General features: G+C 69.9%; 84 protein-coding genes, 1 tRNA gene, 2 pseudogenes and 1 riboswitch (1 of these 88 cut by a window edge). Of the genes and pseudogenes, 37 read left to right on the top strand and 50 right to left on the bottom strand.

Translation table 11 applies throughout. The features are described from left to right. A protein-coding gene (locus ACH4S7_RS14620; protein ID WP_398521513.1) for a GAF domain-containing protein crosses the window boundary here: on the top strand, positions 1-80 show its final stretch. 502 nt of this gene lie to the left of the window's left edge; the window shows 80 of its 582 coding nt (coding positions 503-582); its start codon lies beyond the left edge, outside the window; it ends in the stop codon at positions 78-80. 148 nt (positions 81-228) lie between these two features. On the opposite strand, the gene ACH4S7_RS14615 is transcribed toward ACH4S7_RS14620, so the two are convergent. Then, complete coding sequence (locus tag ACH4S7_RS14615) at positions 229-1,425, bottom strand: acyl-CoA dehydrogenase family protein (protein WP_398521512.1); 1,197 nt, start codon at positions 1,423-1,425, stop codon at positions 229-231. A 1,442-nt stretch (positions 1,426-2,867) separates the two neighbouring features. On the opposite strand from ACH4S7_RS14615, the gene ACH4S7_RS14610 reads away from it, so the two are divergent. Next, positions 2,868-2,944 (top strand) — tRNA-Pro (locus ACH4S7_RS14610). 235 nt (positions 2,945-3,179) lie between these two features. Here ACH4S7_RS14610 and ACH4S7_RS14605 read toward each other — a convergent pair. The 12 genes from ACH4S7_RS14605 to ACH4S7_RS14550 all read right to left on the bottom strand — a co-directional run bounded on the left by ACH4S7_RS14605 (position 3,180) and on the right by ACH4S7_RS14550 (position 19,662). Further along, positions 3,180-3,761 carry a hypothetical protein gene (locus ACH4S7_RS14605; RefSeq protein ID WP_398521511.1) on the bottom strand — a complete coding sequence of 194 codons (582 nt, stop codon included), beginning with the start codon at positions 3,759-3,761 and terminating at the stop codon, positions 3,180-3,182. Next, positions 3,758-4,723, bottom strand: coding sequence for a hypothetical protein (locus ACH4S7_RS14600; protein ID WP_398521510.1), 966 nt, complete (start codon positions 4,721-4,723; stop codon positions 3,758-3,760). Before ACH4S7_RS14600 ends, ACH4S7_RS14605 begins: the two co-directional genes overlap by 4 nt. Further along, positions 4,657-6,189: a hypothetical protein gene (locus ACH4S7_RS14595; protein WP_398521509.1), complete on the bottom strand. Its 1,533-nt coding sequence runs from the start codon at positions 6,187-6,189 to the stop codon at positions 4,657-4,659. Before ACH4S7_RS14595 ends, ACH4S7_RS14600 begins: the two co-directional genes overlap by 67 nt. Then, the gene (locus ACH4S7_RS14590; RefSeq protein ID WP_398521508.1) at positions 6,186-6,536 is read right to left on the bottom strand and encodes a helix-turn-helix domain-containing protein; all 351 of its coding nucleotides are present in this window, start codon (positions 6,534-6,536) and stop codon (positions 6,186-6,188) included. Before ACH4S7_RS14590 ends, ACH4S7_RS14595 begins: the two co-directional genes overlap by 4 nt. 16 nt (positions 6,537-6,552) lie before the next feature. Further along, positions 6,553-7,314: a tyrosine-type recombinase/integrase gene (locus tag ACH4S7_RS14585; protein WP_398521507.1), complete on the bottom strand. Its 762-nt coding sequence runs from the start codon at positions 7,312-7,314 to the stop codon at positions 6,553-6,555. A 51-nt stretch (positions 7,315-7,365) separates the two neighbouring features. Beyond that, entirely contained in the window at positions 7,366-8,859 is a 1,494-nt protein-coding gene (ltrA, locus tag ACH4S7_RS14580; protein WP_398521506.1) for a group II intron reverse transcriptase/maturase, read from the bottom strand. A gap of 501 nt (positions 8,860-9,360) precedes the next feature. Further along, positions 9,361-9,858, bottom strand: a complete 498-nt coding sequence (locus tag ACH4S7_RS14575; protein ID WP_398521505.1) for a hypothetical protein — start codon at positions 9,856-9,858, stop codon at positions 9,361-9,363. Between the two features lie 68 nt (positions 9,859-9,926). Beyond that, positions 9,927-11,135: a tyrosine-type recombinase/integrase gene (locus ACH4S7_RS14570; RefSeq protein WP_398521504.1), complete on the bottom strand. Its 1,209-nt coding sequence runs from the start codon at positions 11,133-11,135 to the stop codon at positions 9,927-9,929. Beyond that, the gene (locus ACH4S7_RS14565) at positions 11,135-11,365 is read right to left on the bottom strand and encodes a hypothetical protein (RefSeq protein ID WP_398521503.1); all 231 of its coding nucleotides are present in this window, start codon (positions 11,363-11,365) and stop codon (positions 11,135-11,137) included. Before ACH4S7_RS14565 ends, ACH4S7_RS14570 begins: the two co-directional genes overlap by 1 nt. 1,408 nt (positions 11,366-12,773) lie before the next feature. Further along, entirely contained in the window at positions 12,774-16,910 is a 4,137-nt protein-coding gene (locus ACH4S7_RS14560) for a polymorphic toxin-type HINT domain-containing protein (RefSeq protein ID WP_398521502.1), read from the bottom strand. 53 nt (positions 16,911-16,963) lie between these two features. Beyond that, a complete protein-coding gene (locus ACH4S7_RS14555; RefSeq protein WP_398521501.1) occupies positions 16,964-19,081 on the bottom strand; it encodes an FG-GAP-like repeat-containing protein in 2,118 nt (705 codons plus the stop codon). 68 nt (positions 19,082-19,149) lie between these two features. Continuing rightward, on the bottom strand, positions 19,150-19,662 hold the full coding sequence (locus tag ACH4S7_RS14550) for a hypothetical protein (RefSeq protein ID WP_398521500.1): 513 nt from the start codon (positions 19,660-19,662) through the stop codon (positions 19,150-19,152). A gap of 1,151 nt (positions 19,663-20,813) precedes the next feature. On the opposite strand from ACH4S7_RS14550, the pseudogene ACH4S7_RS14545 reads away from it, so the two are divergent. Next, a pseudogene (locus ACH4S7_RS14545) lies at positions 20,814-21,905 on the top strand (IS630 family transposase). An 849-nt stretch (positions 21,906-22,754) separates the two neighbouring features. On the opposite strand, the gene ACH4S7_RS14540 reads toward ACH4S7_RS14545, so the two are convergent. Continuing rightward, positions 22,755-22,931 (bottom strand): tetratricopeptide repeat protein, encoded by a 177-nt coding sequence (locus ACH4S7_RS14540; protein WP_398521872.1) that lies wholly within the window; start codon positions 22,929-22,931, stop codon positions 22,755-22,757. 186 nt (positions 22,932-23,117) lie between these two features. Here ACH4S7_RS14540 and ACH4S7_RS14535 point away from each other — a divergent pair. Further along, positions 23,118-23,304, top strand: a pseudogene (locus ACH4S7_RS14535) (transposase); the annotation flags it as partial. 111 nt (positions 23,305-23,415) lie between these two features. Here ACH4S7_RS14535 and ACH4S7_RS14530 read toward each other — a convergent pair. The 5 genes from ACH4S7_RS14530 to ACH4S7_RS14510 all read right to left on the bottom strand — a co-directional run bounded on the left by ACH4S7_RS14530 (position 23,416) and on the right by ACH4S7_RS14510 (position 29,900). Further along, positions 23,416-26,670, bottom strand: a complete 3,255-nt coding sequence (locus tag ACH4S7_RS14530; protein ID WP_398521499.1) for an N-6 DNA methylase — start codon at positions 26,668-26,670, stop codon at positions 23,416-23,418. Between the two features lie 570 nt (positions 26,671-27,240). Then, positions 27,241-27,408 carry a hypothetical protein gene (locus ACH4S7_RS14525; protein ID WP_398521498.1) on the bottom strand — a complete coding sequence of 56 codons (168 nt, stop codon included), beginning with the start codon at positions 27,406-27,408 and terminating at the stop codon, positions 27,241-27,243. A gap of 1,160 nt (positions 27,409-28,568) precedes the next feature. Further along, complete coding sequence (locus ACH4S7_RS14520; protein ID WP_398521497.1) at positions 28,569-28,850, bottom strand: hypothetical protein; 282 nt, start codon at positions 28,848-28,850, stop codon at positions 28,569-28,571. Next, positions 28,843-29,196 (bottom strand): hypothetical protein, encoded by a 354-nt coding sequence (locus tag ACH4S7_RS14515; protein ID WP_398521496.1) that lies wholly within the window; start codon positions 29,194-29,196, stop codon positions 28,843-28,845. The genes ACH4S7_RS14520 and ACH4S7_RS14515 overlap by 8 nt, the downstream gene beginning before the upstream one ends. Positions 29,197-29,387: 191 nt before the next feature. Further along, the gene (locus ACH4S7_RS14510; protein WP_398521495.1) at positions 29,388-29,900 is read right to left on the bottom strand and encodes an SRPBCC family protein; all 513 of its coding nucleotides are present in this window, start codon (positions 29,898-29,900) and stop codon (positions 29,388-29,390) included. A gap of 679 nt (positions 29,901-30,579) precedes the next feature. Between ACH4S7_RS14510 and ACH4S7_RS14505 the strand changes: the two genes are divergently transcribed. Continuing rightward, the gene (locus ACH4S7_RS14505) at positions 30,580-33,030 is read left to right on the top strand and encodes a discoidin domain-containing protein (protein ID WP_398521494.1); all 2,451 of its coding nucleotides are present in this window, start codon (positions 30,580-30,582) and stop codon (positions 33,028-33,030) included. 479 nt (positions 33,031-33,509) lie between these two features. Here ACH4S7_RS14505 and ACH4S7_RS14500 read toward each other — a convergent pair whose 3' ends face one another. After that, positions 33,510-34,094: a TetR/AcrR family transcriptional regulator gene (locus ACH4S7_RS14500; RefSeq protein ID WP_398521493.1), complete on the bottom strand. Its 585-nt coding sequence runs from the start codon at positions 34,092-34,094 to the stop codon at positions 33,510-33,512. Between the two features lie 152 nt (positions 34,095-34,246). On the opposite strand from ACH4S7_RS14500, the gene ACH4S7_RS14495 reads away from it, so the two are divergent. The 3 genes from ACH4S7_RS14495 to ACH4S7_RS14485 all read left to right on the top strand — a co-directional run bounded on the left by ACH4S7_RS14495 (position 34,247) and on the right by ACH4S7_RS14485 (position 38,593). Further along, on the top strand, positions 34,247-35,245 hold the full coding sequence (locus tag ACH4S7_RS14495) for a saccharopine dehydrogenase (protein ID WP_398521492.1): 999 nt from the start codon (positions 34,247-34,249) through the stop codon (positions 35,243-35,245). Between the two features lie 1,467 nt (positions 35,246-36,712). Continuing rightward, complete coding sequence (locus ACH4S7_RS14490) at positions 36,713-37,762, top strand: hypothetical protein (RefSeq protein WP_398521491.1); 1,050 nt, start codon at positions 36,713-36,715, stop codon at positions 37,760-37,762. 156 nt (positions 37,763-37,918) lie between these two features. After that, positions 37,919-38,593, top strand: a complete 675-nt coding sequence (locus ACH4S7_RS14485) for a hypothetical protein (RefSeq protein ID WP_398521490.1) — start codon at positions 37,919-37,921, stop codon at positions 38,591-38,593. Here the strand turns inward: ACH4S7_RS14485 and ACH4S7_RS14480 are convergent. Next, on the bottom strand, positions 38,559-41,093 hold the full coding sequence (locus tag ACH4S7_RS14480; protein ID WP_398521489.1) for an SdrD B-like domain-containing protein: 2,535 nt from the start codon (positions 41,091-41,093) through the stop codon (positions 38,559-38,561). The two genes, ACH4S7_RS14485 and ACH4S7_RS14480, sit on opposite strands and share 35 nt — an antisense overlap. Positions 41,094-41,229: 136 nt before the next feature. Here ACH4S7_RS14480 and ACH4S7_RS14475 point away from each other — a divergent pair, with 136 nt between their 5' ends. Further along, positions 41,230-42,039 carry a hypothetical protein gene (locus ACH4S7_RS14475; RefSeq protein ID WP_398521488.1) on the top strand — a complete coding sequence of 270 codons (810 nt, stop codon included), beginning with the start codon at positions 41,230-41,232 and terminating at the stop codon, positions 42,037-42,039. 6 nt (positions 42,040-42,045) lie between these two features. Here the strand turns inward: ACH4S7_RS14475 and ACH4S7_RS14470 are convergent, their stop codons facing one another. Beyond that, positions 42,046-43,383 (bottom strand): nitrous oxide reductase family maturation protein NosD, encoded by a 1,338-nt coding sequence (locus ACH4S7_RS14470; RefSeq protein WP_398521487.1) that lies wholly within the window; start codon positions 43,381-43,383, stop codon positions 42,046-42,048. 87 nt (positions 43,384-43,470) lie between these two features. Between ACH4S7_RS14470 and ACH4S7_RS14465 the strand changes: the two genes are divergently transcribed. Together ACH4S7_RS14465 and ACH4S7_RS14460 are read left to right on the top strand one after the other, a co-directional pair. Beyond that, on the top strand, positions 43,471-44,628 hold the full coding sequence (locus ACH4S7_RS14465; RefSeq protein ID WP_398521486.1) for a Dyp-type peroxidase: 1,158 nt from the start codon (positions 43,471-43,473) through the stop codon (positions 44,626-44,628). 348 nt (positions 44,629-44,976) lie between these two features. Then, entirely contained in the window at positions 44,977-46,260 is a 1,284-nt protein-coding gene (locus ACH4S7_RS14460; protein ID WP_398521485.1) for a glutaminase, read from the top strand. A gap of 119 nt (positions 46,261-46,379) precedes the next feature. On the opposite strand, the gene ACH4S7_RS14455 is transcribed toward ACH4S7_RS14460, so the two are convergent. The 3 genes from ACH4S7_RS14455 to ACH4S7_RS14445 form a co-directional block, all read right to left on the bottom strand. After that, on the bottom strand, positions 46,380-47,129 hold the full coding sequence (locus ACH4S7_RS14455) for a class I SAM-dependent methyltransferase (RefSeq protein ID WP_398521484.1): 750 nt from the start codon (positions 47,127-47,129) through the stop codon (positions 46,380-46,382). A gap of 262 nt (positions 47,130-47,391) precedes the next feature. After that, positions 47,392-47,823, bottom strand: a complete 432-nt coding sequence (locus ACH4S7_RS14450) for a cupin domain-containing protein (RefSeq protein ID WP_398521483.1) — start codon at positions 47,821-47,823, stop codon at positions 47,392-47,394. Between the two features lie 69 nt (positions 47,824-47,892). After that, a complete protein-coding gene (locus ACH4S7_RS14445) occupies positions 47,893-50,733 on the bottom strand; it encodes a BTAD domain-containing putative transcriptional regulator (RefSeq protein WP_398521482.1) in 2,841 nt (946 codons plus the stop codon). Positions 50,734-50,829: 96 nt separating this feature from the next. On the opposite strand from ACH4S7_RS14445, the gene ACH4S7_RS14440 reads away from it, so the two are divergent. Then, a complete protein-coding gene (locus ACH4S7_RS14440) occupies positions 50,830-52,407 on the top strand; it encodes an MFS transporter (protein WP_398521481.1) in 1,578 nt (525 codons plus the stop codon). Between the two features lie 86 nt (positions 52,408-52,493). Here ACH4S7_RS14440 and ACH4S7_RS14435 read toward each other — a convergent pair whose 3' ends face one another. Beyond that, complete coding sequence (locus ACH4S7_RS14435; RefSeq protein WP_398521480.1) at positions 52,494-53,444, bottom strand: LysR substrate-binding domain-containing protein; 951 nt, start codon at positions 53,442-53,444, stop codon at positions 52,494-52,496. A 183-nt stretch (positions 53,445-53,627) separates the two neighbouring features. Between ACH4S7_RS14435 and ACH4S7_RS14430 the strand changes: the two genes are divergently transcribed. From ACH4S7_RS14430 to ACH4S7_RS14415, 4 genes are all read left to right on the top strand, one after another. Next, complete coding sequence (locus ACH4S7_RS14430) at positions 53,628-53,939, top strand: hypothetical protein (RefSeq protein ID WP_398521479.1); 312 nt, start codon at positions 53,628-53,630, stop codon at positions 53,937-53,939. Then, positions 53,933-55,168: a kynureninase gene (kynU, locus tag ACH4S7_RS14425; RefSeq protein WP_398521478.1), complete on the top strand. Its 1,236-nt coding sequence runs from the start codon at positions 53,933-53,935 to the stop codon at positions 55,166-55,168. The genes ACH4S7_RS14430 and kynU overlap by 7 nt, the downstream gene beginning before the upstream one ends. Positions 55,169-55,241: 73 nt before the next feature. Next, positions 55,242-57,026, top strand: coding sequence for a hypothetical protein (locus tag ACH4S7_RS14420; protein WP_398521477.1), 1,785 nt, complete (start codon positions 55,242-55,244; stop codon positions 57,024-57,026). 57 nt (positions 57,027-57,083) lie between these two features. Continuing rightward, the gene (locus ACH4S7_RS14415) at positions 57,084-58,535 is read left to right on the top strand and encodes an amino acid permease (RefSeq protein ID WP_398521476.1); all 1,452 of its coding nucleotides are present in this window, start codon (positions 57,084-57,086) and stop codon (positions 58,533-58,535) included. Between the two features lie 129 nt (positions 58,536-58,664). On the opposite strand, the gene ACH4S7_RS14410 is transcribed toward ACH4S7_RS14415, so the two are convergent. After that, positions 58,665-59,246 (bottom strand): TetR/AcrR family transcriptional regulator, encoded by a 582-nt coding sequence (locus ACH4S7_RS14410; protein ID WP_398521475.1) that lies wholly within the window; start codon positions 59,244-59,246, stop codon positions 58,665-58,667. 323 nt (positions 59,247-59,569) lie between these two features. Here ACH4S7_RS14410 and ACH4S7_RS14405 point away from each other — a divergent pair, with 323 nt between their 5' ends. Together ACH4S7_RS14405 and ACH4S7_RS14400 are read left to right on the top strand one after the other, a co-directional pair. Continuing rightward, a complete protein-coding gene (locus tag ACH4S7_RS14405) occupies positions 59,570-60,772 on the top strand; it encodes an agmatine deiminase family protein (protein ID WP_398521474.1) in 1,203 nt (400 codons plus the stop codon). Positions 60,773-61,060: 288 nt separating this feature from the next. After that, complete coding sequence (locus ACH4S7_RS14400) at positions 61,061-62,233, top strand: PucR family transcriptional regulator (protein WP_398521473.1); 1,173 nt, start codon at positions 61,061-61,063, stop codon at positions 62,231-62,233. Positions 62,234-62,310: 77 nt separating this feature from the next. On the opposite strand, the gene ACH4S7_RS14395 is transcribed toward ACH4S7_RS14400, so the two are convergent. The 11 genes from ACH4S7_RS14395 to ACH4S7_RS14345 all read right to left on the bottom strand — a co-directional run bounded on the left by ACH4S7_RS14395 (position 62,311) and on the right by ACH4S7_RS14345 (position 74,723). Then, positions 62,311-62,985, bottom strand: a complete 675-nt coding sequence (locus tag ACH4S7_RS14395; RefSeq protein ID WP_398521472.1) for an esterase/lipase family protein — start codon at positions 62,983-62,985, stop codon at positions 62,311-62,313. A 332-nt stretch (positions 62,986-63,317) separates the two neighbouring features. Then, complete coding sequence (locus ACH4S7_RS14390; RefSeq protein ID WP_398521471.1) at positions 63,318-64,478, bottom strand: TetR/AcrR family transcriptional regulator; 1,161 nt, start codon at positions 64,476-64,478, stop codon at positions 63,318-63,320. A gap of 120 nt (positions 64,479-64,598) precedes the next feature. Next, positions 64,599-65,756, bottom strand: coding sequence for an acyl-CoA dehydrogenase family protein (locus tag ACH4S7_RS14385; protein ID WP_398521470.1), 1,158 nt, complete (start codon positions 65,754-65,756; stop codon positions 64,599-64,601). A 37-nt stretch (positions 65,757-65,793) separates the two neighbouring features. Beyond that, on the bottom strand, positions 65,794-67,338 hold the full coding sequence (locus ACH4S7_RS14380; protein WP_398521469.1) for a long-chain fatty acid--CoA ligase: 1,545 nt from the start codon (positions 67,336-67,338) through the stop codon (positions 65,794-65,796). 134 nt (positions 67,339-67,472) lie between these two features. Next, positions 67,473-68,276 (bottom strand): SDR family NAD(P)-dependent oxidoreductase, encoded by an 804-nt coding sequence (locus tag ACH4S7_RS14375; protein ID WP_398521468.1) that lies wholly within the window; start codon positions 68,274-68,276, stop codon positions 67,473-67,475. 25 nt (positions 68,277-68,301) lie between these two features. Then, positions 68,302-68,697 carry a MaoC/PaaZ C-terminal domain-containing protein gene (locus ACH4S7_RS14370; protein WP_398521467.1) on the bottom strand — a complete coding sequence of 132 codons (396 nt, stop codon included), beginning with the start codon at positions 68,695-68,697 and terminating at the stop codon, positions 68,302-68,304. Continuing rightward, positions 68,694-69,158 carry a MaoC family dehydratase N-terminal domain-containing protein gene (locus ACH4S7_RS14365; protein WP_398521466.1) on the bottom strand — a complete coding sequence of 155 codons (465 nt, stop codon included), beginning with the start codon at positions 69,156-69,158 and terminating at the stop codon, positions 68,694-68,696. Before ACH4S7_RS14365 ends, ACH4S7_RS14370 begins: the two co-directional genes overlap by 4 nt. Before the next feature lie 2 nt (positions 69,159-69,160). Continuing rightward, on the bottom strand, positions 69,161-70,348 hold the full coding sequence (locus ACH4S7_RS14360) for a lipid-transfer protein (RefSeq protein ID WP_398521465.1): 1,188 nt from the start codon (positions 70,346-70,348) through the stop codon (positions 69,161-69,163). Positions 70,349-70,807: 459 nt separating this feature from the next. Continuing rightward, entirely contained in the window at positions 70,808-71,437 is a 630-nt protein-coding gene (locus ACH4S7_RS14355) for a TetR/AcrR family transcriptional regulator (protein ID WP_398521464.1), read from the bottom strand. Between the two features lie 78 nt (positions 71,438-71,515). Beyond that, entirely contained in the window at positions 71,516-72,661 is a 1,146-nt protein-coding gene (locus ACH4S7_RS14350) for an acyl-CoA dehydrogenase family protein (RefSeq protein ID WP_398521463.1), read from the bottom strand. Between the two features lie 148 nt (positions 72,662-72,809). Further along, positions 72,810-74,723: a hypothetical protein gene (locus tag ACH4S7_RS14345; RefSeq protein ID WP_398521462.1), complete on the bottom strand. Its 1,914-nt coding sequence runs from the start codon at positions 74,721-74,723 to the stop codon at positions 72,810-72,812. Positions 74,724-74,885: 162 nt separating this feature from the next. Between ACH4S7_RS14345 and ACH4S7_RS14340 the strand changes: the two genes are divergently transcribed. The 7 genes from ACH4S7_RS14340 to ACH4S7_RS14310 all read left to right on the top strand — a co-directional run bounded on the left by ACH4S7_RS14340 (position 74,886) and on the right by ACH4S7_RS14310 (position 83,050). Beyond that, positions 74,886-75,452, top strand: a complete 567-nt coding sequence (locus tag ACH4S7_RS14340) for a TetR/AcrR family transcriptional regulator (protein WP_398521461.1) — start codon at positions 74,886-74,888, stop codon at positions 75,450-75,452. 119 nt (positions 75,453-75,571) lie between these two features. After that, complete coding sequence (locus ACH4S7_RS14335) at positions 75,572-76,252, top strand: TetR/AcrR family transcriptional regulator (protein ID WP_398521460.1); 681 nt, start codon at positions 75,572-75,574, stop codon at positions 76,250-76,252. Between the two features lie 151 nt (positions 76,253-76,403). Next, positions 76,404-77,261 carry a lipase family alpha/beta hydrolase gene (locus tag ACH4S7_RS14330; protein WP_398521459.1) on the top strand — a complete coding sequence of 286 codons (858 nt, stop codon included), beginning with the start codon at positions 76,404-76,406 and terminating at the stop codon, positions 77,259-77,261. Between the two features lie 173 nt (positions 77,262-77,434). Further along, positions 77,435-78,376: an amidohydrolase family protein gene (locus tag ACH4S7_RS14325; protein WP_398521458.1), complete on the top strand. Its 942-nt coding sequence runs from the start codon at positions 77,435-77,437 to the stop codon at positions 78,374-78,376. Positions 78,377-78,476: 100 nt separating this feature from the next. Next, a complete protein-coding gene (locus ACH4S7_RS14320) occupies positions 78,477-79,022 on the top strand; it encodes a MarR family winged helix-turn-helix transcriptional regulator (RefSeq protein WP_398521457.1) in 546 nt (181 codons plus the stop codon). A gap of 251 nt (positions 79,023-79,273) precedes the next feature. Continuing rightward, positions 79,274-81,340, top strand: a complete 2,067-nt coding sequence (locus ACH4S7_RS14315; protein WP_398521456.1) for a transglycosylase domain-containing protein — start codon at positions 79,274-79,276, stop codon at positions 81,338-81,340. 258 nt (positions 81,341-81,598) lie between these two features. Next, complete coding sequence (locus ACH4S7_RS14310; protein ID WP_398521455.1) at positions 81,599-83,050, top strand: Dyp-type peroxidase; 1,452 nt, start codon at positions 81,599-81,601, stop codon at positions 83,048-83,050. A gap of 109 nt (positions 83,051-83,159) precedes the next feature. Here the strand turns inward: ACH4S7_RS14310 and ACH4S7_RS14305 are convergent, their stop codons facing one another. Next, the gene (locus ACH4S7_RS14305; RefSeq protein ID WP_398521454.1) at positions 83,160-84,107 is read right to left on the bottom strand and encodes a GlxA family transcriptional regulator; all 948 of its coding nucleotides are present in this window, start codon (positions 84,105-84,107) and stop codon (positions 83,160-83,162) included. A 70-nt stretch (positions 84,108-84,177) separates the two neighbouring features. Between ACH4S7_RS14305 and ACH4S7_RS14300 the strand changes: the two genes are divergently transcribed. The 3 genes from ACH4S7_RS14300 to ACH4S7_RS14290 all read left to right on the top strand — a co-directional run bounded on the left by ACH4S7_RS14300 (position 84,178) and on the right by ACH4S7_RS14290 (position 86,268). Further along, complete coding sequence (locus tag ACH4S7_RS14300) at positions 84,178-84,510, top strand: cupin domain-containing protein (RefSeq protein WP_398521453.1); 333 nt, start codon at positions 84,178-84,180, stop codon at positions 84,508-84,510. Between the two features lie 152 nt (positions 84,511-84,662). Further along, entirely contained in the window at positions 84,663-85,136 is a 474-nt protein-coding gene (locus tag ACH4S7_RS14295) for a carboxymuconolactone decarboxylase family protein (protein WP_398521452.1), read from the top strand. A gap of 259 nt (positions 85,137-85,395) precedes the next feature. Beyond that, positions 85,396-86,268: an alpha/beta fold hydrolase gene (locus ACH4S7_RS14290; protein WP_398521451.1), complete on the top strand. Its 873-nt coding sequence runs from the start codon at positions 85,396-85,398 to the stop codon at positions 86,266-86,268. Between the two features lie 87 nt (positions 86,269-86,355). On the opposite strand, the gene ACH4S7_RS14285 is transcribed toward ACH4S7_RS14290, so the two are convergent. After that, complete coding sequence (locus ACH4S7_RS14285) at positions 86,356-87,729, bottom strand: MFS transporter (RefSeq protein ID WP_398521450.1); 1,374 nt, start codon at positions 87,727-87,729, stop codon at positions 86,356-86,358. A 260-nt stretch (positions 87,730-87,989) separates the two neighbouring features. On the opposite strand from ACH4S7_RS14285, the gene ACH4S7_RS14280 reads away from it, so the two are divergent. Together ACH4S7_RS14280 and ACH4S7_RS14275 are read left to right on the top strand one after the other, a co-directional pair. After that, the gene (locus tag ACH4S7_RS14280) at positions 87,990-88,961 is read left to right on the top strand and encodes a sugar-binding transcriptional regulator (RefSeq protein ID WP_398521449.1); all 972 of its coding nucleotides are present in this window, start codon (positions 87,990-87,992) and stop codon (positions 88,959-88,961) included. A 55-nt stretch (positions 88,962-89,016) separates the two neighbouring features. Then, the gene (locus tag ACH4S7_RS14275; protein WP_398521448.1) at positions 89,017-89,655 is read left to right on the top strand and encodes a class II aldolase/adducin family protein; all 639 of its coding nucleotides are present in this window, start codon (positions 89,017-89,019) and stop codon (positions 89,653-89,655) included. 305 nt (positions 89,656-89,960) lie between these two features. Here the strand turns inward: ACH4S7_RS14275 and ACH4S7_RS14270 are convergent, their stop codons facing one another. Both ACH4S7_RS14270 and ACH4S7_RS14265 read right to left on the bottom strand, forming a co-directional pair. Next, the gene (locus ACH4S7_RS14270) at positions 89,961-90,968 is read right to left on the bottom strand and encodes an NAD(P)-dependent oxidoreductase (protein WP_398521447.1); all 1,008 of its coding nucleotides are present in this window, start codon (positions 90,966-90,968) and stop codon (positions 89,961-89,963) included. Further along, a complete protein-coding gene (locus ACH4S7_RS14265) occupies positions 90,965-92,560 on the bottom strand; it encodes an FGGY family carbohydrate kinase (protein ID WP_398521446.1) in 1,596 nt (531 codons plus the stop codon). The genes ACH4S7_RS14270 and ACH4S7_RS14265 overlap by 4 nt, the downstream gene beginning before the upstream one ends. 289 nt (positions 92,561-92,849) lie before the next feature. Further along, a riboswitch (cobalamin riboswitch) is annotated at positions 92,850-93,069 on the top strand. A gap of 186 nt (positions 93,070-93,255) precedes the next feature. On the opposite strand from ACH4S7_RS14265, the gene metE reads away from it, so the two are divergent. After that, positions 93,256-95,580 (top strand): 5-methyltetrahydropteroyltriglutamate--homocysteine S-methyltransferase, encoded by a 2,325-nt coding sequence (gene metE / locus ACH4S7_RS14260; protein ID WP_398521445.1) that lies wholly within the window; start codon positions 93,256-93,258, stop codon positions 95,578-95,580. An 85-nt stretch (positions 95,581-95,665) separates the two neighbouring features. On the opposite strand, the gene ACH4S7_RS14255 is transcribed toward metE, so the two are convergent. After that, entirely contained in the window at positions 95,666-95,989 is a 324-nt protein-coding gene (locus ACH4S7_RS14255) for a hypothetical protein (RefSeq protein ID WP_398521444.1), read from the bottom strand. 231 nt (positions 95,990-96,220) lie between these two features. Here ACH4S7_RS14255 and ACH4S7_RS14250 point away from each other — a divergent pair, with 231 nt between their 5' ends. Beyond that, complete coding sequence (locus tag ACH4S7_RS14250; RefSeq protein ID WP_398521443.1) at positions 96,221-96,490, top strand: hypothetical protein; 270 nt, start codon at positions 96,221-96,223, stop codon at positions 96,488-96,490. A gap of 116 nt (positions 96,491-96,606) precedes the next feature. Here the strand turns inward: ACH4S7_RS14250 and ACH4S7_RS14245 are convergent, their stop codons facing one another. From ACH4S7_RS14245 to ACH4S7_RS14235, 3 genes are read right to left on the bottom strand one after another with little or no spacing between them, the layout of a single operon-like run. Next, the gene (locus ACH4S7_RS14245) at positions 96,607-99,021 is read right to left on the bottom strand and encodes an FtsX-like permease family protein (RefSeq protein WP_398521442.1); all 2,415 of its coding nucleotides are present in this window, start codon (positions 99,019-99,021) and stop codon (positions 96,607-96,609) included. Beyond that, on the bottom strand, positions 99,018-99,698 hold the full coding sequence (locus ACH4S7_RS14240; protein ID WP_398521441.1) for an ABC transporter ATP-binding protein: 681 nt from the start codon (positions 99,696-99,698) through the stop codon (positions 99,018-99,020). The genes ACH4S7_RS14245 and ACH4S7_RS14240 overlap by 4 nt, the downstream gene beginning before the upstream one ends. Further along, entirely contained in the window at positions 99,695-99,940 is a 246-nt protein-coding gene (locus tag ACH4S7_RS14235; protein ID WP_398521440.1) for a hypothetical protein, read from the bottom strand. The genes ACH4S7_RS14240 and ACH4S7_RS14235 overlap by 4 nt, the downstream gene beginning before the upstream one ends. A gap of 152 nt (positions 99,941-100,092) precedes the next feature. On the opposite strand from ACH4S7_RS14235, the gene ACH4S7_RS14230 reads away from it, so the two are divergent. Then, positions 100,093-100,548 carry an SRPBCC family protein gene (locus ACH4S7_RS14230; protein WP_398521439.1) on the top strand — a complete coding sequence of 152 codons (456 nt, stop codon included), beginning with the start codon at positions 100,093-100,095 and terminating at the stop codon, positions 100,546-100,548. Positions 100,549-100,711: 163 nt separating this feature from the next. Here ACH4S7_RS14230 and ACH4S7_RS14225 read toward each other — a convergent pair whose 3' ends face one another. The 3 genes from ACH4S7_RS14225 to ACH4S7_RS14215 form a co-directional block, all read right to left on the bottom strand. Continuing rightward, a complete protein-coding gene (locus ACH4S7_RS14225) occupies positions 100,712-102,553 on the bottom strand; it encodes a trypsin-like serine protease (RefSeq protein ID WP_398521438.1) in 1,842 nt (613 codons plus the stop codon). 311 nt (positions 102,554-102,864) lie between these two features. Continuing rightward, the gene (locus ACH4S7_RS14220) at positions 102,865-105,060 is read right to left on the bottom strand and encodes a S1 family peptidase (protein ID WP_398521437.1); all 2,196 of its coding nucleotides are present in this window, start codon (positions 105,058-105,060) and stop codon (positions 102,865-102,867) included. Between the two features lie 58 nt (positions 105,061-105,118). Beyond that, positions 105,119-105,556, bottom strand: coding sequence for a hypothetical protein (locus ACH4S7_RS14215; RefSeq protein WP_398521436.1), 438 nt, complete (start codon positions 105,554-105,556; stop codon positions 105,119-105,121). Between the two features lie 418 nt (positions 105,557-105,974). Here ACH4S7_RS14215 and ACH4S7_RS14210 point away from each other — a divergent pair, with 418 nt between their 5' ends. The 3 genes from ACH4S7_RS14210 (at position 105,975) to ACH4S7_RS14200 (ending at position 111,931) form a co-directional block, all read left to right on the top strand. Next, positions 105,975-109,535 (top strand): hypothetical protein, encoded by a 3,561-nt coding sequence (locus ACH4S7_RS14210; RefSeq protein ID WP_398521435.1) that lies wholly within the window; start codon positions 105,975-105,977, stop codon positions 109,533-109,535. A gap of 28 nt (positions 109,536-109,563) precedes the next feature. Beyond that, positions 109,564-109,854, top strand: a complete 291-nt coding sequence (locus ACH4S7_RS14205) for a hypothetical protein (protein WP_398521434.1) — start codon at positions 109,564-109,566, stop codon at positions 109,852-109,854. A gap of 631 nt (positions 109,855-110,485) precedes the next feature. After that, positions 110,486-111,931, top strand: coding sequence for an aminotransferase class V-fold PLP-dependent enzyme (locus tag ACH4S7_RS14200; protein ID WP_398521433.1), 1,446 nt, complete (start codon positions 110,486-110,488; stop codon positions 111,929-111,931). Here ACH4S7_RS14200 and ACH4S7_RS14195 read toward each other — a convergent pair. Beyond that, positions 111,909-113,564: an ATP-binding cassette domain-containing protein gene (locus ACH4S7_RS14195; RefSeq protein ID WP_398521432.1), complete on the bottom strand. Its 1,656-nt coding sequence runs from the start codon at positions 113,562-113,564 to the stop codon at positions 111,909-111,911. The two genes, ACH4S7_RS14200 and ACH4S7_RS14195, sit on opposite strands and share 23 nt — an antisense overlap. Before the next feature lie 421 nt (positions 113,565-113,985). Here ACH4S7_RS14195 and ACH4S7_RS14190 point away from each other — a divergent pair, with 421 nt between their 5' ends. Continuing rightward, entirely contained in the window at positions 113,986-115,176 is a 1,191-nt protein-coding gene (locus ACH4S7_RS14190) for an alpha/beta hydrolase family protein (RefSeq protein WP_398521431.1), read from the top strand. The last annotated feature ends 167 nt before the right edge of the window (positions 115,177-115,343 follow it).

The following is a 115,343-nucleotide window of genomic DNA, read 5'->3' as shown; positions in this document are numbered from 1 at the left end:
GGGCGGGCCTGGAGACCATCAAATCGCTGGCCGCTGAGTTGATCGAACAGATCCACCGGCGCGAGGACGGCGGTATCTGACCTCCGTGTCCGACCCCCGGCCGACGGTCGGAGCCCCGTGTTCTCGGCCGGAAGCCGGGTCCCGACCGTCCATCGGCGACGCGGGCGGCGGGGGAGCGCGAAGGGTTCCCTCGCGCTCCCTCAATGAATCACCCGCTCCGCATGTCGGTCAGACCGCCGCGCGCAGCCTGACCGCTTCGGACAATCGCTGGGACCACTGCCCCTTCGCCGTGCCGAGCGCCACCTCGGCGAGACGCAGCAACTGGACGTCGGACGTCCCGGCGGGGGCGAACATATGGAGCGCGTCCCGCAGATAGCGCTCGATCGGACGGTCGGTGAAGAGCCCCGCGGCGGCGTGGATCTCCATGGCGCTGCGCGCGGAGTCGATCGCCGATTCCACATTGATCAACTTGGCATTCATCAACTCCGCGTCGCACGGCAGTCCCTGGTCGAGCAGGTGTACGGCGTGGTACGCGGCGAGCCGCGCGGTCATCAACCGGGACTGGAGCTTGCCCAGCTTCAGCTTGATGGTCGGCAGATCGTGGAGGGGTTTGCCGTACCGGTGTCGTTGTTCGCAGAAATGAGTGGTCTCATCGAGTATCGCCTGATGGATTCCGAGTGATACGGCGGTGAGGTTCGCCCGCCCGTACAGCACGCTCGACGAGTAGGCGACGGCCAGCCCGTCCCCCTCCGCACCGAGTCGGCTGGTCACCGGGACCCGGCAGTCCCGGAAGAACAACTCGCCGAAGCTGAAGCCGTGCAGTCCCATGGCCGGCTGCTGGGTCCCGGTGCTGAACCCGGGTCGGTCCGACTCGACCAGAAACGCGGTCAGGCCCTTGGAACCCGGTCCGGTCCTGACCACGACGCCGTGAAGATCCCCGACATGACTGTTGCCGACATACACTTTTCGGCCATTGAGGATGTACTCGTCACCGTCGCGTACGGCGGTGGCGCTCATCCCCAGCACATGGCCCCCGGAATCCGGCTCGGTCACCGCGATCGTCGGCAGGCACTCGCCGGCCGCGATGGCGGGCAGCCACTGTTTGCGCTGGTCCTCGTTGCCGAAGTGGACGATCTTGGCCGCACCGAGTTGGGACGCCTGAACCATCGCGCCCATCGCCCCGCTGACCCGGGAGAGCTCCTCGATGATGATGGTCTTGGCGAGATGGCCGGCTCCCATCCCGCCATGATCGCGGTCAATGGTGGCTCCGAGCCATCCCTGCCTGGCTATGAGCCGTGATAGCTCCCGGTGGGCCGATCGTGAGGCTTCCATGGCGGGGATACGTGGTCGTACCTCCGTCTCGGCGAAGTCCCTTACCTGGTTCCGTAGTTGGTGGTGAAGCCGACTGGCGAAGTACCCGTCCATCGCGAGCCTTCCTCTGCGAAGCGCCTGCCCGGGCGGTTGTTCGAGCAGGTCGTGCCTGGGCGGCGGGTCCCGTTTCCAGGTAATCCGACCGCTGCCGTTCTGCCGTACGGCATTCCCCCCGTGCCTCTCTCTGCCACATGCCCATGGCAAAGGTTTCTCGGGCAATAGACACAGAGGCTCGGCAGACGGTCCCGAGCTGTGCTCAGGGGCGATAATCGGCGCCGTTTGAAGAACCGATACGGCATAGACGTGGGCTGAAATGTGCACACCCGAACAGGGCGATTGAGCCCGACAGTCGGCCTTGACCGCGCACGGAAGTGCTCAGCAGCGTGCGACGAAGTCGCACGGCGTGAGCAGCGCGCGTAAGGGCGTACGTTCGACCGGGCGCCGGGGCCCCTCAACCGCCGGCCCCGGTTGATTTCCAGCTATATGGAGGAGAATGCCGGGGAGTGCCGGGGGTCCTCCCGGCATGTTCCGGGGCGTGCGGGGGTGCTGGCGCGAGCCGGTTTCACGCCTTCTGCTCCAGGGCGTCCCCCGTCAGCCCCCGTACCACCGCCGTGTCGACCTCGACACCCGGCCGCGGAACACGGTCGACTCGAGCCGGTCGACGGGTCGTCCGAGCTGTCCCGGTGCCGGATGCGGCGCTGCCGAGTCGACGGTCCTACGGGCCTCCCGGTCGGGGTGATCCGGTCCGCCGCGAAGGGCGCCGACGACCTGGCGGACCCTGGGTCGGGGCCGGTGGGCGCCGGTCCTGACGGCCGCGTTCCACGGTCATCGACGGGTCGCCGCGACGGTGTGCCCCGAGGGGTCGGCGATGTCTTGGTGATCACCGGATCCACCAGGTCGAGGCGGACAGCGACCGTGAGATCTCTCGGGCGGGGTGCACTCCCGCCGCCGCACGCGGCTCGGGGGGAGTGTTCGCGCGGTCCTCGCCGCTTCCTGTGCCCGTTGGCCGGAAGTGACTGCTCGGCCACAGTGACGCCGAACTCATTCAGCCGCCGCGCCGCCTCCCGCCGTGCCGCTTTCGGTGGCCGGTGAGCCGGCCCGGGGTCCGTGTGGTGGCGGGACTGGGCTCCGCCGCCGCGAGCGAGCGCGACCGCCACGGCGCGACCGCGGCGGATCAATGCACTGCGACGGCTGCCGACCATGGCGCTCCCCTTACTGGAGGGCGGAGCATGCAGCGGAAAGCGCTTTCTCTCCACCTCACCCAGCGTAGATACGAGAACTACAGGGGGTCAATGGGTCGGACGCGCCCTCTCCGGCCGCCCGGGCCCGCCGTCCCGGTCGGTGCCGGATGCCGGAGGTGGGTCGCCCGCGGCCCCGGACAGCTCCGGGCGGGATCTCCCGGCAGGAGGTCGTGAAAGCGGTTCGTGACCACCTGCCCGAGTGCGGTATTGTTCTCATGCGCGTTCGGCCAGGGGAAACCCCAGGTCAGCGGGTATCGGGACGTGGCGCAGCTTGGTAGCGCACTTGACTGGGGGTCAAGGGGTCGCAGGTTCAAATCCTGTCGTCCCGACCAGCGTTTTCGCAGGTCGTAGGCGGTATCGGAGAAATCCGGTACCGCCTTTCCGCATGTCTTGGGGACCATTTGGGGACCACACGGTCTAGCGACGCCTTCCGGGGACGGGCTGGAGGCGAGGCTGAGGGGTGCGCGGACGGGGTTGAGGTGGGCGGTGAGGGCGGCCCCGGCGCCCGTGATCTGGGACATGTCGGGGTGTAATGGTGGAGTCGGGTATTGGAACTGCCTGAATGCCTCAGCCGGTGCGGACCCACGCCGTGAAGTCATCGGCGAGTCCGGGCGGGTTGGCGGCCTCAGTCCGGCGAGCGATCCCCTCGTAGTACTCCAGCTCGTGGAGGACCACGGGCACCGGCTTGCCGATGGCGCTCTTGATGACGCCATCGTTGTGGAGGTCGCGAGCGAGCTGGACGCATGCCTGGTTGAAGTTGGCCTCGATCAACGAGGCGGTCGCCCCCACGGTCGTCATCCAGTCCTCAGGGTGCGTGGGCTCGTCGTCGTACCAAAGTCCGAGTTCAGTGATCCACTGACGGCGTGCTGTGGCTCCGCCGGGGTCTCGGGCGACGTCGCCAATGACCGTGAGCTCGTCCTGGAGCCAGAAGGCATAGTTCCAGCGGGCTTCCGCCTCGTCGGAGGCATCCGCGATGCTGCGTCGGAACTGGGCTTCGTTGTTGTATCCGATGGTCAAGGTGGGCTGTCGAGGGTCGTCCCTCTCATTGTCGATGAAGAACGAGATGACGTAGATGTCCTCTGCCTCGGCCGCTGAGATCGAGCTGATTGCTCGCTCGGCAAGGGTTCGGAGGTGGTCCTGGAAGGTCACGGGGCTGGAGCCTTTCGAATTCGGTTGCTGACGTCGGCGGCGTAAGCGGCCCAGTCACCGGCGGCGGCTCGCTGCCACTTGACGGCGACGGTGATGTCGATGCCGAGAGTGCGGGCAAGGACCGCGGCAGGCAGCTCCGTGGCGAGCTGGAACAGAGCGGTTGAGCGGGTCTCGGCGAGCCGGATGCCGAGCTTGCGGAGACGTTCGCCCATGGCCCAGACACTGATCGGGCGGCCGGGCTGACCGCCAGGGAAGAGCCAGGGTGAATCCGTCCGGGCGAGAACGGCATGACTGCGGCGAACCGCGACTTGTTGGAGGGCCAGTTCAGCGACGAGTGCGGGCAGCTCGACCGGGACGGCACCGAGGCGGAGGCGTACTGCTCCGTCGGTCTCCTCGATGTGGTCGACGGTGAGCCGGGAGATCGCCGCGGGCCACTGGGCATAGAGGAGCAACAGCAGGCCGGCGAGGCGGTCTTCGGACTTGAGAGTGTCGTCGTGCAGCAGACGCCGGGCGGTGGTGGCCCAGCGGGCCTCGTCGTCCATCGCCTGGGTGGGGCCGTTCCATCTGACGGCCGGGAAGCTGAGATCGCGTGCGATCTTCTGGGCGAGAGCCCAGCGCACGAAGTGGCCTGCCTCCCGGCGGTGACGGACGTCGTCGCTGGTCATCCAGTGTTCGAGGTCGGCCTGGCGGCAGGTCGTGAGTGTCAGACGCTGGTCGTTGAGCCAGTTGAGGAGATGGACGGCTGCCCGCAGATGCTGGCGGACGACGGTGAGCTGGGTGTGCGTGATGTCGTTTCCGCGGCTGCGTCGGCGCAGTCGTCGCAGGAGGTGCCAGGTCGCGTACCGGTGCAGGATTTTCCGTCCCTCAGCGATGGTGTGGGAGGTGACGAGATCGTTCACGTGCCGTTCCAGGTGGACCATCTGCTCGTCGCGCTGGGGCAGCGTGCCGGTAGCAACGAGCACGCTGCGGATGTGCTCGACGACCTTCCCGCCGGCAGTGCGTCCAGGGCCTCGTGCGTCAGGGGCCGACGACCGGATCCAAGATCGGACAGAACGGTGGAGACGATGCCGCCGGCCAGCCAGCGCATCGCCGCGCCGGCCCGTTCCGTCTCGGCCAGGGCATCGTTGAGGGCCTGCAGCCTCGGGGGTATGGAGCCCGAGCCGTCGGCGAGAAGCTCGTGGAGCCGTTGCCTGAGAGTGCAGCGAGGGCACGGGCCGGCGGCTCGCAATCGTTCCGCTTCCCCGCAGGTGGGACATGGGCGCCAGAGCTCGGCGTCCGGTGCGGTGCAGGGGCCGCAGACCGGTGCTTCGGCGGTCCCGGAGTGGATGCCTCGAAGCCGCCCGCATGTGGTGCAATGAGCCTGGCGTCGGTCGCAGCCGCCGCAGCGGGGCAGGCCGGTCAGCCGGGAGTGGGTGCCGGGTGCGGTGCGGCCGCAGATCGAGCAGACGAGGACGGGCAGGGGGCAACAGTTCGAGCAGAGAGGACCGCTGGAGGTGCGGTTCTGTACTCGCTTCCGCTTTCCGCAATTGATGCAGACCTCGACGTTCGCGGGGTCGCTGACCAAGCAGTTCGGACACAGCGGGCGCCCCTGGTCGTCACGAGTGGCCGGCTCGCGGCGGGCGCCGCAGCGTACGCATTCTTCGACGCGGGACTTGGCGATGCAGTTGCGGCAGACCCGCTGACCGTCGAGCGGCTTGTCGATGCGAACCACCCGGTGGCAGCGAGGGCAGGACGGTCGGACGATCCCGGCAACACCAGCCTCGTGCAGAAGGTCGATGAACCTCAAGATGGCGCGATGCGGGGCGAGATGGGCCTCGCCGGTCAGCAGGCGAGGGTTCTCCTCCAGGGCCCAGACCACGCGCTGGCGATAGTGGGGACGGTGGGGCGCCGACCGGCGCAGAGCCTCGGCGACCACGTCGCGGTCGGCGCCCGGAGCGATCGTGTTGATCACCGTGTGAACGACCGTGGCCGGGTCACGGTCATCGTGGTCGGGACACATCGAACAGCGGGGCAAGCCCTTACGGTCCCGGAACGTGACGCGCCGGGTGTTGCCGCAGGCGGCGCACTCGCTGGTCTCCTTGATGCAGACCGAGCAGTACCAGTCCTGGCCCTGCCGCTGGAGGCTTTGCAGCCCCTTCCCGCAGTCCGCGCAGACCGGCGGCGAGATCGCCGCGGCACCGGCCTTGCGAAGGGCGATGAGGAGATCACCGACGGCCCGTGGCGCCGGGGACCGGCCATCGGTCAGGGCGGCGGGACGCGTCGCCAGGAACTTGGCCAGGTTCCGTGACTTTGCGCGACCGCCCGCGACCGCGGTGACCACGGTCCGGATGGTCTCGGAGCCGAGCTCGCTCTCGGCATCCGCGACCAGGTCCGTGATCAGGCCGATCGGGTCCGCGACGGCGCGGTCGACCGAGTCGGTGGTGGTCACGACCGGTCAACACCCTTGATTCGGGCCCGCTTTGGCCGCAGTCCGCCGAGTCCTTCCGCGTCGGGTGCCGTGCCGCCGACTGCTGCCTTCGTCGGCTTCTTCACGGCCCCGACCACCGCAATAGGCTCGATGAGGTCGTCCATGGTGCAGTCCAGGATGTCGAGCAGAGCCATGAGGATCTTCAGGCTCAGTCGCTCAGGTCGCTCGACGACGAGCCGGTAGACCTGGCTGGAGGACAGCGCGATACCGCGCTCGGCGAGCGGGGGCAGAAGGTCGGTGGTGGAGAACATCCCGCGGTCGGCCATGACTTTGCGCAGGTGCCAGTGGTAGTCGAGCTTGGCGGCCATCGCCGGATCCCTCCTGTCAGGCTCCGGCGAACGCCGGGGCCAGTGCCTTGTGCAGGGAAGTGTTCATGAAGTCGTCGCTGACGTGCGTGTAGATGGCCAGGGAGCTGTCGCTCTCGTGGCCTACCTGCTGCTGGATGAAGCGGCGGTCCACCCCGTCCTCCGTCAGGTGCGTGACGTACGAATGCCTCAAGGAGTGAGGGACCAGCTCTTTCGGCAGGCCAAGGGCGTCGCGGTACGCCTCGAACCGGTCGTTGATCGAGCCGGGCCGCAGGCGTCCACCGCGTTCGGTGATCCACAGAGCGGGGTGGTCGGGGAACCCGAAGCGCGGACGGACATTCTCGACGTAGTCGGCGACTGCCTCGACGGCCCAGTCCATCACCGACAAGACGTTCCGGCGCCGCGGCGGCTGGCCCTTCTTGGCCTTGCCGTAGCGGACGTTGAGCGTGCCGTGCCGGCCGAACTGCCGGGCCTGCGGGTTGCGCCCGAAGTCGACCACATCGAGCTTGGAGGTCTCGGTCCGGCGAAGTCCCCACCCGTAGATCACCTTGAAGAGGGTGGCGTCGCGGTAAGCCGCCAGGGCGCCCTTGCGTTTCGCCCGTAGCGCTCGTTCGACCTGGTCGTCGGCATAGTCGAGGAAGAGCTGCAGCTGTTCCCGGGTGAATGGCTTCGCCTCCGGGTCACCCTCGTAATCGTTGAGGTGGGCGATGGTGGTGAGGTCGGCCCAGGGCGCGGTACCGGTGTTACCACCCGCCCGTCTCCCTGGGCCGCCTTCCCGCACCCGACGTGCATGTCTCCATGCATCGGGCGCTCCACATGCCTTGCCCACTGGTCAGCCCGCTGTGCCGAGGGCTGCCGGTCTCAGGGGCCACGGGGTGGGAATCGTGTTGCCGCGATAGCGGTAACGAACCACCGAAACGCTGGATGCGCCGGTGAACACCACCCCGTTGTGGGCGAACCGCCAGCCGCGATCGCAGAAGCGACGGCGCAGCTCGTTCATTCCCAGCCCATGGCGTCCTTGCCTGTGCTTATGACGGATCCATCTCATGATCCGTCCCCAGGCCAGGGAGTCGATCGCGTTGAACGCGCTCTTCGACGCCGCGTGCCGGAAATAGTTCGCCCACCCGCCCAGCTGCCGGTTGAGACTGACGAGCAGCTCATCCAGCTCCATATGGCGGGTCGACCTGAACGTCTTCGCCTTCACCTTGTCCTTGACCGATTGCACGGCCTTTCTGGACGGCATGGTGTAGACGAAGTGCTTCTGCGTTCCCCGCTTCCGCTTCCTGCGGATGTGGAAGCCGAGAAAATCGAAGCCCTCATCAATATGGACCACACGGGTCTTCTCCGGCGACAGCCGCAGCCCCATTGGGGACAGCACAGCCGCCACCTCTTCCCGCAGAGCCTCGGCATGATGGCGTTCACCAGCCACCATGAGCACGAAGTCGTCCGCGAAGCGGACGAGCTTCCACAGCCCCTGGCCGTTGCGTCTACGTTTGGTGCGCTGCCACTGGGTTCCCATCGCCTGCTGCCATTGCTGGTCGAAATGCTCGTCCAGCACCGAGAGGGCAATGTTCGCCAGCAACGGCGAGAGAATCCCGCCCTGAGGGGCGCCCGTCAGCGTCTCCTCCCGATCGCCCGAAGCCGTCATGACTCCAGACTTCAGGAACGCCTTGACCAGAGCGCACACCCGCTTGTCGTTGATCCTTACGCGGAGCCGGTCCATCAAACCCGTATGCGAAATTTGATCGAAACAGGCTTCAATGTCGGCCTCCAGCACCCATTGGTAATTCCTCGGTTTGGACGCCCAGTAATAGATCTCGGCAATAGCATCGTGCGCACGCCGGTTGGGGCGAAACCCATACGAGCACGGCTTGAAGTCCGCCTCGAAGATGGGTTCGAGCACCGCTTTCAGGGTCGCCTGAACCACGCGATCCGCGACGGTGGGGATACCCAACTTTCTGAGCTTCCCGCTGGTCCCCTTCGGGATCATCACCTGCCGCACCTCCACCGGCCGGAACTGGCCGGACTTCAGCGCATCGCGAATCTGGCCCAGGAACTCCTCCACCCCGACCCAGGTCTCAATCCGGGCCACGGTGGCCCGATCAATCCCCGGGGTCCGTGACCCGACGTTGGAGGCCACGCGCTCCCACGCGTGAACCAGAAACGCCGGATCGTAGACGAGGTTGTACAGGTCACTGAAACGGCGGGAGGCATCAGCCCCCGCCCAGTGATGCAGCTTGGTCTGCATCCTCCGTACCGCAAGTGCCGCCGAATCAGGATCCGGCCACACCACGGCGTCGGTATTCACCGACGCTTCTTCGGACATTGCTTTCCCTCCCTGCTTGACATGCTGCCGCCCTTCCCCATGTGGCCGGCCCTACCGGCCTCGGAGTACTACGACGGCTCCGCCCCGCCCGCGCCTTCGGTCGGCATCACACCTATCCCCTCGCCCGTCCCTCTGGCTGAGGAGAGGCCGGGGAACGTACGCGGCCGGTTCCCACGTTCACTGCTGTCCGGTCGACGAGTTAGGCACCCGGCTCTGCCCCTGCGGTATCGCCGCGACTACGCCGTAGTCCTTCACCGCGGCCTCCTGCCCCAGACTGAAAAGACCCAGGCAAAGAGTTCTCCACTCGCCACAGCGAGCGGATGCGCACCGCCACCCAGCCCATATCCGCCGGATTTGAGCTGGTTCCACGTCAAGAGGCTTAACAACACCGGTTCCTCGCGTATACCTTCTCGTCTCGCTCACCGCGCCCGGCCCATCCGGCAGTACCGGGCCGACGCGACTTTGTCGAGGCTGCTCCCACCCTTACCGGCGATCCCCGGCTCAGGCTGCCTCCAGCTTCAGCCCGCCGCTACGACGGCGAACCGATGGGGCCTTCCACCTCCATCCGGACAAACAGCGCCTCGTGGCGCACTTCCACTCGTGACAGACCGCCACCGGGAAGGTGCCGAAGGCTTCCTCGCAGGCAGGGCCCCATCCGTAGCGGCCGTCAATGAGGAACTCGCTGAACAGTCGCACGGTGCCCTGGTAGCTGTGGATTGTCGACGGTGCCAGATGCTTCTCGCTGGTCAATGAGACCGACCACTCGTCCATGTGGGCTGGCGTCCACTGCCACGGGTAGTCGTTCGCGAACTCCAGGAACCGGCGTATGAGTCGTTCCCGCGGATCGATCGTGTCGTCCTTCAACCCCCGCGACTTCTGCTGAGCACGCCAGCCCCGCAGCATCGCGTCGAACATCGCTTCCTCGGGACGCAGTTGGACCACCCCGGAGACGAGCTCCAGATGAGCCGACCCGGCCAGGGCCACCTTGCGCTGATGCACCACTCCAGACCATCCCTTCTGGAGGGCAGATCATGCATCAGAAGGGACCAGCTCGGCAACATGCCTGGTCAGACCGCTAGGTCGTAGTAGCCTCGGAGCCCTTCAAGCCCTCGCCATGACCTGGCGACCTGCGGTTTCTCGCCCGCCTGATGCAATTCCCGAGGGTCGAGGTAACGCTGGGTGGTGAGCAGGGATCCGTGTCCGGCGATCTTGCGGAGGACGTGGGCGGGGACTCCGGCGTCGGCGAACCAGGTGAGTCCGGTGTGCCGGAGGTCGTGGCGTCGTAGGTGTTCGAGGCCGAGTGAGAGGACGACTTCGTCCCAGTGGGTGGCGTCGCGCAGGACGGCGGTGGAGATCCGCCCGCCACGCGGCCCGGTGAAGAGGCGCGCTTCGGGGTTGGGGCCTGCGGCGAGGATGCGTTCGGCGATGAGTGGGCGGATCTCTTCCACGATGGGTACGTGGCGGGCGCGTTTGCCTTTGGTGTTCTTGTCGATGAGTCCGCCGGGTGCGGGGGTGGTCTGTCTGCGGACGGTCCAGATCCAGTTGGTGGTGTCGATGTCGGCGACGCGGACGCCGGACACTTCGCCGATGCGGGCGGCGGTCGTGGCGGCGAAGATTACGACCTCACCCCACCCCTGGTAGTTGCCGTGGGAACGTTCCACGAGCGCCTGGGCGAGGCGGAGCAGGGTGGGCCAGTCGCGCAGTGCGAGGGCACGGGGGTTGTCGAGTTCGTCCTCGGCCTGCTTGTACTCGCGCTGCCAGCCGGTGACCCGGGCCGGGTTGACGGTGATCAGCCCGTCGCGGACAGCTTGCTCCATCACACGCACGAGGACGGCGAGGCTGTTCTTGACGGTGGAGCGGCTCTGCTCGTCGGCGATCCAGCCGTGAACGGTGCGGTCGACAGCCCCGTTGCTGATCATGCGTACGGGGAAGTGCCCGAGCGCGGGGACCACCCGGCGGCGCCAGCCGGCGAGATACGGATCGAGCGTCTTCAACTCCAGACCGCGCAGAGCCAAGTCCATGGTGGCGGTGCCGTACTCGGCCAGCGACATGGTGGCCACATCCGGCGCGATCCCCGCCTCCGCGGCCTTCAGGATCCCGGAGATCCAATCCTCAGCCTCGTCGTGCGTGTCCTTGCCCTCGGAGAGGGACCTGCGGCGCTTGGAGGCGGGATCGAACCAGCGGACGCGGGCACGGTAGGGGGATGCCCGGCTGGGACGGTGCTCGATATCGCCGGCCACCCGCACCCAGAGCGGTACAGCCTCGGTGTAGGGCATCAGACCACCGGACCGGGCGTCAGCCCGTCGAGACCCTTGGCCGGGGGCAGGTCGCTGTCTTCCCGCTCGGACACGACGTGGCATCGATCAAGTTCGTCGCCGAGTAGCAGGTGGATCCCGTCCCCGAAGGTGTGCGTGGTCCGCTGCGGAGGACCACGCACCTCGGGCCGGACCACCCGCCTGGGCAGCTCGGCGATCTTGGGCCCGATCGCGGGCAGCAGCGCCAGCACGCCCTCGACGCCGTCACCCTCCTCCGGCGACCCCTGCGTGATCGCCGGAGGACAGGAAGGAGCAGCCCTCGCGGGAGGCGGGGCTGGCTCAGATAGAGGACCTCGTCACAGCCGGACTCCACCGTGAGCAAGGCCACGGAGACACCCTGCTCACCACAGGGCTCGCGTTGGCCGCCACTGCCGGGATCCCGCAGCTCTTCCTCATCGCGGACGCGCCTGACTGGCCGCGCGAGTGATACTCCCGCCGCGGCTTCACCGAGCTCGGCCGCAGCTATTCCTTCCTCAACCGCTGACGGCGGGGATGAATCGCGGGCCATTGCTGCCGAACAGCCTGAGCCCGAGTTCGTCCGCAAACCAGCAACAGTGCGCCAACGTCCCCAAGGTGTATACGGGTAGGCGATATCAGGACGGAAGCGGTTCGGCGTACCATGAAGCTCTCTCCGAATCCGAAACCCACCCCCCCCACGCGCAACTCCGACTTACCCGGCACCTGGAAGTGGGTCTGCATTTTCCATGCACCCATACCGCCGGGTCTGGCCCCGGACGGCCTTCCGGCTCGAAGAACTGGCGACGCGCACCACGCTACGACGTGGGGAAGACCGTCAAACTGCCCGACAGCGTCACCAAACGCGATCGCCTTACAACGTGCAGAACAAGCTGAAGGTCAGTGGTTCAGCAGCGGGGGTGTCTCCAGGGCGCGGCCCGGAGGTGTACTTCCGCCAGGGTCTGGCCATCCTGGGCAGCGCTGCCAGGTGCTCCGTTGTCCGCAGCATTCCACCGTTGCCTGCGGCTGCCCGCCTCTTGGCAGCCGTCGAACGCTGACGTTGCTGCCAAATGACCACTGGCCCCGCCGGAATAATTCCGGCGGGGCCGGTCTCTCTAGTTGCTGCCCCAAGGATTGAAGCCGCGAGGGTGTTAAGTAACTCGACATATAGCGCGTTGGATCATGCGCCCTTGCTTAGCCCTATGTGCGCGAAGAATCACTAATCGCTGGAGCCGGGTGCCCTACTTGGCGATTCTCACCTGCATGGCCGCTTTCCAAAGTAGGGACTTACCACCCTGGCCAACTTGCGCTGGATTGCGCGTAGTGTCCGAATGCTCGACTCGTCACTAAATCCTGTGGTTGTCGGCCATTCATATCCCGAACCCGCAAGATCGCTAACAAAGACAATCTCGGCGGCCAGCAATATGCGCGCCCAATCAACGGGCGCTATCGGAGTGTCGTCTCCCAGTGTTGCGCGCAACCTGCGGCATTGGTCTAGCAGGTCCTGCACACCTTCGAATCCTATGCCAATGGCGAGCTCATCGCTACACCGAGCCGGACCACCCCACTCCAAGAGTGCGCGTCGTAGCCAGGAGACCTCATCTGCGGTGAGCAGGTCACTCGCCACTGCAGAAGATTCAGGCATCAGTTCAACTCATTCCAGTAATCATCGATTGTTCCTGGATCTCGACGGAAGATAGTACCGCCATCTGGATTCATCGGGTCGTGAATCACGATCGTAGATCCATCCTTCCCTTGGTATGCTCTCCGCCCGCTACCCAGCGGCTTACTGCGTGCCGGATTTTGCATTACATCTCGGACGAGGTCTCCGATATCCTTGGGTGAATATCCCGGGAAGTCGCCAGCGTGCTTGCTTCCCGCGTGCCCATTTCCAATATCTGAAGCATCTTCGAGACGTTCCTCAGGAGTGCACCATTCGCCGCCTGAATTGTGTACGAGGACCGGCATCCGACCTGCCAGCACATAGTACGTGTGGATGTCGGCGACGCTGAGGTTGTAGGTTGTCTGCCTCTGAGTGAAGGAGCGGTTCTCCCGGATCCGGACGGCGGAGTTGTCGCTGCTCTGGAGTGTCATGCCGGGCTTGAGTGCGTGCGCCTCGACCCAGTCCTGCTGTGACGGGCTCCAGAACGGGTGCTCCTGGGTCGCTGTGAGCTTTGCAGGTCCCGAGGGGGTCTCGATTGTCAGCTTGTTGAACTGTTTGTCGTCTTCGGTGACGATCAGGCGGGTCACCTCGCGGACGCCTGTCAGCCTGGCGACCGGATCGGTGGCGAGTACCTTGTCACCGAGTCGGATGTCCTCGATGTTTTTCCTGGAGCCGTCGCCCATGAGGACCTTGGTCCCCGGCGGAAAGCACTTGTTGCAGTTGCGTTTCAGTACTTTCAGTGCGTTGTAGGACTTTTCCAGTGCCTTGAGTTTGGCGCCGATGAGGACGTCGGCGGCCAGACCTGAGCAGTTCTCCAGGTCTTTTTCTTCCATGCAGGCTTCGAGCTGGCCGAGGCCGGTGAGGTCCTTCGCGGCGCCCCATGCCCTGTCGATGGTGGAGTTGATCTCGTCCGCATGTTTGAGGACGTCGCTGAAGAGCTGGCACTCGATCTCGTTGTGCTGGCACCAGCGGGCGAAGGCCGGGGGATCACAGGGCATCGGAGCCATGGAGGAGCAGCGGTAGATGGCGCGGGCGCGGGCGCCGGCGATGTCCTTGATGTCCTTCTGCTTCTTCTCGACCGCCGCCTTGCGCCGGGCTTCTTCCTCCTGCCGGTATTTCTGGATAGAGATGGTCAGCGCCTCGGACGCTGCCGCGAGTGAGGCTGCGGCGTCCTTGCCCGCCGCGATGGCGGATTGCCTGGCCCGGTCCGCGGCGAACCAGGCGCTGGACGCGGATGTCTGGGCGATCTCGGAGGAGAGGGTGGCGTCGGCGGCCGAGCGGGCGGCGTCTTCCGCGGCAGTATTGGCCTGGTTCGCAGCGGTACGGGCGGTCGCGGCCGAGGCTGCGGCGCTGTTGGCCGATGCCTCGGCGTCCAGGGCGTGCTGGGCCGCCCTGGACGCGTGGCCCTGCGCCTCGGTCGCGGAGGCGCCGGCCTTCCGGGCCCACTCGGCGGCTTCCGCCGCTGCGTTGCGCGCGGTGGCCGCGACTTTTTGGGCGGTGGCGGCGTTCTGCTGAGCGATCGCGGCGATCTTCGCCGCCTCCGCGATCAGCTTCTGGACCCTGGCCACATGGGCGCCGGTCAGGTGGTCCTTGCGCTGGGCGATGTGCTGGCCCGAGGCGATAAAGGTGTGGAGCGTCTGAGGAGCCCCCTCCAGCGCGATCCGGGCTGCGGACTTCAGCTCGGGGGTGCCGGAATCGACCAGATGGGCCGCTCTGACCCGCTCGTCCTGAGTCCGGGCGATGTTCTGGGACCTGACGAAAAAGTCGCTGTACTTCTTGGGGTCCCCGCTGTCGAGGGCTCTTCTGCCCTCCTCGGCAAGCACGGGCCCGGCGCCGTCGATGATTCGAGCGATCTCCACCCGCATGGGCTGGGAGGCGACCTGGTGCCGGCCCGTGGTGATGAAGGCAGTGACGGCGGCCGCGTCTCCGAGCAGTGCGGCTTCGGCCGCGTCCCGCATCTCCTTGCTCTCGTCCTCCTCGGCGATGCGTTCGACGTGGGAGCGTTCGTCCTGTTCCTTGGCCGTCCGCCATCCGCTGCGCAGGTAATCGATGACGACGACATCGGGTCCGGCGAGGGCGGCCTCTGCGGTGGCGCGTCCCCATGCGGTGCCGTTCTTCATGACCTTCACGGCCAGTGCGCGCCCCTGGACGGCGAGTGCCGTGAGGTCGGCTCCGGGCTGGGCGGCCTCCGTGACGAGCCGGTTTCGCTCCGCTTCCCGGTCCTGGGCCGCCTGTTCGGCGGCGGTCCGTCTGGCTGTCCGGGCTTCGGTCGCTTCCTTCTGGTCTTTGGCTCGTTCGATGCCGGCGTTGGTGCGGCCCTCCAGTTCCAGCGTTTCCACCCGGCGGGCGAGTGTGTAGATCTTCTGGGCCCGGAGCACGGCACTGGTCGCGGCGTTCGCCGCGTGGGTGGCCGCGTTGGCGTGTTCGGTGGATTTGGCAGCGGCGGTCGCCGCGTCGCCCGCGTGCTGGGCGGCGTCATCGGCGGCCGTGGCGGCGTTTCTCGCGTGGGTCGCGGCTTCCCGGGCCGCGTCCCGTGACTCGGCTGCCGCGGTGGCGGCTTCGCGGGACAGGTTCTCGGCGGCTGCGGCGGCCCGGTTGGCCTCGTTGGCATGCCTCTTGGTGGCTGCCGCGGCGGCCCGTGCCTCCGCGGCGGCGGCGCTGGACTGCCCTGCCCACGTGCTGGCCTCACTGGCGGCGTTGGCCGCGAGATTCGCGTTGACACCGGCGCTGGCGGCCGAGCGGGCCGCGTCCCCGGCCGAGCTCGCGGCCTTGGACGCCTCGTCGGCGGCGTCGGCGGCGAGATCGGCGCCCTTGGCCGCGTCGCGGGCGTTCTCCGCGGCCTCCCGGGCGGCGGCGGCGTTCTGCGCGTCTACTGCCGCGTTCGCCGCCGCGTGCCTGGCCCGGGACGCCGCCTGGGCGGCACCGGAGGCCGCTGCGGCTGCCTGGGCCGCTGCGTTGGCGGCGACCCGGGCTGAGTTGTTCGCGGCTCGCGATGCTTCGATCGCCTCCTGCGCCGCCGCGGCGGCCTGGGAGGCGGCCTTGGCGGCGCGTCCGGCGGCGCGTCCGGCCTTATCGGTGTCGTTCTTGGCCGCCTCCGCTTCGGCCGCGGCCCGTAGCGCGGCCTCCTTGGCGAGTTGGGCGCTTTCGACCGCCTTCACCGAGGTGGCCTTCGCCGCGTCGGTCTCCTTCGCGGCCTGCCGGCCCGCTTCCTTCGCCTGTGCGGCGAGTTGGGCGACGGTGGTGTGTTCCTGGTCCTTGTCCCGGGCGACGAACTGGCCGACCTCGAGGAACGTCCGGACCTCCTGGGCCCCGCCCCTGAGTGCGAGCCGCCCGGCGGCACGCACATTGGTGCCGCCGACACTGATCAGCTGAACCAGCCGGACACGCTCGTCCTGCTCCTGCTGGGTGTGCTGCCCCGTGGTGAGGAACTTGCTGACGTCGGCCGCCGTGCCGTTCAGCGCGGCACGTCCGGCGTCCTGCACGGCGGGCCCGGCGGTGCTGATGATCTGTGCAGCCCTGACCCGGTTGTCCTGCTTTATCGGACCCTTCCAGCCCCAGCCGACGAAGGACCAGAGCTCTCCCGGGGTCCCCGAGAGCGCCGCACGCGCAGCAGCCAGGAGTTCCGTGCCGCCGAGCCCCGAGAGCTGGACGGCACCCACCCGCACGTCCTGGAAGGACAGGTCTTCGACGGCCGCGAGGAACGCCTGCACCTCGGTGTCGCTACCGGTCAGGGCCGCCTCGGCGGCCGCTTTGACCCCGGGGCCCCCGGCTTTCCAGTGTTCGACGACCCGGCTGCGGTCGGTCGGGGCAATGGCCACACTGCCGGCAGCCGGATTCGGCGGAGCTTGGCCAGTCCCGGCGGCAGGCGATCCCAGGAGGCTCACGACCAGTGTCAAGGACAGAAGTCCCAGGGATGGTACTTGAATCGCGCGTATGGCTTTTGCTGCGATTCCCGGCTCATGGACTCTTCGTTTCATACGACGCTCATCTCTTCCCGCCGAAAGCCGTGCTCCCGGGAGGCATCTTGAAAGACTGATTGGGAGGGAACGCATCATCAGAGGCATGTCCGGGCCGGCTGTTCTGCCCACGACAGAGCCGGTGGCGCGCCCGCCGACCACGAGACGAGCAGTCGGCGGGCGCGCGCTGCCCTTCGCCCCCTCCGGGGGCGGGGTCAGGAGGTGCTGTAGCGCTCGATGGTGGTGACGTTGTCGAAGTTCCAGCTGCCGGGTGCGGACTCCCAGCCATGGACGGGCCCGTTGAGAGCGCCATCGGCCTTGGCGGTCCAGGTGATGCCCTTGACGATGCCGGTGCTGTAGCCGTAGAGGGCGCCGATGTCGTCGCGGCCGTCCCCGTTGTAGTCACCGGTCACGATTTTCATGCCGGGCCGGTTGTAGTTCCCGGCGGGCGTGGACCAGATCTCCCTGCGGTTCCCGAAGAGACCATTGCTGCCGCTCGCACTGAAGCTGACGACGGCGTCGGACCCGTCGGCGTAGTCGTACCAGGTTGCGATGTCGTCCCGCCCGTCGCCGTCGAAGTCCCCCGAGTGCACACTGGTGCGGTCGAAGCTTCCCCAGTCCGCGCTCTCCCAGCCATTGTGGGAGGGGTCGTTGAACCCGCCGTCCGGCTTCGCGGTGAAGGTGAACAGCTTCGCGCGGCCGTCGGCGTAGCCGTAGAACGCACCGATGTCGTCGTGTCCATCCGCGTTGTAGTCACCGGTCGCGAACTTCATGCTGGACGCGGACCAGCCGGTGTCGCGGGTGAAGGAGGAGAAGGGGGCGTTGAACCCGCCGTCCGCCTGGGCGGTGAAGGTGAACAGCTTGTCGGAACCGTCGGCGTAGTCGTACCAGGCGGCCAGGTCGTCGCGGCCGTCGCCGTTGAAGTCACCGGCCTGGACGGAGACGCGGGAGAACGTCCAGTTACCGGCAGGTGTCTCCCAGGACGCGGAGGCTCCGCCGAAGGTGCCGTCGTGGCGGCCGAGCCAGGTGTATGCCTTGACCCTGCCATCGGAGTAGCCGTATAGGGCCGCGATATCGCCTCGCCCGTCGCCATTGAAGTCACCGGTAGTGCGCTTCATCTGGGCGGCGTTCCAGTCGCCGGCAGCTCCTTCGTAGGAGACGGCGGGTGTGTCGAAACGGGCATCGGCGGCGCCCTGGAAGGTGCGTACGGCGTCGTTGCCCGCGTCGTAGTCGTACCAGGCGGCCAGGTCGCTGAAGCCGTCGCCGTTGTAGTCGTGGCGCATGACCGTGCCGCTGGACCACTGGGTCACGTGCTGGGCGTTGTGGACGACGAGGTTCCCGCGGTTATGGAGCCGCGCATAGCCGCCAGCAGCGGTGGTGTTCGACTCCCACAGGATCCGTGTGCCGTCCGCGCTGGTGACGGTCAGATTGCCGTCCGTGCCGAACGCGGCGAACGCTCCGGGGTTGCCGACGGTGCCGGTGGACCACAGGGTCTTCCCAGCGTTGGAGGTGATGACGAGATTGCCGTCGGCCTTCATTCCGAGCTTGGCCGAGTTCGAGATCAGAGTCTCGCCGGGCAACAGTCGGGTTCCGGGGGTGAGCCGGTTTCCGATAGTGGTGTTGTCGGTGCGAGCCGCGATCGCACTGTTGCGGGTCTCGGTCTCGTTGAGGCAGCCGCCCTGCCAGGAGCGACTACTCAAGCCCACCAGCTCGTACCGGCCACTGACTGTGCGGAGGATCGGGGCCCCGGCGTCCCCGGTGCAGATGGCGTCATTCGCCGTCACCCCGGATATCCTCGCGGTTGTCGCGTCGAGGGAGCCGACGGTGAAGTCGGCGGTGTGAAGCCGGTTAGAGATCCATTCGGTCTTGGTGCGCCCGTATCCGGCCACCTTGAGCTGCTCCCCCGCAGCCAGATCCGTGCCCGCCACGGCGACGGGAGTGATCCCGTGAGCGGGTTCGGCGAGCCTCGCCAGCACCAGGTCCCGATCACCGCGCGGGAGAACTTCCAGGATCTCGGTCACCACGCCGCCGGTACCGGTGAGGCTGGTGCGCCCCACTGTCACGGTCGTCTTGAGGGTGGGCTTGCCGGCAGTGACGGCGCCGGGCTGCTTGGGGTTGGCTGCGAAGCAGCTGGCCGCGGTGGCCACCCAGTGGGGGTCGATCAGCGCGCCCGAGCAGATACGGGCCTGAGCCCCGCTGCCGATGTCGAGCTTGGCGGCGAAGGCGAACGAGCCTGCGGCGGCCGGGGTGCCGACGGCGGCCTGCGCGTTCGGCCCGCTGAGCACCGCCGCCGAGGTGAGCACGGCCAGTACGGCGGCGGCTGGTCTGATCATGAAGCGAGGTCTGGACAACCCGGTCCCTTTCGTGGTGCGTGACGGAGTCTCCTGGCGGGCTTCGGCGCTCATCCGGTCACCCGGATTTCCACGAGCACGGAGCGGGCTCCGCCAACCGCTCCCTCCCCGACCGGCTCGAATCCGTCCTTCGGTACGTTCACGGTGGTTTCCCTGCCATTCGCGGTCAGGTCCGCGCTGAAGGGATGGGTCCCCGATTCCAGGGCGAAGACGCGGGGAAGCTCCAGGCTCAGATAGCCGGACTTCGCGGTGGCCCGGAAGCAGTAGGTCTCCTCCCGGCCAACAGTGCTATCCGCGACTGTCAGAATCCGGATCTGATCCAGACTTTGGTCACACTCGGCCATCACCACTCGCCCGTCACCCTTCTTCAGGGTGATTCCTCTGGTCGCCTTGAACCGCTCGGCCCCAGGGTGGGCGTATTCCTCAACTATGAAGGGAGGAGGCTCCGCCGCAGCCGCCTGCACAGGAGTATCCGAGGCAAAGGCAAATTGCATGCCAAGTAGCGCGACCAATACGCCAACGATTCCTGATGCGAGCAATTTTAGACCTCTGAAAGAAAGCATCAAGATAGTCCTCTTTCGTGAACCCAGGAGAGAGTTATTGTCTAATTTCAGGGGGAAAGTAAATCCGAAGAAATCTTGATGTACGGCTGACTGTGTGTCAAGAGTGAGAGACGCGGACGACCGGGAAGTCCAGGCCCAACGACCGAGCAGTTGCGAACACCCTGGCCAGAAGGCAGTTGCCCGGTTTGGGAGCCGACGCCTGGTGTTGGCGGTCGATGTGTCGCCGTGCTCGTGCTCGGACGCGGCGTCCTCGACGGGCCGGATGTTCTGCCACGACTAAGGGCGGGTGACGCCATGCGTCACAGTTCATCTCGGAGGTTGGTAGTCATTCGTCACTGTTTCGGAGCCCGGCATCACGCGTGGATCGGGATCCCGGACAGGGTCCGGCTCGGTCCCGAGAACGACGCGTTCTCGGGACCGCCGCCCGACTGAAGATGCGATCGAGCGGATCACCACCGCCGACCAGTGAACGCCCGGAAACCGGGCCATTACAGTCGTCATGGCCGCCGACTACGACGTCACCCGTCCGGCCTGAGTAGTACGGATCTCCCCATCGAACTGGTCGGGCGCACCGCAGCGATCGCGTGATAGATCTGCCGAACCGCCGAGGATGCACAGAGTCAACGGTCGGCCGCCCGAGCACCAGCCGAAGTTCCGCTTCGCCAAGCGTCGTCTGGGCCCCCATTGCTGAGGGGGCCAGGACACAGGACGGATGCTCGTCTGTGTCCGAGGCCGGGAAGACGGACGTACGGAAGCCGCGGACGACCCCGTCTCCGGGACACCGATGGTGATCAGACCAAGGCTCAGTGCCATGGAATTCCTCCTTCACCTGGTCCGGCGCGATCGAATCGAATGACAAGACCCAGCCGATCGCGAGACACACCGGCACGGGTCAAGGGACGCCCCGCACCTTCCCGCGACCCGGCGACTCCGACGCGCCGACCGGACAGCTCCGGTCGGTGGAACGCTCAACGGAGACGCCGCGCCCGACGACGGCCATCACGCTATGCGGATCCACCCGGCATTCGCTTCTCCGATCCTGACCGGTATCTCCAACCAGCCCCATCCGGCAACTGCGCAACCAGCCCAGCATCGTGACTACCACCCACGCACAGTAGTGACCTGGGCCGGAGGTTTGGGGCTAATTCGGTATGAGTCCTCCGGGACCGAGGATTCCGCCGTTGTCACTGACTGATGACCGGCGTGCTGTGCTGGAGGGTTGGATACGTTGACGCACGACCGCGCAGGAAATGGCTCAACGGTCGCGGATCGTGTTGGGGTGCGCGGAGGCCACTCGACCATGAAAGTGTCCCTCGCTGGCTGCGGATCGCTCCGGGCACGGTCACACCTGGCGGCGGCGCTTTCTGAACAATGGCCTGGACGGCCTGTGCGACGAGCCCAGGCCGGGTGTCCCCAGGAAGATCACGGACGCCGATGTCGTGCGGGTGATCGTCAAGACCCTGAGGGAGACACTGCACATCGCGATCCACTGGTCAACACGGTCGATGGCCGCGGCGACCGGGATGTCGCAGTCGGCGGTCTCACGGATCTGGCGGGCGTTCGCCGTCGCCCTGCACCGGGCCCAGACCTTCACGCTCGCCACGGACCCGTTGTTCATCGACAACGGCCGCGAGGCCGTCGGCCTGTATCTCGACCAGCCGGAGAAGGCACTCGTGCTCTGTGGATGAGAAGTCCTCCATCCAGGCCCTGGACCGATCCGATCCGAGCCGGTCCTGTCGATGATGCCCGGCGTCCTTGAACGTTGCAGCCACGACCACATCCGCGCTGGCACCGCCACCCTGTTCGCCGCCCTGGAGGTCGTCACGGGAAAGGCGATCGGATCCCTGCACCGCCGCCACCGGGCCGTGGAGTTGGCGAAGTTCCTCGACAAGCTCGACAGAGAAGTCCCGCTGGATCTGGACGGGCACGTGATCCTCGACAACTAGGCGACCCACAAGACGCCCGATATCAAGCAGTGGCTGCCAGCCACTCCCGGTTCCACCTCCACTTCATTCCCACCAGCGCGTCGTGGCCCAACCTGGTCGAGCGGTTGTTCACCGAGCACGCAGAAGAAACTCAAGCGCGGCGTCCACCCCTCCGTCCAGGCTCTCGAACGCGACATCCGCGCCTGGCTCACCGACGGGAACGAATAGCCAAGACCGTTCGCTTGGACGAAGACCGCCGACGACATCCTCGACAAAGTCGCCCACTACCGTCACCGAATCTCCGACTCAGGCCACTAGAGATCTTTAAGGGTGTGGGTTACGTGGGGCCGTGACAGCTGTCGTGGGCTGCGCTATGCCGGAGGGATGAGGTATTCCGACCTCGCCACCTTCAATACTCGGTGGGCCGGAAAGGCGTCATAAAGGTAGCGGGCCATTAGGTTGTCGGGCGCGACACCCATGAGGGCCGCGAAGCCGATGTTCCAGTCGGTCTGACTGATACGCCAGTTCGAGCTGCCGGAACAGTCTCTGCCCTCGGGTCAGCCCAAGCCTGAAGGAAGCTGCCCTGGGCAAGTCCCTCCCGCTCCTCGAATTATGTGATCACTTCGACCATGTTGAAGTCAATACCCCGAAGAAGTCAAAGATCAGGCCGTTGTACTTTGGTTCTGAGGAGGTCGACATCCCCAAAGGCTACGACGTCGCGTTCAGTTGAAGTAGAGCCCATCGTGCAGCCCTCATCCTGGTCCCGTGGTGTGGTGGGTGCGTTCAAGAACTGCAGGAGATGGCGGCCCGCCTAGAGTGCACCGTCTACTCGCCTTGGCCACACCGGTTTGGGCCATCGTGGCGCTGCGGAGGCGGCGGTAGTTGCTTTTTTCCTCCGGTCGTTCGGGCGCAGCCCGGCCCAGGCGGTCAATAGAGCTATCCCCAATCGATCAGGACGGCAATTGTCGATGCAGCGCCTTGCGCCGGGGTATCCGTAGCAGGGTTCAGCGGCCCTCCGGTCTCAGGCTCTTGAGAATCCGCTTCATCTCATGGAAAAGGCCGCTCGGCACCGCCCAGCAAGTACCTGGCACCAACAGTCCCCTTGCTACACGGAGCGCGCACGTTTCAAGTTGGAACGCACCTGCTCAATGAATGGGTGTCCCTGGCTCAGTACCCGCTCGGAGTCGGCAAGGTCGCTTTGTGCAGGGGGATGGCCCGGTCCAGATCACCCGCTGCCTGATACGCCCCGGCGAGGTTGTTACGCGAGATGAGCGTGTTGGGGTGATCCTGGCCCAGCACCCGCTCCCGCACGGCAAGTACGCGTTGGAAGGCTGTTAGGGCCAGGGTTCGCGCGGCCTTGGCCCCGCCTGTAGGCGGGCCACGGCTGGGCGAAGGAATTGACCTTCGTCAGCTCACGCAATACCTGTCGGCGGGTCCGGCAGAGTGCATACGGGCCTTGGAGAGCGCCGAGTTGTTCCACGTGCGCTTCGCGGAGCGTTGGCGAAGTTCGTGGCCGATGCGTTCGCTTCCATGCCGCGCAGGGATCAGCGTGGCTGGGGAGAGTACTATCTGCGGGGATTGACGCTGGACGGGTGGCGCAACTCCATCCAGCCGATGGCACGGCGGCTGCCGGACGGGAACATGTAAGCCCTGCAGCAGGTCGTGAACCAGTCGCCGTGGGATTGGCTGACCGTGCGACGCTGGATCGCCGAGTTGCTGTGCGAGGCGATCTGGCCCGAGGTGTATTCAGCGGCTCCGCGTATGGCCGGTCGATCCGGTCCCGCACCCGGCGCAGCCGCGCCAGGTCGCTCGGCCTCGCCCCTCGCCGCTACTCGGGCGGGCCGTACGTCATCGCCAGCGAATGCTCCTCCAGGCTGCGGAGCATCAGTTGATCGCCCCGGGCCTCATTGAGCAGGAAGAGCTCCCGGGTCCGGCACTCCTCGCACATGCTGACGACAGCGAACGGCCAGAGATCGACCGGAGCCCCGTACGGGGCACTGTCCACGTAGATGCGATCGGGCTTCAGTGGCCGTGTACTCGACCGCTCGAACGGCTCCCAACTCGGATGGCTGCCCCTCAGCCGGAGCCCGACTATTCGGTACGAGCCTTCGTCGAGGAACTCGCACCGCTCCACCCAGTCCCAGTGTGTCCCAGAGAGCCAACTGACCGCACTGATCGCCCGCACGATGTGCGGTTCCAGCCGCTCGACGTCTTCCGCCAGTTGGTGGCTCGCGCGGACGCCGTGCGCGTGGTGCGAGGTGTTCCTGAAGTCCTTGATGTGGCCCAGTAGGGCGCGTGCGCTTCCCCGGTCGCGCACGGTGGCGAGCTGTTGGATGCGGGGCTCGATTCCCTCGGCCTCCAGCCGATCGAGGATCCAGAGCCAGGTGCCGAAGGTGGCGCCGGTCCGGAACTGCTTGCGCAGGTTTCGGGAGAAACCGTTCGACGCGGCTAGCTCGGTGAGCGCCAGCACGCCCAGCACCCGGGCCAGGCCCTCGCCCAGCTTGAGCAGTCCGTCCTTCCGCTCCGCCGGGTGTGTGCTGACCCGGTACCGACGGGACAGCGCGGCGGCGTGGTGCGGAAAGCTCCACTCGGCGCGTGAGATCGGGTCGTCCAGCGGGCGCACGAGTTCGCCGATCAGGCCGGCCTCGTGGGCGGCGAACCTGATCTCGTTCCGAACCCCCTGGACGTCCCGTTCGCCGCTGCCAAAGACGTTGGGCAGGATTCCCGACATCGTGGTCCGCAGTGCGCGCCGTCCCTCCTGCACGGTCTCCAGGAGGCTCTCCACCTCGCTGTCGGTCACCAGGTCGACCGGGACGTGCGTGTCCAACAGATCGCGAGCGCTGGGGTACTGAGCGTTGTCCTTGCGGGAGTTCAACCACTCGCAGAGCGCCAGGCCGCTGCCGCGGAGCGGCTGCAGCACGAAGAGTGAGGTCGCCGCCTCGCCGAAGCCCTGCGGCAGCAGGCGCCAGTTCCCCGGCCGTCCGACGAGCATGCCGCCCGAGCACAGGGTCAGTGCCATCCCATCCTCCGGCGCGTCGGGGAGCTCAACGGTCGAGTCCGCCTCGTGAAGGTCCTGGGCACGCAGGTGCTTGGGCCGGTCGACGCCGTCCTCCTGCTCCTCGCCGCGCTGCGGCGGGTGAACCCGGGTGGTCTCCAACCGAGCAAGGCCGCGCAGCAGTTCGAATTCGCCGTCGAGTTCTGGCCGGTAGAAGAGCGTGGATGGGATCTCGCAACCCACCCGCGTCCTGCTGTCGTCGATCCAGGCGTCCGGGGCGGTCGGGTGCACTTCGCGTCGGAGGTGGTCGCTCGGATCCACCTGCAGCGGCAGGTGGACGAACGCGCGCAGCTCGGGATCCGGCTCGTACGCCTCGCCGATCCGCTGCGGCTCTCCGTCGCCATCGCGCACGCCGACGGCCTTGCGGACTGCAGCCTCGAAGACCTTCCCGCGCGGCCAGCTCACGCTGGCCGAGGCGACCGCCCGGCGCAGCGCTGTGACGGCCTCCTGGCCCCTCGTCCATGTCGAGCCGACCAGCGGACGTAGGGCGGCCACCAGGGCAGCGGGATCACGGGTTTTCTGGATCACGCGCGATTCGGCGAGCCGAGTCAGGACCTCCTCGGACAGCTCGTACCGGAGCCGTAGCGGTTGATCGATCGTGACGCGCTGGTACATCAGTTCGTGGGTGGAGACCACGCGGACCCGGTCGTCCGGCTGCTGGGCGGGGTCGGCGGACAAGGTGTCCAGGTAGAGCCCCGTGATCTCGGCGATCTGGTCCGACGTGATGTACTTGCGTTTCGAGCCGATGGAGCGACGCATCCGCTGCCACTGGTCCTGAGCGTTCAGCAGCAGCACCTGGCCCCTGCGCTGTGCCGGCTTGCGGTTGCTGAGGATCCACAGGTACGTGCTGATGCCGGTATTGGGGAAGAGGCGGTCGGGCAGCGCGACCACGGCCTCGAGCCAGTCGTTCTCCACGATCCACCGCCGGATGTCCGATTCGCCGGACCCCGCACCCCCGACGTGCATCGGGGAGCCGTTGAAGATGACCGCGATTCGGCTGCCGCCCTCGCCCGAGGCGCTCACCGACTTCATCTTCGCCAGCATGTGCTGCAGGAAGAGCAGTGAGCCGTCATTAATCCGGGGGAGACCGGCTCCGAAGCGGCCCGCGAAACCGAGCTGCTCGTGCTCCGACCGGACCGCGTACTCGGTCTTCTTCCAGTCGACGCCGAACGGCGGATTGGCGAGAAGGTAGTCGAAGACGGTTTCCTGGTGTCCGTCCTCGACGAAGACGTTCCCGAAGGCGATTGTCGAGGCCCGGCGGCCGCTGGTCATCATGGTGGCACGGGAGAGCGCCCATGACTCCCGGTTGATCTCCTGGCCGTATAGCGTTACGTCCGCCTGGGGATTCAGCGACGCGATGTATGAGGCCGCCTCGGTGAGCAGGCCAGCTGTCCCGCAGGCCGGATCCAGGATGGCGCGGACGGCATGTGGCGACGTCAGGAGGTCCGAGTCGGCTGAGACGAGGAAGCCAGCCATCAGGTGCGCGACGTCCCGGGGGGTGTAGTGCTCCCCGCTCGTCTCGTTGCTGCTCTCCGCGAACCGCCGGACGAGCTCCTCGAAGAGGCTCTCCATGTCGTCGTCGGTGATCATCTGCCCTAGGTCGATCGAGACGAACTGCGCGACGACGCGGTAGAGGAGTCCGGCCTGGTGCAGGCGGGTGACGGTCCGCTCGAACTCGAAGCCGTCCAGCAGTTCCCTGACGTTCCGGGAGTACCCGTCGACATGGGCCATGAGCAACCGGTTGGCGTTCTCCGGATCGCTGAGCACGCTCTCCATGGAGAACCGGCTGGAGTTGTAGAAGGGCCAACCCGAGGCGCCCGTCAGGCGCTGCTCCCGCTCCTGCTCGCCGTCGGTGCGCTCGGCCTCGTCGAGCACCGCCTGCCGGCTCGGGGCCAGCAGGCAGTCCAGCCGGCGCAGCACCGTGAACGGCAGGATCACCCGCCCATACTCGGAAGACTTGAAGTCGCCACGCAGCAGGTCGGCCACCGACCAGACGAGCTTGGACAGATGCCCGGTGCCGTCACTCACGCTGTCCTCCGCAGGCTGGTCCCCTCCATGGACTGAATCATCCCATGGCGGTGGCCGGGCCAGCCCACGAGGAACACAGGACGCCGACAATACCGGTGACGGTACCTGGGGACCTGGGCGTCACCACCGTCGTCGGTCGTCCCTCGTCAACCGCCGATCAGCCGACCGGACGTGAGCCGTCGTTCTCTTTCAGAGAAGCCGCTCCATCTGCCCAGACTTCATATCTGCAATGTGCCCCGCACCAGACATGAACGCCAGACTTGACGAAGCACTGCCCGGTTCGCTGCAGCCAGCCCCTCTCGTTGTTTTCCGACGAGCGCGTGAGTCCTACTTGGGCCACGGCTTCATCCCCTCGGGCGCATGAACGCACATCAACGGGCGATCCGCGCTCACCATGAGGTCCAAGCCCTCGTGGGGTGTGCTGCCGATGCTCCAGATCAGGCCGTTGGCGTACGCTGCCAGAGCCCCGTCCTGTCGCATGAAGACATGCGAATAGCTGAGCCACCAACCGATGGGAAACCACGAACCGCCGATGGATGAGCCGATCGCCAAGGATTCGTCCCGATGCCTTCAGCCGGCTCCCACGGCGTCGACGAAGAACGGTTCACCATTGATGAAGTTAGGGCCGTCCATACGGGCTGGCCCGATCTTCAGGCCCCGGAACGATTCGAGGAAGTCGGTTGCCAATGGACCCGGGATGTACCCCTGTTCCTCCAGAGACTGGATGTCGGAAGACACATACTCGGAGGGGCGCCCTGGGCGCCAGGAGTGGAGGCCGTCTCACGGCACCGCCATCTTGATCAAACAGGGCGGCAAAGCGCATGTTCCCGGCGCTTGTGGCCACATGTGGGAAGACGACGTCCGAGCCCCGGCCTGGGGCTGGATCCTCGACCCGCAACCAGGGCTGTGGGACCGCATCAACGAGAGTGCCCCGGCCATCCCGGCCGGGGGTAACACCAGTTTGAAGGCCACGAGCCGCTGCGAATCATGTCTTGGAACTCTCGGCTGATGGCCTGCGGAACACGCTGCCTCGCAGGCCAGGGATGTGATCAGCTGCTCCGGTGCCGCCTCCCGGTGTTCTTCATCTCGTCGACGTACTTCGATATGACGTCGCCCAGCGGCGCCGATGCGGTCCGTGGCCCACTCGTAGGAGCCCCTCGGTCAGGGTGAGCGTGGAGTCACTGGAGGAATGGCATCGCGGCCTTCCTACTCACCCCGACGTCCTCGATACGTGGCACGCTGGCCTTTTCCACGGCCGCGCGGCGCTCCTCGTCGGTCATTTATGAGGGGAGACTTTCGCCCTGGTTGGTCGTTGCTCTCTGTTGCCGTGCAGGACGACGCGGCGCATCTTCGAATCTCGGGGACGGGGATGCGTCTGCGGTCTGTTTCGCAGGCTCGCATTGCTCGGTAACGGCGTGTGACGTGGCAGCCGCTGCGGCTACCGGTGCAGCTGCGGTGGGGCTCGGCGCTTCACGTTTGGGGACCAGTTGGGGACCACACGGTGTGCGCGGTAGTGCACAGCAGGATCTTCGGTGCACGCTCTGCGCCCTAGTAAATTCCCTTATGTCTATATAATCGAGTCGACTCACACTCCTGGGGGTCAAGGGGTCGCAGGTTCAAATCCTGTCGTCCCGACTGTGCGGAAACGCAGGTCGGAGGCCGTTCTCTCATCCATGAGAGGGCGGCCTTTCGTGCGTCTGAGGGCGTGGTGGTCGCGGTGTGGTCGCACGCCCGTCCGGGGCTGGTTTGCCGTGGTGCTGGTGGCGGGTGGTTCGGGGGAGCGGAGCCGGTGGAGGGCTTCGCGGAGGCGGAGGCGGTGGAGGTGGTCGCGCGGTGGTCGCAACCATGCGGGCCGGTCCGTACGGCTGGCCGTCACCTCGGCGCCGCTGATTACGTGGTCAATGGTGTCGACGGCCTGGTGCGCTGCCTTTTGGGTGAGGTGGCTGTAGAGGTTCGCGGTCGTCGACAGGGTGGAGTGCCGCAGCGTCTTGGAGACCAACGGTGAGCGGGACGCCGGCGGTGATGGTGATCGTGGCGGCGAGGTGGCGCAGGTCATGGACCGTGACCCGGGGGACGCTGGCTTCCTCGGACAGCCGGTGGAGCCGGTCGAGCGCGATGTGCTGGTGGGCGGGCTGGTCGAGCTTGAGGGTGCCGAACGCGGGGACCAGGTCGTTACGCACGTAGTCGCGGTACCGGGCCCGTCGTCGGCTTCAGCACCAGCGCCTTCGCCGCCAGCCAAGCGTCCAGGTAGGCGGCGACGGTCTGGTTCGGGTCCGCATTGAACCCGCCGGCCTCACCCTCGAGGAACCGGCGCAAAGCCTCCTCGGCCGAGTCCTGGCTGGTGAAGCCGCCCCGGCGCACCGTCGTTCGACGGTGCGCCGGGGCGGGGACGTCGACGGCGAACCCCCAGGTCCCGTGGGTGCTGTCGGCGAGTAGATGAGGGCAGCGGGCACCTACTTGGTGACGCTGGGTGTCCCGGCAGCCACAGCGACGGTAGATGCGGCCGCGGCCGTTGCTGGTACGCATGGCGATCGCCTCCACGAAGCGGAGAAGGGCCTGACATTCTCAGCGTGCGACCACACGCGACCACCACGCCTGCTGGAGGCGCTCTGATCCAGGACCCGGACGTGGAACCGGTTGGCCTGCCGGCGGTGTGACGGTTCGTTCGCTGCGCTCCGAGCCGGGCCCGCCCGCCACGGGGGTGCGGGCGGCCCGGGTCAGCGGGTTCGGGCTGGGCGACGTCGGGCGGCCCTGGCCGCGGAGCGCAGCAGCCTGGTGTACGGGCTCCATCGGGCGGGCCGCGCGACCGTCCCCGTCCCCGTTTGCTCGGCGCGGTCGAAAGCGTCCTCGATCAGGGCGTCGTGGAGCGGGCGGAAGAACAGTGGCCAGGTGAGCCGGGCCGGTCCGTGCGGGACGAGGAGCAGGGTGTGCCGGAGCAGCGTCGTGCCATCGTCCGCCGGGCGGACGGTCAGTTCGTGATGGCCGTCGAAGCCGGCCGGACCGGTGAAGCGGAAGCGCACCTGCCGGCCCGGCTCATGGGCGACGACCGTGTAGCGGACCGGTCCGTGCCCGCCCGCGGCGCCGACCGCGAGCCTCGGCTCCAGCCGCATCCTCGGCCAGTGCGCGACGGGCCACAGCGGGTCGTCCGGTGAAGCGAGCCTGTCGAGCAGTGCGCCGATCCGCTCCGGCGGTGCCGCGATCCGGCGTTCGTGGACATTCCGTACGGCCATCCGCTCGCCCTCCCCGGGGCCCGGACGGACCGGGCCCGCTCCCGACACAGGCTACTGAAGAGGCTGTTGAGGTGATGGCGCTGGCCCGCGCGGGGGAGCGGAATCCGGGGGTTCCGGTTGTGTGCCCGAAGAACGGGATACGGCGGTCTTCTCATCGTCGGGAACGACCCTCCGATGGAGAGGGACGGGTGTGCATACTGCCCGGATGTCGTTCTCGGTCGTGACCGTATCCATCTGTTGGTGACGTTCGTGCTGGTGATGTGCGGGGCGGTCGGCGGATCCGTGTGCGAGATGTGCGCCCGCTCCCCCGCGGGCTGCCGGGGCGTGCTCGCGCTGGTGAACGAGGCGAGCAGAGGGCGTTCGCCGTCCGGGCGGCATAGGTGGTGTGGGCTTCATCCGGCGGAGGGGTCGGCGTCGCGTACAAGGGCGGAAGTTTTTCGTCAACTCGCTTGTTCTATATCCGAGTTAAGGTGCGACGATCTTATTTTCAAGGGGTTCACAGCGGGCCCACAGCCGATGTCGGCGCTTCACCGTTCCCTTTCCGCTTCCGCGGTCTGCCCAGGAGGTCCGATTGCAGTCCAGACGTATCCCCGCTCTCCCTCGAGCGTTACGCCGTTCCCCTCTGCTCATCGCTTTTGCCCTCGGCTCGTTGCTCGTCGGGGCCACGCCATGGCTCGGCGTGGCGAGTACCGGGCCGGGCAGCGGCCCCGACGGGGCAGCGCTCCGGCCGGCGTCCGCACCAGTCGGCCAGCAGGCGGCGAACGCGTCGCCGCACCACGCCGTGGCCCCGGCGAACGCCATGGAGCCCGCGGCTCCGCTACTCGACCGGACCGGATGGACCGTCACGGCGAGCGATGAGGAGACCGCCGCCGAGAACGGCCGCGCGGCCAACGTCCTCGACGGCAACGCGGCCACCATCTGGCACAGCAGGTATGCCGGCACCTCGGCCCCGCTGCCGCACAGCATCACCATCGACATGAACCGCACGGCGGTCGTCTCCGGCCTCGTCTACCTGCCCCGCAACGATGGCCCCAACGGGCGCGTCGGCGAGTACAGCATCAGCATGAGCGCGGACGGGCAGAACTGGGGCAGTCCCGTCGCCACCGGCACCCTCGCGGACGACGCCGCCGCCAAGACCCTCGGATTCGCCCCGACGGGCGCCCGGTTCGTCCGCCTCACCGCCGTCACCGAGGCCGGCAACCGCGGCCCGTGGACCACTGCCTCCGAGCTCAACCTGCTCGGCGACCCGGGAACCCCGGCCGCCACCGTCGACCTGCCCCGCACCGGATGGACGGCCACGGCGAGCGATGAGGAGACCGCCGCCGAGAACGGCCGCGCGGCCAACGTCCTCGACGGCAACGCGGCCACCATCTGGCACAGCAGGTATGCCGGCACCTCGGCCCCGCTGCCGCACAGCATCACCATCGACATGAACCGCACGACGGCCGTCTCCGCCCTCGTCTACCAGCCCCGCAACGACGGCCCCAACGGGCGCGCGGGCGCGTACACCGTTACCACCAGCACCGACGGGACCACCTTCGGCACCCCGGTCGCGGCGGGCACCTGGCGCGACGACGACACTGTCAAGACCGCCACCTTCACCCGCACCGCGACCGCCCGCTACGTACGCCTGACCGCGACCGGCGAGGCCGGCAACCGCGGGCCCTGGACCACGGCCGCCGAGATACGCCTGAGCGGACCGGCCAACCCGGCCACCCACGGCGCCTGGGACCGGATCACCGGATTCCCCCTCGTACCGGTGGCCACCGCCGTCCTGCCCGGCGACAAGCTCCTGGCCTGGTCGGCGTACTCGGTCGACCGCTTCGGCGGCAGCAACGGCTACACCCAGACCGCGATCCTCGACCTGAAGACGGGCAAGGTCACCCAGCGCCGCGTCGACAACACCGGCCACGACATGTTCTGCCCGGGCATCGCGATGCTCGCCGACGGCCGGGTCCTGGTCACCGGCGGCAGCAACGCGGAGAAGGCCAGCATCTACAACCCGGCCACCGACACCTGGTCCGCGACCAGCAACATGAACATCGCCCGCGGCTACCAGTCGATGACCCTGCTCTCCACCGGCGATGCCTTCGTCCTCGGCGGGTCCTGGAGCGGAGTCGCGGGTGACAAGGCCGGCGAGGTCTGGTCCCCGAACACCTCCACCTGGCGCAAGCTCACCGGCGTCCCGGCCACTTCGACCATGACCGCCGACCCGGCCGGCCCCTACCGCGCCGACAACCATGCGTGGCTGTACGCCACTTCGGGCGGCAAGGTGCTCCAACTCGGCCCGAGCAAGCAGATGAACTGGATCACGACCGCCGGGAACGGCAGCATCACCCCGGCCGGCACCCGCGCCGACAGCCAGGACGCCATGACCGGCAACGCCGTCGCGTACGACATCGGCAAACTGCTCACCCTGGGCGGCTCGCCCGCGTACGAAAACGTGCCGGCCACCCGGCGCGCGTACACCGTGAGCATCAACGGCGGCCAGGTCCAGGCCGCGCGTACGGGCGACATGGACCAGGCCCGCGCCTTCGGCAACAGCGTCGTCATGCCCGACGGCAAGGTCGCCGTCTTCGGCGGCCAGTCGTACCCCGTGCCGTTCAGCGACGCCACCTCCGTGCTGACCCCCGAACTGTGGGACCCGGCGACCGGCAGCTTCACCCCGCTCGCCACCATGGCCATCCCGCGGAACTACCACAGCGTGGCGAACCTGCTGCCCGACGGCCGGATCTTCTCCGGCGGCGGCGGCCTCTGCGGCGACTGCGCCACCAACCACGCCGACGGAGCCGTGTTCACCCCGCCGTACCTGCTCAACGCGGACGGCTCACCCAAACCGCGTCCCGCCATCACCGGCGGCGTACCGCCCCAGGCCCCCGCGGGCACCTCGCTCACGGTCACCACCGGCGGGCCGGTGGCCTCCTTCGTGCTGATGCGGGCGGCGGCCGCGACCCACTCCACCGACAACGACCAGCGGCGCGTCCCCCTGACCTCCACCCCCGCGGGCGCCAACACCCATACGGTCTCCATCCCTGCCGACAGGGGCGTCGTCCTCCCCGGCACCTACATGCTCTTCGCCCTCAACGCCCAAGGAGTCCCCAGCACCGCCCGCTTCATCACCATCCCCTGACCCCCACCACTCCCGACCACCACCTGAAACCCCCTCGCCCCCGCCCCGTCACCGGGGTGGGGGCGAGCCCACCCCCGCGTGCGCGGGGACCATGATCCGGGTCGTGACCACGCCGAGGTGATCAGGGGGACCATCCCCGCCGGCGCGCGGGGTGCGTGCCGTGCAGAGAATCCCGTCGCGCCCGTCGCGCCCATTCCCCCCGTTCGACGCGCCGGAGGCGGATTCGGTGGAGGCGCCGGCATCGCGCTGGGCGGGCAGGCTGTCGGCGAATGCCGAGGCTGGACCAGATAGGCGGCCATGAAGTCTCCGGTGGCGGCGGTCTCGCCCATCAGCTCCGGGAAGCTGCCTGCGCCCGCTGCGCGACAAGAGCGCCCCCGACGACGAGTGACCGGCCGGGGACCGGTGGAACAGCCAGTAACGCTGAGCGCGTGATCTTGGGCTTCTGGCAGGCCAGGGCGAGGGTCTCCGGGCTGCGGAGGTCAGGGTGTGGTGTGGAGTCCGTCGAGGAGGAGGCCGACCAGGCGGGCGGCTTGCTGTCGCGCGGCGGGGGTGTCGGGGAGTTCCCAGGTGCCGCAGACGGCCGGGAGTAGGTCGTCCGCTCCGATGTCGGTCCGTGTGGACCCGGTGTCCGCCGCGGCGTGCAGGAGGTGGGTGAGGGCGGTGGTGATGTGGGTGTAGGTGTGGTGGACGACCTCGTCGTGCGAGAGGGCTGCGGCGCGGAAGGCGTCCGAGACGCCGGGTCGGGTCATCCCGTACTGGCTCAGCTCGCCCAGCCACCGGGCCAGTGCCTCGTCCGGGCCGTGGGACGTGAGGAGTTCGCCGGCTCTGCGTCCCAGCTGTTCCATTTCGTGGTTGTACACGGCCAGTACCAGGGCTTCGCGGGTGGGGAAGTGGCGGTAGAGGGTGGCGATGCCCACGTCGGCCGTGCGGGCGACGGCCTCCAGGGATAGCTGCCCGTGCGAGTCCGCCAGCAGTTCGGTGGCGACGGTCAGCAGTCGGTCGCGGTTGCGGCGGGCGTCAGCGCGCAGGGGCCGGGCGGGCGTGGTCTCGTCGGTGTTGGCCATCTCGTTCCCCAGGCTGTGAGCGCTGTGCGGGTCCCGGCGCCCCACGCAAACGGAGGCTCCTTCGGTTAGTGTACCGTCGAACGTACCGGAGGGCCCTCCGTTTATCTGGGTTGCCTTTCGTACGTCATCTCACCTGCACAAAGGAATCCCTCATGACTCTCCCTGTCCTGCTGATCGGCGGCTCCGGCTGCGTCGGCTCCCGGGCGGCGGCCTTCCTCCGCCGCTTCCACCCGGACCTGCCCCTCGTCATCGGCGGTCGCGACCTGGAGCGGGCGCAGGCCACCGCCGACGAGCTCGGCACGGCCACCGCCGCACGCGTCGATCTGGACCGTGCGGACCTGGGGCTGGACCCGGAGCAGCGGTTCGGGGCCGTGGTGGTGTTCCCCCGCGATGCGGGATTCAACGCTCAGCGGTTCGCGCAGGACCGCCGTATCCCCTTCCACGCGATCACCGGCAGCCTGGTGGAGACGGCCCAGGACCTCACGGCTTACGTACATGGCCCTCAGGCGTCCCCGGTGGTGCTGGCCAGCCACTGGATGGCGGGTGTCCCGGTGATACTCGCCGCCCACCACGCCGGGGAGTTCGCGGCGGTGGAGGAGGTTTCCCTCGCGTTCGTGTTCGATCCGGAGGAGGAGATGGGGCCGGCCGCGGGGTTCGAGTCGCTGGAGGCCGTTCAGGCGGCCAACCCGCTGCCCCTGATCCGCAAGAACGGCTCCTGGGTCTGGGCGCGGACGGAATCCGACCGCGTGCGCACCATCACCACGGCCGACGCGGCCCGGCACCAGGCCGACGGCTACGGGAGCCTGGATGTCCTCAGCCTCGCCGAGGCGACCGGTGCGGTGTCCGCCCGGGTCGATCTGCTGGTCGCCGCGTCTGCGGGGAGCCGTGCGGGCCGGGGCCCCAGTCACGAGATCGTCATCGAGATCACCGGCACCCTTCATGACGGTGTTACCGTCACCCGCCGCTTCGACCTCTCCCATCCGGACGGGCAGTCATCGCTGACCGCGCTCGGTACCGCCGTCGCCATCGAGCACCTCCTGGGCCTCACCGGCACCCCGGCCCCGACAGCCGGACTCCACTTCCCCGAAACCGTCATCGACCCCGCCCACCTCCAGAAGCGACTGGGCGAATCCGGCACACACCTCACCTGACACCAGCGCCGCACAGCGGGATCGACCGTGAACGGCGGAGGGCCCCGGCGATCACCTTCCGTTCCGGGCGAGGGCGCCGGGGCCCTTCACGCGGTGCAGCATCGGGATCACTCGGGGGACCCGTCCCGGGCCCGGCGGGCGAGGTCGCCCGGGACGGGGTCGCCGGCGAGGACCTGCCGGGTGAGGCGTTCCATCAGTTCGGGATCGGTGGCGCTGCCTGGGCCGGCGATGCGGGCGGGGGGCGATGATCGTCGCGTCGCCTGGCGCGTCGTTCGCCTCGGCTTCGGCGAGTGCCCGGTACAGGGAGACGACTGAGGGAGTGTTGCCCGCGTTCTCGGGGACGGGGGCGCCGCGCTCTTTCAGGGCGCGGGCGAAGAGGAGGGATTCGTCGTCGATGACCTTGGGGCGTCCGCCGTGGTTGCCCTTGGCGGCGGCACTCTGCCGGCCCTCCAGGGTCTTCTCCCGGATGCAGTCGCGGTCGAGCTGTGCGGAGCGGGTGCCGGGAGCGGTTGCGGCACCAGTGCGGGCCGTGGCGCCGAGGCACAACAGGGATGCGCAGAGCGTTCAGCCCGAACCGCGCCACGCCCCTCAGGCTCGGCGCCTGGAGAACCTGTCGGCTCTCCAGGCGCCTCTGCGCTGGCCGCACCGGCGGCCCCACGGCCACCGGTAAACCACTCTCACCCAGGCACGACGAGCCGAAACACTGCTCCGCCTGGGCCACTTCGACGCCCCCTGCAACGCCTGGACCTATGCCTCCAGCACCACTCTCTGCTGCGTTCCACCCGCGCCGATTCCGCACTGGCATGCCTCCAGGCCGGCATGCGCCCTTACCTGCGCCACCCCCACGGCGCCCACGTACTCGACACCGCCCAGGCCCTCAGTAACGAAGGCGGACCACGCGTCCCGGAACAGAGACCCCACTTGACGCCTCCCAGAAACGCCGCGACCTGCCGCTCCATGGCACTGACGGGCACCGCCGCGCCGCCGGGGGGCACTTCTCGGCGGTGCACCGGCGTTCAGCGACCGGTCAGGGCGGGTGTCTCCGATCCCGACACCTGTCAACGACCAGTCCTGAGCCGAGGCGCCGGTGCGTAGATGCGTGCCGCCCGTGCCGCACGCGCTGCGCCCGTGCGCCCTTGTGAAGGCGCGGCATCCGGGGCACCTTGGCGGGGGGCTGAGAACGGGCAGGGCATCGTCTCAGCGACCACACGCACGACTTGCGCCTTGGAGGAGGCGGTGTGCAATGCGACCCCTCGCCCGTGCCGTTTCCCCCATGGCGTCCGAACGTGGTCACGACCGGCCCCGTGAACCGCTCGCCAATGACGCGTCAGCGCGCGAGGGCACCTTCTCCTCCGCCCGCCTACATCCTGGCGCGCTTTCAGCGCCTGGCAGACCCTGGCCGCAGAAGCCGATCTGACCCGGGCTCCCGCCCCGCCATACCGCACTGGTCCTGGAAGGTAGATCCCCGTGCAGCATCTGGCCAAACTCGTCAGCAGCCAACTGGACCCCAGCCTAGGCAAACCGGCGAAAGACGCCGTCTACAGCCTCTCCGCGCTGACCGTCCCCGACTGGGAGGACCTCTTCTCGCGGGCCACGGCCCGCCGTGTCGGCGTCACGGCCGGAAGGCGCGTAGGCCACGCGGAAGTGCGGGCACTCAAGAGCGTGACCGCGTTCTTCGCCGCCGTGACCGGCACCTTCGGCGGCGGTCACGCCCGCACCGCCCTCACCGCCTACCTCGCCGACGACGTCACCCCCTGGCTCCTCGCCGGCGCCAGCGACGACGTACACCGCCAACTGCTCAGCCACACGGCCCAGCTCACCATCCTCCTGGGCAACATGTGCGCCGACGACGACCACAACGCCCTGGCCCAGCACTACCACTGCACAGCCGCCCACCTGGCCGCTGAGGCCGAGGACCCGCACACCTACACCATCGCCATCCGAACCCTCGCCTCCCACGCACTGGACCTCGGACACCAGCAGGCCGCCCTCACCCTCACCGAACAGGCCGCCGCCACCGCGACCCGCCACTCCTCACCCCTCACCCAAGCCTTCACTCAGTCCCAACTGGCACTGGCACAGGCACGGGCCAAGGACCGACGGCGCGCCCTCCTCGCCCTGCACCACGCGGAAGCCCTTCACAGCCGTGCGGACCAGGACCCCGCCGACCCCTTCGACAGCTACCCGACCGCAGCCCTCCACTACCAGCGGGCCCGGACACTGACCGCACTCAGAGACCACCAGCCCGCCGAACTGGCCTTCCACGCATCCCTCCACGCCCGCGCCCCCCAGGCACGACGAGCCCGCGCACTGACCACCGCGCTCCTGGCCGAATCACAACTCCGCCAGGGCAACCTCGAAGAATCCCTCATCACCTGGAAACGCTTCCTCACCGACTACCCGGGACTGCGCTCGGCCCGCGCCACCGCCTCCCTCACCACCATGCGCCGGGTACTACACCCCTACAGCGCGCATCCCGAGGTGGCTCTCCTGGAGGAGGAAGCCGCGTCCCTGTGAGGCCAGCCCAGTTCGCGGCGGGACCTGACCGGCATGCACCGCCACACCGAGATCCGCTGGGTCGCCTACGCCCGGCGCAACTGGGTCGAGTGCATCGCGTCAAGCGCCGAGGACCAGAAGAAGGGCAGACGATGACCGACCCGACCGGCCGCAACGATGAGCGCAACAGCCCAAGAGGTGCTCGATTGCCTGGTCACGCGCTTGAGCGGCGCCCTGCGTCGTCCGGGACGATATGGCGGTGAGATGGCGATCAGGCCCTACTTCGACGCGGTGGCGTTCGCGGACGCCACCGAGCAGGCATGGCAGCAGGACCTGAAGGGACCTGTAACCCGCCGAGGATTCTCCTCCATCGGCGTGCGCGGAGCCTTCCAAGATCTCTGGAGTGACGCACACGAGGGCGTCGTGGCCTCGGAACCCGTCTTCAATCCTCAGGTGATCTTCTTCAGATGTCGCGAGATCGAATACGCGGGCCCGCCAGGTGTCGTCCCGCGCACCGTCGCGGGTCAGGAAGATCGATTCGAAGTGGCGGAGCTCCTGGGTGATCCGTTCCATCTGGCCGCTGCCGAGCCCGACGGTGTCGGGAATCACCACGAGGCTGTTGCCGCTGTACGGAACGCCGCTGAAGACATCGACATGGAAGTAGCGCATGCGCCGACGCTACTGGTCGGGTCCGGCGATCCTGCGGAGGACGTGGGCGTCGGCGAATCAGGTGCGTCCGGTGTGGCGCATGCTGTCGCCGTTGCCGGTTATGCCGACGGGCCGGTGTGCCGCACCGGCCCGTCGTGGGTTTCGCCTGTCAATGGTGACCGGCGCGCCGCTTCTTACGGCTGACGAGGACGACCACCGTACCCGCGCCGAGTAGCAGGGCGACGAGGGCGAGCACATCTCCCAGGCCGGCCATACCGGTTTTCGGGAGCGAGCCCGACGGTCGGCTGCCGTCCGGTGCCGGGGTGTTGGAGGGCGGGCTCGGCGGCGGCGTCGATGGCGGTGTCGGAGAGGGCGTCGGAGATGCGGTCGGCGTAGGTGTCGGAGATGCGGTTGGCGTGGGTGTCGGTGATGGTGCCTGTGGGATGTACACGCCGGCGTCGATCGTGTGATCAACTCCTCCTGGCTTGGCCGGTGCGGTGACCGGGGCGAGCCCATCGCACAGCCGTCCGGTGGTCGGCGGAGTCACATTGGAGTCATGTACCCGGTCGTCACCGGTCCGTGGCAGAGTGAACCGCAGATCGGTCGCGGCCGGCCGGCCCGGCACCTCGCTGGTGTCCGCTGTGCACACATCGAACTGCACGGTGTACTTGGCGCCGGGCGTCAGCTCGTACTCCGCGCCGACACCGCCGAAGTAGTACTCGCCGGCGGCATCGGTCGTGGTCGTGGCGACCTGCTCGCCGTCGGCGTCCAACAGGTTGATCGTGGCACCCGGCAGCAGTACCTGCCCGGGATCCTGGATGCCGTTGTGGTCGCCGTCGTACCAGACCACGTTGCCGATCTGGATCGGTGCGTTCGCCGCGGCGTACGCGATGTCGCCGAGGCCGCCGGCCTTGCCGAACCCGTTCTGGTTCGGACCGATGAACTGGTAGGCGTTGGCGGCCGGGTCGTTGCCGGGGCCGAGGCCGGTGGCAACGTCGTAGTAGCCGGTTCCGTTGGTGATGACATTGCCGGTCGGGTCCATCTGCGTGCTGACGACCCACTGCTGCTGCGGGATGTAGGCGACCGATCCCAGTGCGGACTCCTGGTGCGGCCCGGGCCGGGTGGCGGAGCCGCCGTTCGGGAAGAAGTCACCCGGGAAGTACTCGACGACGCCGCTGGGCTGGGCACCGTCAAGGGTCGGGTCCGTGGCGTGGTCGAGGCAGTTTCCGGTGCCTTCCCAGGCGTACTCGCCGGTGGGTGTGGCGCAGGCCATGGAGATGTCGCCGCCGGACATTCCGTTCTGCGGGGTGTTGTTGCCCGGCCGTGGGTCCAGCCCGCCCCAGCTCACGACGTCCATGAACCTGTCGCGGAAGCCGAGGATCAACGAGCCGTCGCGAGCGAAGGCCATACTGGCCAGCGCCGGCTGCGGATTGATCATCGCGCCGGTCACCGTGAAGGTGTCCCAGTCCGCCAGGTCGGTGTTCCAGGGGTTCCAGTGGTTGACCTGGTCGCGGCCGGAGTTGCTGGTGAACACGCTGCCGCGCTCGGCGGTCAGCGGCTGGGAGAGCACGGTGGTGAACCGCTCGCCGTCATAGGTGGCGACGACGGCCTTGAGGTCCGTGCGTTTCTGTGTGCTCTCCGCGCTGCACACGCCCCCGACGTACAGGGTGTTGTCGTGGGTGGCGAGGCCGAACGGACGCCAGTCCCCGTCCGACGCGCAGCCCGGGTCGGGGATCGGCACGGTCGCCTTGGGCGCCGGGGCCGTGGGCCCGGTCGCGTCGAAGCTGACCAGGCTGCGGGTGAGTAGATTCACCGCGTACAGGGTCGAGCCGTCCTCCGACAAGGCCAGACCGCCGACGCTCTCCTTGCCCGGGGCGTCGGTGAACCCGGCGTCCTTGATCAGATTGTCGGTGTCGTGCGGCGTCTTGGTGGCGCCCGGCACCTTGGCGAAGAGCTCAGTGGCGCCCCCGCCGTCGGCCGGCACGGTGTAGATCGCGTCACCGCCGCCAGGCCCGTACTCGGTGTACCGCCGGGCGAACGCCGACTGGAACAGTTGGCCGCGGTACTTGTCATAGGCCAGCCCGTAGGTCGTGCCCACCTGTTCCTGAGTGTTGAGCACCTCCGGGCATGCCTGCTGGGCGGGACAGTCACCTCGGGCGTTCGTCCCGAACGCCACCAGTGCCCGGGTGTCCGTCCCTCCGGCGCCGCTCTGGATCGGCACGAAGTAGCGGGAATCTGGCAGTGCGTAGTCGGCCGGGTTCCAGACCCCGGTGGTCACCGAGGCATCCTTCCCATCCGAGATATCGACGAATGTGGTAAAGCTGTCGAAGTGGTTCGGCGCGGTCGAGGCGGGCGCCGCCCGTAGATAGTCGCTATAGGGTGCCGGGACGGTGACATCGACCCGGTACCGGCCGCCGGTCAGTTCGTCCGACGGTGACACGATGACCCTTCCGGTGGCATCCGTGACACCGGTGATGCGATGGCCGTCGGGATCGGCGACTTCGACCTTCATCCCCCGCTGCGGCACGTCCATCGTTGAGTTGATCACTCCGGTGCCGAAGAAGTCCCGCAGTACCTCGACGGTCAGGGTGCCGTCCGAGGTCGAAGCGCCGGCCTGCTCGGCGCCGGTCAAGATCGCGCCTGTGCCGGCTCCCACCAGCAACAGGCCGGACAGCCCCATCCGCACCAGTCCACGTAATGGCATGGCACTCCTTTACTTCATCCCGCGCCGAAGCTAACGCGGCAAATTCCAGCGAGAGGCTACTAGTTGACGGAGTGTCATGTCGGGAATATGCGAAGGTTGGGGGTGCCTCCACGGAGAGCTGTTACAATCGCGCCGCGTGCGGAGCATCAGAAGGCAGAGCGTCGACATCAGGCAGGGCCTCCCGGGGCGCGGGGCGGGCCGGCGGCGCCGGTGGCCGTGGGTGCGCTGGGCGGCAGTCGCCGCCGTCGGCATCACCGCTGCGGTGACCACCACCTTCGTCCTCATCGGCGACGGCGAAGGCCCCGCCGCTCCAAGGGCGTTGACCTCGGACGAAGTGAACCGGCTGGCGATCACACGGTTCCTCAACTACCAGGCGGGAGGCCGGGCGGTGACGATCACCGTGCCGAACGCCACCGGCGAGCTGGTCATCACCGGATCCATCGACTACCGCACCCACACCGGCTATGGGGTGGTGCGCGGGACCGGGCGCAATGCGTCCAGCGACGGGCTGATCCAGTGGACGGCCACCACTGTTTTCGTCCATCCCATGACGGACCCCCCGACAGCCGCACCGGCGTCGCCGCCCGCGTCCGGGTGGCACCGCCGTCCGCTGCGGAGATCCGGTATGTCCCTGGACAGCTCGTTGATCATCGCGCTCGGCCTCGGCAGCGATCGGCCGGACAACGCCGCACTGCTCCCGCAGAACGGCGCCGCATGGGTCGGCCGGGACCAGGTGCACGGCCATCAGACGGACATCGTCAACGGGCCGGACGCCGGTCCAGAAGCCAGTACGTCACCGACCGTGCGCTACTGGATCGGCCCAGATGGCACCATGTACCGGGTGCAGGCCGGTATCGCCTCCGCGCCGCAGCCGGTGGTCTTCGATTTTGATAACCGGAGGTACGTCCCCGTCCAGCGGGTACCCGGAGCCGCACCGGCACCGTAGCCACGCTCACGGGGTCCGCACCCGCGCACCGGTGGCGAGCAGCGACGGCGGCGGCAGCGTGACGTCCGCGATGTTCGGGAACGCCGGAACGTCCGGCACGTCGGTGGCGCCGGTGGTGGCACGCGGGAACTCCGGCTGGGGACCGGGCGCGGCCACATCGGTGAAGGGGATGCCCGCAGGCGCAGTCGGAGTCGTCCAACTGCCGGAGGGCGTGCCCGACGTGGCGGGAACCGGACAGGATGCGGTGTCCGCGAGCCCTGCGGGCACGGTCGTCCGCAGGGCGTTCCCGCGCAGACAGTTGCCCTGTCCACGGGTGGCGGTGGGGAACGTCCAGCCGATGTCGACGCCGTTGGCGGCGAAGCTGTTGTCCGTGATCCGGTTGCGGTCAGCTGTGAGGTCGGCAGTCGCGGTGATCATGAGTCCGGCGTTGCTGTTGCCGGTGATCCGGTTGCGGATGAACCGGTTGTCGCTGCCGCCGTCGACGCCGATACCGATGCCCCAGCCGCCGTCGGCCTGTTCGGGGGTCTGCCTCTGCTGGTTGTCCGCGATCAGATTGCCGGCGACGATGGAGTCGCGCTGCGGGAGTAGCTTCTCCTGGTGGTCGGAGTTGATGGTCAGGCCGACACGGTTGCCGACCAGACGGTTGCCGACCACGTACAGGTCGCCGCCGGCGTTGGTGTTCTCGTAACCGACCGCGTTGAGTTCGGAGACGTTGTCACGGACCACGATCCGACACGGTTTGCACTGGCCGATGTAGATCCCCGAGTCGGCCCCGCCCGAGGTGTAGGAGTGCTCGATGACACCGTTCTGTGCGGAGAAGGCGTAGATGCCGTACAGGCCGTTACGGGTCGCGGTCACATGGGAGACCAGGAACGACTCCAGGAAGCTGACGGGTTCGTCGCCGGTGTCGTAGCCGCCGCTCCCCGGCAGCCCGGCGACCGCCGCCGCCGAACCGGTGACCAGTACCCCGTTCTGCGTGTTCCGCTGTACGGTCAGGTTCTCCACGGCCACCCCGGGCGCCGCGACGACAACGCCGTTCGGCCGCCGTAACTGCCCGTCGACGACCACCTTGTCCCGGGACTCGCCCCGCAGCGTGATGCGAGCCGTGTCGATCCTCACCGACTCGTGGTACACGCCCGGAGCCACCAGCACCAGGTCACCGGGGCGGGCCAGGGACACCGCCGTCGAGATCGTCGAGGCGTCGGCGGGCACCCGGATCGTCACCCGCGCGCCCTCTGGACGCCGGTCCTTGCCCGATCCGTCGTCACCGCCACCGCCGCAGCCGCTCACCAGTGTCAGTGCGCCCAGTGCCGCCGCCATCACGCGAAGAGCCGATCGAGACATGATTCCAGTCTGGCACGACGGCGAACCTCGCGCTGGAAAAGGGTAGTTGAGCATCGAGTACGAGGATGGTGTGGCACTCTGCACACCATGCACCGCGCCGATCGCCAGCCGTCACGCCGCGCGTTCCTCGATGCCACCGGCGCCACGGTGGCCGCAGGTCTCCTCGGCGGGTGCTCATCGGGTTCCTCTCAGCCGGACCGGTCCGACCCCACCACGGCGGCCGCGTCCACACCGGTTCCGGCGACGGGCCGACATCAGGCGGGCGTCACACTTCCCCACTCGGCCCAACGCAACCTGCTGGCCGTGGTGGTCGACCTCGACACCGCGGTGGCACCCGGTCCCCTGCTGGCCGAGCTCGGCGAGGCCATCCACGCTCTCACCGCCGGGTCCGACCCGCGGTTGCTGGGCCTGTCCCCGGGCGACCTGACCGTGACCGTCGGCGTGGGTCCGCGGCTGGTGCGGACCGTCGGTGCCGCACTGCCCGGCGCGGCCGACCTCCCGCGATTCTCCCGCGAGCGGATCGCCCCGCAGGATCGCGGCGGTGATCTGCTGATACAGATCTGCGCCGACGACGCGCTGCTCGTACCGGTCGCCGCCGCCGCGCTCCTGGACCGGGCCGGCGACCGCGTTCGCGAACGCTGGCGGCAGTACGGACGCCGCGGTACGGAGGTGTCCATCGCCAAGGGTGTCACCGCACCGCGCAACCTGCTCGGTTTCATCGACGGCATCGTGGGCCCGCACACGACCGCCGAGCAGGAGCGTGACCTGTGGCTGGCCGGGCCGGCCGCGGTCGCCGGCGGCACCCTGGCCGTACTGCGGCGCATGGAACTCGACCTGACACGGTTCGCCGCCCTGTCCGTGGCCGAGCAGGAGGCGGTCTTCGGGCGGCACCGGGCCAGCGGCGTCCCCCTCTCCGGCGGCACCGTCGCCTCGGGCCCCCGACTCGGAGCCAAGACGCCCGACGGGCGCTATCTCGTCCCCGCGGACGCCCACGTGCGCCGGGCCAACCCCACCATGGTCGGCGTCGGCCTCATGCTTCGCCGTTCCTACAGCATCGACGAGCCCGTCCCCGGCGTGCTCTTCATCAGCTTCCAGAACGACCTGCGGACCTTCACGGCCACGCTCACCCGTATGGACACCTCCGACGCGCTGCTGCCCTTCACCACCACGACCGCCAGTGCGACCTTCCTGATCCTCCCCGGCTTCGGCCAACAGCACCCGCTCGGTTCCGCTCTGTTCGGCTGATCCCGCCGTGCCGGGCCGGGCTGCCTACCCGTGGTCCCTGGTCCGCCGACAGACAGGTCCGGGGAGACGGCAATGATGGTGAAGTCGGCCGTCAGTTCGATCTGCTTCGGCTGGTGGTGGAGAGCGGTGCCTTGCTTACCGGCTCGGCGGGGGTCGTCTTACCCCAGAGCAGCTACGCCGCGTGGCTGAGCAGCAGAGGGCTGAGTGGGCGGGCTGCGGCTACGGTTCACGTATCGGTGTGGTGATTCGGTGAGGCGCCGACGAGTGTCAGGAAGGCACACGCACCACGGTGACCTCAGCGCTGACGCCCGAGCGCATTCATCGCCTGAACGGTATGGAGGAGGACGCATGCGGTCGGTCATTCCCGACTATCTGGCCGAGGCCCTCGGAGATGTCGAGTCGGACACTTCTGGACGGCTGGCGGACTACATCCCTGAGCTGGCGGCAGCGGACCCTGAGCTCCTGGGCGCGGTCTTTGCCACCGTTGACGGCGAGATCTACGGTGCCGGTGACATCGATACCGAGTTCACGATCCAATCGATCTCCAAGCCGTTCGCGTACGCGCTGGCACTGGCTGATCGCGGCTTCGACCCCGTGCTCGCCAAAGTCGGTGTCGAGCCATCGGGAGAGGCGTTCAACCAGATCTCCCTCGAAACTGATACGGGGCGCCCTTTCAACCCCATGATCAACGCCGGTGCGATCACCGCCCACTCGCTGGCCGGTTCCGAGGGCATGAATCCGACGGAGCGCGTGGAGCGCGTGGTCCGCGGCCTTTCGGCGTTTGCCGGTCGTAGGCTGAGGCTCGATGAGGCGGTGTGCGTGTCGGAGATGGAGCATGCGCACCGCAACCTCGCCATCGCGTACATGCTCCGCGGCTACGGCATCCTCACCGAGGATCCCAGGGCCGTCGTCGAGGGCTACACCCGCCAGTGCTCCGTGCTCGTCACCGCGCGAGATCTGGCCATGATGGCGGCGACGTTGGCCAATCGGGGCGTAAATCCGCTCTCGGGTGAGCGAGTGATACACGAACCGGTGGTGCGTCAGGTGCTGAGCGTCATGTCCACCTGTGGAATGTATGACGCGGCCGGTGACTGGGCGACCCAGGTCGGCATTCCAGCGAAGAGTGGCGTGGCCGGGGGCCTGATCGGAGCACTTCCCGGCCAGATCGGCATCGCCACATTCTCACCACGGCTAGACGCCCACGGGAATAGCGTTCGCGGAGTTTCGCTGTTCGGGCGGTTCTCCTCCGATATGGGTCTCCATGTGATGGAGGTCCCGGCCGCTGCGCGTTCCGTCGTGCGGTCCAACCACGTCGTCGGCAGCGGAGCGAATGCGGTTCGGGTCCTCCAACTGCAAGGCGGGATCGGATTTGCCGGAGCCGAGAGAGTTGTCCGGGAAGCTGTGAACACTGCCCCGGCAGAAGTCAGGGTGGTTCTGGACCTCACCATGGTCTATTCGATCGATGACGTGGCACGGCGCATGTTGCTGGAGGTCGTGCGTCGACTCACGCTGGATGGTCATGAGACTTACCTCGTCGACCCGGAATCAGTCATGCCCGATCCCGATCCCGGCGATGGTGGCCGAGTCACCGTCGTCAGAGATACGGAACAAGCCGTGATCCGCGCGCGTTGATCAGCCGCTCGGTGATGAAGAGGGTCGACAGGCCGCAGTGGGGCTCGGCGCTTCAGGTGGGGGACCACGGGACCACACGGTGTACGCGGCAGCGGGCCACTGGCTGGTGAGCGGATGGCTCAGCCGTGCTCCAGGTCGGCTACGACAAGTCGATAGCCGGCATCGAGTTCTTCGCGGTCGAGCAGGTCGGCATGGCGTTGGTGCCACCGGCCGGAGGACAGGTCGGCCTCCAGCCGGGCCAGACCCGGCTGGAGGATTGCGTCGCCGCTCTGGGCGAGCATCGAGATACCGGCCCGGACCTGCGGGTCGAGGTATGCCTCGGGTCGGCGCCAGAAGGCGGCGAGGAAACCGTCGGTGCAGTCGTGCGGGATGGGGACGGTCTCGACGCGCGCGCCTCCCAGCAGTGTGGCCAGCCGGTCGATCGCGACCGCTCGTGCGTCATCGATCGCGGCTGCCTCGGGCAGGTACTCGTCCAGGAGCCAGAACCTGCGGTTGATGTCGGGGTCGAAGGTGAAGACAACGATCCGTCGCCGGGCGATGCGGATGAGTTCCCTGATGCCGGCTTCCAGGTCGCTCCAGTGGTGCACGGTCAGGAGGGCCATCGCCGCATCGGCCGAGTCGTCAGCGAGGGGGATGGCCTCCGCGGATGCTTCCAGCGCCCGCGCGGATCCGACCGGGCGTTGGGCAATCATCACCGGGCTGGGTTCAACAGCCAGCACCGTATGTGACGGCTCGTAGGAGGCGGCCCCGGCTCCCACGTTGATCACGGTGGCGGCAGCACCGAGGGACTGATGGATCCTGGCGGCGATCCGGGGATCGGGCCGCCGGGTGGACGTATAGGTCTCGCCGATGCTGTTGTAAGTCGCCACACCGGTCAGTATGCGCTTCCTGCCGGTGCCCGCGCGTCCTGTTGTGACGGTTCCGGCCTTGACCGGCGCACCTGCCAGCACCCGAAAGGGAGTTCCCCAGCACCAGGTAACCGGCCGCCATGCTGCCCTCGTTACGGGCCCGGGAGATCCACCTCTCCGTGACCAGGGCCGTCCCGTAATCCGTGGTGGATCAGATGCCCCTCGCACGACTCACACCACGAACGGGCATCCGGTCGGATCACTGCTGCTGTTCCGACGGGCCTCAGGCCAGTTTGAAGTCCTCGAAGTCGAACCCCGGGGCCACCACGCATGTCACCAGAACGGGTTCGTCGCCTGCGGGCGCGGCACGCTGCCAGACCCCGCCGGGAACCAGGAACTGCGGGTGTTCTCCCTTCTCCACCTGGTTTCCGAGGACTGCCTCGATCCCGTCGGCCGGGGCCGCGCCGTTTCCGCCGAGCCGCAGGTGCAGTGGTCCTCCCCGGTGCCACAGCCAGAGCTCGTCCGAGCGGACCCGGTGCCAGCGTGACTCCTCCCCGGGGTGTAACAGGAAGTAGATCCCGGTCCCGAACGCCCTTTTACCGCCGTAACCTTCGGGATCCGTTTCGGCTGTGGTCTTCCAGGTCTGTCGGAACCACCCGCCCTCGACATGCGGTTGGAGGTCGAGCAGCGTCACCAGATCAGAGAGTTCTGCCATAGACACATTCTGCGCTCCGAACCTCCCGGCCCGGAACCGTCGGGCCGAGGGCCGATCGGGTCGCGCGATCTAGGAGCGGTCATCGCTTCCCTGTAGTTCCGCCAGGGCGTCCGCGGTACCGGGGGCGGGGCCCGACGCACGGCTCTTGGCCAGTGCGCGGTTCAGATGGTGCCGGGCGGCTGCCCGGTCGTTCCGGAGGCGTGCGGCGAGCCCCAGACCGATCTCGGCGTGGATCTCGCCTCGACCGTAAGCCCGTTCGGCCGATACGGAGCGCGCGCGTTCGTACAGTTCCGTCGCCCGCCGGTCGTGGCCGGCGGCCAGGGCGGTCCGGCCGAGCCGGATCAGAGCCTCGACGGCCTCGGTCCACAGGCCGAGTTCCTCGGCCATCAGGAGACCTTCTCGGTGCAGCCGTTCCGTCCGCGTACGGTCGCCGTACCGTTCGGCCACGAGCGCCAGGGACCGGGTGGCCCGGAGCTGTCCCCAGCCGTCTCCGACCTCGTGGAACAGCGCGGCACCCAGTTCCGCGTCGGATTCCCCCCGGGCCGGGTCCTGGCCGGCCAGCTCGACCAGGGCCGCCGCCTCGCCCCACTGGTCTCCGGCGGTGCGCGCACCGGCCAGGCTCGCCGCCACCAACCGCCACCCCTCGCGGTGCCGGTCCTGACCGGTCAACCCGGTGCCGACGAACCACTGCAACCGGGCCCGCAGTACGGGATCGTCGAGGCCGGTCGTCGGGTCGTCACCGGCCGGGATCGCTGTCGCGCCGGTCGGTGCGGTGCGCAGTTCCATTCCGACCAGCCAGGCCCGCGCCGTCAGGCGGGCGGCCCGGGCGGTCCCGCCCTGGATGGCCAGCGCCGTACGGAGCGACCTGCGGGCCTCGGTGAGCCGCCCGCGCAGGAACCAGTACCACGCCAGCGCGTTCACCAGCCGTAGCGCGTGTCCGGCGTCGTTCGCGGCGACCGCGAGGTCGAGGGCGCGGCGCAGGTTGACCGTCTCCGCGTCCAGGAGCTCCAGACAGCTCCGCTGGGCCGGACCGCGCAACCGCTCGGTCTGCCGTTCGGCCAGCTCGGTGTGGCAGCGTACGAACCGGGCACGGACGGCGGCCGTCTCACCCGCCTCCGTGAGTCGTTCGGCGCAGTAGGCGGCGACGGATTCGAGCAGTCGGAACCTGCCCGCCGCACGGACCACCAGCGAACGGTCGACCAGCCGGGACAGCAGATCGGCCACCCGCTCGGCGGGCAGGTCCCGGTCGGCGCACACGGCCTCGGCGGCCGGCAGGGTGCAGCCGTCGGCGTGCACGGCCAACCGTCGCAGCACGGTCTGCTCGTCCGCTGTCAGCAGGTGCCAGCTCCAGTCGAGCATCCCCCGTAGCGTCCGCTGTCGGGCGGGCAGCCCGCGCGCATGGACCGCGGGTGGGGTGAATCGACCGTCCAGGCAGGTGGCGAGCTCGTCGGGGCTCAGTGTCCGCAGCCGGGGGGCGACGAGCTCCAGCGCGAGCGGAATGCCGTCCAGCCTGTGACAGATGGCGGAGACGGCCGGAGCGTTCGCCGCGTCGAGGACGAAGCCGGGGACCGCTGCCGCCGCCCGCTCCACGAACAGTTCGACGGCACTGGACCGGGCGACCGCGCTCGGGTCGGTGTGCTCCGGCAGTGCCAGCGGAGGCACCGGCTGCACCACCTCGCCGGGGATACCGAGGGCTTCCTGGCTGGTGACCAGCAGATGCCCTCCGGGCACCGTCGACAGCACGGCTCCCGCGAGCGCGGCGACCGGCTCGATCAGGTGCTCGCAGTTGTCCAGCAGGATCAGCAGACGCTTCTCGGCCACTGCCTGACACAGCCAGCCCACCAGATCGTCCAGGTCCGGCTCCGACGCCGCGGTGTCGCACAGGCCCAGGGCCGTGATGATCCGTTCGGCGATATCGTCCGGGGTCGACGTGTCACCCAGGCCGGCCAGTTCGACCAACCACACTCCGTCGGGGAACCGTTCGGCCGCGGCCCGCGCCGCGGCCATCGCCAGTCGTGTCTTCCCGACTCCACCGAGACCGGTGAGTGTGATCAGCCGGGAGTTCGCGTCCGTGCTCAGCCGTGCTCGCACCTGGCCGACCGCCTTCCGTCGCCCGATCAACGAGGTCAGCGGTGCGGGCAGATTGGTACGGCACGACAGTGACTCGACGTTCGGTGCCGCCAGATGAGACTCCTGTCGCAGGATCGCCTCGTGCAGCGCGGTGACCCCCGGCCCGGGCGACACCCCCAATTCCTCGACGAGCTGACGTCGCAGCTCCCGGAAGCTCTGCAAGGCGTCGCCCTGCCGACCGGCCCGGTACAGCGCACGCATATGGGCCATGCGCAGTCGTTCGCGCAGCGGATACCGTGCCACCAGTTCGCCCAGCTCCGCCGCGAGCGTCAGGTGTTCGCCCAGGGTCAGCCGGACTTCGGCCTGGTCCTCCAGGACGGTCAGGCGCAGTGCCTCCAGCCGGTCGATCTCGCCGCGCGTGAACAGGGGCTCGGTGACATCCGCGTAGGCCGGGCCCCGCCACAGCGCGAGCGCGTCGGCGAACAGCTCTCCCTGCACGGCCGGTTCTTGGTGGGCGCGGGCGCGTCCGGCCAGTTCCTGGAACCGCAGCGCGTCGACCATGTCGTCCGCCAGCAGCAGTCGATAGCCCGCGGGCTCGCGGACCACCTGTTCTCGACCCAGCACACGGCGCAGTTGGGAGACCTTGGTCTGGAGCGTGTTGGCCGACCCGCCCGGCGGGTTGCCCGCCCACAGGTCCTCGATGAGCCGGTCCGCCGGTACCGGCCCGCCCCCGTGGACCAGCAGATTCGCCAGCAGGGCACGCACTTTGGCCTCGGGGACTCTGATCGGCAGCCCCTCGGCGTCCCAGACGGCCAGCGGGCCGAGCACCCCATAGCGCATGGCCGCAGTCTATCGGCGGCGGACCATCAGGAAATCGTGCGCGCGGATCGGCAGAGTGACGACGCCCGTTCCGGAACCCGACCCGCAGGGAGCGCGATGAGTACATCGACCGTACGGAGAGCCGGCCCCCGGGAGTGGGGAGGGCTGGCCGTCCTCTCGCTGCCCACCATCCTGCTCGGCCTGGACGTGACCGTGCTGTACGTCGCCCTTCCCTCGCTGGCGGAAGACCTGCGGCCGAGCAGCACCGAAGCGCTGTGGATCATGGATGCCTACGGCTTCCTGATCGCCGGCTTCCTGATCACCATGGGCACGCTGGGCGACCGGATCGGCCGCCGGAAGCTGCTGATGATCGGGGCCGCCGCCTTCGGGGCCGTCTCGGTGGTGGCCGCCTACTCCGACAGCACCGAACTCCTCATCGCCGCGCGCGCGGCGCTGGGGATCGCCGGTGCCACGCTGATGCCGTCGACGTTGGCGCTGATCAGCAACATGTTCGCCGACCAGCGCCAGCGCTCACTGGCGATCGGTGTCTGGGCGACGAGCTTCGCGCTCGGCATGGCTCTCGGGCCGGTGGTCGGTGGCGCGATGCTGGACCGGTTCTGGTGGGGTTCGGCATTCCTCCTCGCGGTCCCGGTCGCGATCGTTCTGCTGGTGGCCGCACCCGTGATGATCCCCGAGTACCGCGCACCGCGGAACGGTCGGTTCGACCTGCTCAGCGTCGCGCTGTCACTGATCGCGATCCTGCCGGTGGTCTACGCGGTGAAGCGGTTCGCCAAGGACGGCCTCGACGCCCCCACGATCGTCGCCGCGGTGATCGGCGTGGTGTTCACCGTCCTGTTCGTCCGGCGGCAGGGCGATCTGGCGAGCCCCCTGCTCGACGTGCGGCTGTTCACCGACCGCACGTTCAGCGCCGCGCTGAGCGTGCTGCTCATCGGGTTGGTCGGCGTCGGTGGCTCGATGCTGCTGATCACTCAGCAGCTCCAGCTCGTGGAGGACCTGTCTCCCGTCGAAGCGGGCCTGTGGATGGGACCGCCGGCGCTGATGATGTTCGTGGCCGCGATCGGGGCGCCGCTGGTGGCGCGGCGGGTGCCACCGGGGATCGTGGTGGCCGTCACCCTGGCGCTGTCCACCCTCGGGTATGTGCTGCTCACCCAGGTCAGCGCCACCGGCGGTATCCCGCTGATCGTGATCGGTTTCGGGTTGGTCTACCTCGGGCTCGGGGCGATCGCGGCGCTGGGCACGGACCTGGTGGTCGGAGCCGCACCGCCGGAGAAGGCGGGTTCGGCCTCGGCGATGTCGGAGACCGTGCAGGAACTGGGCCTCGCCCTGGGCGTGGCGATCCTCGGCAGCCTGGCCACCGCCGTCTACCGCGGACGCATCGGCGACGAGATCCCTGCCGATACGGCGACCGGGGCGGCCGCAGCGGTGGGCGACAGCCTCGCCGACGCGTCCTCACTGGGGCACCGGCTCCCCGACGGCCTGCTCGACCAGGCCAAGGAGGCGGCCACCTCCGGGCTGAACGTCGCGATGCTGGTCGCCGCGGTCGGCACCCTGGTGCTCTCCGTCCTGTCCGCCGTGGCGCTGCGGCACATCGGCACCCTCGGTGCCGAGCCGGAGGCCGACGAAGCGGTCCCCGGGGGAGCCGTTCCCGGGGGAGCTGTCAGGTCGGAGCGCTGAACGCGGCGGAATCCTCCCGGCCGGCCGGCGACATCCCCCGGCCGGCTGCCGACATCTCCCGGCCGGCCGGCGACGGGTCGGCAGCCTCAGGAAAGGGCCGTGGGCGTCCCGCCGAGCGTCTCGCGCAGCAGGACCGCCTCCAGGTCGAGGTGGTGGAGGAGTGCCTGTAGGGCGGGGGTACGCGTGCGGTGGGCCGCTTCGGTGGTGCCCACCGTGCGTCCCACCGAGGGAAGTTCGACCGGCAGCGCGGTGAGGTGCTCGTCGTCGCGCAGGATCAGTTCGGGCAGGAGCGCCACCATGTCCGTCTGTAGGAGTAGCGCCCGCATGGTGAGGATGGACGTGCATTCGACGCGGTCCGTGGGCAGTGCGAGGCCCCGGTCCACGAAGAGGGCACCGAGTTCCTGACGCAGGGCGGTCTTTTCGACCGGCAGGATCCAGGGGAACCCGAGGGTGTCCGTCAGCGTGACACCCGCGGCGGCGAGGAGCGGGTGGCCGGAGCGGACCGCGAGCCGGATCGGCTCCCGGTACAGCATCCGCTGGCGCAGCCCGTCGCCTTCCGCGAGGGCCGACCCCACCCGGCCGACGATGACGTCCAGCTCGCCCGAGAGCAACGCCGGGTGGAGGACGTCCGGGGTCCCCTCCCGTACGACCACCGTGAGCCGGGGCCGTTCCCGTTTGAGCCCGGCGACCGCGCGGGGCAGGAGCACATTGGCCCCGGCCAGCAGCGTGCCCACGGTCACCGTGCCGTCCTGGCCCTGCCGCAGTCCGGTGAGGTGGTCCCCGGCCCGTCGCACCTCGGCGACCACCGCGCGCGCGTGCTCCGCCAGCGCCTCGCCGTAGACGGTGGGGCGCATTCCGCGCGGTACCCGGACGAAGAGCGGTAGATCGGCGATGGCCTCCAGCTCCTGGAGGGTCCGGGTCGCGGCGGGCTGGGTGAGGTGCAGCGATTCGGCCGCCCGTACGACGCTCCCGTGCTCGTACACCGCGATGAGCAGGGTCAGGTGCCGGAACTTCAGCCGGCCGTCCAGGAGGTCCATCGCAGCGGGCTCCTTCCGGGGACGCGGGCGGCCGGCTGGGCAGCGCGGCACCGCGTCATACCAGGATCGTTATATCGCGTGCGCCGATCGGCATTGGATCGGCATAGCTGGGTGGCGCACTATACCGGCACACCTAGGGGCGAGTTTCGGACATCCCCCGGCCCAGCAACGGAGGTCTGCCAGGTGAGTTCACCCGTGCGCCACGACGGACGAGGCAGCTCCGTCGCGTCCTGCCCGCTCGGCGACCCGGTCACCGGGCGCGCCGTCGGCGGGGCACCGGAAGCGTCCCGGGAGAGGGTCGACCGGGCGGTGCGCGCGTCCCGGTCGGCGCCGCGCCGCGACCTCGGCACCCGCGACCTGCCGGCCGGCTGGCAGCGGGACCTCCGCACGGACAGCGCGCCCGGACCCGCCCCGGACCGCGACGCCGTACCCCTGCCGGGACCGCGCCACCGGGGGACCCGCCCCGCACACGACGACGGAGACACCTCATGCTGACCGAACGCGCCGCCTCGTTGGACGCCGCCGACCCCCTCGCCCACGTCCGGGCCCGTTTCCTCCTCCCCGAGGGAGTCGTGTACCTCGACGGCAACTCCCTGGGCGCCCTTCCCGCGGCCGTCCCGGCGGCCGTCGAGGACGCCGTACACCGCCAGTGGGGCACCGACCTGATCCGGTCGTGGAACGGCAACGGCTGGTGGGAGGCGCCGCTCCGGACCGGCGACGCCGTCGGCCGGCTGATCGGCGCGGCCCCCGGTCAGGTGGTGGTGGGGGACTCGACCAGCGTCCAACTGTTCAACACCCTGCTCGCCGCCGCCCGGATGCGCCCCGGGCGCCGGCTGCTGCTGACCGATCCCGACCACTTCCCCACCGACCAGTACATCGCCGACTCGGTGGGCCGGCTCCTCGGGCTCGACGTCCGCCGGGTGCCGGCGCGGGAGGCCGCCGCGGTGCTGGCCGCCGAGGCCGGGAACGTCGCCGTCGCCGCCTACGCCCCGGTGGACTACCGCACCGGTGAGCTGTACGACATGGCCGAGCTCACCGCCGCCGCACACGCCGCCGGGGGGCTGATGCACTGGGACCTCTGCCACGCGGCGGGCGCCCTCCCCGTCGAGCTGGACGCCGTGGCGGCGGACTTCGCGGTCGGCTGTGGCTACAAGTACCTCTCCGGCGGCCCGGGGGCACCGGCGTTCGCCTATGTCGCCAGGCGGCACCAGGAGGACTTCGACCACCCCCTCACCGGCTGGCACGGACACGCGGAGCCGTTCGCCATGTCCGGCACGTACGCCCCCGGGGCGGACATCAGCCGGGCCCGGATCAGCACCCCGCCGCTGCTGTCGCTGCTCGCCCTGGAGGCCGCGCTGACGGCGTTCGACGGAGTGGAGATGACGGCCGTACGGGAGAAGAGCCTGTCCCTGACCGGGTTCTTCCAGGAGTGTGTCGACACCGTCCTCGACGGCCTCGGCTTCACCATGGCCACCCCGCGCGACCCGGCGCGCCGCGGCAGCCAGGTCGCCCTGCGCCACGCGGAGGCGTACCCGCTGGTGGCCGCGCTCACCGCCCGCGGTGTGATCGGCGATATGCGCGCCCCCGACCTGCTGCGCTTCGGATTCAACGCCCTGTACGTCACGCACGCCGACGTCCTGCACGCCGTGCGCGAGCTGCACGCGGTCGTGACCGCCGGCGAGCACCGCGACCCCGAGTTCCGGGAGCGCCCCACCGTCACCTGATCCGGTCCCGCCCCCCGCCCCGGGGGCACACCGCGCACGTCCCGCTCCCTGCCTTTTCCGAAAGGACCGTCAGATGCGTACCCTCAGCAGAAACGCCGCCCTGGCCGCGGTGGTCGCCGCCACCACGGCCACCCTCCTCGCTCCCGGGGTCTCCGGCGCTGACACCGCCACGGCCACCGCCACGGCCGCCACCACCACCGCTGACCCGAACATCCTCGACGTGTGCGCCGACCGCCGCCCCGCACCGGCCGACCCCGGCTCGTACGGGATGCAGTTGGACGGCAGCTTCCGGCACCCCGCCCTCACCCCGGTCGACGAGGACTCCGACCACCCCTTCCCGGGCCGCAACAAGAAGTACGACACCCGCTCGTACATCAAGAACATGAAGGTCGAGGCCGCCTACGAAGGCGCCGGCTTCACCCCCGACTACTTCCACAGCTGGCAGAACATCGTCGACTTCGACGGCCGCCGCTACCTCTTCCAGTACGGCCGCTCCGAGGGTCGCGTCTACGACATCACGGACGTCAAGAAGGTCAGGGTGGTCGAGCGGTTGAGCCGCGGGGACGTGGGTGGCGACGAGACCCGGGCGAACGGCGACTGGGCGGCGCACGATTACTGGGGCGCCTCCACCATCCAGTGGAACAAGAAGCTGAACGCGTACGTCATGGTCCAGAGCTTCGAGAGCAAGCGCCAGATCTCGGAACTCTCCGACCGCCCGCCCCTGGACAAGTACAACAACCCGGAGGGCGTGCGGAAGCTGCGGGCCAAGCCGGGGCTCAAGGGCTTCAAGGTGTACCGCCTGGACGGCCCGCGCAAGAAGGACTGGAAGCTGCTGACGACGGTCTCCACCGACGCCACCCGGGCCAACCCCCTGAACAGCGATCCGGCCAAGGCGCAGCAGGGCTCCGGCTCGATCGACGTGCCGTACTGGACCGGCGAGAAGTACATGTTCATCGCCACGGCGCCGGACGACACCTACTCGGGCACCGAGTATCCGACCAATCTGCACTCGGCCGGCTACCAGTCCTGGGACATGTCCGATCCGGCCCGCCCCAAGCTCCTCGACACCTGGCACCTGCCGGGCCAGCGGACCGGCGAGGACGCCGCGTACCGGACCAACCCGCGCTGTGGGAACCGGACCAGTTGGATGGGTGCGCGGATGCCGCTCTTCCTCCCGAAGCCGGTCGAGAAGGGCGGGCGGTACGCCTTCGCCGCCATGGGCGGTTACGGCCTGACGGTGCTGGACGTCTCCAACCCGTCGAACATGAGGACCGTGAGCCATCTGGACCTGCCGGCCTCGGTCGCGGGCACCGAGGGCGACAACATCGACGTCTCCCAGTACGAGAAGACCGGAATGATCTACTACTCCGGTTATCCGCTCACCGAGGACTGCTACGAGCCGTACAAGGACGTCTACCAGATCGACGCCCGGGATCCGAAGCGTCCCCGCGTCGTCGGTGTCCTGCCCCGCCCGACCCCGCCGAAGGCGGCCGGCATCACCGACTACTGCCAGCGCCGCGGCAGTTTCGGCCCCAAGCGCACCGGCTACTACACCAACCCGGGCCGGCACAGCCCCGGTGTGCTGAGCTACGGCTTCTACAACGCGGGCGTGCAGTTCTTCGACGTCTCCAAGCCCGCCAAGCCGGAGATCTCCGCCTACTTCGTCCCGAAGGCGTACGGCGCCGGGACCGCCGAGTACGCGTACGGCAACCAGACCCACGGCGTCTACGTGGAGTGGGACCGCAACATCGCCTGGACGTTGACCAACCACGGCATCTACGCACTGTCCTCGCCGAAGGTCCTGGGCAGGCCGGACCTGAACGCGCCGGCGAAGCCGTTCCGCAACAGCGAGTTCTGAGTCACCGCCCCCGCTCCCACTCGCACCCCCGCAACCTTCCAGAAGGGCACCACCGCCATGGCCGCACCCAGCGACTCCGCACCGCCCGCGCCGCCCGCCCCGGCCTCGTCCGGCACCGACGGCGCCAGACCGGCACCCGCCGGTGAAGGTCTGGTCCGCTCGCTCACCCACCGGCAGACCACCATGATCGGGCTGGGCTCCGCGCTCGGCACCGGCCTCTTCCTCGGCTCCGGCTCCGCGATATCCGTCGCCGGTCCCGCCGTGATCGTCTCGTACGCGATCGGAGCGGTGCTGGTCGCCATCATCGCCGTCCTGCTCGGTGAGATGTCCGCCGCGCACCCGGTCCAGGGCTCGTTCGGCACCGTCGCCCACCGCTATCTCGGCCCGTTGGCCGGATTCCTCAGCCGGTACCTGTACTGGTTCAGCGCGGTCGTCGTCATCGGGACGGAGGTCGTCGCCTCCGCGCTCTACGTCCGCTGGTGGTGGCCCGAGGTGCCGATGTCGGTGGCGATCCTGGTGATCGCCGCGGTGGTCCTCGCGATCAACATCATCAGCGTGAAGTCCTTCGGCACCACCGAGTTCTGGCTCTCCACCATCAAGGTGGTGGCGCTGTGCGCGTTCATCCTCTGTGCCGCACTGCTGGTCTTCTACGGGCTGCCGGACACCAAGGCCGCCGGCTTCGCCAACCTCACCGACGACGGTGGATTCCTCCCGCACGGAGCCAGTTCGATCTGGGTGGCCATGTCCGTGGTGATGTTCGCGTACGCCGGATTCGAGGTCGTCGCCATCGCCTCAGCGGAGGCGATCGACCCGCAGCGCACCATCCGCACCGCGATGCGCCAGCTCGCCTGGCGGCTGAGCTTCTTCTACCTCCTCGCCATCACCCTGGTCCTCGCGCTGATCCCGTGGCGCCGGATGGCGGACAGCGACGGGAGCGTCGAGACCAGCCCCTTCGTGCGGGTCTTCTCGGAGATCGGCGTGCCCGCAGCGGCGACCATCACCAACGCGGTCGTGCTCATCGCGGCCATGTCCGCCGCCAACGCCCATCTGTACGGAGCCTCCCGGCTGCTGCACTCGCTCGGCGGTGACGGCCTGGCCCCGGCACCGATGGCCAGGCTCAGTCGGCGCGGCGTCCCGGCCGTCGCCCTCGCCGCGTCGTCCCTGGGCATCGCGGCCGCGGCGCTGCTCGCCTTCTACGACGTCAGTGGCCTCTTCAGCATCCTGATGTCGATCGCCCTCTTCGCGGTCCTGCTGGTGTGGCTGCTGATCCTCGCCTCGTACATCGCCTTCCGGCGCCACCGGATGGCGAACCCCGAGGAGTTCACCGGGTTCAGCGTTCCCGCCGGTGGGAAGCTGGCGGTCGTGGCGGTGCTCGGGGTGCTCGCCGTCGCCGCCACCGCCGTGGAGGTCCCCGATATGCGCCAGGCGGCGGGGATCGGCCTCACCTTCACCGCCGTCCTCGTCGTCTGCTACGGCCTGACCACCCTGCGCCGGGCCCGGCGGGAATGACGGCCGCCCCCTGGGTGTCTCCGGGGGGTTCCCCACCTGACACCTGACACCTGACACCTGACACCTGACGTCGTAGGGCGCCGCTGAACAGCGGCGCCCTACGACGTCAGGTGTCAGGCATGGGCGCTGTCAGCGCTGCTGGAGTCCGGCGAGTTCGGCGTCGATGGCGCCGCGCATCAGGTCCCGGGCGTGGGGGATCTCGATGCCGCCGCTGAGCCAGCGCATACTGAGCCCCTCCAGCAGGGCGGTGAGCCGTTCGGCGGCGTCGGCGAGTGACGCGGCGGGCGCCGTCGGCCGGACCTGGCCGAGCAGTGCGGCGACCTCCTGGACCCAGACCAGGGTGGCCCTGGCGAGATCCTCCCGCAGCACCTCGTCGAAGACGGCGCTCGCCCGCAGTTCGCCCCAGGCCGAGCTGTTCTCCCGGACCTCCACGGTGTCCTGGAGCTCCAGCAGAAGAGACTCCGCCAGCTCTTCCCGGGGGGTGGGTGGCGGATCGTCCGGGTCGCGGTCGGTGGTGTAGCGCTCGGCACGGTCACTGATGAATTCGAGGGTCTGGCGCAGAACGCCCGTACGGTCCTTGAAGTGGTAGTAGATCAGCGCGGTGGAGACGCCGGCCTCGGCCGCGAGTTCCTCCACGCGCAGCCCTCGGACCCCGCGCCGGGCGATCACCCGGGCGGCCGCTTCCAGGATCTGAGTGCTGCGAGACGCCATGACCGGCACTTTACCCGGGCGTCCGGAGCGGGCGTGTGCGGCCTGTCACCCGGCGTACGGGTCGGTGACCTGCGGCTGACCTGCGACTGGCCGGACTACTGGAGTGGGCGGGTCCCCCGGTAGCGGAGCGCCGAGCGGGCGGGGCCGACAAGGCGGAACGGCCCGCTCGTGCCACCCCTGGCCATTTGACTGAAATTTCAGTCAGTGTCAGAGTGGCGACATGGCCAGGCGGGTCCTTTCCCGCATATCGGTCATTTCCTCGGTCGAGCGCGCACCCTTGTCCCAGGGCCGTCCGCCCGTGCCGTCGCGCCTGCCCTGGCCGGATGAACCCGTCCCGCCAGTCCACGATCGGAGTCTCCGTGTCGAACCGTCCCTCCACCCGTCGGACCGTCCTCCGTTCCCTCGCCGGGTTCGGTGCCGTCGTCCTCGGTGCCACGGCCTGCGGCCGTTCCGACGACACCATGCGGTCCACCGCGACGACCGGTTCCCCCCGGCCGTCGGCCTCGGCCGGCGGGGAGCGGCGCCTCGGTGCCGAGTGGGAGAGCCACACCCGTACGTTCATGTCGTGGCCGGCCCTGTCCTCGGTCTGGGCGGAGGACCTGCCGTATGTGCGCGAGGACATCGCGCGGATCGCCCGGGCCGTCGGCGAGTACGAGGCGGTGGTCATGATGGCCCGGCCCGCCCAGGTGAAGGCCGCCCAGCGGGCGTGCGGCTCCCAGGTCGAGGTGATCCCGCTGGCCGTCGACGACCTCTGGGCCCGGGACACCGTCCCCGTGTTCGTCGAGGAGGGCGGCGACGTGATCGGCGTCGACTTCAACTTCAACGGCTGGGGCGACAAGCAGGAACACACCAACGACGCCCTGGTCGGCCGCAAGGTGCTGGCGGAGTACCGGATCCCCCGGGACCGGGCCCCGCTGGTCTCCGAGGGCGGCTCCTTCGAACCCGACGGCGAGGGCACCCTGCTGATCACCGAGAGCTCGATCGTCAACGCCAACCGCAACCCCGGGAAGAGCCGGGACACCATCGAGGCCGAGCTGAAGCGGATCCTCGGTGTCGAGAAGGTGATCTGGCTGGCGGGCGTACGCGGGGAGGACATCACCGACGCCCATGTGGACAGCTTGGTGCGGTTCACCGAGCCCGGTGTGGTCCTGCTGGACCGCGCGTACCCCGGCACCCCGCCGGACTCCTGGTCGCGCTCCGCGGACCAGGCGAAGTCCGTCCTGTCGAAGGCGACGGACGCCCGCGGCCGGCGCTTCGAGGTGATCGACCTCCCGCAGCCCGACCTGAACAGGATCACCGGCGAGGGAGACGACTTCCTGGCCACCTACGCCAACTTCTACATCGCCAACGACGCCGTCTTCATGCCCCGGTTCGGCGACCGCAAGGCCGACAACCGCGCCCGCTCCATCCTGCGGGAGCACTTCCCCACCCGGGACGTGGTGCCGATCGGAATCGACACGATCGCGTCGGGCGGCGGCGGCATCCACTGCGCCACCCACGACCAGCCGGGCAAGCCCGCCGCGTAACACCCTCGCCGGGGGGAGACCCGGTCCGCGCCGGACCATCGCACGGGTTGGCGTGGACCCGGTGAACCGGCCACGGTGCGAGCCTGGTGTGACGCGCCCGGCCGGGGAAGAATGCGCGCGGGAGGTTCGATGACCGCAGCCCCTCACCAACCGCCACGGCCGAGCCGACCGCCATCGCCGAACCATCCGCAACCGTCGACCGGACGGACCCGGAGCGACCTGCCGTCGCCCGGCCCCGCCGATGTGCGGGACGCGGTTATCTCCGCCCCGGCGCCTTCCGACGTGCTCGTGCACGCCGCTGGCCTGGTGCGGGGCCGGCTGGCGCCGACGGTGGACCGTGCGCTGACGCGCGTACGGGCGGAAGTGGGCCACTACGGCGATCCGTTGCTCGCGCCGACGGACCTCTGGGAATCCGCCTACCTCTCGCTGGAGACGGCGGTCAGGTCACTCGCCTGCCCCGACCGCTTCGCCGAATCGGGTGCGCACGCATGGTCCCTGGCGGCGAGGAGAGCCCGGCAGGGGATGCCGCTCCTCGCTCTGCTGCAGGGGTACCGCATCGGGTCGACCGTACTGTGGGAGCGCCTCGTGGAGGCGGTGGTGGACGAGGCGCCCGAGCGGTCCGGAGCCATGGCGCACGCCGCCAGCGACTACTGGCGCTACGTCGGCCGGGACACGGCGCTGCTCACCGAGTCGCACCGGCGGACCATCGCGGAGCGGCCGCCCGGCGGTGAACGGGCCATGCTGCCGGTGCTGAGGACGCTGCTGCGCGGCCACTCGGACCCCATGGACGTGTCGGCGGCGGCCATCGTCCTCGACCTGCCGCTCGTCGGCCGGTACGCGGTCGTGCGTTCGCAGGGGCCGGGCAGGGATCCCGCCGCCATGGAGCCGGTCCGCCATGACGTGGACGGTTTCCGGCTGTACCGGTGCCCCTACCGGGACGGGCACGCGGTGGTCGTTCCGCTGGCGGAGCGACCGGTCGCCGACCTGGCGCGGGCGCTGACCCTCCCCCCGGGGACGCGGGCGGGCATCGGCCCCGCTGTCGGGGGACTCGCGCAGCTCGGCCGGGCACGGGAGCTGGCCGAGCTGGCGCTCGGTATGTGCGGCGTGGACGAGGGGCCCGCTCTGCTGGACGACCATCTGTCGGCGGGGCTGCTGCTGGCCCGCCCCGATCTGGCGGCACGGTATGCGGACACCGTACTGGGCCCGGTGCTGGACCTCCCGCCGCACGACAGCGGGTCCCTCCTGGAAACGCTGGAGACGTGGCTGAGCTGCCATGGTTCCACCGACCGTGCGAGCGAGCGGCTCTTCTGCCACCGGAACACGGTGCTGAACAGGTTGCACCGGCTGGAGAGGCTCACGGGGAAGCGCCTGGACCGGCCACGGGACCTGGTCGACCTGACCCTCGCCGTTGACGCACACCGCCTGACGGGTTCCGGGGAGGGCGCCGGGATCCGGCCATGAGGTCCGGCGGCCCACCCGCGTGAATCGGAGCGGGCGGGCCGCCGGACAGGGCCTCGCGGTGCCGGATCCGCGTCGGATCAGGTGACGGCGCGGATGGTGCGGTCGATCACATGCGGGGCGAAGATGAGGGTGATGTGGCCGACACAGCCCGCGTACCAGTTGGTGGCGCCCTCCAGGGTCGCGAAGGAGTCGGGATTCACCGCTTCGTCGCACGAGGACCAGACGGTGGTGTAGTCGACGGCACCGGGCGTGGGGTCACCGCCGTTGAGCGCGTCGAGGAAGTCGCTGCCCGGCCACGCCTCGCGGCAGGAGGCCAGGAGGCAGGTCAGCGCGCCGTAGGTGCCCTGGTTGACACCGCCGATCGACACCCAGTCGTCCACCTGGGCTGCGCCGCCGAGGAATTTGAGGTACCAGCGCGAGTTGAGCGCGCCCAGGGAGTGGCCGACGATGTCCACCTTGGCGGCCCCCGTCCGGGCCCTGAGGGCGGCCACCTCGTCCCTGATCTCGGCCGCGATGGACGTGCTGGATTTCGCGGAGGCGTACGACATGGCGTGGAGCTGGTCGCGGGACCAGCCGGCGGCCATGAAGTCGGCGATCATGGTGTCCCAGTTGCGGCCGGCGCCGCCGAGGCCGTGGACGAACAGCACCGGATCACGGGTGTCGGCCCGCGCCGTCGGCGCGGTCGGCAGTACGAGGGCCGCGGCGACGGCGAGTGCCGCGCCTGACCGGATCAAGAGGTGTACGAGTCGCAAGGCTGCTCCTCAGTCGGTCGAGGCCGGAGCCGCGGGGATATGCCGCTGTGGCGGGTCCGTGTTCCAGGAGTGTGCGGGGGCGCTTCGGAGCGGTCGAGGCTTCCGGCCGCCCGGCGTGGTCCGTGCGCCGCATCGTGGAGCCGGGCACAACACGTACCCGGTGAGGACTGGCGGCCCGCACAGTGCGGCGGCGGGGGCCCCGCCACGCGTTGTCGGACGGGCCGGGGCGCGGGTGTGGTGCGGTCGTGCGGGGGAGCGCCGGCCCGCGGCTCACCTCGGGCGCGCGGAGAGCGGGGCCCGGCGGTCCGTCGGACGGGTCGCCCGGTGGTGCGCTACTCCGCGAGCAGCAGGGCCGTGCCGAGGGCGGCCAGCCGCTCCGGGAGGGCGGGCCACCGCGAGGTCGGACCGGAGCGCACCACGAAGTGGATCATCGAGTGTGTCGCGTGGACCGTGGTCCGCAGATCCGCCGCGTCCCGGCCGGTCCGGACCGCACCGAGGGCCTGCACCCAGACGTCCAGGTAGTCCGCCTGATAGCGGCGCAGGGCGATGCGTTCCTTGTCGGGCAGTTGGTCGCTCTCGTGCGTGAGGATCCCCACGAGGTGCCGGTGTTTGACGGTCACGTCGATATGGGCCCGCAGCAGGAGTTCGAGTGCCTCGCGCGGATCGCGCGCGTGGCCCAGGGCCTGGTCGGCACCGGTACGCAGATGTTCGCCGCCGCGGTTCATCGCGGCGACCAGCATGTCGGTCTTGCCGGCGAAGTGCCGGTAGACGCCGGATGCCACGATCCCGGCCGCCTCACCGATGTCCGCGACGGTGACGGACTGGTAACCCCGCTCGTCGAAGAGCCGGATCGCCTCGGTGAGGAGCTGGTCCCGGCGGGGCCTGCGCACTCCGGAGGACGTGCCGCCGGAGTCGGGCCGGTGTGGTTCCGCGGTCGGATCCGGCGCGGGCAGTCGGCAGTGGGCCACGGCCGAGGCGAGGCGGACCATCAGCCGCTCGTCCTTGCGGCGGGAGACACTGCGACGGCTGGACTGTCCGCCGAGCGTTCCGAGTACGGCCCTGGCGACGAGCTCCGATTCGGGGGCGTCGAGTTCGGTCCGCGCCGCCCGCAGGAGTGGCTGGAAGTCCGTCACGATGCGGGTCTGGAGCTCCAGGACGGTCAGCCGCTGGGACCCCTCCAGATTGCGCGCCTCCCGCTCCCACACTCCGAGGAGACTCTTCGGGCCGGCCACGAGGGTCGCGAGGGAACCGATGGCCGTGTCGAGGGTCTTGGCCTCGCGGATGACGGCGTCGACGGATTCGAAGCCGTCCAGGATCACCTGGAGGAGGAGGTCCTGCTTGTTGCGGTAGTGGTGGTAGAGCGCCGCCGCGGTGATGTCCAGGGCTTCCGCGACCTCGGCGACGGAGACGTTGTGGTAGCCGTGCCGGACGAAGAGTTCGGAGGCGGCCGAGCGGATGAGCGCCTTGCGGTTGGGTGGTCGGCGTGACGCCACGTCCTCGCCCTTCCGCTGCGTGGTGACCGGGGGGAGCCGGCTCTGGATGGTGCGGGGACGAGCCGTCCCCGTCAGCCGCCCAGGCTATCGGACCGGCTGCCCGTGGTCCTCGGCGCTCGCTCACAGCCCCATGTCCTTGGCGATGATCGTCTTCATCACCTCACTGGTGCCGCCGTAGATGCGGTTGACCCGGATATCGGCGTACATGCGTGCGATCGGGTATTCGAGCATGTAGCCGTAACCACCGTACAACTGGAGGCATTTGTCGATGACCCGGCCGGCGGTCTCGGTGCCGTGGAGCTTGACGCGGGCCGCGTCGGCGGGGGTGAGCTCGCCGGATTCCTCCAGTTCCAGGGCCTGGTCGCAGAGTGCCTGTGCCGCGGTCACATCGGTCTCGCACTCGGCGAGCACGAACTTGGTGTTCTGGAAGTCGGCGACGCGTTTGCCGAAGACGGTGCGCTGGAGGACGTACTCCTGGGTGAAGCCGACGGCGGCCTGGGCGCGGGCGACGGCCTCGACGCCGATGGCGAGGCGTTCGCGGGTCAGGTTCTGTCCCAGATAGGTGAAGCCCTTGCCCTCCTCGCCGAGCAGGTTCCCGGCGGGCACCTTGACGTCGGTGAAGGAGATCTCGCTGGTGTCGGAGGACCGCAGACCGATCTTCTCCAGCTTGCGGCCGAAGGTGAAGCCCTCGCTGTCGGTGGGGACGACCAGCAGGCTCAGGCCGTGGCGGCGGTCCTCGGCGGTGGCGGGCGCGGTGCGGGCGGCGACCACGCACAGCTCGGAGTTGCGGGCGCCGGTGATGAAGGTCTTGGCGCCGTTGAGGAGGTAGTGGGTGCCGTCGTCGGAGAGCGTGGCGGTGGTGCGGATGCCGGCCAGGTCGGAGCCGGTGCCGGGCTCGGTCATCGCCACGCACAGCATGATGTCGCCGGTGGCGACCCCGGGCAGCCAGCGCTTCTTCTGCTCGCCGTCGGCGAGGTTGAGCAGATAGGGCAGCACGATGCTGGTGCTCACGCCGTAGTGGCCGAGCATGACTCCCGCGTGGGCGCACTCCTCGTTGAGTACCGCCTGGTACTTGTAGCTGGTCTCGCCCGGGCCGCCGTACTCGGTGGGGATGCCGAAGCCCATGACGCCGAGGGCGCCGAGCTGGCGGAACAGGTCACGAGGGGGCAGACCCGCCTCCTCCCACGCATCGAAGTGGGGGGTCACCTCATTGCCGATGAAGTCCCGGATCATCGTCCGGAAGGCTTCGTGGTCCTCGTTGAAGACGGTGCGCTTCATGGGTGTCGTCTCGTTCCTGTGCGGGGCTTGGCAGGGGTCAGGGCGCGTCGGGCGTGTCGGGGCGGGCGGTGTCGCGCAGGACGCGTTTGAGGATCTTTCCGGCGGCTGACACGGGCAGGGTCTCGACGAACTCGACCGAGCGGGGCGTCTTGTAGCCGGCGATGAGGGATCTGGTGTGGGCCTGGATCTCCGCGAGGGTGGCGGTACGGCCGGGCTTGAGGACGATCACGGCATGCACGCGTTCGCTCCAGCGGTCGTCGGGGAGGCCGACGACCGCGCACGAGGCGACGGCGGGGTGGGAGGCGAGCGCGTTCTCGACCTCGGCGGAGTAGACGTTCTCCCCACCAGTGATGATCATGTCCTTCATCCGGTCGACCACGTACAGGTAGCCGTTCTCGTCGAAACGGCCGGCGTCGCCGGTGTGCATCCAGCCGTCCCGCAGTGCCCGCGCGGTCTCCTCCGGCTTCCCCCAGTAGCCGAGCATCACATGGTCGCCACAGGTGGCGATCTCGCCGACCTCACCGGGCGGGAGCCTGGACCCGTCCGGACCGAGTACGGCGATCTCGACCGTGGGTGTGGCCCGTCCGGTGGAGCGCAGCCGGGGGCCGCCCCGTACGTGTTCCTCCTGGCCGAGGGTGCTGAGCACGCCCGTCTCGGTCATCCCGTACCCCTGCGAGAAGCCGGCCCGGGGGAAGGTCTCCATCGCCTGGCGCAGCACCGTGTCGGAGCTCGCCGTGCCGCCGTAGGTGATGCTGCGCAGGCTGGAGACGTCGTGGTCGGCGAGGGTGGGGTGGTTGCAGACCAACTGCACCATCAGGGGCACCAGGATGCAGGTGGTGACCCGGTGTCGCTGGACCGCGTCGAGGAAGCCGGCCGGTGTGAAGGCGGGCAGGAACACCAGCGTCCCGCCCATGAGCAGTTGGGCGTACCAGCTACAGATGGCGGCGATATGGAACAGCGGGGTGGTCACCAGGGTGGTCCCGCCGTGGTCGACGTTGCGCATGGCCAGCAGGGAGCCGTGGAGCGAGGCGGACAGTCCGCGGTGGCTGACCATCACGCCCTTGGGCAGCCCGGTGGTGCCGCCGGTGTAGAGGAGCAGGGCGAGCGCGTCACCGCCGTGCCGCCCGTCGGGCACGGGTGCGAAGGAGCGGACGAGTCCGTCGTAGGACACCATGTCCGCGGGGGCGGGACCGTCGCCGCAGTGAATGACGGTGCGGAGGCCGGGACATCGCTCGCGCAGCTCGGGGACGACGGCGGTGAAGGCGTCGTCGACCAGGAGCACTTCGGTTCCCGAGTCGTTCAGGGCGTAGGCGATCTCGGTGGGGGACCAGCGGACGTTGATCGGGTGGGCCGCGGCGCCGATCCACCAGGTCGCCAGGAAGTACTCGTGGAGCCGGTCGGAGTTGAGCGCGAGCATCCCCACGCGGTCTCCCGCGACGACGCCGAGGCTCCGGAAGGCGGCGGCCAGTCGCGCGACCCGGTCCGCGACCTCCCTGGTGGTCCTGACGCGCTCGCCGCACACGGTCATCGGCGCGTCGGGGAGTTGCTGAAGTGCTCGGTGCAGGGGTTGGGTGAGGTACACGTCATCCTCCAGTGACGACCCGGCGGCGTCGGCGGGTCATGGGTGCGGAGCACGGGGATGTGGGGGAGGGAACCGTCCGGCCGCCAGGGGGAAAGGGACGGCCGGACGGGTGGGGGCGGCGTGCTGCGTGGAGCTCAGCGCTGGCCGGCATCGACAGTCAGGCACTGGCCGGAGACGTAGTTCGCGTCCTGTGTGCAGAGCAGGTAGACGGCGCCCGCGGCCTCGTCCGGGGTGCCGGGACGACCGAGCGGAATGGTGCGGGCGAGGGTCTCGGCGACCTGCGGGTTGATGCCGACCTGGAGCTTGCGGCCCTCGATCTCCACGAAGGTCTTGTCGGCGGCGGTGGCCTCCGTCATGCGGGTGAGGATCCACCCGTAGGCGACGGCGTTGACGTTGACCTTGTAGCGACCCCACTCCTTGGCCATGGTCTTGGTGAGGCCGATGACGCCCGCCTTGGCGGAGGAGTAGTTCGCCTGGCCGGGGTTGCCGGCGAGGCCGGAGGTGGAGGAGACGTTGACGACCTTGCGGTGGTGGTCGACGGGGTTGTTCCGGAAGTACGGCTGGGCCGCGCGCAGAATGCGGAAGGGGGCCTTGAGGTGGACGTCGAGGATCGCGTTCCACTGCTCGTCGGTCATCTTCTGGATGACGGTGTCCCAGGTGTAGCCCGCGTTGTTGACGATGATGTCCAGGCCGCCGAACGATTCGACGGCCGTGGCGACGAACCGTTCGGCGAAGTCGTCCTCGGTGACGGAGCCGGGGCAGACGACGGCCTGTCCGCCCGCCGCCCTGATCTCGGCGGCCGTCTCGTCGGCCGGCGCGGGGTCGAGGTCGTTGACCACGACCGAGGCGCCTTCGGACGCGAGCTTGAGTGCGATGGCGCGGCCGATGCCGCGGCCGGAGCCGGAGACGAGGGCGACTTTGCCGTCCAGGGTTCCCATGATGCGAGTCCTTTGCGCGTGGTGGTCAGTCGGTGGAGACGACGGCGGAGCCCCGCAGGGTCACCGTGCCGTCGGGCAGGCTCATGGTGAGGTCGAGATGGGCGAGGCCGCCCTCGACCTTGGTGACGGTGCCGCGGCAGACCGGTGTCGAGTTCACCGGTGTGATCGCGGCGAAGCGGACGCGGTAGCCGCGGATGCGGTCCTGCGGCACCCAGCCGGTCAGCAGCCGGCCGAGGTAGGCCATGGAGAGCATCCCGTGCGTGAAGACATCGGGGATGCCGACGGCGTCACAGGCGTCGATGTCGATATGCGCGGGGTTGTGGTCGCCGGAGGCGCCGGCGTAGAGGGCGAGCGTCGTCCGGGTGATCTTCGGGATGGCCAGGTCGTGGGTGTCCCCGGGGGAGAGCTGGAGGGTGCTCATGCGGCGGTCTCCTTACCGGTCGTCTCGCGGATGACGGCCGACGCGGTCAGCCGCGCGACGAGCTCGCCGTCGCGGGTCACGTCCGTGCTGCGCACCAGGAACTGGAGCGCGCCGCCTTTCTTCTCGTAGATGTCGGAGATACGGGTCGTGTACGTCAGCGTGTCGCCGGCGTACACCTGCGCGAAGTACTCGAATCCCTGCTCGCCGTGGAGGACGGTGACGGGGTCGATGCCCAGTGCCTCCAGATAGTCGAAGGGGTTCGGCACCTCCATGCTCAGGCAGAACAGGAACGTCGGCGGTACGAGGAGGTCGCGGTGGCCGGCCGCCCTGGCCGCCGCCAGGTCGGAGTGGACGGGGTCGGTCTGGCCGGTGGCCTTGGCGAAGAAGCGCAGCCGGCCGCGTTCGACGTCGACGATGAGCTCGGGGGAGCCGGTGCCGATGAGGGATCGGTCCAGGGGCATGGTCAGGAGACCTTCTCGTAGAGGGTGACGACGCCGACGCCGCCGAGTCCGAGGTTGTGCTGGAGGGCGAGCGTCACTTCGTCGACCTGTCGTGCTCCGGCCTCGCCGCGCAGTTGCCACACCAGCTCGGTGCACTGGGCGAGACCGGTGGCCCCGAGCGGGTGCCCCTTGGACATCAGGCCGCCCGATGTGCCGACGACGACCCGGCCGCCGTAGGTGTTGTCGCCGTCGGCGACGAACTTCTCCGAGCCGCCGTCCTCGCACAGCCCCAGCGCTTCGTAGGTGAGGACCTCGTTGACGGTGAAGCAGTCATGGAGCTCGACGACCCTGATGTCGCGCGGGTCCACGCCGGCGGTCTCGTAGACCTGCCGCGCGGCCGAGCGGGTCAGGCCCGCGCCCACCAGTTCGATCATGCTCTTCTCGTCGAAGGTGCCGGGCAGGTCGGAGCTCATCGCCTGCGCCTTGATCGCCACATCGGCGCGCAGCCCGTGGCGCCGCGCGAACTCCTCGCTGCACACGATCGCAGCCGCAGCTCCGCAGGTGGGCGGGCATGCCTGCAGGCGGGTGACGGGCCCGAAGATATGCGGCGAGTCCATGACCTCGTCCTCCGTGACCGGGTCACGGAAGACCGAGTAGGGGTTGTTGGCCGCGTGGGTACGGGACTTGACGGCGACCTTGGCGAACAGCCGGGGGTCCACGCCGTACTTCTCGACGTACTCCGCGCCCGCGCCCCCGAACAACTGGGCCGCCCGGGGCAGCTTCTCGTCGATCCCGTGCAGTTCGTCCAGCAGGCCGTCGAAGCGGGCGGTGGGGCTCGGACGGTCGTTCCAGTGGGTGGTGAGCGCTCCGCGCTGCATCTGCTCGAAGCCGACCGCGAGGGCGCACTCCACCGCTCCGGACTCCACGGCCTGACGGGCCAGCCACAGGGCGGAGGAGCCCGTCGCGCAGTTGTTGTTCACGTTGACCACGGGGATTCCGGTCATCCCGACGCGGTAGAGCGCGGCCTGGCCGCTGGTGGAGTCGCCGTACACATAGCCGGCGTACGCCTGCCGCACCTGGTCGTAGGGGATCCCGGCGTCCTCCAGCGCCGCGCGGATCGCGCGGGCGCCCATCACGTCGTAGGGGTCACTGTGACCCGGCTTGGTGAACGGGATCATCCCGACACCGGCCACGAGGACTCGACGACTCATCGCACCTCCAAGGTGGTTGCGTGATGTGAATGTGTATTTAGTTTTTTGCCAGATGGTGTTGTTGTCAAGGGATTCTTGTATCTGATGTCAGGCGACAGAAAATTTGGAACCGAGCCCGGTGTCCAGGTCGGCGGCGACCATGGCGCCCCCGGGACTCCCGGTCCGGCGGTGGGGTGCCACAGCCGCGCGCCCCGTGGTGCGGGGCCGTCACGGGGGGCCTTGCGGGGGGTGCGCGAAAGGCCGGGCGCGCGGTGGCTCCCCCGGCGCGGGGCCGACAGGGAGCCCCCCCCCGCGGCGGACCGCCTCGGGCGCTCAGGCTCCGCGCGTTGTCAGTGGCGGGCGCGCCTCAAGGAGCGGGCGCGCGGGAGGTGCCGTTCGGCGCGGGCGACGGTTTCGCCCGGCGCCGTGTTCCCCTCGGCGGCAGGGCGTCCCCGGCGCGCGGGCGCGACCGCCCACGGCTCAGGAAGGGGGCGAGGCCGGGTGGTCGGTGCCGAGCAGGGTGAGGGCCAGCTCCGCGTGCGTACGGCCGATCCCGACGGGCGTGCGCGTACCGCCGGGGGTGTACCAGCGGCTCACATCGATGCCGAGGGACAGGATCGCCAGGGTCGTCTCATCCGCGTCCGTGGTGTGGAAGACCCCCGCGTCCACCCCTGCGCGTACCTCCTCCCGGAACAGTTCCTCCGTCCGGGACCGCAGTTCGACGACCACCGCCCGGTGTTCGGGCAGCAGGGACCTCAGCTCGTACTGCACCACGCGGGCGAGCAGATGGTGCCGGGCGTGCCAGGCGGCGTAGTCGTGCACCAGGGAGCGCACGCGGGCGATGGGGGTGGTCTCGGCCGCCGGCGCCCGCTCGCACACGGCCAGGACATGGCGGTGGCCGGCCGCGCTGATGGCGAAGAGCAGATCGGCCTTGGTGCGGTGGTGTGCGTACACGGCGGCGGGACTCATGCCGGCCGCCGCCGCGATATCGCGGGTCGAGGCTCCGTGGTAGCCGCGGTCGGCGAACGCGGCGAGTGCCGCCACCAGAATCCTGCGGGGGCCCGCGGCGGTGCCGGACCACGGGTCGTCCGGGTCGATGATCGCTGTCACCCCTCCATTGTCCCGGTGGCGACCGGTCGGGTGCCCCCGAGTCTCCCCGGGCGGACGGCGCTCCTGGGAAGACACTCTTCAGAGGCCCAGGTCACGGCCGATGAGCTCCTTCATGATCTCGTTGGAACCAGCCCAGATCTTCGTCACCCGCGCGTCCTGCCAGGCGCGGGCGACCCGGTACTCGTTCATATAGCCGTAGCCCCCGTGCAGTTGGACACAGGCGTCGATGACCTCGTTCTGCACCTGGGCGGACCACCATTTGGCCTTGGCGGCGTCCACCGCGCCGAGTTCGCCCGCGACGTGCGCGGCCACGCACTGGTCGGTGAACGCCTGGGTGACCTCGACCGATGTCACCAGCTCGGCCAGGCGGAACTTGTTGTACTGGAAGGAGCCGATCGGCTGACCGAAGGCGCGGCGCTCCTTGGCGTAGTCGATGGTCTCGGCCAGGATCTGCGCGGCGTGGGCGATATTGGTCACGGCGGCGCCGATCCGCTCCTGGGGGAGGCGCTCCATCATATGGGCGAAGCCGCGCCCGACCTCGCCGATGACGTTCCCGGCGGGCACCCGCACCTCGCTGAAGAACAGTTCCGCCGTGTCCGCCTCGGGCTGCCCCACCTTGTCCAGCTTCCGGCCCCGCTCGAAGCCGGCCATATCCGCTTCGACGGCGAAGAGGGTGATGCCCTTGGCCCGCTTCCCGGGGCCGGTCCGGGCGGCGACCACCACCAGATCCGCCCCGAAGCCGTTGGTGATGAAGGTCTTGGAGCCGGTGAGGATCCAGTCCGAGCCGTCCGGCACGGCCGTCGTGCGCAGCGCCGCGAGGTCGGACCCGGCGGAGGGCTCGGTCATGCCGATCGCCGAGAGCAGTTCGCCCGAGCAGAAGCGGGGCAACCAGCGCTCGCGCTGCTCCGCGGTGGTCAGCTCCACCAGATAGGGCGCCACCACCTCGGAGTGGATCGTGAAGGAGGAGGCGAACGCCACGGAGAGCCGGGCCAGCTCTTCGCTCCACACGGCGCTGAAGCGGTAGTCCCCGCTGCCGCTGCCGCCGTGCTCCTCGGGCACGAGCAGTCCCAGCAACCCCTGCTCACCCGCCTTCAGCCAGACCGATCGATCGATCGAGCGCCGCTGGATGAAGCCTTCCTGCCGTGGACGCAGCTCGCGGTCGACGAACTGCCGGACCGCGGCGCGGAAGATCTCGTGGTCGTCGCCGAAGAGTGTGCGTCGCATCAGTCCTCCGAGAGTCCGACGTCATGAACTAAGCGATCGCATAGTAACTATGCGATCGCTTAGTCTGCCCGCGGTGCGGCACCTCGTCAACGCATCGCACGGGCCGGCGCCCGCGGATTGCCGACTAGGGCCGTCCGGGCGGGCGCGGTCACTTGAGCACGGTCAGATCCCAGCCGCCGCTCTGCCGGCCGCGGTTGGCCAGGTTGGCGAAGGTGGCGCTCCCCGTGAACAGCTTGCCTTTCTCCTCGAAGGGCACCCAGAACCGGACGCCGTGGGCGAGGCGGTTGCCGTAGCCGTCGAGGTTGAACGGCGTGGCGGGACGGTTCGGATCGGTCATGCGCCAGGTGTCGGAGCCTCCGTACACGGCGCTGACGGAGTTGACCACGGGCTTGAGCAGTTCCGCGGTCACGGCGGACACGCCGAAGAGGGCCGGATCCTTCATGAGCTCGGCGTGCTCGGGGAGGAAGTTGCTGAAGTCGCCCGTGCCCAGGTAGAGCTGGTCGTTGAAGACGGTCATCTGCCAGGAGTAGTTGTTCCACCGGTTGCCGAATCCGGAGGGGCCGAACCTCGGCTTCTGCTTGAGGTTGTTCTCCTTGGGCACCCAGTTCCTGGTGGCCTTGTCGTACACCGGCACCGTTCTGTCGCCGTAGAGCAGGGACACCTTCTGGGTCGCCTTGCCGGGGTCGGTCATCTCGAAGACCTGGAGACCGCGCTCCGCGTTCACATAGGTGTTCAAACGGCCGATCTCGGTGCTCGGCCTGCCGTAGTACGCCCAGGCGTTGACGGTGTTGTACGTCGGGTAGTACATCGTGCTGAAGTAGAGCCTGCCCTTCCACGAGGTGAGGGCGCCGAACATGCCGGCCTGGGCGATGACCGGATCCGGCTCGTAGTCGCTGAGCTGAAAGACCGGCTTCCAGCGCGTGGCGTCGGCCTTGGTGAGGCCGCCGCGCGCCGGCAGGGCGGGGCTGAGGTACATCTCGGGCGAGCCGCCGACGGCCTGGCCGGGGCGGAAGGTCGACCAGTTCGCGGTGACGATCCGGCCGTCGTGTCCCGTGAGGTACGCGGGCTCATGCGGCAGGCCGGCCGCGACGACCTCGAACCGGAACGGGTCGGCCCTGTCGCCGGTCCACTTCAGGACCACACCGCCGGCGCCGAAGGTGCCGCCCGTGGCGCGCGCGCCCACGTACAGCTCGCCGCCGATCACTACGCCCGTGCGCATGTTGGAGTACTCGGGCAGGAGTTTCTCCCCGAGGAACCGGCCCGTGCTCGCCTCGTAGGCCAGCACGTTCAGCCCGGACACGCCCCCGCCGGGGGTCAGGCGGGGGCCGGCGAGCAGGACGACGCCGTCGTGGTACGCCTGGCCGCGAACGCCCATCATCGATGACATGCCGGGTGCCTGCTCGGGCGTGGGTGTGATGTCCTCGGTCTTCTCCGTGTCGGCGTTGACGCGGTAGATGTGCGGCGAGCGCCAGTCGCCCCAGTTGTCGCCGAACCGCGCGGCGCCCGGCCCCTGCGAGCCCTCGCACACCAGGTTCTTCGTCCGGAGGCTCGGGCTGTACGGGCCGAGGAGGCCGGGACCGCCACAGGTGAGGTTGGCCGAGGTGCCGAAGTAGACGTGGTCGCCGCCTCGGACGCCGCCGTGCGCGTACGCCTGATTGCGCTTGGGGGCGAAGCCGCTCGGGCAACTCCCGTCGGCCTCGGGAGCGGGGCGGGAACCGCCGATGCTCCGGAAGCACTCGTCGATCGGCGCCTTGGCCACCTTGGTGGCCGACACCCCGTTCTTCCGGACTCCGGGGGGTGTCCTGGGCGCCAGTGCCTTGATGATCGGCGCGAGTTGCCTGGCCGTGCGGCCCACTTCGGACGGGGACTTCCGGTGCTTGGCGGCGACCCGCTCGACGTCGTCCGACGTCGGCTGGAGCGAGGCGGCGGCGGGCGCGGGGGCGGGTGTCGGCGCCGGTGGTGTGGCGGCGGACGCCGGTGGCACGAGGGTCAGTGCCCCGGCGGTGGCGGCGGCGATCAGGAGACCGCCGCGCGCACGGGCACGCGTGAAGGACGGAGGCATCGCTGTTTCCTTGTCGTCAGGAATGCGGGGAGGGCTCCTCGGGGCGTCGGTCCCGGAGTGCGTCGAGACGTTACGGGTACATGCACGAAACGTGCAAGTGCTCGATTTGTGCAACTCCTCGATCCGTGCGCACCGTTCGACAAGTCCGTAAACTCCCTGGTCATGAGAGACGGGCCCCTGCGGGTCGACGCCCAGCGGACTGTCGACACCATCCTGGAGACGGCGCGAGTGCTGCTCCGCGACGATCCGAGAACTCCACTCGCCGATATCGCCGAGCGGGCACAGGTGCATCGCACGACCCTCGGCCGCTACTTCCCCACCCGCGAAGCGCTGGTCGATGAACTCCTGCGGGCGTCGCTCGAAGCGATCGAACGCCGCATGGCGCGGACCGGTACGGACACGGGCGACCCCGTCGAGGCGCTGGAGCGCGCGACGCTGGCCTGGATCCAGGAATCCGCCCACTGGCGGGCCGGGCGCTACGCCCCGCTCGGCGCGGTGGCGGAGCGGGGTGCGGCCCCCGCGCTCATCAAGGCGCGGATTACTGCGCTGATCGAGCGCGGGCAGCGTGACGGCGCCTTCCGGGTGGACCTCCCGTCGGAGACCCTGTACTTCGCGTGGGGCAGCCTCACCATGACCTTCAACGCCCTGGCTCCGGACGCCGCGCGCGAGAAGGTCGTCGAGAGCATCCTGACCCTGCTCCGCGCGCCGACCGCACCCCGGTCGGGCTGAGCGTCCCGCCCCATGGACCGCCGCCCGGGCCGACCTGCGCACCCGCACGGCTCGGCCCGCCTCCGGGCGGAGCGACTCCAGGCGGCCCGATGGCGCGAAACGGCCTGTATCTTGGGCCGGTGGCTGGTGTGGTGGGGGACAAGGAAGGCGCGGGCGGTCGGCGAATCCGCGGTCTGGACGCCGGGGAGCGGCGGGCCAGGCGTCGTGAGGACCTGCTGGACGCGGCGTTGGAGCTGTTCGCGGCCCAGGGCTACCAGGACACCGCGATCGAGCAGATCTGCAAGCACGCGTATGTCGGTACCAAGAGCTTCTACGAGGTCTTCACCGGCAAAGAGGCCCTCTATCTGGCGCTGCTCGACCGCATCGTCGTGGATGTGACCGGACGTCTCACGGCGGCCCTGGACGCCGTGGGCGACGACCAGGGCGAGAGCGCGGCCGCACGGGCGCTCATCCGCCACTTCGCGGACGCCTTCGTGGACGATGTGCGAGTGGCGCGCGTGACGTTCGGTGAGGGCCGGGCCGTGACGCCGCTGGCCGAGGCGCACCGCCGTACCAACCGCCGCTGGGCGGCCTCCTTCGTGGAGACGGTCTGGCAGCGGCTGGGCGTCGCCACGGGCCCGCACGCCCATGCGGTGGCGATGGGGCTGATCGGCGGTCTCTTCGACATCATCGCCGACTGGCTGCTGGACACCGACTGGCAGTTGGACACCGATACTGCGCGGCCCGCCGATCGCGCGCGCCTACAGGACGGGCTCGACCGTTTCTACACGGTGGTCAGCTCCGGACTCGGCCACTCCTGATCTTCCGTCACTCCCGGCGCGGGTGGCGCGGGGAGCCTCCCGCGACGCCCGCTGATTCGGCCCGCTCTTTTTGGAAACGATGCCTTGTTCGTAACAAGAGAGCGTGCTCTACTACCGGGTAACTCACCCGCGAAACGAGGAGTTGCCCCCCATGGCCAAGCTCCGCACGCTGCTGACGGCGCTCGCGCTGTCCGTACTCGCATCCACCACCCTGACCACGTCGGCGTCGGCCGACGCGCCGCCGCGGTCAGGGTGGAACAACTGGTCCTGCCAGCCCAGCGCGGCCCACCCTGATCCGGTGGTTCTCGTCCACGGGCTCGGCGGCAACAGTTGGGACAACTTCCTGACCCTGGCGCCCACGCTCCGCTCGGCCGGCTACTGCGTCTACTCCGAGACGTACGGCAAGACCGTGCTGGGCGGACTGGCCGGCGGGCTCGCCCCGATGGCGGACAGCGCGGCCGAGGTGGGCGTCTTCGTCGACCGCGTACGCGCCGCGACGGGAGCGGCGAAGGTCGACATCGTCGGCCACTCCGAGGGGACCACCGTCCCGGCGTACTACATGAAGTATCTGGGTGGGGCCGCGAAGGTCGACGATTTCGTCGGTTTCGGCTCCAACTTCCGCGGCACCACATTGAACGGCCTGGCGAGTCTGGCCGCCGCCCTCAAGCTCCAGGGCCTGCTCACCGGTGTGGGCTGTGGAGCCTGTACGGACTACCTGCCCGGCTCGGCCTTCCTCGCCAAGCTCAACGACGGTCCCGTCGCCGTACCCGGGCCGACGTACACCAGCATCGTCACCCGGTACGACAGGGTCGTCACGCCGTACACCAGCGGCCTGCTCACCGGGGACAACGTCACCAACATCGTGCTCCAGGACAAGTGCCGCCTGGACTCGGCCGGCCATCTCGGCCTGGCCATCGACCCGAACGTCGCCCAGCTCGTCCTCAACCGGCTCGACCCCGAGCACTCCAAGCCGTTCCGGTGCCTCCCCTTCACCACCATCGGCATCTGACGCACCCGCGAACCCGCTGTGGGGGCGGCCCCGTACGCCCCCACAGCGCCCGCGCGCTCCCCGGCCCGTGTCACCCGGATGGCGGGGTACGGGGCGTCGTGCGAGCCTGGGGAGGTCAGCGAGGGGGGCGGTCCGTCGGTGGGTCGGCGGCCGGCCAACCCCGAGGGGCGCCCATGCGCATCGACGTTCACGCCCATGTCTGGACCGACGACTACCTCGACGTCGTCCGGGAGTACGGCAAGACGGACACCGACACCCAGCGCGGCCTGGGAACCGGACTCGGCCCGGCCGACATCGAGGCCCGGTTCGCCCTGATGGATTCGGCGGGAGTCACCCACCAGGTGCTGTCCGCCGCTCCGCAGTCCCCCCACTTCCACGACGCGGACCACGCGCTGCACGCGGCACGGTTCGTCAACGACCAGTACGCCGAGACCGTACGGAAGTGGCCGGACCGCTTCCTCGCCTTCGCCTCGCTCCCGCTCCCGCACACCGACCTCGCGCTGCGGGAGCTGGCGCGCGCCGTCGACGAACTGGGCATGGCCGGCGCCTGCGTCACCACCTCCGTACTCGGCCGGACCCTCGCCGAACCGGAGTTCGCCCCCCTCTACGAGGAACTCGACCGGCGCGGGACGGTCCTCTACATCCACCCCGCGGGCCTGGGGGCCGGCACCCCGCTGATCGCCGACCACCACCTCACCTGGTCCATCGGCGCCCCCATCGAGGACACGATCGCGATCATGCAGCTCATCCTCGCGGGCGTCCCCAGCCGCTACCCGCGGATGCGGATCCTCGCCTCACACCTGGGCGGCGCGCTGCCCATGCTCCTCCAGCGCGCCGACAACCAGGTCCCCTGGGAAGCGCCGGACACCCCCGAACAGCCCTCCGCAGCGGCCAGACGCCTCTGGTACGACACGGTCGGTCACGGCCACGTACCCGCGCTGCGCGCGGCCGCCGCGACGTTCGGCGCCGACCGGCTGGTCCTCGGCACGGACTTCCCCTATGAAGCCGGAGACCTGTTCCGCACCGCCGTCTCCTTCATCGAGCACGCCGGACTCCCCGACGACCAGGCTGGGCGGATCCTCGACACCAATGCCCGCACACTGCTCGCCCGCTGAGACCCGGCGGGGACCCCGCGCCCGACCGTGCCCCGGTGGGCACGCCCCGTACCGGAAGGCTGTGGATATAATTCGTTGTGAAACAATTTTTGGAGGGGCGATGAGCCTGCAGAACCGCGCCGATTCGGCTGAGCTCCGGGCCCCGAAAGTCGCCGGCACCGGCCAGGAGGCGCCCAAGGAGGCATCTCCGTCCCGGCCGCTCAACCGCACCGAGCGGGCCGCCTGGCTCGGACTCCTCGCCACCCATCTGCGACTCCTGCGCACCCTCGACACGGAGCTGGTGGCGGCCGAGCGCCTTCCGATGTCGTCCTTCGAGGTCCTGCTGACCCTGGCCGAAGCGCCCGGGGGGCATCTGCGGATGAAGGACATCGCCGCGTCCCTGCTGATCAGCCGCAGCGGACTCACCCGCATCGTGGACGACCTCGAACGCCAGGGCCTCGTCGAGCGGCGCAAGTGCTCCTCCGACGCCCGGGGCTTCGACGCCGTGCTCACCGACGCCGGCACCCGGGCGTACCGGCGTGCGCGCAAGGTGCACCTCACCAACCTCCGGAGCGAGTTCCTCGACAAGCTCACCCCGGAGCAGCTCACGGCGCTCAGTGACATCTGGCGCACGGTCGGTTTCGACGATTCCGCCAACGCCTGCTGACCGACGGACTTCCTCCGCCATTCGGGCCGTGTCTCCCCCTGCCGGCGCCACCGGAACGCACCGAGAGCGGTGTACGGGTCCCCGCACGCCAACTGGGTTCCAGCCCGCGCGAGTCGGGTGGATCGAGCCTCGCGGTAAATATGAATATCCTGTGAACGAGTCAACCGTGTCCGCTGTCTGACCATCATCCCGGCCGAGCCCGTCACCGTGTCGAAAGTGATGGGTCGTGATCCAGGAGGTCCGCGTACCACATGAGGCTGCTCCGCAATCGTCGCGCGAACCGCGCGGGAAACCCCGAGCGGAAGGAAGGCTCGAAGCACGCGCGCCGTCCTGCCGGCAGGGCGAAGAGGCGCAGGAGAGCCGCTCGGACGGTCCGTCGCCTCCGCATCGACTTCCCCAGGAGCGGCCGCCGGGGGTGGCGGCGCTGGACGCCTTCCTGGAAGCTGACCTCCGGCCTGTTCCTGTTCTCCGTCGGCGCCCTCGCCGGCCTCTTCACGGTCGTCTACATACAGGTGGAGATCCCGAACGCGCACGACTCCGCGCGCCGGCAGGCCACCGTCTACTACTGGGCGGACGGGAGCCGGATGGTGGGTGTGGGTGATGTGAACCGACAGGACGTCACGCTCTCCCAGGTGCCCGAGTCCGTCCAGCGCGCCGTCATCGCGGCGGAGAACGCGGACTTCTACGACGACTCCGGCGTCTCGGTGATGGGTATCGCCCGTGCGGCCGTCAATATCGTCAAGGGTAAGGAGACCCAGGGCGGTTCCACGATCACCCAGCAGTACGTGAAGAACACCTATCTGAGCCAGGACCAGACCGTCCAGCGCAAGGTCAAGGAACTCTTCCTCTCCCTGAAGGTCAGCAATCAGCGGCCCAAGGAGGAGGTTCTCGAGGGGTATCTCAACACCTCCTGGTTCGGCCGTGACGCGTACGGCATACAGGCCGCCTCGTACGCGTACTACGGCATCCCCGCCAAGGAGTTGGACCCCGCTCAAGGCGCCCTGCTGGCCACCGTCCTCAAAGGCGCGGAGAGCTTCGACCCGTCGCTCAGCGCCGCCAATCGCCGACGGGCCGAGGACCGCTGGAGCTGGATTCTGGACCGTCGGGTCGAGACGGGGTCGCTGAGTGCCAAGGAGCGCGCGAAGTACACGAAGTTCCCCGAGCCGAAGCCACCCGTCAAGCCGACCAGTCAGGCCGGGCAGATCGGCTATCTCGTGGACATCACCAACAAGTACATCAAGAGCCGGAGCGGGCTCACGGAAAAGGATCTCGCCGGTGGCGGCTACCGCGTCCACACCACCTTCGAGAAGCCGAAGGTGCTCGCGCTGACCAAGGCCGTCGAGAAGGTGCGCGCGGACCACCTGAACCCGAAGGTGCGCGCGGACGACAACCATGTGCAGGTCGGCGCCGCCTCCGTACGTCCCAAGGACGGAGCGATCGTCGCGGTCTACGGTGGCTCGGACGCGATCAAGCACTTCAGCAACAACGCGGACACCTCGGGCGTGCCCGCCGCCTCGGCGTTCAAGCCCTTCGTGTTCGCCGCCGCTCTGGAGCAGCAGCTCGCGGACCGGGCACGCTCCATCGCCGACTCCGATGCCGGTGCCCTGCGGCCCAGTCAGTCGGGGGTGCCGTCGTTCATGTCCCTGGACCTCTACTCGTCCCTGGTCGACTCGGACCACACGCCGTTCGTGCAGGCCGGCAAGGAGATCGGGCTGAAGGAGGTCAAAGAGCTCGCTGTCGCGTCGGGGCTGCGCGAGGAGAGCATGGCCAAGCTGGAGCCGACCTTCTCGATCGGCACCTCCACTCCCAGCGCCGTTCGACTGGCCAGTGCCTATACGACCTTCATCAACGAGGGCCGGGCCACCGAGCCCTACTCGGTGACCAGGGTCGAGCGGGACGGCGTCGTGGTGGACGGCTTCGACCTGCGTGAGAAACGCCGGGCGATGCGCCCCGAGGTCGCCGCGATCGTCGGCGCGGCGCTCAGCGAGGTGGGCCGGCAGACCGCCGGATCGACGAAGGGCCAGGGCGGCGGCCACATTCCGCCCTGGGCGGGTGTCACGGGGCCGAACGACCGGATGAAATCGGCCTGGTTCATCGGCGCGACGAAGGAACTGAGCACCTCGGTCACGATGTTCCGGACGAAGCCCGATGTGCCGAACCTGCTGCCCATGCAGGGGGTGGGCGGCCCCGATTCCGAGCGGGGGAGCGCCTTCCCGCCGCTGATCTGGGCGGCCTACCACCAGGCGGCGGTGCCTCCGCAGTCCCCTCCGCCGTCCCCCGCCACCGGTCCCGAGGGCCCGTTCGGTACGGGTTCCTGAGGCGGGGCGCCGCTGGGTTCATACGGCCGGGCCCCCAGCCGGGGGCTACCGGTCACGGGTGGTGGTCACCGGTATGGCCCTGCCGTCAGGCGGCAGGGCATTTCATCTGATATGTCTTGGTTTCCAGATGGTCCGAGGACACGGGCACCGCGCTGTGCGCCCGTGTCCTCGGCATGACCGGACCCGGCTGCCCCGGCGCACCCGCCGTTCCCGGCACGAGACCCGGCACAAGACCCGTCCCAGAGCAAGGAGTGCAGCATGGTCACGGCCCCGACCCGCCCCACGATCGCTCCGGAGGCGGAGCGACTGCCCACCCCGCCACTGCGGCTGTCCCGGGAGATCCAGGGCAATGTCCTGGCCGCTTTCAACAAGGACTACATGACCTTCCGCCATCTGCGGTTCCCGGACGCGACCCGCGGACGGGGATGGCTCTCGGCGATGCTGAACACCGTGGCGGTCACCGCCGAAGTGGAGCACTTCAACGAGGAGTTCTCGGTCTCCCGCCGCGCCTACGGCCATGACCCGGCCAAGGTCGCGACCTGGGTGGGGCTGTCCCTCACCTACCAGGGGCTGCTGGCGGTCGCGGCCCAGCCGGACCAGGTCACCAAGGACCTGGGCGCCTTCGAGGCGCTGCGGGCGGGCGCCGAAGGGCGGGCCGGGATCGTGGGCGACGACCCGGCGGAGTGGCAGTTCGGTACGGGTAAGAGCACCGTGCACGCCGTCGTGCTGATCGCCGCGGACACCAGGGCGGACCTGGAGGAGAAGCTGCTGAAGATCTCCGCGGCCGAGAAGGCCCACGGCATGGTCCTGGTGCGCCAGGATCACGGCGAGACCCTGCCGGGCGAGCTCCGCGGACACGAGCACTTCGGCTTCAAGGACGGGGTCTCCCAGCCCGGGGTCAGTCAGTTCCATCGCGAGGACCCCCGGAAGCCCGGCTACCGCGAGAACCGGCTGGGGTCCGAGCTGATCGCCCCCGGCGAGTTCGTCTTCGGATACCCGTGCGAGAAGAGCAGTAAGAACCGCACCGGGCCGGCCTGGATGAAGGACGGTTCGTTCCAGGTCGTGCGGCGTCTGCATCAGGACGTGGCGGGCTGGCGAGCCGCCGTGGCCGATGAGGCGAAGAACTTCAGTCCGCCGCTGGACTACGACGGGCTCGCCGCCTGCCTGGTCGGCCGGAAGCCGGACGGCAGCCCGCTGGCCAGGCCGTCCGACCCGGTGGTCGGGATCGGCGGCGACCAGAACAACTTCGACTACCTGAACGACCCGCGCGGTTATGACACGCCCTGTGCGTCACACATCCGCAAGACCAACCCGCGCGACGCCGATCGGACCAGTGAGCCGCGCAGCCACCGCATGTTGCGCCGCGGCACCTCGTACGGCGCTCCACTGGCACCGGGCAAGCCCGATGACGGCCAGGAGCGCGGTCTGCTGTTCGTCTGTTATGGCACGTCGTTCGACGAGCAGTTCGAGCACGTCCAGGCGAAATGGGCCAACACCGCCGACTTCACGCCCGGCGAGGCCGGGGCGCCCACCGGCGTGGACAACGTCTGCGGCGAGGCCGGCGAGGCGGCGTTCGCACTGGGCGAGAACGGCCCGCGGGGCACGGTGAACATGCGGTCCTTCCTCAAGACCACGGGCATGGTGTACGCCTTCACACCGTCCATCTCCACCCTCCGACTGCTCGCCGAGGGCGCGCCGCTGCCCCGGTAGCCCGCACCGCACCGTTGCCCCCCGGACCTCGCGCGCGTGCGCGGCCGTGACGGGCGGTCGTGGTACGGGGTGAGCGGAATCCGGCCCCATGGCGGGCTGCGGAAGGCTGTCACGGGCCGGCCCGGAACGCCCGACGGTAGGCGCCGGGTGTCGTCCCCAGGGCACGGAGGAAGCGCCTGCGGAGGTTGGTGGCCGAGGAGAGACCGACCCGGCGGGCGATCGAGTCCAACGGGAGGTCGGAGGATTCCAATAGTTCCCGGGCGGTGGCTATGCGCTGGGCGAGTAGCCACTGCCCCGGGCTCGTGCCGAGCTGCTGGGCGAACCGGCGGGCGAGCGTACGCGCGGAGACGCCGGTGTGCGCGGCCAACTCCTCGACCGTCAGGGGTTCGGCGAGCCGCCCGGTCATCCACTCCAGCAGGGGCGCCAACGAACCGTCGATCTGGGTGGGGTGCGGCGGCGCCGCGTACGGTGACTGCCCGCCCTCGCGGTGGGGCGGCATGACCATGTTCCGGGCGACGTGCGCGGCGTAACCGGCGCCCTGGTCCGCGCGCACCAGGTGGAGGCACAGGTCGATGCCGGCCCCGGAGCCCGCGCTGGTCGACACGGAGCCGTGGTCCACGTACAGCACCGTCGGGTCGACCTTGACGGCCGGGAAGCGGGCGGCCAGCCTGTCCGCCAGCGCCCAGTGCGTGGTCGCCAGCAGCCCGTCCAACAGTCCGGCGTGCGCCAGCGCAAAGGCGCCGGAGCAGATGCTGACCACCCGCGCTCCGCGGCCGTGCGCGCGGCGCAGGGCCCGGACGACCGCGGGGGACGGGGCCTCCTCGGTGAGCGGCCACCCCGGGACGACCACGGTGTCCGCCCGGTCGAGCCCGTCCAGCCCGTCGACGACGAGCATGTCGTACCCCGCGAGCGTCGGGACCGCCCCGGGGTGCTCCGTGCACACGCTGAACGCGTACCGCATCGGAACCTCTCGCCTCGCGATCCCGAACACGTCCGCCGCGCAGCCGAGTTCGAAGGTCGACTGCGGTGGGTGGACCAGTGCCACTACCTGATGCATGGCAGGAAAGTACCTCAGGACGTCATTTCTGACACTCGGTTTGGCGAGAGCGAGCGGAGAGGCTTGCGCCATGACAACAGAGCAGAACATGCCCGACTACGTGTGGTCCGCCGTGCGCGACGCACCGGTCCGCGAACTCTTCCCCGGTATCCGGCTCCGCTCGCTGTGGAGCGGGGAGAACGGTGCGACGGCCCATGTGTTGGAGATGGACCCGCACTCGCGCTGGGAGGGGGTGGATGTCCATGACCCGGGCCCCGAGGAGGTCTTCGTGCTGTCCGGCGTCTTCAACGACGGCGGCCGGGACTACCCCGCTGGCACCTTCATCCACGCCCCCGCGGGTTCCTCGCACATCCCGCAGACGACGACGGGGTGCACACTGTTCCTCTTCTACCCCGCGGGCTAGGGCGGGTCTGACGGATCCTTCTGGGCTCGTGCGCCCCGGCACTGCACCTCGCCGCCGATGGGGAGACGCAGGTCACATCCGTGGATGTCACAGGAGGGCGGGGCCGCTCCGTCTCAGGTGTGTAGTCACTGACGACCACGGAGGAGCACACCATGAACGCGCGACTGAAGGACTTCACCGGCCCGACCGGCGGCAAGGTCATCAAGCACCTCATGTCGGCGGGCAGGGCGGTCAGGGAATCGTCGGTGCCGACCGCGACGCAGGAGTTGGTGGCGCTGCGCGTGAGCCAGATCAATGGCTGCGCCGTCTGCGTCGATATGCACACCAAAGAGGCCGCCGCTGCCGGAGAGACCCCGGTGCGGCTGAATCTGGTGGTGGCGTGGCGGGAGGCCACGGTCTTCAGTGAGGCCGAGCGGGCCGCGCTGGAGTTGGCGGAGCAGGGCACCCGGGTCGCGGACGGGGCGGTCGGGGTCACCGACGAGGTGTGGGCGAACGCCGCCAAGCACTATGACGAGGAGCAGCTCACCGCCCTGGTGGTCCATATCTCCTTCATGAACATGGTGAACCGGATGAACGCGATCACCCGGCAGCCGGCCGGCGACTACGAGATCGGGCGGTTCGGCTGACGCGACGGTACGAGCGCGAGTCACGCCTACGCGTAGGGGCGACCGGGCCCGGGCTTCGGCGCCCGGGCCCTCGATCGCGGTCGGTCCGTCCGTGGGCGGTGGGGCCCCTGTCGGCACATTCGTTGTCGGCAGGGGCCCCTGTGCTCCCTGTATGCCCCTGTTGCACCGAGGGGGGGGCACCCCAATTCGCTTGCGAGACGAGCCGTATCGTCTAATATGAAGGAGACTCGTGGGGAACTCATAGGAGAGGAGCGACGGCATGGAGCACTTCATCGAGGTGGCGCCCGGAACACGTCTGTGGGTGGAGGAGCGTGGCGCCCCCGATGCGCCTCCGCTGCTGCTGATCATGGGCGCGCAGGCATCCGGTGTGGGCTGGCCGGACGAGTTGGTGGACCTGCTGGCCGCCCACCACCGGGTGATCCGCTACGACCACCGCGACACCGGCCGGTCCACCTGGCCCTTCGAGCAGCGTCCGTACGCCGTTGTCGATCTCGCCGCGGACGCGGTCGCGGTGCTGGACGGCCTCGGTGTCGAACGCGCCCACGTGGTCGGGCTGTCGCTGGGTGGCATGTTGGCCCAGCTTCTGATCGCCGATCATCCCGACCGGCTGTTCAGTGCGACCCTCATCGGCACCTGTGCGCTCAGCACCGTTCCCTATGTCCACCCGGACGGTACGCGGACCGAGCCCGGCGAACTCCCCGGCATCGCCCCCCAGCTGTTGGAGATGTGGGCCCGGACCGTGGAGGACCGGGGACTGGAAGCCGAACTGGACCGGCGGGTCGAGCACTGGCGGGTGCTGGCGGGCGAGCAGCTCCCTTTCGACGCCGAGCGCACCCGTGCCGTGGAGCGGAAGATCATCGAGCACACCGGGCACTACGCCACCAGCACCGCACACGGCCGTGCGGACACTGCCGGGATGGACCGCACCAGGGAACTCGCCGAGACCGATGTGCCCGCACTCGTCGTCTCCGCCCCGGCCGAACCGGTCTTTCCCCCGCCGCATCCGCAGCATCTCGCGCAGGCGGTCCGCGGCGCCCGTGTCGTCGAGATCCCGGGCATGGGCCATGCGCTGCCTCAGGAGGTCCTCGCCCCGCTCGCCACCGCGATCCTGGCGCACACCGCCGGGCGCTGACATCCGGCCCGCCTGGATCGGGGCGCGCATCGGGGCCGGCCGCTGATGCGGCCGGCCCCGACACCGGTCATCCGTGGTTCGGAGGGCTCAATCCGCCCGCCGCGCAGCCACCGGCACCCCGGCCGTCTCTCCGGCCCCCGGCGGGAGCGAGGCGTCGGACTCACTCGGATGCATCGGTGCGGACTCCGGGCGAGGATCGTCGGTTGGCGCCGGTTCCTTGAGGTAGAAGGTGAGGACGAGGCCGACCAGATAGACGGAGGCGATGACCCAGACGGTGCCCTCGATGCCGATCGGGCCGACGAGCCCGGCGATGGCCGATCCGGCGAACTGGCTCACTCCGGCGCCCAGGTTGAGGATGGCGACCGCGCCCGCGATGTGGCGGGGGGCGAGCAGCGGCATGATCGCGGACAGTGGTACGAATGCGCCGAGTGCCAGCCCGTAGACGATGGCCACGGCGAGGGTGACGCCGAAGTTGGGGCCGACCGCCTCGGGTACGTAATACAGCGCGAGTACGGTCACGAAGCAGCCGAGACCACCGGCCCAGGCGACGGTGTTGACGCTGCCGATCCAGCCGGCGACATAGCCGGAGAGGAGATTGGCCGCGACGTTGGCGAGCAGCATGGTGCCCCAGATGGTCTGCCACTGCGCCGTGGAGAAGCCGACGTCGTTGACCATGTGGGAGGTCAGGAACACCACGAAGGCGTAGAACGAAAGGGTGTTGATCAGGCGGACCACGCCTCCGACGCCCACGCGGGGGTGGGTCTTGACGATGGTGAGCGCGCCGAACATCTTGGCCACGGACTCCTTGGTGGACTCCGGGGGCTTGGTGACGACCCTGGCCCGGACGAGGAAGACCACCAGCAGGCCGCCGGCGCCGACGAAGGCGAGGGAGAGCCAGAGGGTCGCCATCTCGCCGATCACGGGGATGACCGCACCCGCGAAGTAGGAGCTGATGACACCGAGACCCATGGTGGAGGCGAACCAGTACCAACTGACCGCGCGGTTGAGCTTGTCGCCCGGGGTCTCCATGGCGATCCAGACGAGGAAGCCGTACGCGAAGAAGGGGTAGCCCAGCCCGCGGATGCCGAAGGTGAGGAGCATCAGCGGGTAGTTGCCGGCGGCGACGCCCACGGTCAGGAAGAGGACCTCGAAGACCGCCCAGATCCCGAGCCCCAGCAGCATGACCCGGCGGGGGCCCCATGCCTCGGCGAGTGCGCCGGAGAGCCAGGCGGCGACGGCGACGACGAATCCGTAGACCGTCCAGAGCAGGGCGACCTCGCTGCCGGAGAGTCCGCGCGACTCCAGGTAGGGCGAGAGGAATCCGACTTCGATGCCGTCGCCGACCATGAAGAGCATCACGGCGAGGAAGCCGAAGGCGAGCGGGCGGACGATCCCCTGCCGTTCCAGGAATCCGGGGCGGGTCGCGACCGCGTCGGCGGTGGGTGGGGGCGAGGTGGGCATGTGTCCTCCGGCGTGCACAGCAGACGCGTGAACATCTGATCAATATTCGAACCAAAGTGCATGTAATATGAGTGGCACCCCGGTGGCTGTCAAGCCTTGGGCGTCACCTCCGCACGGGGGTGCCGCGGCGATCGCTCCCCCTGGTCAGCGGCCCCTCGACGGACACGGAGAAGCCGGCGCGGGGAAGCCGACGCGGAGAAGTCGGCACGGGAAGGCCGGAGCGGAGACGCCGGCGCGGGCAGGATCCGAACGGAGGACCGATGGAGAGAGCAGTTGGTCAGAAGAAACCGCCGCTGGGAAAGATCGCGCGGCTCTACTACGAGCACGGTCTGACCCACCAAGAGATCGCCGATCTGTGCGGGCTCTCCCGGATCAAGGTCACCCGGCTGCTGGCGGAGGCCCGCCGGGTCGGCATCGTGGAGATCACGGTGCACAGCCAGGACCATCTGTTCGTGGGCCTGGAATCGGCTCTGGCACACGCCTACCCCCTGCGTCAGGCATGGGTCGGACCGAGCTTCGAGGACGAGGCAAGGGCCGCCCACTCGCTGGGGGCGCTGGCCGCGGACTGCGTCGGCGCCTTCCTCGACGAGGGCACGACCATCGCGGTCGGACTGTCGGGGTCGGTCGCCTCGATCCCCGAGCATCTGCGCCGGACAGCGGCCGCGGACGTGAACTTCGTCCCCCTCACCGGAAGCAAGGGCGGCATCTCCCGAGCCGCCAGTTCGCACGAGCTGGCCCTCGCCTTCGCCGCTGCCACGGGCGGGCACGCCTACCACCTCCCCGCTCCCCTCCTGGCGCGCACCACCCGGGCTGCCCAGGTCTGGCGCGAGGACCCGGCCGTCCAGGAGACGCTGGAGCGGGCGGTCTCGGCGGATGTGCTGATCGCCGGGATCGGCGGTACGACCGCCGACGCCGGCCTGCTCGTCCAGGGCCTGAGCGCCGCCGAGCTGGCGGGCATCCGCGAGCGGGGCGGAGTCGGCGACATCTCCGGCCGCTTCTTCGACGCGGACGGCGCCGCGGTGCCGGGTGAGGTGGACGAGCGGCTCATCGGACTGAGCCTGGAACAGCTCCGCGCCGTGCCCGTCCGGATCGGCGTCGCCCGGGGGGCGGCCAAGCGGGAGGCCCTGGAGGTCGCGCTGCGCCAGGGCCTCGTCAACGTCCTGGTGACCGACGTCGGCACCGCCGAGGAACTGCTCGCGGCCGCCGACGCCACACCGGGCACGCCCTCATGAACACACCAGCGGTCATACCGACCGACGGCCCTGCCGTCGTACGAAAGGACATGATGTGAAGCCGGTTCATACCCGCGAGGACCTGTGTGAGCGGCTGGCCGAGGTCGGCCGGCTCGCCGTGGAACGCGGACTGGTGCTCGCCAGCGGGGGAAACCTGTCGGCGCGACTGCCCGGCAGCGATGAATTCGTTGTCACCGGCGCGGGCACCTGGCTGGACCGTCTGGAGGTGGCGGACTTCACCGTGATGACGGTGGCCTCGGGCGAGCGTACGGGGGGCGCGGCGAAGCCGTCCAGCGAGTGGAAGCTGCACCAGCGGACCTATCAGGTGCGCCCGGACGTCAATTGCGTGGTGCACCTCCATCCCCAGCACGCGGTCCTCCTCGACGCGATCGGGGCGCCGATCCGGCTGATCACCCTCGACCACGCCTACTACGTCCGCTCCGTTGGCACGGTGCCCTACCACCCGAACGGCTCCGACGAACTCGCCGACGCCTCCGCCGAGCAGGCGCTGCGCCACGACTGCATGGTCCTCTCCCACCACGGCTGCTCCTCGCTCGGTGCGGACATAGGCATGGCCTTCCGCCGCGCGATGAATCTGGAGGAGGCCGCGGTGGCGACCTACCGCGCTCTCGCCCTGGGCAACACCACGGCGGCCTTCCCGGCGGCGGAACTGGTGGCGCTGCACCACGCCTGACCGTCCGGCTCACTGCGACCGGCACGCCTGACCGTCCGGCCCGCCACGACCCGCGTCCGTGGCCGTGGCCGTCCCGCCCGCCACGAGGGGGCGGGCACCCGTACCACCGGGTGCCCGCCCCCTCGTCCGTGCACTCTCCTTCTCCTCGTACGAGCCTTCCGAGCCTTCCGCGCCCCCGCTTGAGACGCTCGCTCCGATGGTTGAACCGCCCCTTCACCCGGAAGCCCGCCCGTGCCTGACACGCCCGTGCCCGGACCCCCGCGTGCGGCAGGCGCGGGGTCCGGGCACGGGCGGAGTCCGGTGGGTCAGGAAGCGAGGTCCTTCGCGTTGGCGACGGCGGCCGGCGGTTCGCCACTGGCCCAGGCCCGGAGGGCGCGTTCGGCGATGCGGGAGTGTTCGGTGATGACATCGTCGGACGCGCCGCCGATGTGCGGGGTGAGCGTGACGTTGTCCAGCCGGAACAGCTCCGATTCGGCGGGCGGGGGCTCGGTCCAGAAGACATCCAGGCCCGCTCCGGCGATCCGCTTCTCGCGCAAGGCGGCCAGCAGCGCGTCCTCCGCCACGACGGCCGCCCGGCCAGCGTTGACCAGGTAGGCGTCGGGACGCATCAGAGCGATCTGCTCGGGGCCCACGAGCCCCACGGTCGAGTCGTTGAGGGGCACATGCACGGTGATGACGTCGGAGCGGCTCATGAGTTCGTCGAGGCCGACGATCTCGGCGTCGTCGCCGAGGTCCCCCGCCGCCAGGAAGGGGTCGTAGACCAACACGGTCATGCCGAACGCCAGCGCGCGGCGCATCACCCGGCGGCCGATGGCGCCGCCACCGAGGATGCCCAGGGTGCGCCCGCCGAGGCCGATCCCACGGAAGCGGGTGTAGGGCTCGAAGATGTCGTCGGCGTGCCAGTTTCCGGCCCGCATCCAGCGCTCCGCCGCCCCGGTGTGGCGCACGGTGGACAGGATGAGGGTGAAGGCGAGATCGGCGGTGATCTCGGCGTTGCGCGCCGGGGTGGTCGCCACCGGTATGCCCCGGCTGGTGCAGGCGGGCAGGTCGACGTTGACCGGGCTGGCCCGGCAGGTGACGACGAACTTCAGCGCCGGCGCCGCGTCCAGGGCCGCCTGGTCGACCTTGTCGACCTCGCAGACGACCGCGTCGGCCACGGCGAGCCGGTCGGCGAGCTCGGGCCGGGCGAGGGAAGCGCCCGCCATCGACGGCTCCACGGTCTCGACGTCGAACAGACCGGCCAGCCGTTCGGCCGCGGCCGGGTCGAAGGGCGCGGTGATGAGCAGCCGCGGGCGCGGTGACGCACTGGTCACAGGGATTCCATTCCATCGGCGCCGGGCGCCGACTCGCTAGGGTCGGTAGGGGGAGAAGAGGGCGGTGACGCCTCGGTCAGCGTCCGCAGGTCACGCAGGGAGGGCCAGACGGGACGGAGCGCGTCCCGGGCGGCGGCGAAGGTACGCGCCTGCCGGTCGTGCAGATCCCGTACGACGGGGTCGGGCCGGAAGGTGTGGGTGGCGGCCGGTGGAGCCAGCAGGGCGAGCGCGGTGTCGAGGTCCTCGGTCACCCCACCGGCGACCATGGCCAGCGCGGCCACCCCGCGGGCTCCCAGCTCAGGTGCGGTGGAGCGCTCCACCGGCCGGCCGGTGACATCGGCCACCACCTGGCAGAGCAGGTCCGACGACGCCGATCCGCCGGTGATCCGCAGCGCCCGCCCGTCGACCGGTTCGTCCAGACACTCGCGCAGGGTGAGGGCGATCCCCTCGTAGACGGCGCGCACCAGTTGCCCGGGGGTCGTCAGGACGCTCATTCCCACCCAGGCGGCGGAGGCGGCCGGGTCGACGAACGGGGCACGTTCCCCCTGGGGCGAACCGTAGGGGAGGTAGAGGACACCGCCGGCGCCCGGACCGGCGGCCCGCGCCGGGCGCTCCAGGTCCGGCCAGTCGCTGTCCGCCTGCCCGGTCACCGTGCGGACCCAGTCGAGGTTGGGCGCGCCCGCCATGGGGGCCAGGCATTCGAGGACGCTGCCCAGACCGGTCGCCAGCGTGATGCGTCCCTCGGCCCCGGGGCCGGACATGTGCGCCGGGCCGGCCCGGCGCACATTGGCCGCGAAGGCCGTGGTGCCGACGATGAGGTAGGCGTCGCCCGGCCGGACCGCGCCGAGGCCGACCCCGCCCGCGGCGGCGTCGACCAGTCCGGTGGCCACGGGGATCCCCTCGGGCAGGCCGGTGGCGCGCGCGGCCTCGGCGCCGACCGTGCCGGCCGGTGCGTGCGGTGGTCGTACGGGGGCGAGCAGATGCCGGAACCGCTGGTGTCCCACTCCCTCGATCAGGGCGTCGGAGTAGGCGCCGGTGGCGACGTCGAGGTAGGTGCGGGAGGCATCGGAGGCATCGGTGGCGATCTCCCCGGTCAGCCGGAAGCGTATCCAGTCCTTGCAGTTCAACTGGTGTACGGCCCGTGCCAACCGCTCGGGGTGATCGTCCTCCAACTGCTCCAGCAGCACCGGCAGCGCGCCGGGGAACAAGGCTGAGCCGGTGATGTCGCTTACCAGAGCACCGCGGCCGTCCTGTTCCCACCGGGCCACCCGGGCGGCGGCGGTGCCGTCCATCCAGATCGCCGCGGGGCCGCACGGGCGCCCGTCACCGTCCACCAGCCAGGCGCCGTCGCCCTGCCCGGTCACGCCCACCGCGACGATCTCGACACCGTCACCGGCGTCCCGCACGGCGGCCCGCACCGTGTCGCGGACCGCGGACCAGATCTCGTCCATGTCCTGTTCCACCCGGTCACCGTGGTGCGTGACCTTCAGCGGTACCCGTGACCGGCCGAGTTGCTCTCCGTCCCGGGCCAGGACAACGGCTTTGACCGCGGTGGTGCCGGCGTCGATGCCGACCACTGCCTGCCGAGTCACTGATGAACCTCCCACAACCGAAAAATGAACATTGGTTCGCTGGGCGATCCAAAGTGCAGCAAACCTAGGTGGCCCCCAGGCGGCAGTCAACCGATTCCGGTCGTGGGTGCGGTGCCGGCAGGCCGGGGAGCCTCGCGTACGGCCCGGCCGGCGGGAGGCTCCCCGGCCGCTTCCCGCCCACGCTTGAGCCGCTCCACCGCCACCGGGCGCCCGCCAACCCTGATTCCTCCGTGGCGCACATCACGGTCCGGAATGTGAACGGTGCTGACTGGGACCCCTCGGTGCCTCTAGGCTGCGGGGCACAGCTGGTTCGCCCTGCCCGCCAGGCAGACGCGTCGTAAGAGGGAACCCGGTGGAAATCCGGGACTGCCCCGCAGCGGTGAGCGGGAACGACCGCCGTCATACGCACTGGACCCCCTGGCGGGGTCTGGGAAGCGACGGCCAGTAGGTGTCTGCCTCGGTAGGCGTGCCCGCGAGTCCGAAGACCTGCCCGCTGTCCGCGTACGACCGATCGTGCGCGGCGATCCCGGTGACCTCGTGGGCAGGTTGGGGTGCCTCCGGACCATGTCCGGGGGAGTGCACATCAGGCGGACGGCCGCGCCCGGCGCGCGGCATCGGTCCGTCCGGTCTGTCACCCCTTCGCGTTCTCGTCCCGTCCCCGGGATCTCATGAGACATCTCGCGAAGGAGAGTTCCGTGACACCGAAGTCCGCAGCCGCGGCAGCACGCGCCACCGTGTACGGCTACCCCCGCCAGGGCCAGAACCGGGAACTGAAGAAGGCCATCGAGGGCTACTGGCAGGACCGCGTCACCGCCGACGCCCTCCGGGAGACCGCGGCGGGCCTGCGCCGGACGAACTGGCTGCAGTTGGCCGACGCCGGGGTCCATGAGGTGCCGACCGGTGACTTCTCGTACTACGACCACATGCTGGACACCAGTGTCATGGTCGGCGCCATTCCCGAACGACACCGCGACGCCCACGCGGCGGACGCGCTCGACGGCTACTTCGCCATGGCACGCGGCACTCAGGACGTCGCGCCGCTGGAGATGACCAAGTGGTTCGACACCAACTACCACTACCTGGTCCCCGAACTCGGCCCCGACACCGTCTTCACGGCCGACTCGGCCAAGCAGGTGGCCGAATTGAAGGAAGCCCTCGCGCTCGGTCTCACCGCCCGGCCGGTCCTCGTCGGACCCGTCACCTATCTCCTGCTGGCCAAGCCCGCCCCCGGGGTGCCCGCCGACTTCGAGCCACTGACCCTGCTGGACCGGCTACTGCCGGTGTACGCGGAGGTCGTCGCCGATCTCCGGGCCGCGGGCGCCGAGTGGGTGCAGCTCGATGAGCCCGCCCTGGTCCAGGACCGCTCCCCGGCCGATCTGAATGCCGCCGCCCGCGCCTACCGTGACCTCGGCGAGCTCATCGACCGGCCCAAGCTCCTGGTCGCCTCCTACTTCGACCGCCTCGGCGACGCCCTGCTGGTCCTCGCCAGGAGCCCCATCGACGGCCTCGCCCTGGACTTCACCGAGCGGGCCACCGGCAATCTCGACGACCTCGCGGCAGCCGGGGGGCTGCGCGGCAAGCGTCTGATCGCGGGCGTGGTCAACGGTCGCAACATCTGGATCAACGACTACGAGAAGTCCCTCGCCACCCTCGGCACCCTGCTCGGCCTCGCCGACCGGGTCGATGTGGCCGCCTCCTGCTCCCTGCTGCACGTCCCGCTGGACGCCGCCGCCGAACGCGATATCGACCCGCAGATCGGCCGCTGGCTCGCCTTCGCCCGGCAGAAGACGGCCGAGATCGTCACCCTCGCCAAGGGGCTGGCACGAGGCACCGGCGCGATCACCGCCGAACTCGCCTCCAACCGGGCCGATCTGGCCTCCCGCGCCGGGTCCGCGCTCACCCACGACCCGGCCGTCCGGGCCCGTACCGCCGCCGTCACCGATGCCGACGGCCGCCGTTCCCAGCCGTACGCCGAGCGGACCATCGCCCAGCGCGCCCACCTCGGCCTGCCCCTCCTGCCGACCACCACCATCGGATCGTTCCCGCAGACATCGGAACTGCGGACCGCCCGCGCCGACCTGCGCGCCGGACGGATCACCACCGCGGAGTACGAGGAGCGCATCGGCGAGGAGATCGGCGAGGTCATCTCCTTCCAGGAGAAGGCGGGCATCGACGTCCTGGTGCACGGCGAGCCCGAGCGCAACGACATGGTGCAGTACTTCGCCGAACAGCTCACCGGCTACCTCGCCACCCGGCACGGCTGGGTCCAGTCCTACGGCACCCGCTACGTCCGGCCGCCGGTCCTGGCCGGGGACATCTCCCGGCCCGAGCCGATGACGGTCCGCTGGACGTCCTTCGCCCAGTCGCTCACCGAACGGCCCGTCAAGGGGATGCTCACCGGGCCGGTCACCATGCTCGCCTGGTCCTTCGTCCGCGACGACCAGCCGCTCGGCGATACCGCCCGACAGGTCGCCCTCGCGCTGCGCGACGAGGTGCGGGACCTGGAGGCGGCCGGCACCTCCGTGATCCAGGTCGATGAACCCGCACTCCGCGAGACCCTCCCGCTCCGGTCGGCCGACCATGCCGACTATCTGCAGTGGGCCACCGAGTCCTTCCGCCTCACCACCAGTGGCGTACGGCCGGCCACTCAGATCCACACCCATATGTGCTACGCCGAGTTCGGTGACATCGTCCAGGGCATCGACGACCTCGACGCCGACGTCATCAGCCTGGAGGCCGCCCGCTCCCATATGCAGGTCGCCACCGAACTCGCCGCCCACGGCTACCCGCGTGAGGCCGGACCGGGTGTCTATGACATCCACTCGCCGCGCGTTCCGAGCGCCGATGAGGCGGTCACCCTGCTGCGCAAGGGACTTGAGGCCATCCCGGCCGAACGCCTCTGGGTCAACCCCGACTGCGGCCTGAAGACCCGTGGTTGGCCCGAGACCAGGGCCTCCCTGGAGAGCCTGGTCACCGCCGCCCGGGAGGTCCGCTCGGGGCTGACAGCCGACGGAGCCTGACCGTACGGGCCGGGGCGGGCGATCGGGCCCGCCCCGGCCCCCCGGCGGCGGTGGACTCTCCCGAGGCCGGGGGCCACGCGCCCGGTCAGACGGTGAACCGCACCGACATGAAGGTGCTGTTCTCGGTCCACTGGCCCGGATCGAGTTCTTCCGCGGTGGCGTTCCGGCAGTTCTTCTCCACGTACATGACCGCCCTGCGGTCCGTGTTGTTGACCGTCCGACCCTGGACCCGGCGGCCCACCGGATAACAGTCACCGTCCCTCGGGTCGGTCAGCGTGTGCGGGACGTTTCCCGGCTGGGTGTGGTAGACGAACTCCCCGGTGGCGGCGTGCGCGCCGGGCGGAAAGGTGACACCCAGTACGGCGACCGCGCCGAAGACGGCGAGCGCCCTTCCTGTGCTGCGTCTCATGCATCCCTCTCTCCGGTACGGGGCCGAAGCCCCGGGGGCCACGGCACCACCGGCCGCTCGCGAGGGAGCGGGACGACCCGCGCCCCCCGGCGGTCTCCGCCAGTCTCGCCCAGAACGCCGGTGGCGTCACCGTCGTTCACCCTGTCGATCAGCGCCCGCCCCGTCGGGCGGGGTCCTGGTGTCCGTGGTATCCCTGGTGGCGCTGTCAGTGGTGGCTGGGATTCTGACGGTATGGACGAACAGATCATGCGGGGCCGGGTCTACGGATCGGACTACGACGCCCCCGACCCTGGCCCGCGGCCCGGCCACGAGTACGCGGAGCTGGTCGGCGGCCCGCTGGACGGACTCCTCCTCGACGTCACCGGATGGACCGTGGAGCGGCTCACCCGGAGCGCGGCGCTGATCACCGAGATCGGCCGGTACGGTCCCGGCGGGCGTGCCCTCTACGGGCCCCGCCCCGGTGATCCGAAGAAATGGGACTGGGAGGGGGACACCCCCTGACGGTCACCCCCGGGCGGTGCGGGCCGCCGAGCGATGCACGGGGGGTGTACGCGGACGCCGTGAACGCCGGTCCGTCCGGCCCGGCGTTCACGGTCATCGTCGGGGGTGCCCGCGGGTCATTCGGCGCGCAGACCGTCCGGGCGCATCACGCGCCACAGCGCCGGCATGCTGAGCACCGTGACCAGGAGGACGACGCCCCCGCCGATACCGGCCATCGCCGCGATACCGGTCCAGTTCACCGACAGCGGCAGGGCCGCCATCTTCAGCAGGATCATGCCGAGACCCGTACCGCCCGCCACCGCGAGTGCCAGCCCGAGCGCCACCGGCAGCGCGGTCTGCCACAGCACCGACAGGCCGAGCGTGGAGCGCCGGGTGCCGAACGCGACCAGCACCGCCAGCAGCTTCCGCCGCTCGCGCAACTGCTCCAGCACGGTGACCAACATGCTCGCGCCGATCAATAGAAGCGTGACGGTCGCGCCGATGAACAGACCCCGCTGGATGTTCGTGAGCTGCGGAACCCGCATGGTCTCCGCGTTGTACTCGACGTGCAGCAACGGATCCAACCGCGCGGCCGTGTTGCGCACTTGTTCGGCCGCGTCGCGGTTGGTCGGGTCCAGTTTGGCGAGCAGTTCGGTGTCGGCGTCCGCCAGGTCGGCGGTTCTGATCGCCTCGGGCGTGGTGAAGACGCCGGTCCCGAAGGCCCCCGCCGCATCCGGCACCAACCGGGTGCGGACGGTGTCGGCCGGGACGGTCCACAGTCTGGGCCCGGTCGTCGCCGGTCCGCCCTCCTCGCCCGCCAGGTCGACCCGTTCGCCGGGGGCGGGGGTGTACACACCGCCCTTCAGCGGGTCGTCGCCCAGCTCGTCGCCGACGGTGTAGACGCTGCCCGGCCGGCAGCCCGGTGTCTCGACGATCTGGCCCAGGCTCGCGCAGTCGCCGACGATCACGAAGGCCCCGACTTCGGTGCTGCCGGGTTTGTTGGCGCTGCCGCTCGTGTAGGTCAGGGTGGACAGCACGCCGGGCGTGGCCCGGACGGCGGCCGTGGCCCGCTGCTGGAGGGCGTCACCGGTGTACTCCTGGACGATCCGCAGCTCGCCGCGGACGGGGCTGCGGCCGGTGTCGTGCGTGTACCGGATCTCCAGCCCGGAGAACAGCATCTGCGCGGCGATGGCCCCGGCCACCGCGACCGTGACGCCGTTGACCATCCGCGCCGACGCGGCACTGTGCAACTGGATCCGTCGAACGGCGAGTTGCAGGGAGAGCGGACCGCCGCGGATCCGTCCGACGACGGCGTCCATCGTCGATGGCAGCAGCGCCGTCACCCCCGCGAGCAGCAGGACGGCACCCACCGCGATCTTCGGCTCGTTGACCCGGGTGGTCTCGTCGAGGCCGTCGATCATCGGGAACAGCAGCGCCACCCCGATGACCGGCAGCAGCAGCCGCCACCACAGCCGCCGTTTGACCGGGCCGGTGTGCCGTACGACGCCGAGCGGTTCGACGGAGACCGTACGCAGGGCGAACAGGGTGACGGCGACGGCCACCACGGGCACGCCGATCACGATCAGCGCGGCCAGCACCGGGTTGGGGGCCACGTCGGAGGCGAAGACGCTGATCCGCCACAGTTCGACCGTACCGATGAGTTGGCGTCCGCCGGCGAAGAGGGCGAGTCCCACGGCGAGTCCGATCACCGCGCCGAACAGCGCCTCACCGGCCGCGATCCGCCGTGTCATCCGAGTGTCCGCGCCGACCAGCCGGAGCGCGGCCAACCGTTGGTCGCGCCGTTCGCCGCCGAAGCGGACGGCGGTGGCGATGAGCACCGCCACCGGCATCAGCAGCACCACGAAGGTGATGATGACCATCAGCATCAGGGACGGGCTGAGGGGTTCGGACAGCCTCGTGCCGCCGATGGAATCGATCCGGGTCGGATTGAAGTCGTCGGCGACCAGGTCGTCCGAGCCCGCGTAGTAGGCGAGTTCCCGTGGACCGAGGAGCCCCGCCTCGCCGATGGTGCCGCTGATGCGGTAACTGAGACGCTCCTTGAGGAGAGCGCCCTCGGGGGAGCCGAGCAGCTTCCTCAGCTCGGGCGAGACCACCATCGCGCCGGGCGCGGGCAGTTCGTTCAGGCCGGGCGGGAGGAGGGGCTTGTCGCCGTCCGCCTGGATCAGCCGCCCGTAGATCTCCTGACCTCGGTAGATGGTGTCCGCCCGGCCCGTGAGGATCGTCTCGGCGGTCGGTTCCACCGGCGCGCCGTGGGCGAAGTCGTCACGGGCCGCCCCACGGTCGTCCCGGGCGCTCAGGATGGCCGGGACGGCGGCGGCGACGAGCAGCACGGCCACGCCCAGTCCGACGCCGAGGGCGGTCAGCAGCGTACGGGTCCAGCCCTCGCGCCCGCCGCTCACCGCGAACCGGAGACCGAACGCGAGGTCACGCGCCCAGTCGGCCGGGGTGGCACGGGTCTCGCCGCGCGCCGCGCGGCGGCGTGTCAGGAGATCGTTCTTCGAACGCCGTTTCTGCAGCATGCTGTTGGTCACGCGGTGCGCTCCGTATCGCATGACTTGCCGTCGCGTACGACGACCTCGCGGTCGGAGTAGGCGGCGACGCGTGTCTCATGGGTGACCAGGACGACGGCCGCCGCCGTGTCGCGGGCGGCTTCGGTGAGTAGTTGCATGACGCGCTCGCCGTTGAGGGAGTCCAGGGCGCCGGTGGGTTCGTCCGCGAACACCACCCGCGGCTCACCGACCAGCGCACGGGCGACGGCGACGCGTTGGCCCTGACCGCCGGAGACCTCGCCGGGGCGTTTCCCGGCGACGTCGGCGACCTCCAGACGCTCCAGCCAGGCGACCGCCCGGCGCTCGGCCTCCTTGCGCTTGACGCCGTTGAGCCGCAGCGGCAGGGCGGTGTTCTCCAGACAGGTCAGCTCGGGTGCCAGCCGGCCGAACTGGAAGACGAAGCCGAAGTCTCCCCGGCGCAGCCTGCTGCGGCCCGCGTCCGACAGCGCCGACATGGCCCGGCCGTCGTACATGACCCGGCCCGCGTCGGGTGTGACGATCCCGGCGAGACAGTGCAGGAGCGTGGACTTGCCGGAGCCCGAGGGGCCCATGACCGCGACGACCTCGCCGGGACGGATGCTGAAGTCGGCCCCGTCCAGGGCGGGGGTTGGGCCGTAGGACTTGCGCAGGCGGGTGGCGGACAGGATGGGGTCGGTCATGTGCGGATCTCCGTGGCGAGCCGGGCGGGGCGGGTCCGGTGGGTCCCGGCCACCGCGGATCCGCCGGGGGAGTGGGGCAGGGCGTGGCCGCGGTCGGCGAGTTCGGCAGGGTCGTTCCCCCGCAGCCGCCCCTGGCGCGCCAGGGGGTCGCGGTCGAGGCGTTCGCCGGATGCGCGCTGGAGACCGTACCCGTGGCGGAGCCCTGGCGCCGGAACTCTGGCCAGGGCGTGGCTGATTGACATGCAGCGCACTATACACAGCATGTATACATCGTGTGTATAGAGGTCCGCCCGCTCTCCTCGGCAAGCGCTGTGCTCGTTCGGGCCGGTGTGTGGCTCGTCCAGGGGCGGGCAGCAGGGCTGGGAAGAGATTCCTCCGAGGCCCTGGAGACTTCATGGCAGTACGTCACCGACTGGTCCGACGACCGCCCGCGGCGGTGTGGGCGGTCCTCGCCGACGGTTCCCGCTATGGGGACTGGGTGGTCGGGCCCTCGGAGTCACGGCAGGACGGCAGCGACTGGCCACGGCTCGGCTCCACCATCGAGTACACCGTACGGCTGGGCCCCTGGACCGGGACCGGCAAGACGATCGTTCGCGATGTCGACCCGCCCCACCGGCTGGAATTGGAGGCCGACAGCGGACGGCTCGGGACCGCCCGGATCGCCATCGAGGTACGGCCCTGGGGCGATGACACCCTGGTCATCGTGGACGAACACCCGCTGCGCGGTCCGGGCGGCCGGTTGCACAACACGGCGGTCGACGCACTGCTCCAACTGCGCCACCGGAGTATGCTCGCCCGCCTGGCCGAGGTGGTGGAGAGCTCCCGGCCGGTTCCGGGCGAGCGGGTCTGACGTCCCGGCCGGGTGTCGATCCCGGCGTGGTCGGAGCGGAGGGTTCCGTACCCCGGACCGCCGTGACACGGCGGTGCCCCGTTCCCCCGGCGCGGCGGCCGGGGGGAACGGGGCACGGGTGTGTCATCCGGTGGTGTACCCGGACGGCGCCGTCGGTCAGTGGTTAGACGACACTGCCGTTCCAGCGCCGCACCGGGGCCTGGATGTCGGTGCCGGTGCTGACGAAGGACCAGAGGCTGTTGGCCTGGCGTCCGTCCGCCGACTTGCCGTTGTCGTAGTAGACGCCGACATCGTGCTTGCGGTCGCCGGTGTAGTCGCCCGAGGTCACCGTGCTAGCGGCCCAGCTGAAGGAGCCGGTGCTGGTCCACAGGTTGCGCGGGGCGTTGAAGGCGGTGCCGGTGCTGGTGAAGGTGAAGAGGGAGGAGACCCAGTCGCCGTCGGCGGCCTTGCCGCCGTTGTAGAGGACGCCGACGTCGGACTTGCCGTCACCGTTGTAGTCCCCGGAGACCGCCTTGGACGCGTTCCAGCTGAAGGAGCCGGTGCTGGTCCACTGATTGCGCGGGGCGTTGAAGGCGGTGCCGGTGCTGGTGAAGGTGAAGAGGGAGGAGACCCAGTCGCCGTCGGCGGCCTTGCCGCCGTTGTAGAAGACGCCGACGTCGGACTTGCCGTCACCGTCGTAGTCGCCGGAGACGACCTGGCTCGCGTCCCAGTTGAAGGCGCCGGTGCCGGCCCAGGTCTCCTTGGGCGCGGTGAAGTCGGTACCGTCGCTCGCGAAGGTGAAGAGGGCGGAGAGTCGCCGGCCCTCGGGCGAGGTGCCCCGGTCGTAGAGGACCGCGACATCGTCCTTGGCGTCGCCGTTGTAGTCACCGGAGGTCACCTTGGAGGCGTTCCAGTTGAACGAGCCGGTGCTGGACGTGGTCCACGACTTGCGGGGCGCGCTGAAGCCGCTGCCCGTGGAGGCGAAGATGTAGAGCGAGGAGATGTTCCTGCCGTCGGCGGCCTTGCCGCCGTTGTAGAGGACAGCGATGTCGTCCCGGCCGTCGCCCGTGTAGTCACCGGAGGTGACCTTGCTGGCCGCCCAGGTGAAACCACCGGGGGTGCTCCACACCTTGCGCGGAGCGGCGAAACCGGTGCCGTCGCTGTAGAAGGCGTGCAGCGACGCCATGTTCTTGCCGTCGACCGAGGTGCCGTTGTCGTAGAAGGCGGCGACGTCGGACTTGCCGTCCTTGTTGAAGTCACCGGAGACGATCTGAGACTCCTGCGGCAGCGCGCGCACCTGCTGGATCCAGGGGGCGATGTCGTCCAGCCTGGTCTCCACCGCGCCGGTGCGGGTCTCGTCCGAACCCAGGCAGCCGCCCTGCCAGGAGGCGCTGTGCACGGCCACGAGTTCGGTCTTGCCGTCGGTCTCGCGCAGCGCCGGTCCACCGGCGTCGCCCTTGCAGATCGCGGAGCCGGCGGCCGGGGTGATGCCGACCGAGGTCGCCGTGACGCTGTTGACGGTGAAGGAACCCGTGTGGACCCTGTTGGGCACCCAGGTGTCCTTCGTACGCCCGTAGCCGAGGCCGCGCAGGGTCTCGCCGGCGACGGGCGCCGTGGTGGAGACGACGACCGGGGCGACGTCGAGGACGGGCGTGGCGAGCCTGGCCATCACCAGGTCCCGGTCCGCGCGCGGCACCAACTCGGCGATGTCCACGACATGCCCGGTGGTGGTCGCCAGGTCGGCGCGGCCGATGGTCGCCGTCGTCTTCACCTTCGGCGCACCCGCGGGGACGGGCTGCTGTCCGAAACAGGACGCCGCGGTCAGCACCCACTGGGCGTCGACGAGGGCACCCGTACACGCCTGTGCGTCACCGACGGCGATCTTCGCCGTGAACGCGTACGCGCTCCCCGTCGTGGGAGTACCCGCGACGGCCTGTGCGGGGGTGGGCATGACGAGCGCGCCACTCGCGGCCACGGCGGCCAACAGCGGTATGCGCCGCAGTCTTCGGGATCGTGTGGAAGACATGAGTTCCTTAAGGGTTCGTCGCCCAGGCGGCCTGGGCGACAGGGGGAGTTCTCCCGACCGGGACACGGCACACGGGCCGGGGAGGCGGACGCGCGGACGCGTACCACATCGTCAGGACTGCATGGGGGAGCACCGGGGGGCGGCCGTGAACGAACGCGTACCGCCCTGCCGGAGGGGTTTCCCGCTGGTATGGGAGGAATGGAAGCTTATCGCGGAGTGATAAGTTCCGGCGCTCCGGTCCACCTCGGCGAGGAGGTGGACCGGAGCCGCCCCCGGGCGGGGGGCGCCGCGAAGTCGTGTGCCGGTGGCCGCTACTGGATGGCGGTGCCGAACCGGTCACCCGCGTTGGGCAGTCCGCCCTTGCCGGGCTGGTACGTCGTCACGGGCTCGGTGGCCTTGTCGACGATGTTCGCCCACGGCACCGTGTGCACGGCGCCGAACGGGGCGGGACCGTAGGGCATACCCACATAGAGGTGCGAGCCGTTGGCCGTCATGTTGGTGCCCAGCCGCTGGGCCGCCCCGGGGGCGCCCGGGAGTCCGACGTGGCCCGGCTCGATGACGACGTCCGATGCGCCCGGCGCGCCGATCAGCGGGAAGACGGTGATCGTGCCCGCGTCCGCCGCGGCTCCGATGTCCTCGTTCGGCGTGCCGACCGCGAGCAGCGTGTTCTGCGGGGTGTTCACCGCGCCCGGCGCGATGCTGATGGCGGTGACGCGCCGACCGAATCCGTCGCTCGCCTCGATGTTGCCGGTCACGTCCGGGCTGCCCTGGTGGATGTCGTTGAGCTGGGTGATCGGGCCCGTCGCGGGGATCCGGAGGGTGACTACACGGCCCGCGTCCTTCACGGTGCCGTGGGCCTCACCGGGGGAGCCGACGGCGAGGATGGAGTCCGTCGCCGAAGCGGCGCCCGCCGGACGGTAGGGGACCATGGCGAGCGACGCGCCGAACTGGTCGCCCGGCTCCGCGTCTCCGTTGATCGAGGCGAGGTCCTGGGTGAGACCCGCGATCGGCGTGGGGATGCCGTCGGCGCTGATCTTGTGCTCAAGCACTTCGGTGCCGCCCGCCCCGGCCTTGGCCTCGACGGCCTCACCGGGTCCGCCGACCGCGAGGTGTCGCGGCGATCCGGCGACCGCACTGCCGAACCGGTCGTCCTTCTCGGGGGCGCCCGAGACACCGGGCTTGTCCTGGTGGATCGCGGCGTTGACGCTGCCGCGCAGATAGAAGGCGGTGCCCGCGTCGGCCACGGTGCCGAGGTCCTCACCCGGCGTACCGATCAGCAGATACGGGTCACCGATCGAGGTGGCACCGGCGGCCAGCGCGTGGCCCATCCGGTCCCCGGCCTCGGAACCGGACGCGCCGATGGCGCCGCCACCGTTGCCCTGCTCCAGGTTGAGGGGGGCCTTGCCCTTCGTCAGACCGGCCCGGGCGCCGTAGAGCACCTGCACGGTGCCGGCGTCGGCCTGGGTGCCCAGGTCCTCGGCGGGGGTGCCGACCGCGAGGTCCGTGCAGCCGTCGAGGTCGTGGTCGAAGGTGGCCAGCGTCTCGCCGTACCAGTCGCTGGGCTCGGCTCCGCCGGGGACGGCCGCGAGGTCCTGGTTGATCTCCGCGGTGCCCTTGCCGCCGCCGTAGACGATCCGGACGAGTCCGGCCTTGGCGTCGCCGCCGACGGTCGCCCCGGGGTCGCCGATGGCGACATCGCGCTGGCCGTCGCAGTTGAAGTCGGTGACCGGCGCCGCCGTGGTGGTGGTCTCGATCCAGTCCTTCAGGTTGTCCACCCGGGTGGCGACCGCGTCGTTGCGCGGGTCGTCGACGCCGAGGCAGCCGCCCTGCCAAGAACGGCTGCTGACTGCGGCCAGCTCGACCTTCCCGCCGACCGTGCGCAGGGCGGGACCACCCGTGTCGCCCTTACAGACGGCGGAGTTGGCCGAGGTCCCCGCGAGGGGAAGGGTGAGGGCGTCCACGGTGCCCGCGGCGAACGTCGAGGTGTGCAGCCGGCCGGGGATCCAGGTGTCCTTGGTCCGTCCGTAGCCACCGACCGTGAGCACCTCGGCGGGCGCGGGCGTCGAGCCGGCGACCGGGACCGGCGCGACACCGGAGACCGGCTTCGCGAGCCGGGCCAGCACAAGGTCGCGGTCCGAACGCGGCACCAGCTCCACGATCTCGCCCACGTGTCCCCCGGTGGCGGCGAGATCCGTGCGGCCGACGGTGGCGACGGTCTTCTGCGTGGGCTTGCCCGACGGGATGATGTGGCTCTGCTCGGGGTTGGTGGCGAAGCAGGAGGCCGCCGTGGCGATCCACTGCGGTGCCACAAGGGCGCCCGAACAGACGCGTTCGCCACCGATGTCGAGCCTGGCGGTGAAGGTGTACGTGCCGTCCGGGGCCGGGGCGCCCGCGACGGCCTGGGCGGGTACCGCGGTGAGGAGACCGGCGGCGAGGGCCGCCGTGAGAACGCCGGCGGCCAGGGCGGCGCGCGGACGTCGGCGGGGTGTGCGGGGTCTGCTGTCCATGGGTGTTCTGTGTCAGTCCTCGAAAGAGCGTTGGACGGGGCGGCGGTTCGGGGTGGGGTCAGCCGGTGACACGGAGCTCGACCAGGATGGTGGGGGCACCCGTGGTGCCCTCGCCGACTCCCTCAAGGTGGTCCTTGGGGACGTTGACGGTCGTGGTCTGGCCGTTGGTGGTCAGGTCCGCGCTGACCGGCCGGGCGGCGGTCTGGATCGCGTAGACCTTGTCCAGCTCCAGGGTGAGGTGACCGCTCTTGCCCAGGGCCCGGAAGCAGAACTTCCCGGAGGCGACCCGGGTCCACACGATGAACTGGTCGACGGAGTTATCGCAGTCCGCGAGCACGATCTGGCCATCGCCCTTGATGAGCTTGATGCCCTTCTCGGTGAGGATCTTCGCCGCCCCCGGGTAGGCGAAGTCCTCCACCGCGGTGGGCGGTGTCTCGACGGCCGTCGCACCGGCGGAAGAGGTATTGGCGAATGCGATAGTGGATATTCCGGCCATGGTGGCCACCGAACCTGCCAGCAAAGCAAAGAAACGCTTGCGAGTGCGAGATATCACGCTGGTAATTCCTTCCGGATGATGCACGGCGAGCGACGCCGAAGTCCGGATAATCGCCTCCCCCCGCACATCTGATGGGCGTTCAACAGAGTGCCGGTGGATCGTATCTGACGGTCACCACCTGTTGCGCATGAGGTGCATCACACGTCAGAGGGGTTATCGGCGAAAATCAGTCATGAGTGGCTGATTTTCTTCCTTCTGTCGAGAAAGTGATCAGACAGCACCGGATCGACTCTCATCGTGTTTATGCTCATCCCGCCGAAATTCGTCGGCAGGCCAGGTAGTTGGTCAGTGAAATTGAGGGTTGAGTTTGTTGCCGAAATTGAGTACAAGATGTGGACCGGGGAGAGTGCCGCGTTCGATGCGTGCACTCGTGGGGTCCATGCTTCCGCTGGCCCTGGTGGTGGGGCTCGTCAACTCGGCGCCCGCCGTGGCGAACGAGAACCCCGACGGTGAGGAGATCGGCAGCCCCGTCCCGGCCACCGACCGGGGGCGGATCGTCGAACTGTGGCGGTCGGGCGGTCCCGGCGTGCGGGCCGCTGCCGAGGTGGCCCTCACGGGCACCGACGCGGACGTACGCGTCTTCCTCGACCAGGAGCACGTCCTGGCCGAGCGGCACGACACCAGGGTCGCCGCGGTCCAGCTCGTCTCCATCGGCGGCCGAGGCGTGCGCGACGCCGCGCAGGTGGCGCTCGGTGGCACCGACGAGCAACTGCGGACCTTCCTGGCCAGCGGCTGGCAGGCGCCCCTTGAGCAGGACCAGCGGGTCCGCGTCACCCAGATCGCGCACTACGGCGCGGCCGGTGTGAAGCAGGCCGGACAGGCCGCGCTGAACGGTTCGATCCGCGACGTCCGCACCTTCCTCGACAAGGGGCAGCACACCGCGCGCGATTCCGACAACCGGGTCCAGCTCGTCCAGATCATGAGCGTCGGCGGGCCCAACGTCCGGGCCGCCGCCAAGGTCGCGATGGATGGCACTGCGATCGACGTCAAGGAGTTCCTGGAGGTCGGCCAGCACATCGCGCGCTCCCGCGACCAGGAGCACGCGACCATCGCCGAACTCGCCGCGCAGGCGGAGGAGGCCGGCCGGCGGGCCGCCGCCGAGACCGAGGCCGCGACCGAGGCGTCGGAGCGGGCCGTGGCCGCTGCCAAGCTCGCCAAGGAGGCCGCGCAGCGAGCGGCCGTAGAGACCGAGGCCGCGAAGAACGACGCCAAGCGGGCGGCGTCCGCTGCCGCCCGCGCGGCGGAGGCCGCACAGGGCGCGGCCAAGGCCGCCCAGAAGGCCATCGACGCGGCCAGCGCCGCCAACACCGCCGCACGGGTGGCAGCGAACGCCGCCGCCCAGGCCGCATCCGCCGCAGCGGGTGCCGCGCAGGCCGCCTCCCGCGCCCGGGGCGCGGCTGCTGCTGCCGCCACCGACGCGGGCCAGGCGTCCGCCGCCCGCAAGGCAGCGGAGAACGCCCGCGACGCCGCCAAGGGAGCGCGCAAGGCGGCCAAGGCCGCCGAGCAGGCGGGCGTCGCGGCCGTCGCCGCTGGCGTCGCCGCGAGTTCCGCCGCCAGCGCGGGCGCCAACGCCGACGCGGCGGCCGACGCCGCCTACCAGGCCAGCGGATACGCGGACCAGGCGGGCGCCTCGTCCGCGAAGGCCCGCGCCGCCGCCGCCCAGGCGCGCCGGCACGCCGGTGAGGCGACGCGCGCCGCCAACGCGGCGCAGGGGCTCGCCACCAAGGCCGCCACCGCCGCACGCGAGTCGAAGGACGCGGCCAACTCGTCCGCCGACCACGCGGAGAAGGCCGCCACCGCGGCCGACGAGGCGGCCAAGCACGCGGGCGACGCCGCCACGGCAGCCGCCAAATCCACCGCCCACGCCGCCGCCGCCAAGACGGCCGCCGACACCGCGACCGCTGCGGTGGCCAAGGCCCGCACCACCCATGACATCGCGCGTGAGGTCGAGGCCGCCGAACTGGCCGCCCGCACCGCCGCCGCGATCGAGCAGGCCAAGGACCTCAAGGCCGAGGACGACCAGCACCGGGCCGACGCGGAGAAGGCCCGGCAGGACGCCAAGGCCCTCGACGCGGAAGCCGTCCGGCTCGCCACCGAGGCGGCCCAGCCGGGCATGGACCCGGCGCAGGTGGCCGCCAAGGGCCGCCAGGCCGCGCTGCTCGCGATGAAGACCCGCGGTCCCTGGAGCCGTACCGCAGCCGAGGTGGCTCTCGCGAGCCCCACCGACGCCGTGGTCGACTACGTGCGCACCGGCTGGAAGGAAGCGACCGAGCGGGACGAGTTCGCGCGTGTCGAGCAGCTCGCTCTGATGTCGGAGTCGGAGCCGGTCCGTGCGGCCGCCGAGACCGCCCTCGACGGCAATGCCGCGGCGATCAGCGCCTTCCTGACCACGGGCCAGCACCAGGCGGCGATCCACGACTACCGGGTCCACACCGTCCAGCTCGTCAACTCGGCCGGCCCAGGAGTCAAGGCGGCGGCTCAGGCCGCGCTCGCCGACGGGTCGCCCGACGCCCTGCGGGCGTTCATCACCCAGGGTCAGCACACCGCCCGGATCAGCGACGACCGGGTGATCGCGGTCCAGCTCATCGGCAGCGGCACCCCCGAGGTCAAGGCCGCGGCCCGGGTCGCCTTCGAAGGACCTCCTGCGCTGCTGCGCGCCTTCGTGCAGAGCGGTCAGTACCAGGCCCAGCGCGAGGACCGGCTGACCGCGACCCATGTGGCACGGGTCCAGCAGCTCATCTCCGGCTCCGCCGCCGTGGCGGCCAAGGCCCAGCAGGATGCAGCCGAGGCGGCGCGAGTCGCCGCGGTCGCCCGGAAGGCGGCGGCCGAGGCCGCGGCTGCCGCGAAGCAGGCGGCGGCATCGGCAGAGCAGGCCAAGACCTACGCCGCGCAGGCCGCCCAGTCCGCCAAGGACGCCGAGGCGTCGGCCGCGCAGGCCGCGCAGTCCGCCCGGACCGCGCGTGCCGCCGAGGCTGACGCCCACAACGCGGCCCGCAAGGCCGACGTCTACGCGGCGAAGGCAGAGTCCTCCGCTTCGGCGGCCCGTGGTTCGGCCGACGAGGCATGGGCTGCGGCGAACGCGGCCCGTCAGTCCGCGATCAACGCGGGCAAGGACGCCAAGGCGGCCGACACGGCCGCCAAGGAGGCGCTCGTTGCGTCCGTCAAGAAGGCGCGCGAGGAGGTCGAGGCGCTCCGCCGTGACCTGGAAGCCCGTCAGGCCGCCGAGGACCTCCAGAAGATGGAGGACGAGTTCCAGGCGGCCATGGCCGACGAGGAGAGCAGCGTCTGGGACATGGTGAAGGAGGGCGGTCACCTCGCCCTCGATGTCGCCGGTCTCATCCCCGTCGTCGGCGAGCCGGCGGACGCGATCAACTGCGGTTGGTACGGCGCCGAGGGCGACGCCCTCAACGCCGGTCTGTCCTGCGCCGCGATGGTTCCGATCCTCGGCTGGGGCGCCACCGGCGGCAAGCTCGGCGCCAAGGGAATGTCCGCCATGGAGGCGTACTTCAAGTCGCAGAAGGCTTCGGGGAACGTCGCACACATCTGGGCCGCTCGGTACACGGGGTCCGGAGCCATGAAGACGCCCCACGCGCAGAACGCGTCGAAGCACTACAGCAACCACAAGGCCGAGTTCCCCGAACTGAAGTCGGCCCGGGAGTACGTCGAGATGGCGCACCGGTACCGGACGGCCGCCGATCTTCCCAACATCCCCAAGGGCCACCGGGTGTACGACCGGCCCGACGGCGGCTACGTGGTCTACGACGAGGCCACCAACACCCTGGCCTCGTACGCCGGTGACGGTCTGCCGCGCACCATGAACCGTCCTGCCCCCAAGAGCCCCAGCAACCCCAGGGGCTACGATCCCAACAGGTACCCCACCCTTGAGGACTATCTGAAGGGACAGGGCACCAGGCGGTGACGACACACCGCGCCGACCGGAGACACATATGAACCACCCTGAGACCGACAACGAGGACATCTGCCGGATCTGCGGCTACAGCGATGGAGCCCTGTTCTGGGAGAACGGATGGCCCACGGCCGGTATCTGCGACTGCTGCGGTACCGAGTCCGGTATCGGTGACATGGGCACTCCCGGCACCTGGGAGGGCCTGAGCGGCATCCGGGACTACCGCGGCTACTGGGTGGGGCATGGTGCCGTCTGGAACTCGCCCTCGCTCAAGCCGAAGGGTTGGGACCTGCTGACGCAGATCGCCAACATCCCGGAGCGCTGGCGCTAGACACACCCCCCGCGAGAAGACTGCGGGAACGCGGCCCGTACGACTTCTCGGAGTCGTACGGGCCGTTCCTGTGCTCGCACAGCCGCCCCCCGCTTCCCGCCGCGGTCGGCCATGGCCCCCGCCGCGCCGGGCCTGCCCCGCCCGCCCGGCCCGGTCGCGCCACGTCGCGTTCGGGGCCCGCCCTGTGACCTGCCCCGTCGCACCCCGTTCCGTACCATCACGGAGGAGCGGCGGATCCCCGCTCGCGCGCCGGCCCGCCCCTGCCTGGGCCCCTCGCCGAGCAGCGAGGGGTGACGGAGTGGCGGCATTCGGGTACTTGACGTGATCGCGCCCAGGAACTCGATCACATGTGCCGGCCATGCCTCGATCGCATGTGCGGAGTGCGGCTGCACCAGCCGGGAATGGGGGTCTCGCGGGGGTACGGCGATGACCCTCCAGGCCCCCGTGAAGCCCCGCGTTCCGGGCCCGCGGGGCGCCGGGGGCAAGGCGGTCAAGGCGATGACAGCGCGTCACGGGGCGTGCGTGAAAACGCAGCGCACGCCCCGTGACCTGGTACGCCGTCAGGGGGCCTTCTTGCCTCGGTGCCACGCACGGCCGCATCCTGGAGTGAGGGAACTGGGAGGTCATGGGCATGGACACCACCGGGACCGACAACAGACAGCCGCGCTGGAACCACCGCGACGGGACGGGCGCCGAACCCGATTTCGCCCGGCTGCGCACACGGGAGTACGGGTACCTCGACGACACCCGCCACGTCTATCTCGACCACACCGGTGCCGGACTGCCCGCCCGGCGACAGCTCAGCGCTCAGACCGCGCGGCTCACCGAGGGCGTCTACGGCAACCCGCACACCGAGAGCCCGGCCTCCGCCCCGACCACCGCACTGGTGGAGGAGGCGCGCCGCCGGGTGCTCGACTTCGCCGGGGCCGATCCGGCCGTATTTACGGTCGTGTTCACCGCCAACGCCACCGCGGCCTGCCGGCTGGTCGGCGAGGCGTATCCTTTCCGCCGCCGCCACGCGGAGCTGCTGCTGACGCTCGACAACCACAACTCCGTCAACGGCCTGCGCGAGTTCGCCCGCGCCCGGTCCGCGCCGACCACCTACATTCCCCTGACCGGGCCCGAACTGCGCATCGACGAGGCGGATATGAGCCACGCCCTGCGGGGCAGGCGCGGCGGCCGGGGGCTGTTCGCGTTCCCGGCGCAGAGCAACTTCACCGGTGTCCAGCACTCCCTGGAGTGGATACCAGCGGCCCAGGAGGCGGGCTGGCACGTCCTCCTCGACGCCGCGGCCTTCGCCCCCACCAATCCGCTGCGGCTGGACCGCTGGCCCGCCGACTTCACCGTGCTGAGCTGGTACAAGGTGTTCGGCTACCCCACCGGAGTGGGCTGCCTCATCGCCCGTACGACGTCACTGGCGCTGCTGCGCAGGCCGTGGTTCTCGGGCGGCACCATCCAGGTCGTCAGCGCCCAGGCGCAGTGGCACCGCCTCGCGGAGGGCGCGGCGGCCTTCGAGGACGGCACCGTCAACTTCCACGCGATCCCCGAGGTCTGCACGGGACTCGACTGGGTGGAGTCGATCGGCATCGAGGCGATACACACCCACGTCACCCGGCTGACCGACCGACTGCTCGCCGGACTGCGCGGTCTGCGGCACAGCGACGGCCGCCCGCTGGTCAGGCTGTACGGGCCCCGGACCACCCACCGGCGCGGCGGTACCGTGGCACTGAACGTGCTCGACGCGCGCGGCGCCGTCGTCGACGAACGGATCGTCGCCCGCGACAGCACGGCCGCCCGGATCTCGCTGCGGACGGGGTGCTTCTGCAACCCCGGCACCGGCGAGGCGGCCTTCGGCATCGATCGCCGGGCCCTCCGGCGCACCGGCCGTGACCGCGGGATACGGAGTATCGACGACTATCTCTCCCGGCTCGCCCTGCCCTCCGGCGGTGCGGTCCGGGTGTCCCTCGGGCTCCCGTCGAACACGGACGACGTGGACGCCCTGATCCGCTTCCTGAAGGACACCTACCGCGACCGCGTTCCCCCGGCCGGCGGCTTCAGCCCCCGGTTGACCTGTTGACCAGCGGCCGGGCGACGGTGGGACAGCGCCGGTCGAGCACCCACCACGCGGCGACCAGGAAGAACACGGTGAACGCCAGCAGGATCAGCCAGCGCGTCCACGGCGCGTGGGAGAAGCTGTCCCCGTACGAGGCGAGTAGCGGCGGTCCCAGGGGCGAGGCGCCCCCCGTCCACAGCCGCTCCAGGTCAACGCCCGCGCCGAGTGCCTCGAACGCCCATCGATTGGTCATCGCGCCGCTGATCCACTGCCCGGCCGTCGCCATCAGCGGCACCGGTACGAACGCGCCCGAGAACAGCACCTGGGGGAAGCAGAGCAACGGCAGCATCAGCGCGGCCTGGCCCGGATCCGAGACGGCTGCCGAGGTCAGCAGCCCCAGCGCCAGCCCGGCCGCCGACGCCAACGAGCTGGTGACGAAGAGCGAGGCGTACACATCGAGCCCGGCGTCCGGCAGCCGGTCCAGGGCGCGCAGCACGGCCAGCAGCAGGACGTCCGCGAATGCCAGGACCGGCAGCAACAGGGCGACCTTGGAGGCGAGATAGGGGCCGAGCCGCAGTGTGGTGAGGCGCTCCCGGCGCACCACGGCCAGTTCGCCGCAGATCTGGAGGAGCCCGTACGCGAGTCCGAAGAAGAACGCGCCGAACGCGATCCAGAACAGGACCATCGCCGCCGACGACGGGCTCGGTCGCGCCGGATCGAAGACACCCGGCCGGAACAGCAGTGCGAACATCGCCACGATCATCAGCGGCGAGCCCACCACGATGGCGGTCGACAACCGGTCCCTGAGCAGGATCTCACCGCCGCGCCGGGTGAGCAGCCGCCACTGGCACAACGGCCCCGGGCCCTGGACGGCGAGCCGGCGCCTGCTCCGGAGCCGGGGCGCCGCCGTCGCCTCGGGGTGGGTCACGGGGTGCTCGGCGACCGCCGCGTACACCTTGGTGAGGTTCTCGGCGAAGAAGTGGCGCAGCACCTCGTCGGGGGTGCCGGCGTGGGCGAAGCCGCCGTCGGGAGTGAGGAAGACGACGAGGTCGCAGCGGGCCAGATCGGCGGGGGAGTGGGTGGTGAGGACCACCGTGACGCCGGAGGCGGCCAGGGCGGCGAGGGTATCCATGAGGCGGTCGCCGGTCGCGGGGTCCAGTCCCGACGTGGGCTCGTCCAGGAAGAGCACGCGGGGCCGGGAGAGCAGTTCCACCGCGATCCCGGCCCGCTTACGCTCGCCCCCGCTGAGGGTGCCCACGCGCTGTCCGCCGCGGTCGGTGAGCCCCAGTTCGCCGAGGACGCGGTCGACGGCGGCCGGTTCGGCGCCGCGCAGCCGGGCCGCGTACACCAGACTCCGGCGGAGATCGAGACCGCGGTGGACAATGTCGTCCTGCGGTACGAATCCGAACGGCACCGCGGCGTCGGCCGGTTCGTGTCCGTCGTGCCGGACCAGGCCGTGCGCCGGGCGCCGCAGCCCGGCGAGAGTCTCCAGCAGCAGGGTCTTACCCGCGCCGCTGCCACCCGCGATGCCCACCAATTGCCCCGGCGCGATGTCGAGCGTGACACCCCGGAGCACCTCCCGACCGCCGCGCAGCCGCAGTCCTGCTCCCGAGGCGTGAATCCGCGCCCCGTCCTGCTCTTGTTCGACCCGTGTCACCGGCCCACGCACCTTTCCGGCCGGGTCGCCCCGGCACCCGTACGCGGGGGATCCTACGGCGCGCCGACACCGCTCCGACCATGTCTCCGGCATACACGCGGCGACAGGCGCCCGGGTGTACACGGGCGTGTGAACGTCGGCGGTTCAACCTCCCCGGCGTACCGCACGTCCTGGCGGAGATCGCGCCCACATCGAACCGTCGACCGATTCCGGCGTGAGCGAATTCTCCGCCCCGGTGGTCGTACGGTGGCGGGCGTGGCCACCGGGTGGTGCGCCGCGCCCAGGAGCCCTGGTGAAGGCTCCGCGGGGGAGACCCGATCTGATCAACTCCCCTCCCACCCCTCCCGACAATTGGTCCGGACCAATTAATGTGTGCCTGCCCCGGGCGCATCCCGCACCCGTGGCTCCCCAGGAGGTGCCGGTGCTCGCTCGTCGTTCCCTGCTGCTCGGAGCCGGAGGCGCCGTGGCCGCGGCCGGGCTCTGCACCGTGCCCGCCCATGCCAGTGCGCGCACCTCCGCGCTCCCCGTCGCCGGCCGGGGCCTGCGGCTACCCGCGCCCACCGGGCCCGGCACCGTCGTCACCCGGGCCTTCCCACTGGTGGATCGCGCCCGTACCGACCCCTTCGCGCCGCTGCCCCGACCGCGCGAACTCATGGTCCAACTCTGGTTCGCCACCGACCGCGACGACTCCGAGCTCGGCACCGAATCCGAGCGCGGTGGCGGTGGCCATGGCGGCCTCAGCGCCTACATCCCCCCGGCCACCGCCGCCGTCCTGGAGGGCGAGTGGGGAGTCGCGGCCGGCTCGCTGGCCCGGATCCGTACCGGCGTTCCCGCCGTGCGCCGGGGCGGTCGCCGCCCCACGCTCATCCTGCTCAGCCACGGCCGCGGCGCCGCGCGGTCCCTCACCACCTCGCTCGCCGTCGAACTCGCCTCGCACGGACACCTGGTGGCCGCGGTCGACCACACCTACGACGCCGCCGCCGTCCACTTCCCCGACGGGCGGCTGATCCGGGGCAATCTGCCGTCCGCCCCCGCCGACTGGGACGCCCAGGACCGGCTGGAGACCGGTGTCCGCGCCGCCGACCTCCGCTTCGTCGCCGACCGGCTCATCGCCGACCGCCTCGCACCGCCGCGCGTCGGACTGCTCGGCCACTCGATGGGAGGACCGGCCGCGGCCGAGGCCATGCGCCAGGACCGGCGCTTCGTCGCCGGACTCGACCTCGACGGGGGCCTGTTCGGCACCACCGTCGCCGACACCGGTCTGGACCGGCCGTTCCTGCTGCTCACCTCGTCGCCCGACCATGAGTCCTGGGCCCGCTGGCGCGCGGCACAGCACGGCTGGGGCCGCCATCTGCACCTCGCGGGTGGCGGCCACCTCAGCGCCACCGACCTGCCGTCCTACGCCGAGGCCATCGGACTGCGGCAGGTCTGGCCCGACACGCTCTGGCGGGAATTCATGGGGACGATCGAACCCGACCGGGCCACCGAGGTGGTGCGCGCCTACACGGTCGCGTTCTTCGGGCGCTTCCTCGCCCACCGCCCGGCTCCCCTGCTGCGCGGGCCCGCGGCCCGCTTCCCGGAGGTCGAGTTCCGCTGGAGCAGGGGCAGGTGAGAACCCGGGACCGGTCCCGGGGGAGCGGACCGGCCTGACGCCCGGCCACTGTCGTGGCCCCCGGGGGGCGGCCCCCCCCGGGGCCCCCCCGGGGGGCCCCCCGGCCCCCCCCCGACACGCCCGGGCGCCCCCCCCCCCGGACACGCCCCCCCCCGCCGCCCGGCACT

It is taken from the genome of Streptomyces sp. NPDC020965 (assembly GCF_044333555.1).
Taxonomy (GTDB): domain Bacteria; phylum Actinomycetota; class Actinomycetes; order Streptomycetales; family Streptomycetaceae; genus Streptomyces.
Note: the sequence above shows the minus strand (reverse complement) of the source record. Positions and strands in the feature narration are given on the sequence as shown.

Coding starts and splice junctions, on each gene's coding strand:
- ACH4S7_RS14440 (WP_398521481.1), top strand. CDS start 50,830: ATGAGTACATCGACCGTACGGAGAGCCGGCCCCCGGGAGTGGGGAGGG.
- ACH4S7_RS14485 (WP_398521490.1), top strand. CDS start 37,919: ATGAGCGCAACAGCCCAAGAGGTGCTCGATTGCCTGGTCACGCGCTTG.
- ACH4S7_RS14220 (WP_398521437.1), bottom strand. CDS start 105,060: ATGGACAGCAGACCCCGCACACCCCGCCGACGTCCGCGCGCCGCCCTG.
- ACH4S7_RS14460 (WP_398521485.1), top strand. CDS start 44,977: ATGCGGTCGGTCATTCCCGACTATCTGGCCGAGGCCCTCGGAGATGTC.
- ACH4S7_RS14365 (WP_398521466.1), bottom strand. CDS start 69,158: ATGCCCCTGGACCGATCCCTCATCGGCACCGGCTCCCCCGAGCTCATC.
- ACH4S7_RS14570 (WP_398521504.1), bottom strand. CDS start 11,135: ATGCCCTACACCGAGGCTGTACCGCTCTGGGTGCGGGTGGCCGGCGAT.
- ACH4S7_RS14290 (WP_398521451.1), top strand. CDS start 85,396: ATGGAGCACTTCATCGAGGTGGCGCCCGGAACACGTCTGTGGGTGGAG.
- ACH4S7_RS14300 (WP_398521453.1), top strand. CDS start 84,178: ATGACAACAGAGCAGAACATGCCCGACTACGTGTGGTCCGCCGTGCGC.
- ACH4S7_RS14330 (WP_398521459.1), top strand. CDS start 76,404: ATGGCCAAGCTCCGCACGCTGCTGACGGCGCTCGCGCTGTCCGTACTC.
- ACH4S7_RS14210 (WP_398521435.1), top strand. CDS start 105,975: ATGCGTGCACTCGTGGGGTCCATGCTTCCGCTGGCCCTGGTGGTGGGG.
- ACH4S7_RS14510 (WP_398521495.1), bottom strand. CDS start 29,900: ATGGCCGTACGGAATGTCCACGAACGCCGGATCGCGGCACCGCCGGAG.
- ACH4S7_RS14285 (WP_398521450.1), bottom strand. CDS start 87,729: ATGCCCACCTCGCCCCCACCCACCGCCGACGCGGTCGCGACCCGCCCC.
- ACH4S7_RS14445 (WP_398521482.1), bottom strand. CDS start 50,733: ATGCGCTATGGGGTGCTCGGCCCGCTGGCCGTCTGGGACGCCGAGGGG.
- ACH4S7_RS14405 (WP_398521474.1), top strand. CDS start 59,570: ATGAACCCGTCCCGCCAGTCCACGATCGGAGTCTCCGTGTCGAACCGT.
- ACH4S7_RS14410 (WP_398521475.1), bottom strand. CDS start 59,246: ATGGCGTCTCGCAGCACTCAGATCCTGGAAGCGGCCGCCCGGGTGATC.
- ACH4S7_RS14555 (WP_398521501.1), bottom strand. CDS start 19,081: ATGATCAGACCAGCCGCCGCCGTACTGGCCGTGCTCACCTCGGCGGCG.
- ACH4S7_RS14295 (WP_398521452.1), top strand. CDS start 84,663: ATGAACGCGCGACTGAAGGACTTCACCGGCCCGACCGGCGGCAAGGTC.
- ACH4S7_RS14415 (WP_398521476.1), top strand. CDS start 57,084: ATGGCCGCACCCAGCGACTCCGCACCGCCCGCGCCGCCCGCCCCGGCC.
- ACH4S7_RS14385 (WP_398521470.1), bottom strand. CDS start 65,756: ATGAAGCGCACCGTCTTCAACGAGGACCACGAAGCCTTCCGGACGATG.
- ACH4S7_RS14315 (WP_398521456.1), top strand. CDS start 79,274: ATGAGGCTGCTCCGCAATCGTCGCGCGAACCGCGCGGGAAACCCCGAG.
- ACH4S7_RS14500 (WP_398521493.1), bottom strand. CDS start 34,094: ATGGCCAACACCGACGAGACCACGCCCGCCCGGCCCCTGCGCGCTGAC.
- ACH4S7_RS14250 (WP_398521443.1), top strand. CDS start 96,221: ATGGACGAACAGATCATGCGGGGCCGGGTCTACGGATCGGACTACGAC.
- ACH4S7_RS14340 (WP_398521461.1), top strand. CDS start 74,886: ATGAGAGACGGGCCCCTGCGGGTCGACGCCCAGCGGACTGTCGACACC.
- ACH4S7_RS14495 (WP_398521492.1), top strand. CDS start 34,247: ATGACTCTCCCTGTCCTGCTGATCGGCGGCTCCGGCTGCGTCGGCTCC.
- kynU (WP_398521478.1), top strand. CDS start 53,933: ATGCTGACCGAACGCGCCGCCTCGTTGGACGCCGCCGACCCCCTCGCC.
- ACH4S7_RS14310 (WP_398521455.1), top strand. CDS start 81,599: ATGGTCACGGCCCCGACCCGCCCCACGATCGCTCCGGAGGCGGAGCGA.
- ACH4S7_RS14550 (WP_398521500.1), bottom strand. CDS start 19,662: ATGCTTTCTTTCAGAGGTCTAAAATTGCTCGCATCAGGAATCGTTGGC.
- ACH4S7_RS14590 (WP_398521508.1), bottom strand. CDS start 6,536: ATGGCCGCCAAGCTCGACTACCACTGGCACCTGCGCAAAGTCATGGCC.
- ACH4S7_RS14420 (WP_398521477.1), top strand. CDS start 55,242: ATGCGTACCCTCAGCAGAAACGCCGCCCTGGCCGCGGTGGTCGCCGCC.
- ACH4S7_RS14360 (WP_398521465.1), bottom strand. CDS start 70,348: ATGAGTCGTCGAGTCCTCGTGGCCGGTGTCGGGATGATCCCGTTCACC.
- ACH4S7_RS14470 (WP_398521487.1), bottom strand. CDS start 43,383: ATGTCTCGATCGGCTCTTCGCGTGATGGCGGCGGCACTGGGCGCACTG.
- ltrA (WP_398521506.1), bottom strand. CDS start 8,859: ATGTCCGAAGAAGCGTCGGTGAATACCGACGCCGTGGTGTGGCCGGAT.
- ACH4S7_RS14325 (WP_398521458.1), top strand. CDS start 77,435: ATGCGCATCGACGTTCACGCCCATGTCTGGACCGACGACTACCTCGAC.
- ACH4S7_RS14480 (WP_398521489.1), bottom strand. CDS start 41,093: ATGCCATTACGTGGACTGGTGCGGATGGGGCTGTCCGGCCTGTTGCTG.
- ACH4S7_RS14235 (WP_398521440.1), bottom strand. CDS start 99,940: ATGTCAATCAGCCACGCCCTGGCCAGAGTTCCGGCGCCAGGGCTCCGC.
- ACH4S7_RS14370 (WP_398521467.1), bottom strand. CDS start 68,697: ATGAGCACCCTCCAGCTCTCCCCCGGGGACACCCACGACCTGGCCATC.
- ACH4S7_RS14465 (WP_398521486.1), top strand. CDS start 43,471: ATGCACCGCGCCGATCGCCAGCCGTCACGCCGCGCGTTCCTCGATGCC.
- ACH4S7_RS14345 (WP_398521462.1), bottom strand. CDS start 74,723: ATGCCTCCGTCCTTCACGCGTGCCCGTGCGCGCGGCGGTCTCCTGATC.
- ACH4S7_RS14305 (WP_398521454.1), bottom strand. CDS start 84,107: ATGCATCAGGTAGTGGCACTGGTCCACCCACCGCAGTCGACCTTCGAA.
- ACH4S7_RS14515 (WP_398521496.1), bottom strand. CDS start 29,196: ATGCGTACCAGCAACGGCCGCGGCCGCATCTACCGTCGCTGTGGCTGC.
- ACH4S7_RS14225 (WP_398521438.1), bottom strand. CDS start 102,553: ATGTCTTCCACACGATCCCGAAGACTGCGGCGCATACCGCTGTTGGCC.
- ACH4S7_RS14240 (WP_398521441.1), bottom strand. CDS start 99,698: ATGACCGACCCCATCCTGTCCGCCACCCGCCTGCGCAAGTCCTACGGC.
- ACH4S7_RS14230 (WP_398521439.1), top strand. CDS start 100,093: ATGGCAGTACGTCACCGACTGGTCCGACGACCGCCCGCGGCGGTGTGG.
- ACH4S7_RS14215 (WP_398521436.1), bottom strand. CDS start 105,556: ATGGCCGGAATATCCACTATCGCATTCGCCAATACCTCTTCCGCCGGT.
- ACH4S7_RS14350 (WP_398521463.1), bottom strand. CDS start 72,661: ATGCGACGCACACTCTTCGGCGACGACCACGAGATCTTCCGCGCCGCG.
- ACH4S7_RS14255 (WP_398521444.1), bottom strand. CDS start 95,989: ATGAGACGCAGCACAGGAAGGGCGCTCGCCGTCTTCGGCGCGGTCGCC.
- ACH4S7_RS14615 (WP_398521512.1), bottom strand. CDS start 1,425: ATGGACGGGTACTTCGCCAGTCGGCTTCACCACCAACTACGGAACCAG.
- ACH4S7_RS14320 (WP_398521457.1), top strand. CDS start 78,477: ATGAGCCTGCAGAACCGCGCCGATTCGGCTGAGCTCCGGGCCCCGAAA.
- ACH4S7_RS14450 (WP_398521483.1), bottom strand. CDS start 47,823: ATGGCAGAACTCTCTGATCTGGTGACGCTGCTCGACCTCCAACCGCAT.
- ACH4S7_RS14375 (WP_398521468.1), bottom strand. CDS start 68,276: ATGGGAACCCTGGACGGCAAAGTCGCCCTCGTCTCCGGCTCCGGCCGC.
- ACH4S7_RS14205 (WP_398521434.1), top strand. CDS start 109,564: ATGAACCACCCTGAGACCGACAACGAGGACATCTGCCGGATCTGCGGC.
- ACH4S7_RS14200 (WP_398521433.1), top strand. CDS start 110,486: ATGGACACCACCGGGACCGACAACAGACAGCCGCGCTGGAACCACCGC.
- ACH4S7_RS14280 (WP_398521449.1), top strand. CDS start 87,990: ATGGAGAGAGCAGTTGGTCAGAAGAAACCGCCGCTGGGAAAGATCGCG.
- ACH4S7_RS14435 (WP_398521480.1), bottom strand. CDS start 53,444: ATGGACCTCCTGGACGGCCGGCTGAAGTTCCGGCACCTGACCCTGCTC.